Raw genomic sequence first — 86,126 nt, forward strand, 5'->3', positions numbered from 1 at the left:
GGACAAGGACCCGCCCTCCGAGCTCCAGGCCCTGCTCGACGCAGTCACCACCGGACACGGCATTGACCTATACCGCCGGATTTAACGAACTACCGGTAATGCTGACCCAATGCTGACTTTCCTGACGAGGTGTCAGCTCATTGCGGCGGATGATTAACGCAGCTCACCGGTCGCTGCGCAGTTGGATCGATCGGTGCGGCACACTCTGATTGCTGACCTCTATGGGCTGCGATCTGTGTGACAGGTGTGGAGCGACGAGACACTTCACGACTTGTTGTAGGAACTTGACAAGACAGAAGAGAACGACGTAGCCGTCGTCACGCAGCTCTGTATCTTCATGCCAATGCGGATCTGGCGGAGGTTGATCGTCCGCGAAATGCAGGTTCGCGTCCTTGCGAACCAGCGGCGGAGGCCCCTGGCGGGCCTCGGGGTCGTCCCAACGGGTGCAGGGACGGCCGCCCCGTGGCGGTCCGCACGGGATGTCGACAATCCCGCGGCGCACGCCTGTTCCTCGGCGGGGGTAGGCACGGCTTCGTAGCCGCAGTGGCCGGTGGTGATGTCGGCGCAGGCAGCGGCGTCGTCCTGGCATGACCGGATGCATCGAACGCCCTGCAGTTCCGCCTTTCAGGCACCCAAAGGAGCTGCCAAGTCAGGCGCAGCGGCTGTGTTCCGGTGTGCGAGGGTGTGCCGTTCGTGCAAATGCGACGGCGGCCATGACAAGCTCCCCATAGGTGGCCATTTACCGCCCCACTCATGGCCTCGGGATCCCCGCGTACGGCCAGATTCTCTCCCCGATCGCCTCAGGCAGTCCCGCTCGGCGACGCTCGAGCGGGTGAAGAACAGCAGGGAGATCATGGAAATCCTTGAGACATACGACCTCACGGGGAGTTACCGTGCGGCGGCTGAGTTGGCCGGGTGCGACCACCACACGGTGGCCCGGTATGTGAAGATGCGGGCCGCCGGGCAGAACCCCGGCCCAGCACCGTCACCGGGCGAGGGCGATCGACGACTATCTGCCGAAGATCGAGGAACTGGTGGTTCGCTCGCAGGGCAAGGTCCGTGCGGACGTGGTTCACAAGCGGATCACCGCGATGGGCTTCACGGGCGGGGAACGCACCACCCGCCGCACTGTTGCCGAGGCAAAGGCCCAGTTCAGGGCCGGTCGGCGGCGGATCTACCGGCCGTGGGTGACCGAGCCCGGGCTATGGCTTCAGTACGACTTCGGCGACGGCCCGGTGATCAAGGGCCGCAAGACCACGCTGTTCTGCGCCTGGCTGGCCTGGTCGCATTTCCGCGTCGTCATCCCGATCTGGGACAAGACGCTGCCGACGGTCACCGCGGCTCTGGACGCCACGTTCCGCCGGATCGGCGGGGTCCCGGCGTTCGTACTCACGGACAACGAGAAGACAGTCACTACCGATCATGTCGCCGGGATCGCCGTCCGCAATCCAGAGATCGTCGAGGCCGTCCGCCACTACGGCACGACCATACGCACGTGTTTGCCGGCCGACCCCGAGACCAAGGGCGGCTCGGAGTCAACGGTGAAGATCGCAAAGGCCGACCTGGTCCCCAAGGATGTGAACCTCCGCGAGAACTACAAGACCTTCGGTGAGCTCGAAGCGGCCTGCCGGACCTTCTGCGACGAGGTCAACTCCCGCACTCACCGCGCGATTCGGAGCAAGCCCATCGACCGGCTCGCGGAGGAACGCCAGCGTCTTCACCCGCTGCCACGGAAGCCGTTCACCGCGACTTTCGGCACCACCCGCCGTGTCACCTGGGAGTCGACGATCTCGGTCGAAACGGTCCGCTACTCGGTCCCGCACGAGCTGATCGACACCCGGGTCTGGGCCCGTTTCCACGGCGACGAGCTGATCGTCACCGCGGTCGATGAGGACGGCTCGGCTCGCGAAGTTGCCCGTCACCGCCGCGGCGAACCAGGCAGCCCGGTCCTGACCGATGACCACCACTACCCGCCGCGCGAGGACAAGGAAGCCGACCGCACTCCGCGGGCGACCTCCGCAGAGGAGGCCGCGTTCTTGCAGCTCGGACCTGGTGCTGCGTCGTGGCTGATCGAGGCCGGGGCGGCCGGAGCCCGCCGGATCAAGGCGAAGATGGCTGAGGCCGTCGCGCCCGCGAAACTCTACTCGGCAGCGGAAGTTGACCGCGCTCTTGGCACCGCCGCGGTCACCGCAAGGACCGCGAACTCGAATAGTGAAACCCTGTTCGCCATAGGCGGTTGGGACGTCGACAAGGGTTGGGGTAAGCCACCTGGTGGCCGACGGCCGAACACCAGCTGGCAGTCACGCAATCATCACTCGCCGCAGCGGACCCAACTCGACTGCAGCGAAGACGGCCCTCACAGTCGGGCAGGAGGAGGGTCGCTGCTGTTCTTGATCCACGTCGGCTGACGCTGTGGTGCCTGTCGGACGGTACCGGCCAACGCACGCCCGAGCTCCGGACTTTGAGGCTCGCAGCCCCGAGCTCCTTCGCCCGGTATCCCTCATGTCCTGGCGTTAAAAGGATTCGACGAGCCAGTTGGCCGGCCGCGACGTCAGGGTGAGTAGGCAGCTTGCGTAAGGGACGCGTTCACCCGGCTTCATGTCAAACACATAAAGCGACGAGCAGTGCCTTACCGTGGAGTCCATCTTTTGGTGGGGCTCTCGATCAGGCAACGGAAGGGCAGTTGTACTGCTTGGCGATGGGCACGGTGATGCACCCGCGACCGCCAGTCGAAAACTGCAACGCGTCGGCAGGGACCTGATAAACAGTGACGCGCGAGGAGTGCATGGTGATGATACCGAGTTGCCGTTCGAGCACTGCCCCTCCCTCTGAGCTGCCGGGTTCCTCCACTCGATAAAGGCCGACCGGGATGCGCCGACCGGGCTCGTAGCCAAAAACCACCAGCCGGTGTGAGAACCCCGGGTCGGGCAGAATGGAGGCTTCAGCATCCAGCCATATCCGGTCGGGCTCCTCCGGGAGGGCGATCGGCTGATCCCCTGTCGCTCGCGTGTCCCCCTGTGTGGCAGAGAACCGGACGCCCCCTGCGGCAGCGATCTGCGCGCGTGCCGAGTCAGGCGGTACGAACGTCCACATCCCGCTCTGCAGAGTTCCGTCTCCGATGTCGTACATGGGCAACTTGTCCTGGTCGAAAAGTGTCTCAGGTGGCTGGTCCAGCAGGAAATCAACCGGTCCAGGTCCAGGCATCGCGGTCACAGAGTAACTGCGCGAACCTGCCGTTACCGTGACGTCGATCTCCTGGTCTGTGCCGAAACCCGCAAGGCACAGGGAGACATGCGCGACGAGCTGGAGCTCCGAGGTGCTCACCATCCAAACAGCTGGGCTTTGCGCGGGCCGGTCAACGGAACAGTCGGTCGCTGTCCCATTACCGGCGCCGAACAACGTGATCTGGTCGGCCAGCAACACATCGACATCTCCCTGCCCCGTGCCCGCGGACGTCTGCCCCTGCCCCTGGCTCTCGTCCTCGTCCTCGTCCCCGTTTCCGTCCCTGTCGTCATTGTCCCGGCGGCCCTCGGATGGGTCGGCCGAGCGCGTCAGACTGTCGGGGCGGTCGTTCTCGTCAGGCGTGTCACTCTTATCGGACGTGCAGCCCGCAAGGGCGGCGAGTAGCACCAGCGTGCTGATGACCGAACGCTTGCGGCTGACCGCCATTCCCCTTACCCCTTCGATATGCACTGCTGCACCGCTTTCGCGTGAGCCGCCTCGAGCGTTTCCCGGTAGTTATTGAGCCGCGGCAGGGGTATCTGGCCGTCCGCCACGCCGGCCTCGAGCTGGCTCAGCGACTCGCGGCGTGCGCGGTCGCCGGCGGAAAGGTCGCAGGCACGATAGCTCCATGCAGCCAGCAGGCCCTTCCATAGCGCGCGCGTGACGAAGCGGCTCTCCAATGCGATGGCTTCTTCGATCGTCCTGATGGCACCTCGCAGGTCCCCACGGTGTGCGGCGTTGGTCGCTGCCACCGATGCGGCGAGGGCGCGCAACTGCTGACCCCCGGCCACCTCATGCGACTCGCGCACGCGCTCGGTTAGTTGGACAACCCTGCTGTCGTCGGGCACCAGCCCCGCGGTGATGCGGCACTGCTCTACTTGCGCCAGGTTGACCGCCGCCTTGAGCCGACCGATGTCGGTGAAGGCGGCGTCGTCCTTGAGCTTCCGCAGCATGCTCGCCGCATCCGCCAGTCCCGCGGCCGAGACGTCGCCGCTACGGCAGGTCGGCGCCGGTCCGACGGCCCGTAGATAGGAGGCGTTGGCGAGGCTGAGGAGGGCACGTCGGTGAAGCGTTGAGCCCCTCGTGATTGTCCGGTAGTCGGCCTCGGCAGCCCGCAGTCCCGAACTCCACGAGTCCGACGGCCCCTCGAGTACCTGCTGCACGAGTGTGTGGCCGTGGAAGAGCCGTACCAGGTCCGGGCCGACGAAGTCGCCGCCCGTGTTTGCCCCTTGCTCCGAGGAGACCAACTTGTGAAGTCCCTTCTCCGCCTCCGTCGTACGTCCGCGCCGCCAGAGGTCCAGGGAACTGACGAAGACGGTGAGCCGCTGTACCCGCGCCACCAGCCGGTCCACAACCGAGCGGCGTCCCGAGGCGGATTGCCAGCCCACGTCCGTCACCAGCGGCTCGCCGAGATACCAGCCGGAAAGCTCCGGCGCGTCGACGACCTGGTCGGCCCGGACATGAAGGGCGGGCCGAACCTCGGTCTGGCCGCCCGAGTTGGTGCGGACGAGTGCGCCCACGACCACGGCAGCGTTGGTCCGACGGAGGAAGTCGGCGGTCTTGGTGTCGAGCCCCCGATGCGCGGGCTCCGCCAGTTCTCCGAGCCGCAGCCGGTGCTCGGAGGCGTAGTTGTGCACCTCGACCCCGGGCAGCGCGGTGGCGAGCTCGTCGGCGAGCCCGACCGAGACGTCCTCCAGAACCTCCCGTTGTTGGGTCCGGTCCTGGCTGACCAGTCCGGCGACGGCCACGTTGGGTAACTGGCGTAAGCGGAACAAGGGCGGGGACTGAGCGCCGCCGACGGACAGCGCCCCCGCCACGATCACGGCGGCCACGACCGCACCGGCCCACACCAGCCACCAGCGCCTGGCCCATCGGACCCGCCCAGCCGTGATCCGGCGCGATGTCGGGCGCAGACCAGCCGCACGCAGCAATGCCGCACTCCTGGCAACCGGTTCGGCGCGCAGGGCGTCCGAGGCGTACCGGTCGTGGGGTGCGGTGGTGAGGACCCCCACCAGCCACGGCTCGCAGAACACCGCCGCCCCGGAAGCCCCGGTCCATGAGGTGCCGCGCACACTGTCCTTCGGGGCAGCGCTGTCCTTGACGTGGATGGCGAGGCTGCCTGCGCGGTAGCCGGTCAGGGTCTCGATGGTGCCGTTGATCTCTTTCGTGTCGCGCAGCGCGCCCTCGGTTCGCTCCGCGTCCGGGAAACCCACGGCCCGGCAGGGGATACGGTCCCCGAGGCCCGCGGGGATACGTCGATGCGGCCCCATCTCACCTTGCGGATCCGGCCAGGCGCCCACCGCGCATCGTCGATCAGCAGAAGGGCGATGTCCGTGTTGCCTGCCGCGAGGACCGTCGCCCGGTACCAGGGAGCACTGCCGTCGGGGCTGGGGCGCTGTACCTCGATGACCGGGTCGGGCAGATTCACGCAGTGCTGGGCAGTGAGCACCAGCTCCGACGACACGAGGTAGCCGGTGCCGGCCCGGCCTCCGCCCTCCGGGTCATCGGAGGATGCACACCACGTTTGCACCACGCGTGAGATGTCCATGGCTCATCGCGGACGCTGGGCCAGCGAGGAGGAGATCTCCGCATCGCGGCCCTGGTCATCGACGGGCTGCAGCACGACCTTCAGCCGGTGCACGGATCCGCTCGCGTGCGCGGCCTTGGCCTCGGCCGTCCACGGGAGCACCAGGACGCGGATCCTGCCCTCTGCGTCGGTGCGGACGTCTACAGTGAACTCAAGTTCCACCGCGCCCGTTCTGAAGTGCAGGTTCTGCCCGGCCCCTTCCTCGGCGGCCCGTTGCAGTTCTGCTCGGACTGCGGCTACCGCCTCTGCAAGACCGACCCAGGGTCTGTCGCTCATGGCTCCCCACATCCCCCGTCCGGGCAACAGTGGGTAACTGTCCCATCGGGATCATCCCGGCCGACAGGGCCGTTCGGGCCACGTTCGCAGTAGGTGCTTGGGCGCATCACATCCCCGAACGGTCTTGCCGGCTCAGAGAGGAGCAGGTGAACCGATCATGGCCCGGGTGTGCACGACAGCCAGGCGTTCAAGCCGCCGATCCCTATCTCACCGGGCAGATCGACCGCGTCCAGGCCTCGAGCGTGGAGCGCGCCCAGTGCTCCAAGGGAACCGAGGCGCTGTCCGGCGGCGCGAACTAATTATGGAGTGTGACATCGAGTCTCCTGCATCGGCGATGCGTCCCCGGCCGCTGACTCAGTCGGAGGCCTCGTCCACGCCGGGACACCTCCGCCTGGGCGGGGGTGTCCCGCTCGAGGGTGACGCCGAGTCCGTCCAGAATTGGTTCGCTCAGCGCAGGTGGAGGCGCCCCGCCCACGTGTGAGCTGTTCGAGCCGGCACGCTGGTCCGCTCCGCGCGAACGCGCCATACATCGCATGACTAAGGAAGCCAACCGCCTTGGCCACGCCACACGCGCCGCACCCGTCACCGCGACAGTCTGACCAGCACGCTTACTCAACTTCGCGTGTTAACACGACGGTTCAGCTGGCCTCAGCTGCAGGTGCCAGCCTGGTCCTGGGATGTAGCCAGCGCTTAGAGGGCACTTGCTCTATCCACTGAGATACAGGGGGGTGACCTGCGCAAACGTAGCTCCCCATCGCTGTCCCCCGGGGCGCGGGAGACGCATGGGGAAACACTTGGGTTCCCGGTGACTCGGGGGACGCGAGTGCTCCCGATGGGGCCGTACGTAGGGTCTCACATCATCTTCACGCCTCCGAAGCCTCTCGCGGAAACAATCTCGCACCCTCTCGGCGTTGGTGATCTTCGCGCCGAGGGGGGGAAGGTGTCGGGCCTGAAGCTGTTCCGCACGGACACGACGAAGAGCGGCATGACCGAGGTCATGCCGCGTCTGGCCGAGGTCGAGGCCGATGTGCAGGGTCTCGTCGAGGCGCACATGGAGACGCTGCTGGGCGTCCGGTTCCTGGCCAGCGAGTACAGCACCGGACCGGTGCATGGGGGCCGGATCGACTCGCTGGGGCTGGATGAGAACGGCTCGCCGGTCATCGTCGAGTACAAGCGGGGCACGGACGCCGGCGTCATCAACCAGGGGCTGTTCTACCTGGCCTGGCTGATGGACCACCGAGCCGAGTTCGAGCGCCTGGTCCGCGACCGGCTCGGGGTGACGGCCGCGTCCCAGGTCCTGTGGAGCGGCCCGCGCCTGATCTGCATCGCCGGCGACTTCACCCGCTACGACGTGCACGCCGTACGCGAGCACCGGAGATCGATCGACCTGGTCCGCTACCGACTCTTCGGCAGCGACCTGCTCGGCCTTGAGACCGTGGCCTCCGTGAGCGGCGGCATGCAGGTGGCCCGCCGGGCACGGCGCCAGGCGGCTGCCCGGGCAGCGGCCGGCGTCCAGGGCGCGGCCATGGCGGACTTGGCCATCGCGGTCGACGAGGTCCTGCTCGGGCTCGGGGACGGCGTGAACCGGGTAGAGCGCAAGACCTACCGGGCCTATCAGCGGCTGCGGAACTTCGCCTGCCTGTGCCCGCCGCAGCGCAGCAAGCTGCTGGTCTACCTGAAGGTCGACCCGAAGGACGTCGACCTCGTTGCGGGCTTCACCCGGGACGTGTCCGGTCTCGGCCATCACGGGGCAGGTGATCTGGAGGTCCAGCTCCGTACGCCCCGGGACGTGGAGCGGGCGCAGGAGCTGTTCCGGGCGAGCTACGCGGCGGCGTGAACGGCTACCCGCCGCACGGCACCCGGCGAGCTGCGCTTCGAGCCGTGTCTGCGGTCGTGGGCGGTTCCTTTCGACGTCCGGGCAGGGGGTGGCGGTGGACTGTCTATGGTCCGCGGGATCGCCGGTTTGGCCAACCGGCGATCCCGCGCTATGTTGCCCCGCTCGTGCGGGCCGACGATCAGCGTGAACGGCTGGCGGGACGGCCTGCGGGGACCGTCGGAGCTGCCGGCGCACTGGCGGTGAGACGGGCTCCGTGCTCGCGGTTCGGCCGGACCTCGCGTGTGCCGGTCTCCTGGGCCAGGGTTTCTGCGAGACCCGCCAGCAGGGAACTCGGGGCGTGCGGGGATGCGGTGATGGCCCAGGTGGGCCGGTCCGGACCGGTGGCGGCCCAGATGGTCCAGGTCGCCGAGTTCTGGGCGTGTTGAGCGGTCAAGGGGGCGAACTGCATGCATGCCTGCCTGCCCGTCGGGAGATGTCCAGCGGATCCCGTGGCCGGTCAAGGTGTGTTTCCACCCCGCTTCCGTGAGCGGCTGCGTGGCTTCGGTGACCACCTTCTCGTCCACCGGGCCGGCGATGGCCGTGTCCCAGCCATCGCCGTCGCCGAGGTGGAGCAGGAGAGCTTGCAGCACGGGGGCGGGGGTGTCGCTGGTAGCGGTCAGGTGCCACAGGCGGTCGGAGACGGGCGTCTCGTAGGCAGCCACGGTCCAGGCGGTCTCACGGGCCTGGGTTTCGTGGATGCGTTCGATGCGCAGGGTCTGTGATTTGTGAATGGCGTGGGTCGTGTCATCCGACCAGGTCCGCCACTTCTCGAACTCCCGGTGTGTGTCGAGGAGCGCGTCGTGGTCGCCGGCATCGGCCAGGTAGACGGGAACGGTATCCGGCTCCGGGCGCGAGGGTTTGGACTTGGCCGTGGTGACGTCGAAGACGGAACGCGCTGCGAGTGCGGCGCGTTCGGTGTCGGTCAGGGGCGCCGGGCCGGGGCGCATCTCGGCCGCGTGGACCTTCTCGAAGGCCACCAGCGCCATCGCAGGCGAGTCGAAGGTGTCGGCAACCTGACGTAGGTGGTCCTCGCCGTGCAGGTAGACGGACTTGCCGCCCCGGTGGAGGTAAGTACCGACCGCGACGGTGGTGTCGCCGTCGCGGGCGTGGGCGTGGATCAGGAGGTGGCCGTGGCGGATGTCGTCGTGGATCTTCTGCGCCTGGTCGGAGATCTCGCGGATTTCACTGCGGGTGCACCAGGGCATCGGGTGGTTCGGCCAGGTCCATTCCTCGGCCATGGCCTCCTGGAGCCGGGGGCGATCTCGACGGTGATGCCTTCGGCCGTCAGGTGCTTCGCGGCGTCGGCGGCCCAGTAGGGCTCCTCGTGATCGATGCGGGCCAGGATGAGGACGCCTGTCGCGGCGACGCTCCAGTCGGCTGCCTCCAGAGCCACGAGAGCGATGCGGGCCTGGCTGCCGGTCACGACGGCCTGCACGGCGCTCGGGTGGGTGGGTGGGGTGGGTGTCGAGGCGGACCTGGGCGTCGAGGGCAGCAGTCATGTGGGGCTCGTTTGTTCTGCCGGTGGCCGGACCTTCGGGTCCGGCCACCGGCGTGTGCGGGAGCTATCGGGGTGCTCGCACGGACCGGGCGGCGTGGGCCGCCGTGGTGGTCGGCGGGCCGGCGCGGGTAGTGGGCCCCGGTCGACGACGTGGAGGCGGGCCACCGAGGGGTGCGGTGGCGTGCTGCCAGCGGGTGCGGATGGTGGCGATGTCGGCGAGGGCGCGGCGGGCGCCGACGACGAGCTGGAACGGCGTGTTCGCCGCATCACCGGCGTATGCCTCGATGCGTCGGCCGGTGTGCTCGGCCGTGGCCAGGAGGGAGCGCTGCAGGGCGCGTTCACCCCAGTGCTCGACGGGTCCGGCCGGTTGGGCCAGCATGCGGAGGATCTCGCCCGGTTCACTGCCGTCATTGAGCAGGTCGCGCTGCTGGGCTTCCCACAAGACCGTGACGGGGTCGATGGGTTCGCGGCCGGCGGGCCAGGGTGGTGAGGCACTGCCACAGGCCGGCGTGCAGCGGCAGGGTGAGGTCGTCGGCGAGCAGCCACCGCACGGAGTCGATCTCGGCCGGGTGGGCCGTGGCGGTGGCGAGCAGCATCTGCTCCTCCTTCACGGCCTCTGCGGGATCGGGCGCGGCGGGCGGCGGCGGTGCCGCGGTGCCGCGGTGCGGGGCAGCACGCCCGCCCGCGGCGGTCCTTGTGCAGACCGTGCAGCCTCTGTAGCTCCTGCAGCCTCAAAAAGACAGGTGATGCGTTGAACGGCGACCTGTCGCAGGAGCGCAGTGGCTGCGAGGCGGTTCCGCGCAGTGTGTCCGCCGGGGCGACGTAATGGCGTGATCGCCCCCATGGGCTTGTTCACCGGACGCCTTGTGACGGCCCGGCTCCGGTGCCGCGGGATTCGAGCCGGATCCATGACAACCCGGCCGAGCCAAGTGGCGAGCCCCCTCGCGGCAAATACGAGGGGGCCCATATATCCCGGACAGGGATGCCTGCAGACGGCTCCCGCAGGAGGACGTATGTCCCACCGTCTATTGCGCACGGCGGAGCCCGGCCCGCGCAAGCGGAACAGGGAACATTGCCCCTTCGGTCACCAGTACGCATATATGCGCGAGGGCTCGACCTGCTTGCCACCGTTTCGGTGCTTGTGCGCGCCGAGGTTGTTCCCCATTCGGTGATTTTGCCTTCCGTGCCCTGCGGCGGCCAGCAAGCTGTACGGGCCCCGATGAATACGGGCGAGGCAAACGCCACGGGGCTGCAACTCCCGGACAAACAGAGCCTGTTGCAAGGACCCTCATGAGGAGCAGACGAGTTTTCCCATGATCAATCGAACGGCAGTGAGCGTGACGGTGGTCCTCGGCCTCGTGGCGCTGTGCGTGGCATTGACCGCCATGGGGCAGGCGACGAGCGTCGTGGTGACACTTGTTTCCACGATCGCGCTCAGCGCACAACAGATCATCAGTGCCCATCAGCGCGGCAGTCAGCCCTCCGCCAGCGAAAGAGGCGTCGGGGGACAGGAGCATGATCAGTGAATCGTGTGCTTCCCCCACCTGCCGGTGGAAGGCCCGGTCGCAAGCTGGGCCCCATCAGGGACGAGGCCGGCCCCACTCACCGTGCCTGGCTGGAACCCCTGCGCGATGCCTTCCTGGCCAGCGGAATGACCCTGCAAGAACTCGAGCGCAACACCGGCTGGTCGCGCTCCAAGATCAGTGAACTGCTGCGGGCGGCCGGCCGCTATCCACGCTGGGAGTTCATCCGCGCCCTCCTTGGCGCTTTGGGCTGGCCATCCGCCTCGATCATGACGTTGCGCACCATGTGGGCGATGGCCGCCAGGGAAGCCAACAAACGCACGCACTGGATCAACGACTGCGTCGTCGGTGACCTGGAGCGGACGCCGGTGAACTTCACTGCCTTCCAGGCCGAGCACCGGGCGATCTACTTCGCCTACGCCGCAACCTTCCGACGGCGGCCAGCGGAGGCGGCCCGGGCGGTGACGGATGTCTTCAACCTGTTGCTGATCGTGTGGGACGAAGCTGTCGCCAGTGCGAACGTGAATCGTTTCGTCTGGAAGATGCTGCGCGGCACGGTGCTGGAGCGCACGGTGCACATCGACGGGCACCCGGCACTGGCCGAGGTCGCGTTCGCCACTCAGGCGTTACGGGACGTCGCCGGCGGCCGAGCGCGCGTACTGCAGATCAACGAGAGCCTCAAGCTCTACAACGCCATCAGTCGGCTTCCCGCCCAGCAGCTCGACGTCATGGTTCTGCTCCACATCCACGGCCTCGAAGAAACGGCCGTGGCCGATGTGATGGGACTGCACCTGCCCACTGTCCGCTCGATCGCGCGTCACGCGAGCCGCGCACTCGACGCCCAGCTTTTCCCTGGCCGTTCCACTCCGGAAGGAGAACCCGGTGACAACAGTTCTTGACCAGATGCTCCTCCGCGCGCGCCTGCGCACGGACGACTTCGCCTACCAGTACCCCCAAGCCGCGATCGGGGAAGCGGACTGCACTTCACGCGACTCGACACAGGCCTTCAGCACGGACGTCGGCAACCAGCTCCAGCGGCCGAACGCGAGCACGGACGCGCGCCGCGACCTGAGGACCCTGTGCGAGACCCTCATCGAGCACGCCGGAATCGAGCACCTCACGGACTTCCTTGACCACACCCTCGTACTCGAGCCCGAAAGCGCCCGCACTCTGGGCTGCTATCTGCAGATCGGGGGCTTCCACGACGGTGCCCGCTTCTGGTGGCAGTTCGCCGCCGGGGCTGGCGACCACACCGCTTCCTTTTGCCTCTACCTCCAGCACCTGTCCATGGGAGAGGCAGCAACCGCCGCCTGGTGGCAACACCAGACACCGCATGCTACGCCGACCGACACCGACCTCCAGGTCAACCGTCTCACCGGCATGGTTCCCACCTCCCCCGCCGACACCAGCCTGCCGACCACGCTGCGTATTCTGCGCAAACTGAAATTGGAGCGCCCCTACGTCAAGCGTCCGGCGACCAATGATCACGAGGCCGTCGCCTACGTCACGCGCGCCGCCTCCTTCGTCGACGACGACGTCGAACTACCGCTACTCGACGCGGAGTTCACCCAGCACATCCGGTCACTCAGTGCACAGGCCGGCCCCACCCACAGTCCTGCCTCGGCTGCCGCGCCCTCTCGCGCACGCAGCCGACCCCTTCCCTCCCGGCCTACCCCGGCCGGCCGATCTGTGGTCCGCCTGGTCACGTCTCGTAGAGCCGCGGCAGATCGCGCCTGATGGCAGGTCCGACGGCCGTCCCTGTATGACGTCGCGGTGTCTCGTACGCGTTGTACCGTACGGCGACGTATTGTTTCTCTGAAGAGCTTGAAAACGGGGGGCGGGGGCGAAAGTGTCGAGTATGGGGCTGGCCGCGGCTATCGAGGAATTGCGTCAGGAGCTCTACGAGGTGCAGCGGCTCGGTGTGCATCAACAGTTCGGCTTCGGTGTCGAAGAGGCGCAGCTGGAGCTGCAACTCGAACTGCGCAAGACCGCAAAGGCGGACGGCAAGCTCGCCTTCGGGGTCGTCGCGGTGGGGGCGGGGGGTGAGCAGTCCAGCGTCCGTACGCACAAGCTGGTTCTGAAACTGTCGGTCAACGACCGCGCCCGCGGTGGCGCGCGCCCGGAGATCGGCGATGACGAGTTCGGGTCTACGGACGAGGAGTGACGTGGATCGCCGCAGACTGGCGCTGATCCGCAGCGGGGGTACCCCTGAGGGGCGCGTCACCGTCGGCTCCGGCTATCTGATCGCGTCGCGGCTTGTGTTGACCGCCCGTCATGTGCTGGAGGACCGCGAGGCCGGGACGGTGTGGCCGGTCATCACCGTGAGTGTGGGGCATCACCGTGACGGTGAGTCGACGCGCTTGCGAGCGGAGGTGGCGTGGTCCCATCCGGACGGACTGGACGTCGCGCTGCTGCGGATCGACGGTGAGATCGATCCGCCCGGCTCCGTCCGCTGGGGTTGCCCGGCGGGCAGCGCGCCGCTGCACTACGAGGGTCTTGGCTACCCCTTGGCCGCCAAGGGGGAGACCCGGGATCCGGAGCACCTGCGCGGTGTCCTGCCGGTCCTCTCCGGAGGCAAGGACCGCTACGTCCTGGATCAGGGCCCGGCCCCCACCGCCCGTACCGACGGCCGGAACGCCTGGGGCGGGGCCTCGGGGGCGGCGATATTCTGCGGCGGTCACCTCGTCGGTGTCGTGACCCAGGAGCCGCACGCCTACGGCGCCCGCCGGCTGATCGCCGTGCCGGTGGCCTCTTTCGCGGGGGACGAAGGCTTCGTAACTCTTGTCGAGGAGCACACCGGTCGGGCTCCCGCGCTCAGCGAGGTCGGCGCGTGCCTGCCCAAGGCCGGGCCCGTCGCCGAACGCTCGGCTGTCGAGCGCGAGTTGGAGACGTTACTGGCGCCGCTGTTCCCGCAGCCCGGCGCCCGTGTCGACCACGCCCGGGCCCTGGCGCGCGACCTGGGTTACGACGCACAAGGGTATGAGCCCACCGCCGCCGACCTGGTGGCGCTGATCACGGCGCATCCCCGGGCCCTCGCGTCGCTCGGTGAATCCGTCGCGGGCAGTGCGCAGGAGGCGACCAGGGCCGCTCTGACACGACTGTTCTCATGGGGCAGGGTGTTCGACTGCGGATCGCTGCTCTCCGTGAACGAGTACGTCTCCCTGACCGGTCTGCTGGGCCGTGTCTGCGAGAAACAGCCGGCGCTGCTGCCCCGGACGGCCAGGGAGGCGCTCCGGTACGCCGCGCTCCCGGAGATCCTCACCCGCCACCAGCTCGGCGAGGACGACATAGGCGCCGTGGTCGAGGGCCTTGAGGACCTGTCCGACTCGGTGAGCGGCTCCGAAGGTGCCTTCCCGGTGCCGGCGCTCCTGCGGTTCGCCGAGTACGTGGCGGCTGCCGTGGGCGACGGGCTGGGCGATGACCTGCGCGCGTGGTCGGAAAAGACCGCCCAGCGGCTCGGTGTCGACGTCGGGGCCCTGCGGGAGCGGCGTGCGGACGCCGCCCAGTGGGCGAAGCGCGCGCCGTCGCCGGTGTCGCGGATCGTGATGGAGCTGGCGCACGACCCTGCCGCCGAGGACGACAGGTACCGGGTCCGGATCCTCCTCGTCCGCGACGACGGTTCGCACCGCGTGCTCAAGGAGGCGGAGGCGAGTCCCAGGGCCCCGTCGGAGGTGGCCGGCTGCCTGAGCGAGGCGGTGCTCGCCGCCTCACAGGAGCCGGGACAGGGCGACCATGTGCCGTGGGTGACCGTTGTGGTCGACCGGGAGGGGCTCGACCTGGCCGTCGACGAATGGGAGCCCGCAGCGCGCGACGACCTCCTTCTGACATGGCCGATCGGAGCGCACTACCGGGTCTCCCTGAGCTGTCCGGGACTCACCGGGCAGAGGCCGGCACGCGAAGGCGACCAGGCACGCCGGTGGAAGAAAGGCCGCGCGTCGGTGCTCGTCACCGGCAGGTCAGCCGGCGACGCCAGACAGCTCCAGCATCTGCTGATGACCGATCATCGGGACACCGCGCGGGTGGTCCTCCACGGCCCCGTCCATGAGCGCAAGAGCTGGGCACTGATATGTCTCGCCCTGGGAGTCCCGGTCTTGCTGTGGGACCGGGACGCCCGCGGCTACGAGGATGCGGAAGGACTGGAAGTCCTGGCTCCCGCAGGCGATCTGGACGGACTGGCCGAGCGGGTCCGGCATTTCCGGAGCGGCTCGGCGGCCTGCCCGGCGGAGCGGCGGGCACGGCCCTCGCTCGTATGGGAACCGGAAGGCAGTCTCCCGAGGCCCGAGCGGCTTCGACTGAGTGACCCGCGGAGAGGATCGTACGCGTCATGACCACACCGGACCCCCTGGCCGGTACAAGCCCCCGGCTCTCGCCGTCCCACGGCGAGCCTCCTCACAGTGAAGGCGACGCGTGGTGGCTGTTCCGCGGTGACGGCGAGCGCCGTGAGGTGCCGTTCCCCGCCGCGCCTCCGTGGCGCCGATTCGACCGGAAGGAGACCGTGACCGGCAACGGGGTCCCGTTCCCGCGGCCCTATCTCATCGGCCCCGACGAGGTACAGGTGGTGAACGCGGCACTCCACCTGCGCCGGCCCCTCCTGGTGACCGGCCAGCCTGGCACCGGGAAGTCCTCGCTGGCCCACGCCCTGGCTCACGAGATGACGCTCGGCCGTGTCCTGCAGTGGCCGGTGAACAGCCGCTCCGCTCTTCAGGACGCCCTCTACCACTACGACGCCGTCGGCCGGCTCCGCGAAGCGAGCCTGCGGCGCGACGCCGACGGCACGGAACCGGACATCGGCCAGTACATCCGCCTCGGCCCCCTGGGCAACGCGCTCGTGCCCCGGCAGCGCCCCCGTGTGCTGCTCATCGACGAGCTGGACAAGGGTGACGTCGACCTGCCCAACGACCTGCTGACCGTTTTCGAAGAGGGCGAATTCACCATCCCCGAACTCGCCCGGCTGCCCGCGAGTCAGGCACCCGTACAGGTGCGGACCGACGACCTGGACGAGACGGCCCCGGTCACACGCGGCCGCGTCCGCTGCGCCGAGTTCCCGGTCGTCGTCATCACCAGCAATGGCGAACGGGAGTTCCCGCCCGCCTTCCTGCGGCGCTGCGTCCGCCTCGACCTGCCCGAGCCCGATGAGCAGCGGCTCCGGGAGATCGTCGCCGCGCACCTCGGCCCCGACGCCCTCGACGACGTGGACGACCTGCTGAGGGAGTTCCTCGAACGCCGCGCCGAGGGGGAACTGGCCACCGATCAGCTGCTCAACGCCGTCTTCCTCCGCAAGGGAGGCGTGAACCTCGACGCGGCTTCCCTCCTTCAGGGCGTCCTGCACCGTCTCGGCGGAGGCATGTGACGCCGTGATCTCGCGCGTGACGAAGGTCCTGGCGGAGAGTGGGGCAGAGCTCTCCCACGAGGAGCTCCTCGACGCCATCTGGCTCGCTGGGAAGCTGCCCCGGGACTCCGGACCCTTGGCGCGCTCCGTCGGCGTGATCGCCTCGTCCTCGGAGCGGCACAGCGAGCCGCACCACGACGAACCGACGGTGCCGGCGGACGATACGGAGCCGGAGCCCGCGTCAGAGCCGACCGTCGCGGAGTCCGTGGGGAAGCCATCCGCACGTCCGCTCCTGGCATCGGCGCGGCCAGGCTCTGACGACGACGCGCAGAGGCCCACGAGCCCGTCGTCGGCGGTTGCCCTCCGCATCCCGGACAGCAGTGCCCTCGGCGCGGGGCAGCTCGGGCTCGGCAGATCCCTCCGGCCGCTGCGGCAGCGCTTCCCGGACCGACGCGAGCAGGAACTCGACGTCCCGCGAACCGTCGCCGCCATTGCCGAGACAGGTGTGCCCGAGACCGTCACGCGTGCGGTGCGCAGCCGCTGGCTGTCCCTGGCCCTCGTCGTCGACGACGGCGTCTCCATGGTCCTCTGGCAGCGGCTCGCCGCCGATGTCCGGGCCCTGATGGAACGGGCCGGGGCCTTTCGCGACGTGCGTGTGTACGGACTCGACGCGCGCAGCGGGACCCCGTCCTTGCGCACCAGCCCGTACCGCCACCGCGGCCGGCTCCTGACGCCGGAGGCCCTCTGCGACCCGAGCGGCAACACCCTTGTCCTGGTCGTCAGCGACGGTGTGGGCGAAGCGTGGCGGGACGGCGGCATGCGCCAGGTGATGGACAGCTGGGGACGCTGCGGTCCCACCGCGATCGTCCAGGCACTGCCGTCCCGGCTCTGGGCGAGCACCGGCATCGGCGCACGACGCTGGCAGGTCACCACCCATCGTCGCGGCGGCCCCACCCACGCATGGCACGTCACCGACCCGGACCTGCCGCCGGACCTCGTCCGCTTCGACTCCGTGCCCGTCCCCGTCCTCACGCCGACCCCCGCGGCCGTCGCCGACTGGGCCAAGCTCGTCGCCTCACCCGGCGGCACCGCGTTGCTCCCGCTGTGGGAGGGGGGCCGGGCCGGCTCCGGCCGGGCCCTGGACGACACCCTGGACGGCGACGCCGCCGGAGCGGTGCTGCGCTACAAAGAGGCCGCGTCCCCCGAGGCGTACCGACTCGCAGCCCATATAGCGGCCGTCACTCCTGTGACGCCGCCCGTGATGCGCTTGGTGCAGGCGGCCCTCGGACCGCCAACGGACCTCGGCCACCTCATGGAGGTGTTCCTGGGGGGCTTGATGCACGAGTTCGACGCCGACGGAGCGGAACGGCTGCCGCATCACCGGCGATACGACTTCACGGACGACGCCCGGCGCCTTCTCCTCAGCGCCGTCTCCCCGAGGGAACTGCTGCACACCGCCGAGGCCGTGACGCGACGCATCGAGACCGCGGTCGGCCGCGCACCGGTCTTCCCTGCATGGGTCGGCCACCCGGACGGCGCTGCCGTCGTCGACGACTCCGGGCGCTCCTTCGGCTGGCTTCGAGAACAAGTGCTCACCCGACTGGGCATTCCGCCCGCCGCCGGTGCCGGGCCGGTGGCACCAGTGCCGCGTGTGCCGCTCGTCGCCGTCCCGCCGGCCGGTTGGGTGAAGCTGCGGCGGGAGGACCCGGTACGGCTCGGCCGGTTCCGGCTCCGTGCGCGCAGCGCCAAGGGCTGGGCCCACCTGACGATGTATCTGGCCGAGGACGAGGACGGCACTGTCGCCACGGTCCGCGCACCGGTCAGGCTGTATGCCCGCGAACCGGGAACTGCGCGGGACCTCGTCCGGACGGAGGTCGAGTGTCTGTCGCGCATGCGGGGCACGCACACCCCTGCCCTCCTCGGCGCCGCGGCGCACACCGCGGGAGAGCTGCCATGGATCGCGGCGAGCTGCGTGCACCGCCGCGCGGACGACCCGTCCTCGCCGCCTGCGCCGAACCTGCGCGTGGTGCTCGAGGAACACGGGGGAACTGTCCCGGAAGAACTCTTCCTGCGCATCGGTCTCGGCCTGACGGAGGCTGTTGCCCTCGCCCACTCCCGGGGGCTCGTGCACGGCTCAATCTCCCCACGGGCCGTTCTCGTGAACGACCGCGATGTTCGGCTGGTCGGCTGGGCCACTGCGACGGTCGACGGTGTCGACAGTGCTCACCGCGGCGTTCTGCCCCTGAGCGATACCTATCTGCAGGCGGACGACGACGGGCGGTCGCTCACGCCGCAGAGCGACATGTACGCCGTCGGGGCGCTGCTGCTGGCTCTTCTCTCGGGACGGTGGAGCGATCCGAGGACCGACAAATCGCAGCGCGGCCCCCTGACCGAGCACCGGGCCGGCCCGGTGCTACTGCGGGCTCTTCTCCGGCGTTGTCTGGAGCAGGACCTCGCCCGCAGACCCTCTGCCACCGACCTGGCAGAGGCGTTTGCCTTTGCCGTGTCCGGAGGCGCGGCAGTGACTTCCGAGAAGACCATACGGAGGCTGAGCCGTGGGCAGGGCATTCCTGCCGAAAGGGGAACGCTGGTCGAGGGACGCTACCGGCTGGTGCGGAGACAGCGCGCCGGAGCCGTGTCGACCATGTGGCGGGCGACGGACGAGCCGCACGGCCGTGATGTCGTCCTCAAGCTCTTCACCGCGCCAGGGGGCGGCGAAGTGTCCGAGAAGGAGAAATTCTTCGTCGGTGCGAGACGGCTGGCCGCACTGGACACCGAGATGGTGCGTGTCACGGGCTACGGACTGCACGGTGGCCGTCAGTACCTCGTGACGGATGCTGTCGACGGCGAGGACCTGGGACACCTGCTGGATACCGCCTCCGGCGCCCTCCCCTTTGAGACGATCAGAGAAGTCGGTGTGCAGATCGCGGGAGTGCTCGCGGAATACCACCGCAACGGGCTGCTGCACCTGGACCTCAGCCCTTCGGCCCTGGTGTTGCGCCCTGACGGCCGGGTGTTGCTGACAGACCCCGGTTCGGGCTTCCCCGGCCTGCCGCACTCCGCCGACGTCACCGTCGACCACCGAAGCGACCTGTACGCACTTGGTGCTCTGCTCTATGCAATGGCTACTGGCGCCGCCCCGCCCGCAACGACCGCGCGCAGCCCACGGGAAGCGGGAAACCACCGACCTCCGCAGCCTCCACCGGAACTGCCCCCCGGCTTTCCTCCCGAATTCGCAGGACTGGTCATGGAACTCTTGGCGGTCGAGCCCGAGGACCGGCCGGCCACTGCGGACGAGGTGGTGGAAAGGCTCACGAGCGTAGGTACGGACGATGCCGAGCTCATCGCGGTCCATGACGCAGTACGGGAGATGAACCCGGACGGTACGCGTATGGGGCGTGTCCTACGAGATGCCATCGACCATGTTCTGCATGGCGAGGTGACCGGTCGATACGACTTGCGGCAGCTGACCAAGGCGGAGATCCCGTACCTCGGGGGCTTGGTGCCCGTCGCGATCCAGCGCGAGTTCGTTCTCGAGGACGGTCATACGATGGATTTCCGCGTCGCAGGCGTCGAGGTCGACTGCCGTTTCAGCCTCAAAGACGGCGGCTGGATGTTCTCTCCCGAGATGCTGGGACGCATCTGCCTGCTGGTCTGGGTCGACGACTACAAGAGCCGGTGGAGTGCCGGCCTGTTGCGCGTCAGACAGGAGTGGTTGAAGACTCGGCGCAATTCCGACAGAAAGGGATCGCTCGCAACCGAGCATCGCGACAAGATTTTCTGGCTGTGGCGCGGTATGAAGCTCCCGGAGAACATCCTGCTGCACATGTCCGAAAGCGACCGCGAGGCGGTCCTCGGGAGCGAGTCGGGTCAGGTAAGGGTCAACGAGTTGTTTCGGCGTGTCCAAGGACGCCTGATCGGCGTCAATACGGTCCGTACCGTGGTTCGGCAGAAGGACTACATGCGGCGGGTCCGGGGGAACGGTGGATCCCGGTCGGTACTTCGCGACGAAGGAATCCTCATCTTGGGCGACTTCGCTGTACACCAGCGCATCGCCCATCAGCTCGGCCTTCCGGTCCCAAGGGACGGAGAGTTCGTCAGCGCTCGAGTCGTCCCAGCCGCGCCTGCGTCGGGTAAGCCTGTTGCAAAGGTGGACGGCCGACTGTGGTCCCTGGCTTCTCCGGAAGACCGTGAACACCCCGCTCCGGCGTTGCCTTCGCACTAGTCGGCGCGCAGAGCGCCGCACGCACACTCCGGCTGTCGGCGTTGCAGGCCCAGCATAGAATCCCGTCGATGTTTCGTCCGCTTTCGCGGGACGAGGTGCTCGTTCACTGGTCAGATGCTGCTCGTTCGTCGTCCGTGCCGGTCGTATCGTCCAATGCGTTGCGTACGTCGAGATCTGTCCATGGCTCCGTGTGTGTCTTCGACGAGGTCGACTTCACCGGGCTGTCGGAGAACCGGCCGCTCTGGTTGCCCGGACTGTCCGCCGGGAAGGACGACCGAACCTCCGCGATTGTCAACGACTTCGGCTACCGCCTCCGTGTCTTCCAGTACCAGCCTCCGGCCGAGCTCGTCCGAGCACGCTGTACCGCGGTGCCCTTGGCCAGGACCGCTCCGTACCGCCGCAGTGTGCCGTCGGGTTCCCGCACGGCCGGGCCGAAGGACACCTCGCCGATCGTGGCGTCCAGCGCTACATGCCGGTCGGCGGGGCCGGAGGCGGCGAAGTAGGCGACCACCTCCCAGTCCCGCCGCCCGTGACGCGGTGTGCCCGCCGGGGACGTCCAGCACCACTTCGCCGGGCCGGTTCAGACTGCCGGTGCCGTCCCGGTCGACTTCTCACACCGTCTGTGCCGGTATTACAACGACCGTAGGTAGAGCTCAGGTCCTGGCAGGCGACCATCCCCATGTCCAAAACCTTGGCGGCTGTGTTGCTGGTGCCAGGCATGAGGTGGCGGTCGGTCCTGTAGGTGATGTCGATGCTCTTGTGGCCCATCCAGTCAGCGACGTCGGTGAGGGGGATGTGGTGGTAGCAGTGGAGGCGAAGAAGTGCCGCAGCCCGTACAGGACCATCGCCCTGGGAATCTTCACCTGGCTGGCCTTCTTGATCCGTTACCACTGGTTGGCCATGTAGTAGCTCGTAGCGTTGCGCAGCCCGCACCCGCTCGTCAGATCCGTGATCAGCCGGAAGGTGTCGTCGCCAGCGACGCGGATCGAGGCCAGCTGCTCGGCCGACGGAATGACCGCCCTGGCCGGGTCGTACTGCGGCGGTTGCACTCCCTCCAGCGGACTCGTCTCGTACAGGCCGAACCGGTGCGCGTCCAGCAGGATCGACCTCACCTTGTCGAACGTGTCGAATGGGTCGCCAGCCCGGCCACGGTCACGCTCCTTGAAGTAGGTGCCCATGCCGTGTGGCAAGTTCTTGCTCGCCATCGGTCGCCGACTCCCGAAGCCCAACGCTGACGGTTTGCTGACCGTCCGAGAGGTGGGGCCCCTCTGATGATGCGCAAGGGAGCCAAGTACTTCCTATGCGGTGGAACTTCACAGGACGGTCGCACCACGATATAGCGCAGGCGCGTGCGGACTGGATGGACGGTTCGCGCTTCGGTGAGGTGACGGGCTACGACGGGGACCGGCTGCCCGCTCCGGAACTGCCGTCCGTGCCCCTGAAAGCCCGGGGTCGGGCGCGCTGAACTGAGTGGCTCCGGAGTCCAGGGTGTGGTCTTGTGCGGCCAGGTCCGGCAAACCCGATGCCGACCCGATGCCGGCTTTCCGGACGGCAGGAGGGCGCCCGGGGCCCTTTCCGAAGTTGGACTGGTCGGGGTGAGTCCCGGGCGTCACAGGATCCGTGGGGCGGTGGCCGGGACGGCGAGCGGGCCTGCGGTGTTGGCCCAGTGGTGCAGGGCTTCGGTGTCGGGGAAGCGGGCCACGCTCCGGCTGTGGGGGTAGCGGGTGTACTGGTGGAAGAGCCAGTCGCTCTGGATGCGGGGCCGACCGGGCGGGACGTCGTCGGCGATCCACAGGCCGTCGGCGTCGAAGGCGCCGGAGTTGGTCTGCAGCCACAACTCGTAGGTGGCGTACAGGACGATCCGGCGGTGCGGGCGGAGTCTCTTCAGCCGCCGGATGAAGCGGTCCTTGTCCTGGCTGGTGGCACGGCGGCCGTCGGCGGTGGCGTCCCAGTCCACGATGAACACGTCGCCGTCCCGGTCCGGGATGCGGGAGAGGAAGTGGCGCACCTGGGCGCCGGGGTGGCCCGGCAGCAGGAAGTGACGGAAGCCGACCACAAGGCGGGCGCGGCGGGCGGTGCGGGTCTGGGCCTCCAGACGGGCGTTGGTGCGGGTGAGGCCCTCGGTCGCCTCCACGAAGACGAACGCGCAGTCGTCGGTGGGGTAGGAGGGCGGCTGGTAGGCGCCGACGTCGAGGCCGTGCAGCATCCCGGCTCCTTCCCGTCCAAGTAATGAGCGCTGCCCAGATGATGCCCGGCAGCGCCCGCGGCCACCCACGCCACCGGGTACGCATCATCGCCTGTGGTGCGAGGTGTGACGGTTGAGCGGACGCAGGGCCTGCAGCGCACGAACGACCGGCTCCGCTGATCTGGTCGAGGCCGAGGCCGAGGTCGAGGACGAGTGCCCGCGGTATCCGGGCGATGCCGGTGACCGTGGTCCGCTGGGCGTTGTCATCGGTGAGGGCGAGGATTCGCCCGGGGTCACGGCGGGCCGGACCCTGAGTGCCGGATTCCTACGTCCATGGAGACGGTATGCCGGTAACCGATCGACCTGACGGCCTAGGAGGCGATGGCGCGTGACGCGGGGCCCGGGCACAGTCAACGGCGGGGCCGGTCCGGCTCTTTACCCCGTCCGGGGGAGTACGGTAGCGGCGAGGGCCTTTCGCGTATCGGTGGACCGAACCGCGTGTGCCCTCCTTCCAGGGGCAGTCCGAGACCCCGGCCGCGCCGTTCGCACCGAGGTCTGAGGTCCCCCGCCATGAGGCTCATGTCCGACAGGTCCGCAACGGCTGTGCCGTCGACCGCTCGCACCGCTGTCCGTCGGTGAGAGCCGGCACAACCCGCACCACGCCGACCCGACCAGCGCACGCCATGGAGTGGACCGTGGCCGGATCGACGTCGGCCGCCGTCATCCGCCTTCTCGAGCTCCTCGGCCGCGTTCACGAGGTCCGCCGGCCGACGGCGGCCCGGAGCGCCGCTCGCCGGTCCTGACGCACTCGCCGCCCAAGAGCCACTTTCGCCGACAGGAGCCTGATGGCTACCGCCCAGGAACGTCCGCTTCCGCCGCACCCCCCCCCTGCTTCGTCTGCACCTGGCGCCCGACGGGGCCCTGCCCCGGGCCATCGACGGAGCTTGGTGGCCGCGTTCGTCCGACGTGCTCACCGAACTGCCGCAGCTCCTGGCCGGCCTGCCGCGCATCTGGGGTGACATCAGCAGCGTCACGGTCAACGGGGCGATGTGGTCCGTGGCACCCGGCCGGATGCTCGTCGCCAACCAGCTTGTCCGGCTGCACCGCAGTCCCACGGCGTCGGACCCGCACACCATCGTCCTGCTCAACCCCGGCCGAGGGCGCTGGGACCTGCTGGTGGTACCTCCGGACACACCGGCCGAAGCGGCTGCACTGCTCATGTCGCGTGCCGCGGGCGAGCACGTCTGATCCCCGGTGCCGCCGTCTTTCCGGTCCGGCTACCGGTCCGGCTACCGGCTCGGCTACCGGCTCGGCCGGCTGAGAGGGCACAGCGCGCTCCGCAGACGCGGGAGGCGCCCGCGGCGGGCGGGAGCGATGGTCCGCCGGGTCCGGGCGGGTAGCGGCACACCCCGGTACTCGCCGATCTTTCGGTGCTTGAGGCGGGCGTAGTGGCCGCTGGTCTGGTTGACCTGCGCGGTGACCCGGTAGACGTCGCGGGACACCAGGTCGGGGAGGTCGACCGCAGCGGCCTCGGCGTTGCGCAACCCGCACCCGCTCATCAGATCGGCGATCAGGAGGAAGGTGTCGTCTCCGGCTGTGCGCATCACGGCCGGCTGCGCGGTCGAGGGCATGACCGCCCTGACCTGGCTGTACCGCGGCGGCTTGACGCTCTCCAGTCGGCTGGTGTCATGAATGTCTGTCTCGAACCCGGACTCAGAGGTCTGGTTACCGGCTGCGTTTCAGTACTGGCTCTTGTAGAGGTGCGGGCACTTCGGCCACCTCGACCGGGCGGTCGCCGACTCCCGAAGTCCGAGGTTGACGGTTTGCTGACCGTCTGAGCTCTGAGGCGCCTCTGACCTGCGTAAAGCAGTCAAGTAATCTCTGTTTGGTGGAACTTCGTCGGCCGCAGCCACCAGGACATCGTCGAGGCCCGCCAGGAGTGGCAGGACGCCTCCGACCGACCGGTACGGCGCCGTCGAGGGCTACCCGGCGACCGGCTGCCCGCGCCCGCCCTGCCGTACGCCACGATCACCCCGCGCAAGAACCCGACCCCGCACCGAGAGGCCCCCGATGAGCGAGCCCACCACCCCGTCGACGCCCACCATCGAGCGCGTCGACGCACGTCACCGCTATGCGATCCGGGTCGACGGCGAGACCGCCGGATTCACCGCGTACCGCGACCGCGAGGACCGGCGGGTGTTCTTCCACACCGAGATCGGCGACGCCTACGCGGGACAGGGGCTCGCCTCGATTCTGGTGCGGGAGGCGCTGGACGACGTACGCCGTGCGGGGCTGCGTATCGTGCCGGTCTGCCCGTACGTGGCGAAGTTCCTGAAGAAGCACGAGGAGTACGCGGACATCACCGACCCCGTGACGCCCGAGGTGCTCGAGTGGCTGGACGGGCAGTTGAAGCGCTGAGCGTCAGCGGCCGCCAGGGGGTTCGCCCGCAGGCGGCTCCGAGCCGTCGGTGGAGTCGTTCTCGTTGAGGTCGAACACGCTCTCGCGCAGGGCGCGGATGACCCCGTCGAGCTCGGCGACCCCGCGCATGAGCCGGGTGTGCGCGGGGCCCTCGCCGATCATCGCGGCCGTGCTGTGCAGGCTGAGCCCGGCCTCGAAGATCTTGCGTACGACGCTCTCCCTGAGGTCGGCGGCGATCCGGTCCCGCTCGCGCGCCAGGGAGAGTTCGCGCACCTCCGCGTGGAGCGCGGCGTTGGCCACGAGCGACGCGTTGATCCGGTCCCGCAGGCCGTGCGCGGCCACCGCTATCAGCAGGCTGAGGACGCTCCAGAGGACCACGCGTCTGCCGATCACGGCGGCGGGTGTCTCCTGCACGATCGACGAGGCGGTCTGGACGGCCACGACCGCCGCCACCACGCACCCCGTCTCCCACCGGTGGTGGAAGAGGACCGACCAGATCAGCGGGACGAGGAGCACCAGGCCGAGCCCGGAGGCCGTGCCCGAGGCCACGATCAGCTGCAGGACCGAGACGGTGTAGACCAGCGGCACCAGGACCGGTGTCCAGGCGGGCAGCCGCTGCCACGGCAGCAGGAAGGAGCCCGCGCACAGCAGGAGGAGCGCGACGCTGGACACGTACACCGGCCAGGACTCGAAGCCCGCGCCCGGCACCAGGGCGCTGACGGCGGCCACCAGGGCGACGAACCCGAACGGTCCCGCCCGCAGCGCGAGGCCCGGCCGCCGGAACTGCCAGCCGACACCGGAGCCGTCGGGGCCGGTCAGTGCCTGCCAGGGATCGGTCGGTGACTTCACGACACACCCCCGTCGGGCCCGAGCGCTCAAAGGCCCTCACCGAAGGGCATGTGCGGCCGTGGCCCATCGTATCGACGCAACGTAACGACAGACAGGGATCGGGAAAGTCGTCAGGCGCGGTTGACGTTGGCGGTGAGCAGCCGGAGCAACCGCTTGGCCGTGGCGTCCTGTTCGGGCGTCAGGCCCATGGCCTCGCCGATGGCCAGGGGCACCGCCTCGGCCTTCTCCCGCAGCCGCGTACCGGCGTCGGTGAGGGTGATGGAGACCGAGCGCTCGTCGTCCGTGCGCCGCTGCCGACGGATCAGGCCGACCGCCTCGAGGCGCTTGAGGAGCGGGGAGAGCGTGCTCGACTCCAGCTGCAGCGCGGTGCCCAACTCCCGCACCGAGGCCGTGTGTTGATCCCACAGGACCAGCATGACGAGGTACTGGGGGTAGGTCAGCTCCAGCGCGTCGAGCAGGGGCCGGTACCGCGCGATGACGGAGCGCGAGGCGGCGTACAGGGCGAAGCACAACTGGTCCTGGAGGAGGAGTGAGCCCTTCGGCTCTGCGGCGTCGTCCACGACTGCGGTCCTTACGTCGGATTCCGGGCAACCGCTCACCCTACCCTTCCAGCCGCTCACTACTGTATACCGCTCGATTTAGTTGTGCGCGACTGAATCGAGCGGTACGTTTCTCTTGTCGCCGGACAGCCGCCCAGGCCGTCGGCACGATCGTCAGGAGCGTCCTCATGTCCGAGCCCGTAGCATCCGCCGCGTCCGTCACGCCCCCGGTCCTCGAACCCGCCGCCGCCGCGTTCGCCGAGGCCACCGCGAACCCGCCCTACCTCTTCGACCTCGGCCCCGTCGAGGGCCGCAAGACCGTCGACGAGGTGCAGTCCGGCGAGATAGACAAGCCGGAGATCGCCGAGGAGTGGGTCACCGTCCAGGGCGGCCCCACCGGATCGGTCCGCGCCCGCATCGTCCGGCCCCTCGACGCCCCGGCGACCCTGCCGGTGATCGTGTACGTGCATGGCGCGGGCTGGGTCTTCGGCAACGCCCACACGCACGACCGCCTCGTGCGTGAACTCGCCGTCGGCGCCCGCGCGGCCGTCGTCTTCCCCGAGTACGACCTGTCGCCCGAGGCCCGCTACCCGGTCGCCATCGAGCAGATCTACGCCGTCGCCCAGTGGGTCGTCAGCGAAGGCGCCGACAACGGTTTCGACACCGCCCGCATCGCCGTGGCCGGTGACTCCGTCGGCGGCAACATGTCCGCCGCGCTGACCCTCATGGCCAAGGAGCGCGGCGACGTCCCCCTGGTGCAGCAGGTGCTGTTCTACCCGGTCACCGACGCCTCGTTCGACACGCCGTCCTACCACCAGTTCGCCGAGGGGTACTTCCTGCGCCGCGACGGCATGCAGTGGTTCTGGGACCAGTACACGACCGACGAGAAGCAGCGCGCGGAGATCACCGCGTCACCGCTGCGCGCCACCGTCGAGCAGCTCAAGGATCTGCCCCCGGCCCTGGTCATCACCGGCGAGGCCGACGTCCTGCGCGACGAGGGCGAGGCCTACGCGAACAAGCTGCGGCAGGCCGGTGTCCCGGTCACCGCCGTGCGCTACCAGGGCGTCATCCATGACTTCGTCATGCTGAACGCGCTGCGCGGGACGCACGCGGCCGAGGCCGCCATCGGCCAGGCCGTCGCCACCCTGCGGACGGCCCTCGGCACGGCCTGACACACACCGCCTGACACGCACCGCCTGACACACACCGCCTAATACGCACCGCCTGATACACACCGCTTGGCACGCACCGCCCGACACACACCGGCTGACACGCGTGGCGGCCCGGACGGCACTGGTCTGCCGTCCGGGCCGCCACGTCATGAGTCCTGCTGGTGCCTACGGGACCCGCGCCACACCCACGTAGAAACCGGACAGCTCCTCACGCGGAGCGGGTGTGTCCTTGTACCACTTGGTGGCGGTGACCAGGCCCGGCTCGACAAGCTCCAGGCCCTCGAAGAACGGCTCGATCTCGTCCCGTGTCCGCATGCGCAACGGGATCTCGCCCTCGCGGTAGGTGGTCGTCACCGACTTCACCAGGTGCGGGTGCTCGTCGGTGGTGCCGTGCGAGAACATCAGGTAACTGCCCGAGGGCAGCGCCTCGACCAGCTTGCGCGTCAGGCCGTACGGGTCCTGGGCGTCGGTGATGAAGTGCATCAGCGCGATCATCGACAGGGCGATCGGCCGGTCGAAGTCGAGGAACTTCCGCGCGTGCTCCAGGATGACCGCGGGCTCGCGGACGTCGGCCTCCAGATAGTCGGTCGCCCCCGCCGGGTCGCTGACCAGCAGGGCCTCCGCGTGCCGCAGCACGATCGGGTCGTTGTCGGCGTACGCGATCCGCGCCGTCGGCACGATGGCCTGCACGATCTGGTGCAGGTTCGGCTTGGTCGGGATGCCCGTGCCGATGTCGAGGTACTGGTCGATGCCGCCCTGCGCCAGCCAGGCCGCCGCGCGGTGCATGAACGCCCGGTTGCGCATGGCGTTGAGCCGCGCCTCGGCGGGCAGCTTCTCCGCCACCTGCTGGTCGACGGGGTAGTTGTCCTTCCCGCCGAGCAGCCAGTCGTAGACCCGCGCCGGATGGGGCCTGCTCGTGTCGATACGACCTGTGGAGGACTGTGCCGTCATACGTGACTCCAGCGTGGGCGAGATGAGGTTGCGGCGATTATGCCACCGGAAAGGGTCCGCAACTGCCCCGCGCACGGCGGAGGTTGCTCACCGCGTTCACCGCGGAGGCCGCTCACTGCGGCGGTTGCTCACCGCGTTCGCCGAGGTGCCGCGATGAGTTCGCGCCGCTCCGGCGGTCTCCACTCGTGACAGGTGTGAACCAGGTGTGACCGATCCACGGTCGGGCGGGAGGCAGTCGTGCGGGATGCCGGTGTGCGGAGCGAGGTCTGGCGGATGGTGCACGCGGAGCGGGCGGCGCTCATCGACGACCTCGAGGGGCTCGACGCCGCGCAGTGGGAGACGCCCTCCCTCTGCGCGGGCTGGTCCGTGCACGACGTGGTCGCCCATCTGGTCGACACCGCACGCACCACACGCACACGTTTCGTCGCCGGTCTCGCGTGGGCGCGGTTCGACTTCGACCGGCACAACGAGCACGGGGTGCGACGTGAGCGCGGTGCCGCACCACGCGACACGATGGCGCGGTTGCGTGAGGTGGCGTCGCGGACGTCGACCCCGCCGGCTCCCCTCGACACCCGGCTCGTCGAGGAGGTCGTCCACGGTGAGGACATCCGCCGGCCGCTCGGCCTGGCGCACACGTATCAGCCGGAGGCCGTGGTCAGGTCGCTGCGTCTGCTGGCGCGCACCCCGGAGGCGTTCGGCGGCGCCAGACAGCTCACGTCCCGCATCCGGCTCACGGCGACGGACACCGATCTGTCGGTCGGTGACGGGCCGTCGGAGGTCACGGGCACCGCGCTGTCCCTGCTCATGGCCGTCTCGGGGCGGGAGGTCATGCCGCCCGGTCGCGGCGGTGAGCGGTGAACGGTCCCTCGCGGCGATCGCTCCGGTCGTGATCGCTCCGGTCGTGGTCGCTCCGAGCATGGTCGCTCCGAGCGTGATCGGTTCGGCCCTGCCCGGTCCGGCCGTGCCCGGTGACGAGCCGGAGATGGCGTCCGCGGTGACGGCCCGCCGGTGGTCGGGCTCCACCGCTCAAGCGGTCCTCTATCCGGTCCATGCAGAGCAGCAGCAGCCCCATGACGGGCAGCAGTGCGACAGCGACTATCAGCATCGGCGGCGTCCTCCCCGCGGCGTTACCTGCCGGTTGCCCGGCGCTGCGGCCTTCACGGATCCATCCGTGTGAAGGTCCCGCAACGGTCGGACGGCGGGGCGGCCAACCGGCCCCTTCGCGCGCGGCGTTGTCACCCGACGGGGGACGTTTCGGCGCAGGCGGCGCGGACATGTGGGAGGCAGAGTGAGCCGAGCGGAAAGGACCGCTGTGATGACCGACAGAGTTGTCCACCCCTACGACCCCACCCCCGCGCACACCACTGCCGCGCCCCTCACCCGGCCCGAACCCACTGCCGCGCCCCTCACCCGGCCCGAGCCCACCGGCTCCGGCCTCACCCACGCGGACCTTCTCGGCTACGCGGTCGAGGCGGACGACGGCTCGGCCGGCACCGTCGACGCCCACTCCGAGGAGGTGGCCCCCAACCACCTCGTCGTCGACACCGGCGGCCCGCTCCTCAGCAAGAAGGTCCTGCTGCCGCGCTGGGCCATCGCGCGCGTCGACGAGGCGAACCGCACCCTCCACGTGGCCCGCCCGCGCGACCTCGTCAAGGCGGCCCCCCTCTTCGACCGTGACATGCGCGTCACCGACCCGGGCTACCGCGCGCGGATCGACGAGCACTACCGCCAGGAGCAGCGACAGCACTGAGGCCAGGTCGCTCACGTTCGACGGCACCCGGACGGGGCACGCGGTGGGGGCGGCCGGACGACACGGCGGACATGCCGTTCGCGGCGACCGGCCGCAGTATGAGCGACAAGGAAGCGGAGGCAGCAATGAACCTGGTCAAGATCGCCTACAAACCGTTCGGCATCGGCCTCGGCATGGCGGCGGGTGCGGTCAGCGGCGCCGTCTTCGGGCAGATCTGGAAGCGGCTCGGGCACGACGACGACGCGCCCGACGCCACCGACGAGGAGCGCCAGTGGCGGGAGATCCTGCTGGCCGCCGCTCTGCAGGGCGCCATCTTCGCCGTCGTACGGGCGACCGTCGTCCGGGGCGGCGCGCGGACGACGAAGAAGCTGACCGGCGTCTGGCCCGACTGACCGCCACGCGCGAACGGAACGCAGAGACGGAACAGGAACGCGGAGGCGCAATGGCGCGGCGGCATCGAATGATCAAGGCGAGCCCGGCGGCGGTGTGGGCCGTTCTCGCGGACGGCAGCAAGTACGCGGACTGGGTGGTCGGCACGGAGTCGTCCGAGCCGGTGCGCGGGCAGTGGCCGGAGGTCGGGGCCAGCCTGCGCTACGAGGTGCAGCTGGGACCCGTGCACCTCACCAACGAGACGGTCGTCCGTTACCGCGAGGAGGGCTCCCTCCTCGAACTGGAGGCGAAGGCCGGCCCCCTCGGCACCGCGCGGATCTCCCTGCAGCTGCGCCCGTGGGGCGACGACTGCCTCGTGACGGTGGACGAACATCCGCTGAACGGGGCGGCGGGCGCCCTGCACAACTTCGGGCTGGAAGCCGTGATACAGCTCCGCCACCGCGCCATGCTCGCCCGCCTCGCCCATGTCTGCGAGGACGAACAGGCCCACCCCAAGAACGCCGAGGACGCCGCACGCTACCGGGCGAGCGGGGCACGTCATGCCTGACGCCGTGGTGATCGGGGCCGGGCCCAACGGCCTGGTGGCAGCCAACGTCCTCGCGGACGCCGGGTGGGCCGTGACCGTCCTGGAGGAGCAGCCGGAGCCCGGCGGCGCGGTCCGCCACGACCGCGGCGTCGACCCGGAGTTCGTCAGCGACCTCTTCAGTTCCTTCTACCCGCTCGCGGCGGCGTCCCCGGTCCTGAAGGGGCTGCGCCTCGACGAGCACGGCCTGCGCTGGAGCCACGCGCCCAGCGTCCTCGCGCACCCCCTGACCGACGGCCGGTGCGCGGTCCTCAGCCGCAGGGTGGAGGTCACGGCCGACTCCCTCGACAAGTTCTCGCCGGGCGACGGTGACGCCTGGCACCGGCTGCACGACGTCTGGGACGACGTCAGGCCGGACATCCTGAACGCGCTGTTCACCCCGTTCCCGCCGCTCAGGGCGGGCGCGAAGCTCGCCTACCGGCTCCGGTCGGCGGGCGGCCTGCGCCTGGCCCGTTCGCTGGTGCTCCCGGCCCGCCGCCTCGGCGAGGAGGAGTTCACGGGCGAGGGCGGCCGCATCCTCCTCGCGGGCAACGCGCTCCACGCCGACCTCGCGCCCGAGGCGTCCGGCAGCGGCGGCTTCGGCTGGCTCATGGCGATGCTCGGGCAGACCTACGGCTTCCCCGTACCGGTCGGCGGCTCCGGCGAACTCGTACGGGCCCTGATCGCACGCCTCGAGTCGTTGGGCGGCACCGTGCGGTGCGGCCGCAAGGCCGAGGAGGTCGTCGTGCGGGGCGGCCGGGCCGTCGGCGTGCGCACCGCCGACGGCGAGGCCGTGCCCGCGTCCCGCGCCGTCCTCGCCGACGTCTCCGTACCCTCGCTGTACGGGGGTCTGGTCGCGGCCGAGCACCTGCCGGCCCAGCTCGTCGACGACCTGCGCCGCTTCCAGTGGGACTTCGCCACTTTCAAGGTGGACTGGGCGCTCGACGGCCCGGTGCCCTGGGAAGCGCCGGAGGCCGCGCACGCGGGCACCGTCCACCTGGCCGACGGCGTGGACGAACTCACCGCGTTCGCCGCGCAGATCGCGATGGGGCAGGTGCCCGAGAAGCCGTTCCTGCTCTTCGGCCAGATGACCACCTCCGACGTGTCGCGCTCGCCCGAGGGGACCGAGTCGGCCTGGGCCTACACCCATGTCCCGCAGCACATCCGCGGCGACGCTGGCGACGAGAACCTGACCGGCTCCTGGGACCCGCGCGAGCAGGAGGTGATGGCCGACCGCGTCGAGCGGCAGGTGGAGCGCTTCGCCCCCGGCTTCCGCGGCCGGATCAGGGCCCGCCGCATCCTGGCGCCGCCCACCCTGCAGTCCCTCAACAGCAACCTGCACGGCGGCGCCATCAACGGCGGCACCGCCGCCATGCACCAGCAGCTCATCTTCCGGCCCGTGCCCGGAACCGGCCGCGCGGAGACACCCGTGCCAGGACTGTTCCTCGCCTCGGCGGGCGCCCACCCCGGCGGTGGCGTCCACGGCGCCCCCGGCGCCAACGCGGCCCGCGCCGCGCTGCGCCGCCACGCGCCGGCCCCGCTCGCCGCGGCCCAGCGCCTGCTGGCGAACCGGGACCGTACGGGCCGCAAGCGCTGATGAGCGACAGCCCGCTGACCGGCCGGACGGTCGTGGTGACCGGGGCCGCGCGGGGCATCGGCGCCGCCGTCGCCCGTGAACTGGCCGACCGCGGCGCCCGGGTCGCCCTCCTCGGCCACGAGAAGGCGCCGCTCGACCGGGTGGCGGACAGCTTGGCGACGCCCTCGCTGACGCTGGAGGTGGACATCACCGACACCGGGGCGTTGCAAAGCGCGGCCCACACCGTGCGGACCCGGCTCGGGCGGCCGTCCGCCGTCGTCGCCAACGCGGGCGTCGCGGAGGCCGGACCGCTGCGCACGGCCGACCCGGAGTCATGGCGCCGGGTCATCGACGTGAACCTCACGGGCAGCGCCTACACCGCGCAGACGTTCCTGCCCGATCTGCTGCACACCCGCGGCTACTACCTGCAGGTCGCGTCCCTCGCCTCCATCGGCGCCGTCTCCATGATGAGCGCGTACTGCGCGTCCAAAGCGGGGGTGGAAGCGTTCGCGCACGCGCTGCGGGCCGAGACCGCGCACCGCGGCGTCGCGGTCGGGATCGCCTACCTCAACTGGGTCGACACCGAGATGATCCACGACGCGGACGCCCACCCCGCGCTCAGCGACATGCGCTCCATGCTGCCGCCGCCCGCCCGCCGGATGATGGCGGCGGGCCCGGTCGGCGAGCGGCTCGCGCGGGCCGTGGAGGGGCGGAAGACCTCGGTCTACGCGCCCGGGTGGGTGCGGCTCGCGCAGATGGGGCGGGGGTTCCTGCCGCCCGTCATCAGCCGCCGGGCCCGCGCGCACTACGCACGCCTAGCGGCGGACCGGGCTCTGGAGCAGACGGGCCCGCTGGGCAGGGGCGGCCGCGCGGACCACACCCTGCCGGACAGGTAGACCCCGGTACTGGGATCCGGCGGACGGGCAGATCCATGTGGAGAACCTGGACGACTTCGCGCGGAAGGCGGAAGTACGCGCCGGAATTCGGCGTGGTGAAGGCGCAGGTGTGACGAAGGCCGCCCCGGCCCGGCCCGAGACGATGTCGGGCCGGGCCCTGTAGGCTCGTGGACCGTCGACCCCACTTTCGGACGGGAGGGTGCTGGGACATGCCCCAGAGTCTGCCCTTCCGCAGCGCTGAACACGTGGCGCAGGTCGCCTGCCGGGTCTCCGAACTGCTCGACGTGCTGTGGGGGCGCGGGCAGGAGGCGACTCCGGCGGGGCCGCTCCCGCCGTCACAGTTCCGGGCGCTCACGGTCATCGAGGAGCAGCAGGGGGTCAATCAGCGGGCTCTCGGCGAGGCGCTCGGGTCGCGCCCCTCCTCCGTGAGCCGCCTCTGCGACCGGCTCGAGGCAGCGGGCCTGGTGGAGCGGCTGGCCAGCGCCACCAGCCGCCGCGAGGTGGATCTGCGGCTCAGCCGCCGCGGGGCGGCCGTCCTCGACGATTTCCGGGCTTCGCGGGCGCGCGAGATCGAGGCGGTCCTGCAGTCCATGTCCCCGGCGCACCTGCGGACGCTGGCCGAGGGGCTCGAACAGTTCCAGGACGCCGCCGCGGCGCACATCGCGCCGAGCCCGGTGCCGGGCGAGGCCGGAGGATCCTCCGAAGCCATCGCCTGACCTCATCCGCTGCGAAGGCCGCGCCCGGGATACACTTCGTCAACAGTTGCCCCATGGCAATCGTTACTGTGCTTCTGCGTTCCCGCTCGGCTCGTAGGTGCGGAGCGTGGCCCCGCTCGGCAGCCGGCTCGACCCTCTGAAGAAGGCTGTCGTGAAGAATTTCCTCGCTGTGGAAAAGGCTGTCCGCAACGCCGCGCCGTTCGCGCTGCTCGACGCCATGCGCGCCGCGCTGACCGAGCACTACGGTGCCCTCCGCGTCGACCTGCTGATGGCCGACTACGGGCTCACCGTCCTGCAGCAGGTGACGGAGCTGCCGCACACCGCGCAGGCGCTCCCGCTCCGCGACACCCCGGCGGGCCGGGCGTTCGAGAGCCAGGACCCGCGCAGCCACGTCGTGCGCGGCGGGGGAGCGGTCGATCTCTATCTGCCGGTGACCGTGCACGGCGACAGACTCGGCATCCTCTCCGTGCGCGTGCCGGAACGAAGATGCACGCCCGAGGAGATCGAGGAGCTCACCGCCCTCGCCGAGATCCTGGGCCGCGAGATCGTCGTCGCCGACCGGGACACCGATGTCTACCTTCAGGCGCGCCGCGCCAACCGGCTGACCCTGGCGGCCGAGATGCAGTGGCAGCTCCTTCCGGGGCGGGCCTGCACCCGCGCCGAGTACGCGATCGGCGCGCAGCTGGAGCCCGCGTACGCCATCCACGGCGACAACTTCGACTGGGCCGTCACCAGCGAGGCGCTCACCCTCGCCATCACCAACGGCATGGGTGAGGGGATCGGGGCCGCGCTCCTGACCAACCTCGCCGTGAACGCGCTGCGCAACGCCCGCCGGGCGGGGATCGGCCTCGCGGACCAGGCGGCCCTCGCCGATCAGGCGCTGTACGCGCAGCACCGGGGCGAGGAGTACGTCTCGACCCTGCTGCTCTCCTTCGACCTGGAGACCGGGCGGGTGCAGGTGGTGGACGCCGGTTCGCCGCAGCTGTGGCGCCAGCGCGGCATGGCGGTGGAGCAGGTGCCCTTCGACGCCCAGCTGCCCCTCGGCATGTTCGAGGAGACCGACTACGTCGTACAGGAATTCGACGTTCGGCGGGGCGACCGGCTGCTGTTCGTCAGTGACGGCGTCTACGCGGCGCTGTCGGCGACGGGCGAGGAGTACGGCGAGCGTATGCTCGCGCGGGCGATCCAGCGCGCGAGCCTGCTGCCCGCGTCGGCTGTGCCCCGCGCGATCCTCCAGGAGCTGGCGGCGCACGTGAACGCGGTCGCCGACGACGACGCCCTCGTGGTCTGCCTGGACTGGTTCGGCCGCGCCGCAGAGGCATGAGTGCGGCGCTTCGCGGTACTCGCTCCGGAATCGTCCGCCTCGTTGGAGCGGGCCTGGTTGCCCCGGCACCCCCGCCCGTGCAACTGTTGCCCTATGGAAACTGTGACCGTCGGCGCTGACGCCGGGCTCTCGCAAGCTCGTTGTCCACAGCGGCGGTTGCTGTCCTGAGATTCCCAGCGAAGGGTGGTGGGGACCTGCACAGCGGGTCCCACGTGATGGTTTCCTCCACGGAGCCGATGAGCTCCCGAGGCGTAGAGGTCGACACGGCCGTCGGGCCGCGTAACCCGTACCCGACGGTCACCGTGGACCGGACAGGCCGCGTCCTGTCCCGCAACGAACAGGCCGGTGTGCTCCTTCCGGGGCTCGTCGCCGGCACGGCGCTCGCGGACGCGGCGCCCGCCTGGCTGGCCCAGGCGCACACCGCGGTGGCCGAGAGCGAGAACCCCGATCTGCCGGTGGCCTCGGGGCACATCGACGACCGGACGGTCGACGCCTTCCCCAGCCGCGGCGCGGACGGCGTAGTGTCCTGGTGGCTGGTCGACGACGGCGATCTGCGGTTCGCGCGCGAACAGCTGGAGAGCGAGCGCACCCGCTCGCGCGTCCTGCAAGAGGTCTCCAGCGAGCTTCTCGCCTCGCTGAACGCCGAGCGCTGCATGGAGGTGACCGCCCGCATGGCCGCACAGCACCTCGCGGACGCGGCGGTCATCGTCGGCGTCAGCTCCGGCCGCACCTACCCCGTCACCCGCTGCACCACCGGCAAGCCGGTGGTGCAGGAGCGGATCCCGCTCGACCCCTCCGAGCTGCCGGGCCTGTCGGAGGCGCTGCTCGGCTTCCCGCCGGTGCCCTCGCGCTGGATCGACCCGGCCCAGGTGCCCGCGTGGGCGATCCCGGCCGAGTTCGCGGCGGACGGCGGGCAGATCGGCTCGGTCGTCGTCGTGCCCCTGCCCGGACACGGCCTGCCGGCCGGCGCCATCGTGATGATGCGTCACAGCCGCGAGGCCGCGTTCACCGAGGCCGAGGAGGCGTTCGCCCGGCTCTTCGCCGCGCGCGCGGGCGCCGCCCTGTCGGCCGCCCGGATATACGCCGAGCAGTCGCACATCACCGACGTCCTGATGCGGGAGCTGCTGCCGCCCGTCCTGGAAGGCGTGCGCGGCGTCGACTTCTCCGGCCGCTACCGGGCCGCCGCCGCGGGCGAGCGGATCGGCGGCGACTTCTACGACGTCTACCCCGCCGACAGCGAGGACGCCGAGACGTTCGCCGTCCTCGGCGACGTGTGCGGCAAGGGCCTGGAAGCCGCCGTCCTCACCGGCAAGATCCGGAACACGCTGGAGGCGCTGCTGCCGTTCGCGCCGGACCACCACCGGCTGCTCACGCTCCTCAACAACGCGCTGCTCACCTCGCACCACACCCGGTTCGCCACGCTCGCCCTCGCCTCCGTGAAGCGGGCGGGAAGCCACGTGCGGCTCCGGGTCTCCAGCGCCGGGCACCCCACGCCGCTCATCGTCCGCAGCGACGGACGGGTCGAGGCGGCCGACACGATGGGCATGCTGATCGGCGCCCTGCCGACGGAGATGCTCAAGGTCACCACCGCGACCGTGGACCTCGCGCCGGGGGAGACCTGCCTGCTGTTCTCCGACGGCATCACGGAGGCGCAGGGCGGCCCGCTCGGCGACACCATGTTCGGCGAGCAGCGGCTGCGCCACGCTCTCGCCCAGTGCGCGGGGCTGCCCGCCGAGGCGGTCACCGAGTACGTACAGATGATCGCTTCCCGGTGGATCGACGGTGGTCCGCACGACGACATGGCCCTGCTGGCCATCACCGCGCCGCGCAACAATCACCTCACCGCGGTGGATGGCCATACTCGGGGCAGGTTTACAGCATGACGACAGGTGAGACGAGCGCGGGAACCTCCGCGCTGCCGACCTTCGGCGACCTTCGCGACCAGTTGTGGCGGGCGCTGACCGACTGCGACGACACGCACGCGGTCGCCCTCGTGCGCTACGCCGCGGGCGAGGGAACCGCCGGGCACGGGCCCGCGACGGCGGAGCGCGTGCTCCTAGAGCTGATCGCGCCGGTGCAGGAGCGGGTCGGCGTCGAGTGGGCGGCCAACAGGATCACGGTCGCGCAGGAGCACGCGGCGACCGCGATCAACGAGCGATGTATCTCCGCCATCGCCGACGCGGCCGCGCCGGCCCCGCACCGGGGCCGCCTCACGGTGGCGTGCGTGGACGGCGAATGGCACGCGCTCCCCGCCCGCCTGGTCGCCGAGGTCCTGCGCCTTCGCGGCTGGAGCGTCGACTACCTGGGCGCGCAGGTCCCCACCGAGCACCTGATCGCCCACCTGCACCAGCGCACCCCGGACGCCGTGCTGCTTTCCTCCTCCATCCCCTCGCACCTGCCCGCCGCGCACACGGCGATCAGCTCCTGCCAGACCACCGGCACCCCCGTCATGGCCGGCGGCGCGGCGTTCGGCCCGGACGGCAGGTACGCCCGCCGGATGCAGGCGGTGTGGGCGCCGGACGCGCTCAGCGCCCACGCGCTCCTGGAGAAGGGGCTGCGGCGCCCCACGGTGGAGGCGGCCCGGCTGCCCGACCTGGATCTGCCGCATCTGTCCGACCAGGAGTACACCCTGGTCAGACAGACGAAACGGCGGCTGGTCAAACAGACTCTCGCCGATGTCGAGGAAGCCTTCCCGCCGATGCGCTCGTACACCGAGCTGCAGATGGAGCGCACGGCCGAGGACATCGACCACATCGTCACGTACCTGATCACGGCGCTCTACGTCGACGAGGCGGAACTCTTCGGGACGTTCGTCGCCTGGACCGCCGGCATCCTCCAGGCCCGCGGCGTCCCCCCGCAGTCCCTGCTGCCCGCCCTGGACTCGCTGCTGCGGCAGCTGACCGACTTCCCGCGCGCCACCGGCATCCTGACCGCGGCCCGCACGACCCTGACCGTCCCCGGACCCGGGCAGCACGCATGACCACATACGCCGCTCTGCACCTCACCGCCTCCGGACCGAGTGACGGAGTGCTCACGCTCACGGTCGAGGGGGCTTTGGACTACGACACCAGCGGATACTTCACCGACCACGTCGGACGCGCCCTCATGGACCACTCCGGCATCCGCGTCCTGCGACTGGACTGCTCCGCTCTGAGCGGCGTCGACTCCATGGGGCTGTCCACACTCCTCGGCCTGCGCCGCCGCCTCGACACGTCCGGGGCGAGCCTGCGGATCGTCGAGCGCTCGGCGCGCCTGGACCGCCTCCTCACCATCACCGGCACCTTCGACTACCTCGTCGGCGCCGAGGAAGCGGCGCAGAAGGAACCGGAGTCGGCCGGCGCCGCGTCCGTCGCCGAGGCGGAGTCCGGCTCCGTCTCCGGTGACGAGCAGCAAGCGCGGCAGCGCCGGTGAGCGCCCGCACGTCGCGTGCGGCGCACTGGCTCCTGCCCCTCGTCCTCCTTGTCGTCTGGCTCGGCGTCGGCGGCACGCTCGGACCGTACGCGGGCAAGCTCGGCGAGGTCGCCACCAACGACCAGGCGGCGTTCCTGCCGCGCAACGCCGAGTCGACCCGGGTGATCGACGCGCAGAAGGCCTTCCAGCAGGACGAGACGCTGCCCGCGATCGTCGTGTGGACCGCCGACGACAAGGGCAAGGTCACGGCCGAGCAGCGGGAGCGGGCCACGCGCGCACTCGCCGGACTGCGCGGTACGCCCGGAGTGGTCGGCCAGGTCTCGCCCGCGGTGCCCTCGGACGACGGCAAGGCGCTGCAGGGCATCGTCCAGCTCCGGCCCGACCTCGGTGACGAACTCGCGCCCACGATCGACCGGATCGAGGACGCGGCGGCCAAGGCGCCGGGCACCGGCGTGGCCGTCGCCGGACCGGCCGCCAGCCAGGCGGACCTCTCGGGCGCCTTCGCCGGGATCGACGGGCTGCTGCTCGTGGTCGCGCTCGTCACGGTCCTGGTGATCCTGCTCCTCGTCTACCGCAGCGTCCTGCTGCCCTTCGTGATCATCCTGGGCGCGGTGTTCGCCCTCGGTGTCGCCTGCGCGGTCGTCTACGCCCTCGCGGACCACGACGTCGTCCGCGTCGACGGACAGGTGCAGGGCATCCTCTCGATCCTCGTCATCGGCGCGGCCACCGACTACGCGCTGCTCCTGACCGCCCGCTACCGCGAGGAACTCGCCGCGCGCACCGACCGGTTCGCCGCGATGCGGGCCGCGCTGCGCCGCTCGGCCGGGGCGGTCGTCGCGAGCGCCGCGACCGTCGCCCTCGGCCTGCTCGCCCTCCTCCTCAGCGACCTCACCAACAACCGCGCCCTCGGCCCGGTCGGCGCGATCGGCATCGTCTGCGCGGTCCTGTCCACCCTGACGTTCCTGCCGGCCGTACTGGTGCTGCTCGGCAATGCCGCCTACTGGCCCGCACGTCCGCGGTCGGCCGACGCGGAGGACGGCGGCGGCAAGGGTCCGTGGCCGCGCATCGCGCACGCGGTGAAGACCTCGCCCCGCAGGATCTGGGCGATCGCGCTCGGCGGGCTCCTCGTGTGCGCGGCGTTCGCCCCCACCCTCAACTCCAAGGGCGTGCCGCTCGACGAGATCTTCGTCAACGACGCCCCGTCGGTCGCGGCCCAGGAGACCCTGGCCGAGCACTTCCCCGGCGGCGCGGGCAACCCGGCCGTCGTCATCGCCGAGGCGGACCGCGCGCGCGAAGTCACCACGCGGGCCGAGGAGACGAAGGGTGTGGCGAGCGCGGCGACCTTGAACAAGCAGGGCAGGCCCGGCGGCGGCCCCGCCCGGGTCGTGGACGGCGAGATCCGCGTCGACGTCACGCTGGAGGACCCCGCCGACAGCGACGCGGCCAAGGCCACCATCGCCCGCCTGCGCACCGCGCTGCACTCTGTCGACGGGGCCGACGCCCTGGTCGGCGGCTACACGGCGCAGCAGTACGACACCCAGCACACCGCGGAACGGGACCGGACGCTGATCGTGCCCGTCGTCCTGCTCATCATCCTGGTCATCCTGATCGGGCTGCTCCGCTCCCTGCTGATGCCGCTGCTCCTGGTGGCGACGGTCGCGCTCAACTTCGTCGCCACTCTGGGCATCTCGTCGCTGGTCTTCACGCACCTGTTCGGCTTCACGGGCACGGACGCGTCGGTGCCGCTGTACGGGTTCGTGTTCCTCGTCGCGCTCGGCGTGGACTACAACATCTTCCTGATGTCCAGGGCCCGCGAGGAGTCGCTGGTCCACGGGGTGCGCGACGGCATCCTCAAGGCCCTCGTCGCCACCGGCGGGGTGATCACCTCGGCCGGTGTCGTCCTCGCCGCGACGTTCGCCGCGCTCGGCGTGATCCCGCTGGCGTTCCTTGTGCAGATCGCGTTCATCGTGGCGTTCGGCGTCCTGCTCGACACCCTGGTCGTACGGTCCCTGCTCGTCCCCGCGCTCGTACGGGACATCGGGCCGAAGGCGTGGTGGCCGGGGCGCCTGAGCCGCGGGGACAAGTAGAGAGAGGCGGCGGGGTCAGGGCTGCCCGGTCACCGGGCAGCCCCGGGTCAGCTTGCCGAGGAACGCGTTCGGGTCGTAGTAGTGCTCGACCTCCAACAGGCGCAGGTCGTCGTCGACGCGGGCCACGCTCATCCCGTACATCTCGACCTGTTTCCCGTCCGGCTCGAACCCCTTGTACGGGCCCTCGAAGGCGCCCCAGTGGCGCCACTTGAACGCGATGGACGGCGGCGCGGACAGCACCTCCGTGACCTCCCAGTAGAAGCCGCCGGGGAATGCCTCGTGGAAGACGTGGTGCGAGGAGCGGAAGTCCTCGGCGCCGTAGAAGACGCTGTCGCCGATGAGGACGTTGTAGCTGCCGCGGTCGGCGATCTCGGCGGAGTCGGCCCACGGCCCGCCGTTGATCCGCGTACGGAACCGGTCGGCGACCATGGAGACCCACTTCGCCGGGTCGTGCTTGTGCGAGACCTCCATCTCGAAGACCTGGACGAGCCCCTCGACGATCGCCTCGAGCGAGCCGGGCGCGTGCTCGGTGGTGCGCTGGGCGGGCATCACCGTGTGCGAGAGGTGATAGTCCGGTACGCCCTCGCGCCAGTCGGCGGCGTCCGCGGCGTCGATCACCGCGGAGCGGCCCTGGAGCCACAGCGGGGGCAGTGCTTCGGGCATGACGAAAACCCCTTCGGGAAAGAGAGGGAAAGGGAAGGGTGCGGGCGGGCAAGAGGTGCACGAGGCGCCCCCATCCTGATTCGCTCACACGTTCAACACAACCCGTTCGCGGAAACTCCACGTGTCATCTTCCGTTTCCGCGCCCCCGCTTCCCCTACTTGGTGGCCCCCTGCGCGAACCCGTTGTAGATGTAGCGCTGCAGGAAGAGGAAGACGAGCAGCGTCGGGAGGATGACGAGAATCGCCCCGGCGGAGATCGCCTCCCAGTGCGCCCCGAACGGCCCCTTGAAACGGAACAAGGCCGTCGAGATCGTCCCCTTGTCCTCGGAGGGCATGTAGAGGAACGGGATGTAGAAGTCGTTGTACGTCGTGATGCCCTTGACGATGACGACCGTGGCGATCGCCGGTTTGAGCAGCGGCAGGATGATCTTCCGGTAGATGGTGAAGGTGTTCGCGCCGTCGAGCCGGGCCGCCTCGTCGAGCGAGACCGGAATGGACCGGATGAACTGCAGGAAGATGTAGATCGACACGATGTCCGTGCCCATGTACAGCAGGATCGGCGCCCACCGCGTGTCCACCAGGCCGAAGCTGTTGACCACCTGGAAGGTCGCGACCTGCGTCGTCACGCCGGGCACCAGGGTCGCGATGAGGAACAGGGCCATCACCGTCTTCTTGAACCGGAACTCGAAGCGGTCGATGGCGTACGCCGTCATGGAGCCGATGAGGACGGTTCCGGTGATGGAGAACAGCAGGATGAACGCCGTGTTCCCGAACGCCGTGAGCATGTGCCCGTCGGTGAACGCGGTGGCGTAGTTGGACAGGTTGAACCAGTCGTCCGGCAGGCTCAGCGCACCGCCGTCGGCCACTTCCCGGGACGTCTTGAGGGAGGTCAGGAAGATGACGACCAGGGGGACGAGGACGACGAGGGAGGCGACGACGAGCGAGAGGTAGCTCAGCGCCGTGCCGAAGCGGAACCGGCCGCCGCGCGCGGTGGGCCGTTCGTCCGTGGTGAGCGTGGTCATACGAGGTCCACCTTGTCGTCGGGCACGAGCCGCCGCTGGATCCAGGTGACGACCAGGATGATCAGGAGCAGCACGACGGCGCAGGCCGAGGCCAGGCCCGTCTTGTTGAACTGGAAGGCGAGCTTGACCGTCTGGATGACGAAGGTCGAGGTGCCGGTCGCGCCGCCGGTCATGATGTACGGGATCTCGAAGACGGCGAGGGAGCCGGAGATCGCCAGGATGACGCTGAGGCTCAGCACGGGCCGGATGCCGGGCGCGATGATGTGCCGGAACTGCTGCCAGCGCGTCGCGCCGTCGAGCTGCGCGGCCTCGTACAGCTCACCGGGGATCGACTGGATCGCGCCGAGGAAGAGCACGAAGTTCAGCCCGGTGAACCGCCACACGGAGACCCCGGCGAGCGAGGTGTTGGCCGACTCCGGGTCGCCGAGCCAGGCGTGGTCGCTGCCGGCACCGAACCAGGAGAGGACCGAGTCGAGGGTGCCGCCGTCCTGGAAGAAGTAGAGGAAGACGAAGCCGATGGCGACGCCGTTGATCAGGTAGGGGAAGAAGAGGATCCCCTTGAAGAAGTTACGGAAGCGCAGGTCGAAGCTGAGGATCGTCGCGAAGTACAGCGCGATCACGATCTGCACGGCGGAGGCGGCCAGATAGTAGAAGCTGACGAAGAAGACGCGGAACAGCTCGGGGCGCGTGAACAGCTGCGTGTAGTTCTCGAAGCCCGTGAAGTTCCGGTCGGGGCTGACGCCGTCCCAGTCGGTGAAGCTGTAGTAGATCATGTTGCCCACGGGCACGTAGGTGAACGTGACGAGCAGCGCGAGCGGCGCGATCAGGAAGAGCCACGGGGTGATCCTGCGGATCGGATGGTCGCGCCAGGACCGTGCGGGCGGGGCGCTGCGGCGGGAGCGTCCCCGGGCGGGGGCGGCGCGCCGCCGCGGTGCCGGTGGCGCTTTCGATGTGGTGTCGGTCATGCGGGACGGCCTTTCGTGGTCCGCGACGAGCAGGACGGGCAACTGGCGGACGGGGGCCCGGCCCGGACGCAGGACGCGGGCCCCGTGCGCGTGCGCGGGTCTCTCAACTCCCCGCGACCGACTCCGCTTCGGCCCAGCGCTTGTCCAGGTCGGCGAAGTAGTCCTCCAGGGACCCCTTCTGGGCGCCGCGGGCGATGTCGATCAGCTTCTGCCGGTAGTCCGGCTTGGCGAGACCGATCTCGGCGGCGTCGTCGATCGCGTTGACCTGCTCCGTCCTGGCCTCGGAGCGCTCGATGAGCTTGACATCGTTGTCCTGGAAGGGCTTCAGGACGTCGGGGAAGCTCAGGGAGGTGAGAGCCGAGACGCCACCCTCCTTGGCGGCGAAGCCGGACTTCTCGGTGAACCAGTCGATCCAGGCGCGGGCGGCCGGCTTGTGGGCCGAGTGCGTGTTCACGGCCAGCTGGTAGTCGGAGACCAGCGTGGCGCAGTACTTGCCGTCCTTCTGCGCGGGGAACGGCATGAAGCCGATGTCGTCCGGGTCGGCTCCGGCGTCGGAGGCGGCGCCGCGCATCTGGTTGACGGCCCAGGAGCCGAGCATCATGCTGCTGATCCTGCCCTTGGCCAACTGGGTCTTGGAGTCCTCCCAGTTGGTGGTCGTCGGGTCCTTCTCCGCCAGCTTGTCGTGCACGATGTCGTGGAGAAGCGTGTCGACGGTGTTCAGCTCGCTGCCCGACTGCCACGGCTTGTCGGCGGAGGCCAGCGCGTCCCACGCCTTGCCGTCACAGCTGACCGAGCCGACGTTGTTGGTCCAGGCGCCGCTCAGCGGCCAGCCGTCCTTGAAGTTGGTGTAGTAGGTGGCGCCGGTCTTCTCCTTGACCTGCTTCAGGTCGGCCAGGAACTCCTTCGGGGTGGTCGGCCACTCCTCGACACCGGCCTTCTTCCAGACGGCCTTGTTGTAGACGAAGCCGTTGGCGGTCCCGAAGTTGGCTATGCCGTACGTCTTCCCCTTGACGTCCGTCTTGCCGGTGAAGCGGTAGGTCTTGGCCATGTCCTTGGTGTCGCCGAGCGGGGCGAAGAACTTCGGGTAGTCGCCCTTGGCGATCGCGCCGGGGATCAGCAGGACGTCACCGTAGTTCTCGGTGTTCATCCGGATCTTCACCTCCCCCTCGTAGTCGGTGATGCCCTGGAACTTGACGTCGACCTTGGGGTACGTCCTGTTGAACGCGGCGGCGTACTTCTTCATCGTGCCGTCCTGCACGAGATCGGTGCGGTTGGTCAGCACCGTGATCGTGCCCGACACCTTGGCGGGATCGGAGGGAGAGTCGGCCGCCTCCCCCGAGGAGCTCCCTCCGCCGCCGCACCCCGCGACGGTCAGCAGTGCGGCGGCCAGCGCCATCGCGCTCAGCGGCTTCGTCCTCATGTGCCCAACTCCTTCCAAGGGTCACGGCTCAGGCCCAGCGGGCTGACGGCGACTATGTCAGCCATCTATGAACCGGTAAAGGCTCGATTTCCGCCGCGATACCCAATCGTTACCGTGCTCTGCTGCAGCCTGGTGCGCGCAAGCGCTTCACCAGGGCCGATGCGCGAAGCCCTCGCCACTGAACGAGGACTAGACCGGTTAATGAACCAGGGGTTAGGTTGGCGGACGTCTCATACGAACCCGGGCCCGCGTCCGTCCGATTGGAGTCGCCCTATGAAGGCCACCGCCCAGCTCAGCGAGGGATGGAGTCTCGAGCACGAAGGGACGCGCATCGCCGCTCAGGTCCCCGGCTGCGTCCACGCCGACCTGCTCGCCGCCGACCTGATTCCGGACCCGTTCATCGGGCGGAACGAGCAGTACATCGCCTGGGTGGGCCGCCGCGCGTGGACCTACACCCGCGACCTGCCGGCCGGGGAGACGGCGGGCGCCGGCTTCGAGCGCACGGACCTCGTCTTCGACGGCCTGGACACCGTGGCCCATATCGCCATCGACGGCCAGGAGTTGGGGCGCACCCGCAACATGCACCGCGCCTACCGCTTCGACGTCACGGGCCGCTCCGGTGCGCTGAGCGTCACCTTCGACTCCGCTTACGACGAGGCGAACGCCGTCAAGGCGCTGACGGGGGACCGGCCCAACGCCTATCCCGAGCCGTTCCAGTACATCCGCAAGATGGCCTGCAGCTTCGGCTGGGACTGGGGCCCGACCGTCGTCACCGCCGGCATGTGGCGCCCGGTGCGGCTCGAACGCTGGTCGACCGCGCGCATCGCCCAGGTCCGCCCCCTGGTCACCGTCGACGGAGCCGACGGCCGCGTAGAACTCCGCGTCGACCTGGAGCGCACCGCCGGCGGCGCCGGACGCCACCTCGCCGCGCACGCCACGGTCGCCGGGGTCACGACCACCGCCGAGACCGACGGCGACACGCTCGCCCTCGTCCTCGACGTCCCCGACGTGGCGCTGTGGTGGCCGCGCGGCTACGGCGAACAGCCGCTGTACGAAGTCGAGTTGACGCTCACCGCCGACGACGAGCAGCTCGACACCTGGCAGCGGCGCGTCGGCTTCCGCACCATCGAGATCGACCGCGAAGCCGACGAGCAGGGCACCGGCTTCACCTTCGTCGTCAACGGCACACGTGTCTTCGTACGCGGCGTCAACTGGATCCCCGACGACGTACTGCCCTCCCGCATCACCCCGGAGCGCTACCGCACCCGCCTCGAACAGACCGCCGCCGCCAACGTCGACCTGGTCCGCGTCTGGGGCGGCGGCATCTACGAGGACGAAGCCTTCTACGACGTCTGCGACGAACTCGGCCTCATGGTCTGGCAGGACTTCCTCTTCGCCTGCGCCGCCTACCCCGAGGAGCAGCCGCTGCGCGGCGAGGTCGAGGCCGAGGCCCGCGACAACGTCGTACGGCTCATGCCGCACGCCAGCCTCGTGGCGTGGAACGGCAACAACGAGAACCTGTGGGGTTTTCGCGACTGGGAGTGGGAGGAACAGCTCGCGGGCGACTCGTGGGGCGAGGGCTACTACCTCGGCCTCCTTCCCCGTGTGGTCGCCGAACTCGACCCCACCCGCCCCTACATGGCGGGCAGCCCCTGGTCCGGGTCCTGGGACCACCACCCCAACGACGCCGACCACGGCACCTACCACTCGTGGGAGGTGTGGAACCGGCAGGACTTCACCGAGTACCGCGCCGACGTGCCGCGCTTCGTCTCCGAGTTCGGCTGGCAGGCGCCCCCGGCCATGGCCACCCTGCGCCGCGCCCTGCCCGGCGAGGAGCTGGCCCCCGACTCGCCCGGCATGCTGCACCACCAGAAGGCGGAGGACGGCAACGGCAAGCTGAACCGCGGCGTCGCCCGCCACTTCGCGCTGCCCGAGAGCGACTTCGACCGCTGGCACTACCTCACCCAGGTGGTCCAGGCCCGCGCCGTCGCCACCGGCATCGAGCACTGGCGCGCCAACTGGCCCCGCTGCGCCGGCACCGTCGTCTGGCAGATCAACGACTGCTGGCCGGTCAGCTCCTGGGCCGCGATCGACGGCGACGGCCGCCTCAAGCCGCTCTACCACGAGCTGCGCCGCCTCTACGCCGACCGGCTGCTCACCGTGCAGCCCGGCGCCGAGGGAGCCGAGGGGCCCGAACTCGTCCTCTCCAACCAGGGCCCCACACCGTGGAGCTGCGACGTGACGCTGCGCCTGATGCGCGCCGACGGCAGCCTCGCCGCCCGCACCACCCTCGGGCTGAGCGCCGGACCGCGCGAGACCGTACGGCTGCCCGTGCCGCCGGAGGTGACCCCGGCCACGGGCTCCACCAAGGAGTACCTCGTCGCCGACGCCGACGGGCTGCGCGCGCTCCACTTCGAGGCCCGCGACAAGGACTTCGACTACCCGGAGCCCCGCTTCGACATCGCCGTCGAGACCGTCGGCCAGGAGCGGGATACAGTCGAGGTCGTGGTGACTGCCCAGACTCTCGTACGCGACCTGCTCCTCCAGGCCGACCGCATCGACCCGCACGCCCGGGCCGAGCGCGGCCTGGTCACCCTGCTGCCCGGGGAGACCACCCGCATCCGCGTGCACGGCACACGGGGCGCGGGCGCCAACACCGTGCGGGCCGCCCTGTTCTGCGTGGAACCCGCGTGAGCGCTCCCACGCAGCGCGTCACCATCAAGGACGTCGCGGCCGCCGCCGGAGTCTCCAAGGGCGCCGTCTCGATCGCGTTCAACCACAAACCGGGGCTCTCCGAGGCGACCCGGGAGCGGATCTTCGCGGTGGCCCGGGACATGGGCTGGGCGCCGAACTCGTCGGCGCGCAGCCTGTCCAGGCAGCACACGGACACGGTCGGCCTGGCGCTCTGCCGGCCGGCCCGGCTCCTCGGGCTCGAACCGTTCTACATGGAGTTCATCTCCGGGATCGAGAGCGTTCTCGCCGAGCGCTCGTGCTCCCTGCTGCTCCGCCTGGTCAGCAGCAGGGAGGAGGAGATCGAGCTGCAGCAGACGTGGTGGCGCGAGCGGCAGGTCGGCGGATCCGTCCTCGTCGACTTCGACCAGGACGATCCGCGGATCGGACCGCTCAGGGAGCTCGGCATGCCGGCGGTCGCCGTCGGCCACCCCGACCTGACCGGCGGCATCCCGTCGGTGTGGACCGACGACGCCACCGCGATGGCCGAGGCCGTGCGCTACCTGGCCGCCCTCGGCCACCGCAGGATCGGCCGCGTCGGCGGCCCCGAGGCGCTCGGCCACAGCGCCATACGCGAGGAGGCGTTCCGCAGCACCCTGGAGTCCCTGGGTCTCGACGGCACGCTCCAGATGGCGTCCGGTTTCGCCGGGGAGGAAGGCGCGCGGGCCACCCGCTCGCTGCTGCTGCGCGCGGAGCGGCCCACCGCCATCGTCTACGACAACGACATCATGGCGGTGGCCGGTCTCGGTGTGGCCGCGGAGATGGGCGTCTCCGTGCCGGCCGAGCTGTCCCTGCTCGCCTGGGACGACTCGCAGTTGTGCCGGCTCACCCACCCGACGCTGTCGGCGATGAGCCATGACGTGCACGGCTTCGGCGCCGATGTCACACGTGTGCTGTTCGACCTCATCGAGGGGAAGACCGTCACGTCCCACCCGGTGCCGATGCCGTCGCTGACACCACGTGCCTCGACGGCGGCGCCGCGCGCACGGCGCGACTGACCGGCCGACCTCACACATGGCTGTGGCCCGTCCCCGAGGGGGCGGGCCGCAGTCGTGTGCGGCTGGTGTTACAGCTTGACCTCACCCTGGTTGAGGACGCGCGGGTGGAAGTAGCCGTTCTGGATCTCGGTGTTGCTGTTCTGCCCTCGCAACTGCTCCGACCACATCATGAAGTAGGCCCAGCGGGTCTGGCTGTCGAGGAGCGAGGCGGTGGGTATCTTGCCCGTCTCGGCGAGCGCGATCGGCTTGCCCGCCGCGATGGACTGCATCTGCGTGTAGTCGGACGAGCTGGGGTAGCTCTTGTACCAGACGTCCAGGGACACGACGTCCACGTAGCTGGAGCCCGGGTAGTAGCCGGCCCAGCCGCCCGCAGGGTTGTCCTGGACGTTCCACACCCAGATCAGGTTGGACAGGCCCTTCCCGACGAGGTAGTCATGCGTGATCTTGTAGAGCTTCGCGCTGCCGTTGGCGCCGGGGCGGTGGCCCCACCAGTTCCACGTCTCGTTCATCTCGTGCAGCGGGCGGAAGAGGACGGGCACCCCGGCGCTCTTCAGCTGGTTGAGGTAGGGCACCGCCTCGTCGAGGCGGCGCTTCCACGCGGTGTTCAGCGACGTGCCGTCGGTGACGACCTGGTTGAACTGCGTGTCGCTGATGCTCGACTTGACGCCGCCCTCGAACGCACAGGAGCTGCCCTGGGTGGGCGGGCAGACGTGCCAGGTCAGCGTCACCAGCGAGCCGTTGTTCCACTCGGTCTTCGCCTGGTCGATCACGCGCTGCCTGTTCGCCACGTCCGCGGCGTTGAACATCAGGTCGCCGCCCCACAGGCCCGGGTACTGGCCGGTGACGTCCTTGACCTGCTGGGTGTACTGGCCGGGGCTGCCGGCCGGCTCCTTGTTGTGCTGACCGGAGACGATGTTCGAGCCGCTGATGGACTTCAGGTAGTCGATCACCTGCTGCCGGGAGCGGCTGGGGAAGGCCTCCGCGTCGGGTATCAGCGTCAGGGCCAGGAGAGCGGAGACGACAAGAGCGGTGAGCAGCGTCAGGCCGCGCGCTCGTGTCAGCGGTTTTCTGTGCAGGGCTGTGCTCATGGGGACGGGTTCCCTTCCAAGGGGGAGTGGATGGAGACCGTGCTGGCGGGACACTTTGCACACCGCCGACATCGTTGTCTAGCAGTTGAGCAAGTTAAGTAAAATGCAAGTAATGGAAGGGCTTTCCCCAGACGCTCTGCTGTGGAGCTGGGGAGTTGCCGACTCAACCGGTCTATGGTGAGCGCCTCATGGACGAGCAACGGGTGACCATCCACGACGTCGCGGCCCGCGCCGGGGTCTCCCGCGCCGCGGTGTCCCTGGCCGTCAACGGCAGACCGGGCGTGTCGGGGCCGACCCGGGCCCGCATCCTCGCCGCCGTCGACGCACTGGGCTGGCAGTCGAACCGTTCGGCGGGGGCGCGCAACCGGCAGGGCGCGGGCACCATCGGCCTCGCCGTCCGGCGGCCCGCGCGCCAACTCGGCCTCGAACCCTTCTACATGGAGTTCCTCTCCGGCCTGGAGAGCGTCGTCTCGGACCACTGCGGCGCGGTGCTCCTGCGGCTGGTGCGGACCGTGGACGAGGAGATCGCCCTGCAGAGCCACTGGTGGCGGACCCGGCAGATCGCGGGCACCGTCCTGGTCGACTTCCGCGAACACGATCCGCGCGGGCCGGTCCTCGCCCGGCTCGGGATCCCGGCCGTCGCGGTCGGCCATCCGTCCCTGACGCGGCCGTTCGCCTCGCGCTGGACCGACGACGCCACGGCGGTCGCCGAAGCGGTGCACTACCTCGCGGCGCTGGGGCACCGCGCCATCGCCCGGGTGGGCGGCGCGCCGGAGCTGGGGCACAGCGTGATCCGCCGCGCCGCGTTCACCAGGGCCATGGGCCGGCTCGGGCTCGTCGCCGGACCGCAGGTGGACACGGACTTCTCCGGCGCGTCAGGCGCCAGGGCCACCCGCTCGCTGCTCACCGCCGCGCGCCGCCCCACAGCGATCATCTACGACAACGACCTGATGGCGGTCGCCGGGCTCTCCGTCGCCGTCGAGATGGGCCTCCGCGTCCCCGCCGACCTCTCCCTGCTCGCCTGGGACGACTCGCAGCTGTGCCGCCTCACCCACCCGGCGCTCTCCGCGATGAGCCATGACATCCATGCCTTCGGCGCCGACGTCGCCCGCACACTGCACGACATCCTGAAAGGCGAACGGGTTCCGGCGCATCCGGTGCCGAGGCCGACGCTCACCCCGCGCGGCTCGACGGCCGCGCCCGGAGAGAGTGGTGCGGGGGCGGTCTGACACTCCCCAGTGAAAACGACCGCCCCCGCAGCACATCCTGTTGTGGTGTGTCCCCGATCTTGACTCTCAATCCTGCGCGGACACCTCTACGAGTGTGTCGCTGATCACGCCGGGCTCCTCTCGCCCAGTCCCTGTGCGGCGGCGACGAACGAGGCGACCACGGGCCGGCGGTCCCGCTCGTTCCAGGCGAGGACGAGTGTGCTGGCCGGTGCGTCGGTCACCGGTACGGCGACCAGGCCGGGCGGGACCGGTGCGACCAGGGAACGGGGCAGCACCGCGATCATCCGGTGCGTCGTGATCATGTGCAGGAGCTGGACCACGTCGGCGACCTCGGGCCCCGTCCCGCCGCCTCCGGGTACGCCCGGCACGCCCCGCCAGCGCGGCAGCGTCTCGCCCTCCAGGTCGTCCGTGCGCACGGACGCGTGCCCGGCGATCCGGTGACCGGCCGGGACGACGGCGACCCGGTCCTCGGTGTGCAGTGGCTCGTGGTCGAGCCCGTCGAGGTCGTCGAACGGCGTGTAGAGCAGGCCCACGTCGGCCCGCCCGTCGCGCAGGAAGTCGCTCCGGTCGGCCGGGCCGCTGAACAGGATGTCGACGCGCCGGGCATCCGGCTCCTGCGCGTAGGCGGCGAGCAGCCCGGACAGCAGCCCCGCGTCGCCGCCGGGCTTGAGCACGAGCCGCAGCGGGGCCCGGCCGTCACCGGCGCTGCGGGCCCTGCGGACGGCGGCGCCGACCGCGTTCAGCGCGTGCCGTCCGTGTTCGAGGAGCGCCTCACCGGCCGGGGTCAGCTCGACGCGCCGGCTGGAGCGGACGAAGAGCGGGACACCGAGCCGCGCCTCGACGCGGCGGATCGCCTTCGACAGCGCGGGCTGGGCGATCGAGAGCCGCTCGGCGGCCCTGCCGAAGTGCAGTTCCTCGGCCACCGCGATGACGTAGCGGAGCTCGCGGGTCTCCAGCTCATCCGTGCGCTCCTCCGTGCGCTCATCCATGCGCTCATCCATGCGCTCATCCATGCCCTCAGGTTATCGCCGGATGTCCGAACGGTCTTGGACGGCCGGGTCCGGTGACGCCAAGAATGAACACATGATCCAGCACACGATGATCGTCTCCTTCGACGGGACCCCGCCCGACACCGAGCTCGACCAGTACCTTGCGGACATCGAACGCGTCATGGCCGACAGCGGCCTCGTCCAGTCCTTCGCGGCCCGCCGCCACCTGCCCGTTCCGGGGGAGGAGGCCATCCCGGCGATGATCGCGACCGTGGTCGTGCAGCTCGCCGTGGCCGACATGGACACCCTTGCCAAGGCGTTCACCGTGCCCGCCCTGCACGACGTCATCGCACACTGGCAGGCACGGCGCCCGTACAAGGTCGCCTGGGCCAACCATGAGGTACTGGCGTGAGGTGAGCCGCCCCCGCGGGAGGCCGCCGCTTTCGCGGGAGGCAGCCGCCCTGGAGGCGACCGACGGCAAAACCTGTCGGCACGTGGAGCGTTCGGCTGTACTCTCGCCCCTCATGAGCTGGCTGCCCGACGGTTTCGTCCACCCCGTCCACGTCCCCGTGCCCACCACCGCGCTGCACCTGCGGCCGATCCGGGAGGCCGACACCCCGATCGACTACCCCGCCGTCATGGGCTCGCGGGAGCGTCTGTGGGAGATCTTCGGCCCCGCCTGGGGCTGGCCCGCGGAGACGATGACGTACGACGAGGACCGCGTCGACCTGCTGCGCCACGAGAAGGAGATAGCGGCTCACCAGTCCTTCAACTACGCCCTGTTGGACGAGGGCGAGACGACGCTCCTCGGCTGCGTCTACATCGACCCGCCCGAGCGCATCGGCGCCGACGCGGAGATCTCCTGGTGGGTGGTGGACGACCTCGTCGGCAGCGCGCAGGAGCAGGCGCTCGACGCGCTGGTACCGAAGTGGATCGCCGCCGACTGGCCCATGCGGCAGCCGCGTTACGTAGGCCGCGACCTCAGCTGGCAGGAGTGGCTGGCGCTGCCGCCCGTGGACTGAGCCAGGGCTTGGCCCTCCTCGGGAACCTCACGCGCCCCGCGGAGCGTCTTCGCCGCCGTCACCACGTACGTGGTCGGCGCGTCGCGCCGTCGCCTCCTGGCCCGCGCGCTCGGTCTGGTCTCACTCGTACATGACGTAGCCCGGACGCGGGGTCAGGGCCAGTACCTCGTCCGGTGTCATGAGGCGGCCGCCGCCCTCGGCGTCCTCCTCGAAGAACAGCTTGAAGCCGGTGTGCAGGCGCGGCGGGAGCGTGTCGGCCAGCCGGTGCCAGGTCTCGCGCTTGAGGTGTGGCGAGCCGATCCCGTCAGCGCTCTTGACCACGGCCACCCCGTCGGGAACCTTCAGGCGCCGCTCCTCCTGGACGACCGACTCGGCGACCTGGTGGTAGACGAACACCTTCTCCGGGAGGTCGTGCTCCTCGACGAGGGAGGCCAGGTAAGCGGCTGTGCGGGTGAGTTCGGCGCCGCTGGTGTGACCGTAGGTGTCGCCCGGCACCTGCCCCGGGCCCATCTCCCACTCCGGGTCGAGAGCGATCCCGACATCCGGCTCGGCCAGCCACTCGCGCAGGGCCTTCACCTCGTCGAGCGGGGAGGCGCGGCCGGGCTGGATGTTCAGCAGGAGCAGCGCCTTGTGGTCGCGGGCGGCCTCGTGGAAGGTGCGGATCGTGGCGTCGGGTGTGCGGCTGCGGTACAGGCCGTCGGGCCCGGCGTCCGAGTTGGCGACGACCGCCAGGAGTTCGAGGACCGGCAGCACCGTGCGGCCGTCCGCGTAGGCGCGGGCCCGCCGTTCGATCTCCGCGACGCGGTCGTCGAGGTCGCCGGTGCCGAGGCGGCCGAGGGCGGCGGCGCCGGGCAGCCCGCAGTAGCCGACGAGGCGGTGCTCGGGGAAGATCTCGCGCCCGCCGCGCGGCAGTTCGGGCCGGCGGCGCGTGGCCTGCGGCGAGGTGGAGGGCGAGCCGGGCGCTGCGGGCGTGGACGAGCTTCCCGGCGCCGATCCCGCGCCGGTGTCCCGGGCGTCGGACGTGCCGCAGCCGGTGGCCAGGGCGGCGGCGCCCGCGGCCCCCGCGGTGATCAGCGCGCGCCTGCGGACGCGGCCCGCCTCCGCCCTCGTACCGGCGTTGTCGCGGTTCTCCCGCACCTGGCCCTCCTGTCCGCCGCCGAACGGCGTGCCGTGTGCCGCCGCGGCGCTCGCGAAGATCATGTTCTCTTGCCGCCTTGCCGCAGGGTGAGGGGTGAAACGTATGACGCCCGGGGTGCCCGGGGTGCCCCGGGCGGACGGGACGGACGGGACGCAGGGCGGTGCGGTGCGGCGGACCCGGTCGGACGCACGGCCGGACGCCCCGTGACATGCGGGCCCGCCGTCGGCGTGGCAGCGTAAGGCTCCGGACCTATTTGTCAGCGTATGCAACGCTTCCGGCCGGTCGGGGTCCGGCACGGAGCATGGGCTTCGGCGGGAAAGAGGACATGGTGCAGATCGGCTACAAGCTGGCCGCGGAGGCGTTCGGCCCGGACGAACTGGTTCGTCAGGCCGTCCTCGCCGAGCAGGCGGGCTTCGACTTCGTGGAGATGAGCGACCACTACCACCCCTGGCTGGACGTGCAGGGGCACTCGCCCTTCGCCTGGACCGTCTTCGGGTCGATCGCGGCGAAGACCGAGCGGATCGGCCTCGCCACCGGCGTGACCTGCCCGACCGTCCGCTACCACCCGGCGATCATCGCCCAGGCGGCCGCGACGCTCGCGCTGCTCTCGGACGGCCGCTTCACCCTCGGCGTCGGCTCCGGCGAACGGCTCAACGAACACGTCACCGGCCACGGTTTCCCGAACTCGGTGCCGGAGCGGCACGCCCTGCTGCGCGAGGCCCTGGAGATCATCCGGCTGCTCTGGAGCGGCGGCTACCGCTCGTACCACGGAAAGTTCCTGCACCTCGACGACGCGCGCGTCTTCGACCTGCCGCAGGAGGCCCCGGTCATCGCGGTGGCGGCAGCCGGGCCGCTCGCGGCCCGGATCGCCGCCGAGCTGGGCGACGGGCTGTTCGCGACCGAGGACAAGAGCGAGATCGTCGAGGCCTATCACGCCGCGGGCGGCGACGGGCCGCGCTACGTCGAGGTCCCCATGGCGTGGGCCCCCGACGAGGACGCGGGCGCGCAGGCCGCGCTCTCCACCTCGCGTTGGGCGGTCACCGGCTGGAAGGTCATGAGCGAGCTGCCCAATCCGGCCAACTTCGAGGCGGCGACGTCCACCGTCCGCAAGGAGGACATCCTCGCCAAGTTCGCGTGCGGCTCGGACCCGAACCGCTACGTCGAGGTCGCGCAGCCCTTCGTGGACGCCGGGTTCGACCGGCTCGTGATGCAGAACGCCGGGCCCGACCCCGACGGCTTCATCGACTTCTACCAGCGGGAACTGGACCAGCGCCTGCGCGCCCTCACCCCGTCCTCGTAGGCCACCACCGACCCCAGGCCGTCACCGACCGAATCGCGGAAGGCGTCATGTCACCCTCCCGGCAGCAGCAGGACCCGCCCGGCCGCACCTCCGCCATGGATCCGCGGCCCGACCACGGGGAGGAGAGCTACCGCGGTTCGGGCCGGCTGACCGGCAAGGCGGCCGTCATCACGGGCGGGGACAGCGGCATCGGCCGGGCGGTGGCGATCGCCTACGCGCGTGAGGGTGCCGACCTCCTGATCTCCTACCTCGACGAGCACGAGGACGCCGAGGAGACGCGGCGCTGGGTGGAGGAAGCGGGCCGCAGCTGCGTACTCGTACCCGGTGACGTGGCGGACCCGGCGCACTGCCGGTCGATCGTGGCCACGGCGGTCGAGGAGTTCGGCCGCGTCGACGTCCTGGTCAGCAACGCCGCGTTCCAGATGACCCGGGACTCCGTCACCGACATCCCCGACGAGGAGTGGGACCGCACCCTCGCCATCAACATCAGCGCGTTCTTCCACCTGACCAAGGCGGCCGTGCCGCACATGCGGCCGGGCTCGGTGATCATCGGCACCACCTCGGTCAACAGCGACACCCCGCCACCGCAGTTGCTTCCCTACAACGTCACCAAAGCGGGCATCGCCAACATGGCCGGCTCCCTGTCGCAGCTGCTCGGCCCGCAGGGCATCCGCGTCAACAGCGTCGCGCCCGGACCCATCTGGACGCCGCTCATCCCCGCGACCATGCCGCCGGACCAGGTGGAGGGCTTCGGTCAGCAGGTGCCGCTCGGCCGCCCGGGCCAGCCCGCCGAACTGGCCGCGGTCTACGTCATGCTCGCCTCCGACGAGGCCAGTTACGTCTCCGGCGCCCGGATCGCGGTCACCGGCGGTCAGCCCATCCTGTGAGCGGCTCCCCGCTCTCCCCGCTGCGGCTTACCGTCACGGCCCGGCCGCTCGTGTTCGGCGGGCACGCCATCGCCCGCCACCTCGGCAAGACCGGCATCCCGGACTGGAGCATCGCCGAGACATGGGAATGCAGCGACGTGGACGGCGCCCAGGGAGTGGTGACCGAAGGCCCGCTGGCCGGACAGTCCCTGCGCCGGATCGTCACCACTCACCCGGAAGAACTCATGGGCCCCGGCTGGAGCGGCACCCGCTTCCCGGTGCTCACGAAGTTCATCGACGCCTCCGGCACCCTGCCTGTCCATCTGCACGCCGACGACGAGGCGGCCCAGCGCTTGGAGGGCGAGCCCAACGGCAAGACCGAGGCATGGCACATCCTCGACGCCGCGCCCGGCGCGACCGCCCTGTGCGGCGTCAAGGAAGGTGTGACCGCAGCGCGGTTGCGTGCCGCCCTCGAGGCACAGGACTTTGACGCGGTGCTGCGCCGGCTGCCGGTCCGCGCGGGGGAGACCCTGTACGTACCCGGCGGCACCCTGCACAGCTTCGGCCCGCGGACCCTCGTCCACGAGATCGAGCAGACCTCCGACATCCAGCAGCACGCCATGCGCTGGGACATGGCGGACGGCTCACCCGTGTGCGACACCGACTTCACCTCCCACCTCGACATGCTGATGCGCCAGGTCGACCTGGACACGCGGCCCGACTTCACCCCCGGCCTGAGCATCGCGGTCGGCGACGCCGTCGAACGGGTCTTCCTGTGCGTCGGCCCCTACTTCGCCCTCGAACGCTGGCGGGCCGGCACCGCCGAACCCCTGCGCCACTCCTTCGCCACCGCGCAGATCCTCACCAATGTGGGTGCGCCGGTACAGGTCCGCACCGGCGACTGGAACGGACGGCTCGGCCGGGCGGAGACGCTGCTCGTGCCCGCCGTCTGCGGCGACGTCGAGATCACCGGCCCTGCCGACGTCCTCTTCGGCTACCTGCCCGACCTCGACCGCGACACCCGCCCGCTGCGCGAGGCCGGGTACGCGCCACAGCTGATCGCCGCCCTCGGCGCAGACGCGCATCCACCGCGGGTCAGTCGCTGACCAGGGGCCGCCACTGCTCCTCCTGCCCCGCTTCGACGCGGTCGCGCCACACCAACGCCCCGCCGATCAGGCCGGGCCGGCCCTTCGTGGCCAGAGCCGGTGCCTCGAGCGTGTCGGCGACCTCCTCCAAGTAGGTGACGAGGGTGTCCAGCTCCTCGTCAGGCGGCTCGTTGTAGCGGGACCAGCGGCCCAGACAGCCGGTCGCGGCGTCCAGATACAGGCCGGACGCCGCGTCGGACGCACCGCAGGCGGCGACGGGTATCCATGTCCGCTCCCATCCCAGGGCCACCAGGTTCCTTCTCGTGCGGTACTCCCTGGAGACCGCGTCCAGGGGCAGCAGAGCCCAGTTGCCCAGCAGACACCCCCGACCGTCACAGCCGTCCTCACCTCCGGTCAGCAGCCACAGGACGCGGAGCTCGACGGGGACCGGGATGCCGAACTCGGCCTCCAGAGCGGCGATCTCCGCGGGTGTGGCACCGGCGCGGAGCGCCGCGTAGGAGTCGGGGGCGTGGCGCTTGAGCCAGCCGGTGACGCGCCCCCAGGCGTCGGCGACCTGCCGTACGGTGACCGCCTCGGCGGCGGGGTCGGGGCGCTCCTGCCCGACACCCCGGTCAGCTGTGTCCCCGCCGTCCGGCGTGCTCTCCGCGGATTCCTCGGCGGTCACCGGACTCACATAGCGGATCTGCACGCGGTCCGGCTCGCTGATGTAGCCGACGGCCAGGGTGGGGCAGTCCTCGAACTGGTCGCCGTCGACGATCACGGTGAGGATGCCGGGTATCTCCGACGGGTGTCCCAGGTCCGGGGATTCGGCCAGCCGCTCGGCCGTGACCCTGAGGGCGTAGGGGACGCCCTCGCCGTACTGGGCGCAGGTGTCCCGCAGGAGCTGGGGGATCTCGACATTCACGGTCGGCGTTCCTCTCTGAGCTTTCGGGCCGTTCGCGGTCAGACCATGATGAGCAGGCGCGTATTCGGCTTGAGTTTCCGGTTCACCGAGCGGCTCTGCACATAGACCTCCAGCTTCGGATTGTTCCCCGCCTTCACCGAGACGGTTCCCCGTACACCCGTGCCGAACAGAAGGCTGCGTGCCGCGTCTCCCGTATAAGCGCGGTCCGTGTCCTTCTCGACGACGACGACTTCCTTGTCCGGCTGGACCTGGACGCGGGCGCCGAGTTGGTAATAGCAGGCGCCGCGCTCATAGGTCACGCCCGGATGCGAGTTGACGAAGGAGCGGATGTCCATTTCCTTGTCGACCTTGAGGAGCCGGTATCTGTCGGCGGCAATGGGGTCGAGACTGGCGCGCACGTCGTCGACGGATATGTCCTGGCCGACCGCGAACAGGTTCTTCGTTCCGCGCACGCCCTGCTCCCGCCCCCGCAGGAAGCTGGTGGCCGCCGCGCGCACCGTGCCGATGGCCTCCTCGACGCCCTCCTTGGAGTCCGCGTCCCAGATCGCGATGTTGCCCGCCGGGAAGCCGTAGTTCTGCGCGGTGCGCTTGGCCAGGGAGTTCGGCACGAGGATCGCGGAGGTCCAGTGGCCGGGCAGCGTGCCCATCTTCGCCGTGATGCGGTCGAGCCACGGGCCGAGGATGCTCATGTCGCCGTCGTGGCGCCGGTCGCCCCCCGACGCGTTCTCCTCGCCGTCCGTCACCACGATCTGGAGGAAACTGTGCTCGCCGTATTCCTCCCAGATGTGTTCCAGGTCGTCCAGGGACTTCACCGAGGCCTCGATGAGCGCCGTGGCACCGCCGACCACCTGGTAAAGCCCGCGCATGGACGGAAGGTGCTTCACATCCATGTCCCAGACCAGGTTCTCGACGCGGTGGTCGAAGGAATAGAGGCTGATCCGGGTCTCGTGCCCGAGGCTGTCCGATTCGGCCTTCAGCCCGGCCACGAACTCGTCCACCACCCGCACCAGTTGATGCTGGTGCGGACGCATGGAACCCGAACAGTCCACGACCAGTGCGACGTGGTTCACCTTGTGCTGAATTCTGCGTGCGGACATGATTCCGCCTCCCCCTCAGGTGCTCCCCGACTGTTGTTTTCACTCTAGGGGGAGGCACTGACAACGAGGCCCGGAGCGGATGCCGGTGTGACACTGGAACCATGAGCGACGACGGCAGCGGAGAGGCCGGGAGCACACGGACCCGGCGGCGCCTGGAGCGGGCCATCCTCGACCTCCTCGACCGTCGCGCCCCGACCTCCTCCATCTGCCCGTCCGATGCCGCACGCGAGGTGTACACGGGCGAGGACGAGGGCTGGCGCGACCTGATGGAGCCCGCGCGCCGCGCCGCCGGGCGCCTCGCCGAGGCCGGCGAGGTCGAGATCACCCAGGGCGGCGAACCCGTCTCGACGAACGGGGTCCGGGGGCCGATCCGGATCCGTCGGCCACGCTGAGCGCGCGGGCTCAGCCCGTGACCGCGACCGCGGCCCCCGCCGCCACCAGCAGGGCGATGTACGTACCGGCATGCAAGACCTCGGGGACGCGCGGCGGGCGGCGCCGCACCACCACGACCACCGGCAGCGAGCCCACGAGCAGGGCCAGGGCGGAGACGACGTCCACCGAGCCCACGAGCCCCGCGCCGGACGGTACGTGCCCGCGCGTCAGCAGCGAGACGAGCAGGGCAGGGGCGACGAGCACGAGGGTGAGCGGGTTCGCCAGTGCGGCGGCCACCGGCATCGGCGCACCCGCGCGCCGCATCAGCGGCACGGTCATCACGCTGCCACCGACCCCGAGGAAGGCGGCGATCCCGCCGATCGGCAGACCGAGCACGGTCGGCATCCCCTGGTCCCGGGCGGCTCGGGGCGTCACGGGCGCCGGTCGGATGAACCCCGGGCGCGTGAGCAGATCGACCACGGTCACCGCCACGTAGAGCACGAAGCCCCAGCGGATGACGGCGCCGGGAACGATGCGGGCGGCGGCCGCGCCGAGCGCGCCGCCGAGCCCGAGGAGGACGAACAGCGCCGCGCGTCCTCGCAGGCGGGCCAATGTCTCGCGCCGGGTGGCGAGGGTGGCCACGACGGCGTTGACGAGCATGACCAGGGCCGATGTCGCCGTGGCGACGCGTACCGCGTCCCCGCCGAGTGCGGCGTCCGCCACGGTGATCACCGGGACGGTCACGAAACCGCCGCCGAAACCGAACAGGACGGTGGTCACCCCGACGAGGAGACCGATGAGGAGCAGGACGAGAACGAGGACGAGGGAGATACCGGGTGGAGACACCACCCGATTGCACCGCGCCGCCGCGCTGACCGGCAATCGACACCTTGACGAGAACCTTCGCGTCTCAGCCATCTAGACTGCCCGCCGTGCGCAACGTCTCCGTCGACGACCTCGATCACCTGCCGGTGGACGTGCTCCCCATCGGGGCCGACTACCCGCCGGACTTCCTGCTCCGCCGGCACACGCACCGCCGGGCCCAGCTGCTCTACGGCGCGACCGGTGCGATGCAGGTGGAGACCGACGACGGTGCGTGGACGGTCCCCACCGACCGGGCCGTACTGATCCCGCCGCGCACACCGCACGAGGTCCGCATGCTCGGCGTCTCCACCTGGAGCCTCTACGTCGAGCCGGACGCCGTCCCCTGGTGGCCGGCCTCGTGCACGGTCATCCAGGTCGGCCCGCTCCTGCGCGAGCTGCTCCGCGCGGCGAACGACCTCGACGCCGACTACGACACCGCCGGCCGCGACGGAGCCCTCGTCCGGCTCGCCCTGCACGAGCTGCGCCGCATGGCGCCCGTACCGTTCGCGATCTCCCTGCCGCGCGACGAGCCGTTCCGCGCGCTCTGCCGCGCTTACCTGGCCGCGCCGGACGCCGCGCTCACCAACTCCGAGTGGGCGCGGTCGGCGGCGATGAGCACGCGCACCTTCGACCGCCGCTTCCGTGAGCTGACCGGCGCGAGCCCCGCGACCTGGCGGGCCCGCGCCCGCCTCCTCGCGAGCCTGCCGCTCCTGACGACGCAGAGCGTGACCGCGGTCGCGGGGCGGCTCGGCTACGCCTCGCCCGCCGCGTTCACCGCGGCCTTCTCCCGCGCGTTCGGCGCCCCGCCGTCCCACTTCAGGTGAGGCGTGTTCAGGGGTGCTGGCCCCGCCCCTCCACATAACCGGCGAGCTTGCTGGGCGACAGGTCCGTCGGGTCCTCGCCCGATTCGAGCAGGGTGTCGGCGGGGCCGATGACGAGCGGGTCCAGCTTCCCGACCGCGTCCTCGTCCCGGGACTCGTAGTCGCACCGCAGCAACAGGTGGCGCATGGCCTCGAGGCGGCCGCGGCGCTTGTCGTTGGTCTTCACCACGGTCCACGGCGCGTGATCGGTGTCCGTGGCCCGGAACATCTGCACCTTGGCCTTGGTGTAGGCGTCCCACAGATCCAGCGAGGCGACGTCGGTGGGGGAGAGCTTCCACTGGCGTACGGGGTCGACCTGCCGGATCGCGAAACGTGTGCGCTGCTCCGAGCGGGAGACGGAGAACCAGAACTTGATCAGGGTGATGCCGTCATCGGTGAGCATCTTCTCGAACTGCGGCGCCTGCCGGAGGAACTGCTGGTGCTCCTGTGGCGTGCAGAAGCCCATGACGGGCTCGACGCCCGCGCGGTTGTACCAGGAGCGGTCGAAGAAGACGATCTCCCCGGCGCTCGGCAGATGCGTGACGTAGCGCTGGAAGTACCACTGGCCCGCCTCCCGCTCGGTCGGCTTGTCCAGGGCGACCACGCGTGCACCACGCGGGTTGAGCCGCTCGGTGAAGCGTTTGATGGTGCCGCCCTTGCCGGCCGCGTCGCGTCCCTCGCAGAGCACCATGACGCGCTGCCCCTGGTCGCGGATGGACTTCTGCAGCTTGAGCAACTCGATCTGCAGCAGGCGTTTCCGCCGCTCGTACTCGGCGCGCTTCAGCTTCTGCGTGTACGGATAATTCTCACGCCAGGTGCGCAGCGGACGGCCGTCCTCGTCCAGGAGTATCGGCCGCTCCGGCTGTGAGTCGTCGACGCTCAGCCCGTCCAGGAGGTGTTCTTCGGTCTTGTCGCTCATCGTCCAGTCCTCATGGGTACGTCCCTACCCTGCCGTTTGTCGGAAAAGCGGGCCACTTGGCCCCTTGTCCGGGCGGATTTCCCGGTGAGACTGGGAGAGTCGGCCTGCGTGTCCGCGCGTACGGGCGTCCGCGCGTGCGACCGCACGGGTGGAGGCGCCGGCTGACCGGTCGGGCCCGCTTCGGCAGTGAGGCGGGCGGCCACCGGACCACCCCCGACCAGGCCGCCGGACCACCCCGGCCTCAGGCCGTGGGGGCGACGGCGGCGACCCGGTCGTCGACGGTGACGACATCCGCCCCCTGGGGGAACAGCCGCCCGGTGAGGACCTGGTGCACCTCCGGGCCGAGGTCCACGCACGCGTCGGAGATGACGGTCAGCCCGAAGTCCAGGTCTTCAGGGCGCCGCTCATGTCGTCTCCACGCCCGGATCCTACGGCTACGTGGCGGTCGGCACGGCGGCCGTCCGCACCCGCCGTCGGCGCTCGGGCCGCCACGTCGCGACGAGCGCCGCCGCGAGGAGCAGTTCGGCGATGTCGCCCCCGTAGTACATGAGTTGGGCGCCCGCCTGCACCTGCTCGACGGGTGCGCGTACGTCGATGAGGAAGCCGCCGTACATCAGCTGGGAGATCGTGGCGTGCGCGGCGACGGCGACGCCGAGGACGACGAGCCGCGCGGGCACGCCGGGCCTGGCCGGTGCGGGGTCGGGACCGGCGACGACCCAGGCGAACAGGCAGCCCGACAGCAGGAAGTGAACATGCATCAGCCAGTGCAGTACGGGCCGGTCCGTCGTCGCGTTGTAGAGCGGGGTGAAGTACAGGACCGCGAGGGTGCCCGTGCTCAGGACGAGCGCGACGACCGGGTGGGCGACGACGCGCGCCGGGCGGCTGTGCAGCACGGCGCTCAGCGTGCGGGCGCGAGTGGCGGGCAGGGTGCGCAGCACCAGGCTGACCGGTGCGCCGAGGACGAGGGCGAGCGGCGCGAACATGCCGACGAGCATGTGCTGCGCCATGTGTCCGCGGAAGTCCCCGTGCGCGAAGGGTGCGAGCGGCGGTAGCAGGGCCGCGGCGAGCAGCAGACACCCGGTCAGGAAAGCCGCTGTCCGGAGGTGGCTCCAGCCCTGGACGGGGTTGCGGCGACGGGCCCGTACGACCAGGAGGAGGTAGGCACCCGCCGGCAGCGCGAGGGCGAGGGCGGGCAGCAGGACGGCCCACACGTCACCGCCCGCGCCGGACGCGGGCATGTGCTCGTGCATGTCGTGGTTCATCACACCCGCCGGGCGGTGTACTCGGAGCCGGCGCTCTCCGCGTCGGGGTCGAAGGGGCTCCCGGAGCGCTGGAGCAGGTAGCCGCCGACGATCAGGAGGACGCCCAGGAGCAGGAACGCCATGTCCCACCAGACCTGGTGCGGGCCGCCGTGCACGTGGTGGATGCCGAGGATCTGGTGGTCGAGGAGGCCCTCGACGACGTTGAACACACCCCATCCGACGAGGATCCAGCCCCACAGCACACGTGAGGTCCACACGCGGCGGCGGTGGTGGGTGACCCGCGCGTACAGGATGCCGAGGCCCAGGACGACCGCGACCCAGCACACGACGTGGAAGATGCCGTCCCACACCGTGTTCATCTCCAGACCGGAGACGGTGTTCGCCGGGTAGTACTTCGCCCCGATCCGGTCGGTGTCGGTACTGGTCAGCATGTGGTGCCACTGGAGGAGCTGGTGCAGCAGGATGCCGTCCACGAACCCGCCGAGCCCCACCCCGAGAACGATTCCGGGGAGCTGGATGCTGCGGGGCTCCGTGCCCGCCCGTACCTGATCTGTGGTCGCCATCAACTGTCCCGTCCGCTGATACGTATGTGTCTGGGCCAGTACACGTGTGCCCATCCTGGGCGGTGCCTCACGAACGGGCGGCCATTCGGCCGAATGGCAGCGATGACCGTCCGGCCGACGGTGGTCGGCGGCCGGACGGTCGGGTTCTCAACTGTTGATGCCCAGATCAAGTGCCGTGTCGGTCAGACGCTCAACTGTTGATGCCCACACCGAGTGCCGTGTCCGGGCGGCAGTGGACGCACGCCGGGACGGGACCGTTGTGCAGCGCGTCGCGGGCCTGGTCCGCCGTGATCGCGCGGGACCGTTTGCCCGCCATGTGACAGCCGCCGGTGTGGACGTAGACGGCGGCGCGTCCCGTCAGGCCCACCTCGAGGAGCCACTCGGGTGGTTCGGGGCGGGCGGCCGCACCGCGCGTGTGTTCCGCGCGGCGCCGCTTCTCGTCCTCGATCCAGCGCTGAGTGCGGGCGAGGTCGCGTTCCTGGACGCGTTTGAGGAACTCGAGCTGCGTCAGCCGGTCGGTCGCCGCGGATTGCCCGGTGCCGGCGGCGTCGGCAGCGCTGGCGGTGTCGGCTTCCACGGTGCTCACGCCGCCTTGTGCAGCAGGGCGGCGGGGCCGACGCTGCCGTGGCCGAAGCGCTGGTTGGCGCGGTCGACGGCCTGTTCGGCGCGCAGGCGCATCTCGCGGCCGCGGTCGAGGCTGATCTGCTCGGCGGCGGTGCCCGCGGCGACCAGGTCCTCGGCGCGGACGAGCAGTCCGACGAGGCGGCCGCGCTGAAGGCCCGCGCGGTCCATGAGCCGGTAGGCGGCGGTGCGCAGGTCCTCGTCGTGGGCGGAGGCCTCGGGCAGGCGCAGGGTCCTGGTCCAGCGGGCACCGGCGGCGAAGTCGAGCTGCAGGGTGAGCCCGCGGGCGACCTGGTCGCGGGTGCGCAGGGTGGCGGCGAGCCGCACGATCAGGTCCAGGAGGCGGGCGCGGACGGTGGCGCCGTCCATCACCTGCCGCTCGAACCGGTGCCGTACGGCCGCCGACATCGGCAGCGTCCTCGGGGTGACCGGACGCGGATCGATGCCGCGGGCCCGGTCGTGGGCGAGGCGTCCCGGCCGTCCGCCGAGCACCCGCTGGATCGTGGCCAGGGGCAGCGCGGCGAGCATGCCGGCGGTGTGGATGCCGTAGTCGGTGAGCGCCGCGGCGTGCACGGGCCCGACGCCGTGCAGCTCCGCGACGGGCAGCGGCGCGAGGAAGCCCTCGACCTCGTCCGGCGCGACGGCGACGATGCCGCCGTGCTCCGGCGCCCGCGCCGACGCCGTGGCCGCCACCGCCCAGGTCGGCGCGAGCCCGATCCGCAGGTCGACCGAGAGCCGGGCCAGCGAACGCACCCGGACCCGCTCGGCGAGGCGCAGCGCCGGCACCCCGTGACAGCGCAGCGCACCGCGCAGCTCCACGACGGCGGCGCCCGGCGGCAGGGCCTGCACCACCGGTGATATCTCCGCGAGCGCCTCGAGCACCTCCCGGTAGGCGGGCTCGGGCAGCCCCGCGGGCACGCGCACGTGCATCACCGTCGCCTCGACGTCAGTCCTGGGCATCACAGCCACCTCCCACCCAGAACAATACCGAACAAGTATTCGAACATGCCATGCGAGGAACGCCAGGTCTCCCCCTCCGGCCGTCACATCCGGGCGGAATCCGGCCCCGGCCGATCCGGCTCGCGCAGCGCCATGGACAGGAGGATCGCCACCACCGGCACCGCGGCCAGGACCATGAGCGCGCCGCGCGGCCCGTAGTCCGTGGCCACCAGGCCGAGTACGGGCATGAACAGACCGCCCGCGCTCAGCGCGAGGCCCAGGGTGACGCCGGCCGCCGTGCCGGGCCTGCTGGGCAAGTAGTCCTGGCCGAGCTTGACGAGCACGGCGAAGGGGATGTTCGAGACCAGCCCCACGAGCAGCGCCAGCGGCAGCGCGGCGTACTTGTCGGCGCAGAGCAGCATCAGCGCCAGGGCGGGCAGCATCGCCGCGTTGCCGATCTGCACCGTACGGACCATCCCGATGCGGTCGGCGAGACGGCCGCCGAGGAGCGTGCCGAGAACGCCGCCGCCGAGCTCAAGGGTGAGCGCGAGTCCGCCGAGCCCGCTGCTCGCCCCCAGGTGCCGGATCCAGTACAGAGAGATGAAGGTGTTCAGCCCCGTCGAGATGGTGGACCGTACGACCTCCACGGCGGTCAGCGTCGCGAACAGACGGGGGCGGTCCACGCCCTCGCGCCGCACTTTCTCGGCGGCGGCACCGGACGTGCGCCGGTGATGGCGCAGCAGGATGAAGCCCATGAGGACGGCCGGCGGGATGAACAGCGCGGTGGCGCCGATGCCGAAGGCGTCCAGGGCGGGGGTGACGAGCGCCGGGCCGGCGAAGAAGCCGACGCTGCCGCCCGCGGCGAAGTAGCTCATCGCCGTGGCGCTGCCCCCGGCCGCACGGCGCGCGTCACGCCCCGCGGGCGGATGGAACATCGCGATCCCGATCCCCGCCGTCAGCAGCAGCGCGAACACCAGCGGGTACGACGGCACAAGCCCGGACAGCCCCGCCCCCGTCCCCGCCAGGCCGATGCCGAGCGGCGACATCCATCGCATCCGGTACCGGTCGGCGAGCAGCCCGATCGGCACCTGCGGCAAGGCGCTGCCCAGCGTCGCGGCGAGCGCGAGCCCCGACGCCTGTACGTAACCGAAGTCGCGCTGCAGCACGAAGTACGGGACGGCCGCGGGCACCAGTCCCTGATAGAAGTCGTCGACGGCATGGGCCCCGGCCCAGACCCGCATCCGGCGCCAGTGCCCGGGCCGGTCACCGGCGCCGCGGGACGAACTCGTCTCCTGAATAGCTGTCACCCGGCCAACATGGCCGCTGGGGCGCCGGGCGCGCTTCCCGTATTCTGCCGAGCCATGTCGCAGATCCGCCACACGCCCGTCGCGCCGACCAGCACCCAGTTCCGCGACGGCGGCGACACCATCGACCGGCACCGCCACGACGACCACCAGCTCATCTACGTCAGCTCCGGCGTCCTCGCGATCACCACGGAACACGGCTCGTGGGTCGCCGCCAACGACCGCGCCGTCTGGATCCCGGCGCACACCTGGCACGCACACCGCTTCTACGGCCAGAGCCGCTTCCACACCGTCGGCTTCCCCGCGGGAACCGGCGCCGGACCGCCCCTGCTCCCCGCCGGCCGCCCCGCGGTCATCGCCGTCGACCCCCTCGTACGCGAACTCCTCGTCGCCCTCACCAGCACCCCGCTCACCCCCTCGGAGACCCGGCACATCGAGGCCGTGCTGCGCGACCGGCTGCGCCGCGTCACCGCCGAACCCGTCGCCCTCCCCGCCGCCCGCGACCGGCGCCTCGCCGACGCCTGCCGCCTCGTCGAGCAGGACCTGCGCACCCCGCGCACCCTCGCCCAGCTGGCCGCCCGCACCCACACCGGCGAACGCACCCTCTCCCGCCTCTACCGCGACGAGTTCGGCCTGACCTACCCCCAGTGGCGCACCCGTGTCCGCATCCTCACCGCGCTCGTCATGCTCGCCGAGGGCGCCACCGTCACGGACACCGCCCACGCCTGCGGCTGGTCGACGCCCAGCGCCTTCGTCGACACGTTCGCCCGGAGCACGGGGGTCACGCCGGGGGCCTACCGGGCGGGTGTGCGCACGTCCCCGAGAAAACTTCCGGGGTGATGTCGAGAACGCGGACGCGGTTCCGTCCCAGGAGCGACCGCGGCCACAATGGCCGTACCCCAGCGAGGAGAGCACCATGGCCAAGTACCTGCTTCTCAAGCACTACCGGGGCGCGCCGGCGCCGGTCAACGACGTGCCGATGGACCAGTGGGCGCCGGAGGAGGTCACAGCGCACGTGCGGTACATGAACGAGTTCGCCGCCCGGCTCGAGAAGACCGGTGAGCTCGTCGAGAGCCGGGCGCTCCTGCCCGAGGGCACCTTCGTCCGCCACGACGGCGAGGGGCGGCCGCCGGTCACCGACGGACCGTTCGCGGAGACCAAGGACCTGATCGCCGGGTGGACGGTGATCGACGTCGAGACGTACGAGCGCGCGATCGAGCTGGCCGGTGAACTGTCCGCGGCGCCGGGCGCGGGCGGGAAGCCGGTCCATGAGTGGCTCGAGGTGCGCCCGGTCTACGCCGAGCACTGCCCGACCGAGTGAACGAGTCCCTGCTGCGGGGACTGGTGCCCGCCGTCATCGGTGTCCTCGTCCGGCGCGGAGCCGACTTCGCGGCGGCCGAGGACGCGGTGCAGGACGCCCTCGTCGAGGTCGTGCGGAAGGACGTCGAGGGCCCGCCGCGGGACCTCAAGGGCTGGCTGATCACCGTCGCCTGGCGGAAGTTCCTCGACGCCGCCCGCGCCGAGGGCTCGCGGCGGCGCCGGGAGGAGCTGGTCGACGCCGAGCCCGCGCCGGGCCCCGGCGAGACGGTCGACGACACCCTTCAGCTGTACTTCCTGTGCGCGCACACCTCCCTGACCCCGGCGTCGGCCGTCGCGCTCACCCTGCGCGCCGTCGGCGGCCTGACCACGCGGCAGATCGCCCAGGCCTACCTGGTGCCGGAGGCGACCATGGCCCAGCGCATCAGCAGGGCGAAACGGACCGTCTCCGGCGTCCGCTTCGACCGGCACGGCGACGTCGCCACCGTGCTGCGCGTCCTCTACCTCGTCTTCAACGAGGGCTACTCCGGCGACGTCGACCTCGCCGCCGAGGCGATCCGGCTCACCCGGCAGCTCGCGGCCATGACCCGCCACGAGGAGGTCGCGGGCCTCCTCGCGCTCATGCTGCTCCACCACGCCCGGCGCCCGGCACGGACCGGCCCCGACGGCAGGCTCGTACCCCTCGCCGAACAGGACCGCGGCCGGTGGGACACCGGGCTGATCACCGAGGGCATCGGCATTCTGCAAACGGCCCTCGCCCGCGACCGGCTCGGCGAGTTCCAGGCCCAGGCCGCCGTCGCCGCGCTGCACGCCGACGCACAGAGCGCCGAGGAGACCGACTGGGTGCAGATCGTCGAGTGGTACGACGAGCTCGTCCGCCTCACCGGCAGCCCGGTGGCCCGCCTCAACCGGGCCGTCGCGGTCGGCGAGGCGGACGGCGCCCGCGCGGGCCTCGCCGCCCTGGCGGAGCTCGACCCGGCCCTGCCCCGGTACACCGCCGTCGCCGCCCACCTGCACGAGCACGACGGCGACCCGGCGACCGCGGCACGCCTCTACGCCCAGGCCGCCCGCTCGACGCCCAACATCCCCGAGCGCGACCACCTCACCCGCCAGGCCGCCCGGCTCAACGCGCGGCTGCGCACCAGCGGTGGACCGGCGGGGCAGCCGCATCCGCTACCGTGAAGCGGAACGCCGCTCCCCTTGCACCCGGACGCGGCGCGTGCCGAAGGAGAGCGACATGCCCACCGACCCGCCCGTACGGAGCAAGCGGGCCGACGCCCAGCGCAACCGGGAGACCGTGCTCGGCGCCGCCGCCGAGGTGTTCGTGACGTCCGGCGTCGACGCGCCGATCCGGCAGATCTCGGCGCGGGCGGGCGTCGGGATGGCCACGATCTACCGGCACTTCCCGACCCGGGCCGACCTCGTCACCGCGGTCTACGAGCATCAGATCGAGGCGTGCGCCGAGGCGGGGCCGGAGCTGCTCGAAAGCGCCGGGAGCCCGGTCGAGGCGCTGCGCCGATGGGTCGACCTCTTCGTCGACTTCCTCGTCACCAAGCACGGGCTCGCCGACGCCCTGCAGTCGGACAGCGAGCGCTTCGCCGCGCTGCACACCCACTTCCTCGACCGCCTGCTGCCCGTCTGCGCCCAACTGCTCCAAGCCGCGGAGGGCGCCGGCCAGATCAGGCCGGGCACCCAGCCGTACGAGCTGATGCGCGGCATCGGCAACCTCTGCGTCGGACGCGACACCGACCCCCGCTACGACCCGCGCCGCCTGATCGACCTGCTCTTCCACGGACTGCGGCAGCCCTGAACGGCCGGCGTCAGGCCCGCGCCGCGGGGGTGCGCACGACGAGCAGGGCGACATCGTCCTCGTTGTCGTCCGGGCGGACCTGGGCGAGCAGGGCGTCGCAGAAGGACTCGAGCGGGCGCCGGGCGAGCGAGGCGGCGTACCGGCGCAGCCGGTCGAGGCCGTGGTCGATGGAGCGGTGCGGGCTCTCGACCAGGCCGTCGGTGTACAGGACGAGGGTGGAGCGCGGCGGCAGGACGGCGACCGCGTCGGGCCGCGCCTTGGTGATCCCCGTGCCGAGCAGAAGGCCGTGCGCGTCGGTGAGGTACCGGGCCTGCCCGTCGTGGTGGACGAGCAGCGGCGGCGGGTGCCCGGCGTTCGTCCACTGCAGCCGCCACAGCCCGTCCTCCTCGCCGACGGCGAGCCTGGCCAGGGTCATCGTCGCCATGGACGCCTCGGCGATGTGCCGCACGGCCTCGTCGAGCTGGGAGACGATCGCGCTGGGCGCCGCCCCGGCCCGGGACCAGGCGAACGCCCGCAGCATGTTGCGGACCTGCGCCATCCCGGCCGCGGCGTCGAGGTCGTGCCCGACCACGTCCCCGATGGCGAGGGCGTGGTCCCCGTCGGCCAGCGCGAACGCGTCGTACCAGTCGCCGCCGACCGCGGACGCGTCCGGCGCGGGCACGTAGCGCGCCCACATCTCCACCCCGGGCACGGTCGGCAACTGGGGCAGCAGGTGGCGCTGCATGGTCTCGGCGACCTTGCGCTGACGCTCGTACAGGCGCGCGTTGTCGAGCGCGAGGCCCGCGCGGCGGGTGATGTCCTCCAGGAGCGGCAGGTCGGCGGCGGTGAAGGCGTCGGGGCGTCGCGAACGGCCCAGAGTCAGGGCGCCGAGCACGTCACGCAGACCGCGAATGGGCGCGATGGCGGCGCTGTGCATGCCGGTCGCCGTGAACAGGCGGCTCTGCTCGACGGCGATGCCGGAGTCGGGCGGCCCTTGGTACGTGGCCGGTGTGGCCAGCGACGAGGCGGCGCCGCGCAACGCCCGCGAGAGGGGCATGGGGGACTCCTCGGGCACGGGCGGCATGGGCCCCTGGAGGTCGTCCCGCTCGGCCAGGAGGTCGTCCTTGCGCTCGACCACGAGGGCGCGCCGTACCTCGCCGCGGTCGGTGACCAGGTCGATCACCGCCCAGTCCGCGAGGCGGGGCACGGTCAGGGCGGCGAGGCGGTGCAGCGCCTCGTCGACATCCAGGGTGGAGGTGAGCTGTGTCGTCGTCTCGGCGAGCAGCGCCAGGCGGTCCAGCTCGGTCAGCGGCTCCGGAGCACCGGCCGGCTCGTCGCTGTGCGCCGCGTAGAACAGGACGATCGTGCCCGCGGGACCCGATCCGGCCGCACGGGGGGTGACGAGCCACGACGACCGGACGAGGGAACCGTCCTTGCGGGCGAACCACTCCACGTCGCCGTGCTGGGTGTTCCCGGTGAGGAGCGCCTTGCGCAGGCGGCAGCGGGTGCGGGGCACGGCCTGTCCGTGGTCGTCCCGGTGCAGGTGGTCGTGGGCGTCCTCACCGACCAGCTCCTCGACGCCGGTGCGGAACATCGCGCAGGCCGCGTCGTTGGCGGCGACGATGAGGCCGTCCTCGTCGATGAGGAGCGCGGCCGCGCTGAAACCTGCCAGCACGGTTTCGAGCGGGGCTCCGGAGAGCCCGTGGGGACCGGTCGCGCCGGGATCCCCCGTGCCGTTGTCGGCGACGTCCATGCGTGTCCTCGGTGATGACTGCTGCGGGGTGGTAAAGACAACAGTGGATACCCCGCCAACAGTAGGTCAACCCTCGGCGCCCGCCGGGGCGTGGCTCGGCCCCGGAGCGCCGGACGAGGTGCCGGAATCGTGGCGAAGAGGTGTCAGTTCTGCGTTTTCGGGGGTACTTGGTCGGCCCGGGGTACTGCAGCGTCACTCACAGAAAGGAGGACCCAGGATGGACGAGACAGCAGCCAGGCACACGTCCGGGCAGGTGCCCGGCCACACCTCCGTGTCCACCGGCACGTCCGGAGAGCCCGTCGGCGAGCTGGTCCAGCGCGCCTCGGAGCAGCTGACGCAGCTGGTGCGCGGCGAGATGCGGCTGGCACAGGCGGAGATGAAGGAGAAGGGCAAGCGTTACGGCAAGGGCGGGGGCCTCTTCGGCGGAGCCGGCCTCGCCGGTTTCCTGACCCTGCAGGCGCTGGTCGCCACCGCGATCGCGGCGCTCGCGGTGCCGTTGCCGGTCTGGGCGGCGGCGCTGATCGTGACGGCCGTGCTCGGTGTGGTCACCGCCGTCCTTGCGCTGACCGGCAAGAAGGAGTTCAGCCAGGCCGCTCCCCCCACCCCGGAGCAGACCATCGACAGCGTGAAGGCCGACGTGGCCGAGATCAAGGAGAGTGCCAAGCGATGACGCAGCCGCCCCACGACGAGCCCACCGCCACCAGCACCGAGGAGCTGCGCGACCAGGTCGAGCAGACCCGGCACGAACTGGGCGACACGGTCCAGGCGCTGGCGGACAAGGCGGATGTGAAGGCTCGTACACAGGAGAAGGCCGCCGCGCTCAAGGAGCAGACGGCGGCGAAGGCCTCGGAGCTGACGGCGCAGGCCAAGGCGAAGGCCGGGCAGGCCCAGCAGGTGTGGCAGGACAAGGCGCCCGAGCCGGTACGGGACAAGCGCGCGATGCTGATCGCGGCGGGTGTGGCGGTGGTGACCGTCGTCGCGCTGGTGCGCCGCAAGAAGAAGTAGCGGCGGAGGCGAAGACCCGCCAGGCAGATCTTCCGGGGCCCGTGTCGAACGGGCCCCGGACGTTTTGTCAGGTGCGGGGGAACATCACGTCGCTGGCCGCGTTGACGAACGGCGCGGCCACCTTCGCGAGCGCCGAAGCGCTCTGGGAGAACGGGGCCAGCGGGTCGACGCGGCCCGACTGGACGGTCGGCCCGGCCGGCGGCTTCGGGCTCTTCCCGTCGGCGAGGGCGGACGCGCCGCCCTGGACGGCGACGAGAGCTACGAGCAGGACGGCGGCGCGCTGAAGGGTACGAATTCGCATACCGCGTTAAACGAGGCTTCGCGAGCCCGGTCACAGCTCCCTCGAAAGTGTGATCAGCACGTCGAAATGCCGAAGGAAAAGCCGCGTGGGCGCCCACCGCATTATGCGTCTATCGCTTCGACGCCAGATCCAGGGTCCACCAGGGCCCGCCGGGCCCCTCGGCCCGGCCGACGCCCGCGTGCGTGAAGCGGCACGTGAGGATGAGGTCGTGGTGCGACGGGCTGTCCATCCACAGCTCGACGACCGCTGCCGCGCCGTCCGCCCCGCGGGCGATGGCCTCACCGGCGTAGGCAGCCCGGAACCCGTGCGCCCGCATCCGCTCCAACGGGCCGCTCCCGTCCGACCCTGGATGCTGCAGCCGCTGGTGACCGGCCATGTCCAGGCTGTGGGCGTGTGCGGAGCGGTTGAGCGCGGCCTGTGCGCGGACCGGGCGGCAACCGGCCGCCTGGCGATGTCTGTTGACGCCGGCGAGCACGTCGCCGGCAACGCCGGCCGCACGGGGGTGCGAGGGCGGCGCGGGCGCGGGGTGCGGTGCCGCGTGGGCCGTTCGCGTGCTCGGAAGCAGCGCGACGAGGAGGGCGACGAGGAGGGCGAACGCGCCGTGGTACAGGGGCCGGAGCGGTGCGGTCACGGTTTTCTCACTTTCTTTTTATTCCCTTCCTTCAGGTGTACGCGGCATTTCCCGTCGTCGCGCGAGCAGGACGGCGAATAGGGTGAGAACAAACTGCGGTTCCCTTTCTGTCCTTCCTTGCAACCAGGAGGTTTTTCATGCAAAAGCAGCTTCGTCGTCTCGCCCTTGCCCCGCTCGCGGTGCTCGCCCTGGCCCTCGGTGTCGTCGCCGTCGGCTCCGCGGCCTCCGCCGCGACGCACCCGGTGCAGGCCGTGCCCTACCCGGGCCCGTCGGCCGACTCCGCCTACCCGGGTGACGACGACGATGACGACGATGACGAGCCGCTGCACTTCGGCCCGTTCGACGTCCCCCACGAGGGTGAGGTCAACGGCACCTTCTCCTGGAACACGCGGGACTGACGGGGCGTCTCGCCGCGGCCGCGCTCAGCGCTCAGCGCTTGAGCGTGGCCGCGCTCGCGACGAGGACGAGGATCACGCACAGCAGGATCAGCAGGACGTCGCGGACGAAGACGCCGGTGACGCCGGTGTGCGCCGCGGCCTGGCTCGCGGCCTCGACCGCGTAGGTCATCGGCATGAGCTTGGCGACGGCCGACAGGGCGCCCTGCATCTCGTCGCGGGGGACGAACAGGCCGCACACCAGGAACTGCGGCAGCACACCGGCCGGCAGGAACTGCACCGCCTGGAACTCGTTGCGGGCGAACGCGCTGACCAGCAGGCCGAGCGCCAGGCCGAGCAGGGCGCCGAGCATGGCGACGACCATCAGCAGGTAGGCCGGGCCCTTGATGTCGAGCCCCAGCGGGCCGACGCACAGCAGGGTGGAGAGCACCGCCTGCAGCATGGCCAGGACGGTGAAGGCGAAGCTGTAGCCGAGCACGATGTCGAGGCGCCTGACCGGCATGGTCAGCAGCCGTTCGGCGGTGCCCGTGGTGCGTTCGCGCAGCGTCGACATGGACGCCACCAGGTACATCACGATGACCGGGAAGATGCCGAAGACCTGCGGGCCGACGCGCTCGAAGGAGGCCTCCGAACCGTGGAACATCAGCTTCAGCAGCACCATGAGCATGCAGGGGATGGCGAGCAGCAGTGCGGTGCTGCCCCGGTCGCGGGAGATCTGGTGCAGGACCCGTACGGCGGTCGCGCCGGTGACGGTGGGGGAGAACGGCAGCTTCTCGCTCAGGCGCGCACGGTTCACGGCCGCGGCTCCATGGCGAAGTAGGTGCGCTCGAGGTCCGAGGCGCCGGCCTGGTCGTGCAGCCCGTACAGGCCGGGGAGTTCCGGCAACAGGGCTTGCGCGGCGGCTTGTTGCCGCGCCTTGGCCTCGGCCTGCGTGGCCGCCTCCACCAGGTGCACGAAAGCCTCTTCCGCGTCGGAACAGCCGGTGCGCTCCAGGAGCGTGCTGCGCGGGGCGCCCGCGAGGAGGCGTCCCGCGCGCATCAACAGCAGACGGTCGCAGCGGTCCGCCTCGTCCATGACATGGCTGGAGATGAGCAAGGTGGTTCCCTCTGCGGCCAACTGCGTGAACACCAGCCACAGTTCGCGGCGCACCATCGGGTCGAGGCCCACGGTCGGTTCGTCCATCACAAGGAGGTCCGGCTTGTTGAGCAGCGCCACAGCGAGGGAGACGCGCGAGTACTGTCCGCCGGAGAGGCGTGAGACGAGTTTGTCGGCATAGCCCGCGAGGTCGACCTCCTTGACCACGCGGACCACGGCGTCCTCCCGCCGCCAGCCGCGCATGCCGAGGGCGGCGGCGAAGTAGCGCAGGTTCTCCAGGACCGTCAGGTCCGCGTAGACCGAGGGGGCCTGCGTCACGTACCCCACGCGCGTGCTCAACCGCTTGGCCCCCGCGGGGAATCCGAGCACCTGCACGTGGCCGCCGGTGGGCTGCTGCACGCCGACCACCGAGCGCAGCAGGGTGGTCTTGCCGCAGCCGCTCGGGCCGAGCAGGCCCACGATGCAGCCCCGCGGGACGCTGAACGTGACGTTCGTCAGGACGGGGCGGCCGCCGCGCACCACCTGGAGGCCGTACGCGGAGACGGCGGGAAGGTGGCCCGGCGGGGCCGGGGCGGGTTCGGTCTCTTGCACAGCACCACTGCGTTTCATCAGGGGAGGACCCCTCCCGGGACGGCGGGGCGGGGGACTTACGTCGCAAAACAGCCCATTGCCCCATCAACGGCTCAGGAGGCGCAAAGTCACGCCTTGATCGTCGTTGCCGTCCCGGTCCGCTCAGTCGTTCTCAGGCACGGATCGCCTCCGCGGCAGGCGAGTTGTCCCGTGCGCGGGGGAGCCGGACGGCCAGCGCGGTCGCGCCGCGCGCCAGCGGCGTGGACATGATCCCGGCGACGCTGGTGCGGCCCGCGATGTAGGCGTCGAGACGGCGCCACGCGGCGGGCACCCGGGTCAACGCCGTGTGGACGAGCCCGGGGTTGCGCGCGAACAGGTTCATCAGCGTCCCGCTGGCGCGCATCTCGACGCCGAGCCCGCTGTCGATCTCCTCGCCGTACCCGTCGGTGACGGCGCCCGCCTCCGCCTTCGCCGCGCAGGCGACGAGCCGCGCGGCGGCCTGCCCCGCGAGGTCGCCCGAGCGCAGGGCGTACGAGATGCCCTCGCGCGACCAGTGGTCCAAGAGCGCGGCGGCGTCACCGGCGACCAGGACGCGCCCGCGCGCCAGCGGGGAGCCGGGCTCCCGGCACCGGGTCAGATGTCCGGTGTCGTGGACCGGGGTGGCCTTGTCGAACCCGTGGCGGGCGAGGAAGTCCTCCTTGTAGGCGCGCAGGGCTACCGGGTTGCCGCGCGCGGCGACGACGCCCGCGGTGCAGATGTCGCCCTTGGGGAAGACCCAGGCGAAGGAGCCCGGCAGCGGGCCCCACTCCATGAGCAGCCGGCCGCGCCACCGCTCGGCCGTCCGCTCGTCCACGGGCACCTCGGCCTCCAGGGCGAGGTCGACCTGCGCGCACCGCACGCCCACGTACCGGGCGACCCGGCTGGCGCTGCCGTCGGCGCCGACGACGGCGCGGGCGCGCAGCGTCCCGCCGCGGTTGGTCCGCACGGTGACGGTGTCGCCGTCCTGTTCGACGGAGGTCAGCGCGGTGCTGTCGTGCAGCGTGGCGCCCGCCGCGCAGGCGGCCTCGGCCAGCGACGCGTCCAGTTCGCTGCGGTAGACCATGGTGATGGTGGGGCTGGTGGAGTCGAGGGTGCGTTCCCTGTCGCCGTTGTGGGTGAAGGTGAACCGGCCGGCGGTGTCGTAGATCTTCAGCGGCAGGCCGGGCGGCAGGGCGGCGAGGGAGGCGCCGATGAGGCCGCCCCCGCAGGTCTTGTAGCGGGGGATGGCGGCGCGTTCGAGGAGCAGGGTCTTGCAGCCCTGCTCGGCCGCGACACGGGCGGCCGTGGAGCCGGCCGGACCGGCGCCGACGACGATCACGTCCCAGACGGAGGAGGAGGAAGGGGGCATACGGGGGACCACCTAGCGGTCGGACGGGAAGTGCGGGTGGGGAGCTGTCAGCCGGTGACGGCCGGCGAGGCGTCGGCGGGCTCCGCCTGGGCGGGCACGCCGTCCTGCGCGGGGGCGAGACGAGCCAGGAGGTAGCGGGTGAGCGCGGAGGCCGTCGGGTGGGTCCACATCACCGTCGTCGGGATGGACAGGGCCAGTTCGCGCTGGAGACGGTTGCGCAGGGCGATGGCCATCAGCGAGTCCAGGCCGAGCGTGACGAGCGAGGTGTTGGCGTCGAACCGGTCGGTCGCGAGGCGCAGGACCGCGGAGATGTGCTCGACGACCTCGGGCAGCAGGAGCTGCTGGCGGCGCTCCGGGCACTCCGTCTCCCGCAGGGACTCCAGGAGGGCGCTGCGTCCGCCCGCCCGGTCCTCGACCGAGGCCGAGACGGCCAGTTCGGCGAAGAAGGCGGTGCGGGCGGTCGCGGGGTAGGAGTCCAGCCACCGGTGCAGGTCGAGGGGGGTGTAGGCGGTGCGGTCACGGTCGTGGCTCAGGACGCGCTCCAGCGCGTCGATGCCCTCGGCGGGCTCGATCATGGCGTAGCCCCGGCCCGCCATCTCCGTACCGCGGCCGACCTCCGCCCACGGACCCCAGTTGACGCAGGTGGCGGGCAGGCCCTGGGCGCGGCGCCACGAGGTGAACTCGTCGAGCCAGGCGTTGGCGGCCGCGTAGGCGCCCTGCCCGGGGTTGCCGAGCAGCGACGCGGCGGAGGAGAAGGTGACCCACCAGTCCAGCTCCTCGCCGATGGTCGCCTCGTGGAGCAGCCGGGCCCCGGTCGCCTTCGGCCGCCACACCTTCTCCAGGAGGTCGGCGGAGAGGTTGGCGACGGTGGCGTCCTCGACGACGGCCGCGGCGTGCACGACGCCCCGCAGCGGATGCCCGGTCCTCGCGGCGGACCGTACGAGCGTGTCGGCCACGCCCGGCTCGGCGAGATCCCCGCACGCGACCTCGACGCGGGTGCCGAACTCGGCGGTCAGGGAGTCGAGTCCGGCGCGGGTGGCGGGTGCCGGCTCACCGCGCGAGGTGAGGACGACGGCTCCCGCCCCGCGCTCGGCCAGCCACCGGGCGACGAGGAGCCCGAGCCCGCCGAGCCCGCCGGTGACCAGGTAGCTGCCGTCGGCCCGTACGACGGGTACGTCCTCGGGCCGCACGACCAGCAGGTCGGTCCCCTCGCCCGGCCAGGTCAGGACGAGCTTGCCGATGTGCCGCGCCGACGCCATGGTGTGGAACGCCGACGACGCCTCGGTGACGGGGTGCTGGGTGACGGGCAGCAGGGGCAGGGTGCCGTCCGCGAGCATGCCGGAGAGCTCCCGGTAGCCCTCGGCGAGCAGCTCCGGGTCGCGCTGCATCATCATCAGGATGTCGATCCCGGCGAAGGTGACGTTCTGCCGGAAGGGCAGCAGGCCGAGCCGCGTGTTGGCGTAGATGTCGCGCTTGCCGAGTTCGAGGAAGCGGCCCCGGTGCGCGAGCAGGTCGAGCCCGGCGGACTGGGCGGGACCGGTGAGCGAGTTGAGGACGACATCGACGCCGCGGCCCGACGTGAGTTCGCGGACCCGGTCGGCGAAGTCCAGGGTGCGCGAGTCCATGACGTGGGTGACGCCCAGGCCGCGCAGGTACGTCCGCTTGGCCTCGTTGCCCGCGGTGGCCAGGACCTCGGCGCCGCGGGCGTGGGCGAGGTGCAGCGCGGCGAGACCGGTGCCGCCGCTCGCCGAGTGGATCAGCACCTTCTCGTCGGGTCGCAGCCGGGCCAGGTGCCGAAGCCCGTACCAGGCGGTCAGGTAGGCGCACGGCAGCGCGGCGGCGTCCTGGATGCCGACCCCGTCCGGCACCGGCAGGAGGCAGTCGGCGCGGACGGTCGCGAAGGAGGACATGAGCGTGGACCGGGACCCGTCCACGAACATCGCTGCGACGCGCTGGCCCTCGCGTACGTCCTGGACCCCGTCGCCGACGGCGGTGACGACGCCCGCGCCGTCGAAAGCGCTGACGTCCGTGTGGCCCTCGCCGACGTCGAAGCGCTGGTAGACGCCCATGGCCTGGAGCACGTTGATGAAGTTCACGCTGGTGGCGTCGAGCCGCACCTCGACCTCGCCGGGCGCGGGGCGGCGCCGGGTCTGCGCCACGAACTCGAAGGAGTCCAGGTCACCGGGGTGCGAAAGGTGCAGCGCCACCCGGTCGTGGGCGCGGTCGACGGTGGTCCTGCGGCGCTCCTGCTCCGCGAGGGGCGTGTTGCGCAGCCGGGACAGGTACCGGGCGCCGTTGCGGTGCGCGATCTCGTCCTGCTCGGCGGGGCAGGCAAGGAGCTCGGCGGCGACGTCCGCGGCCGAGGTCCGCGGCTCGACGTCCAGGATCGCGGGCCGCAGCTCGGGGTGCTCGTAGCCGAGGACCCGCACCAGGCCGCGCAGACCGGCCTGGCCCAGGTCGGGATGGTCCCCGGGCGTGACGTGCTGGGCCGTCGACGTGACGGTCCACAGACGCGGCGCCGCATCGGGGTCCGCCCCGGCGGTGAGGGCGCGGGCCGCCTCCGCCAGGCGGCCGACCTGCGCCCGCGCAAGGCGTTCGGCGGACACGGACGAGCCGCCGGGTGCGGGCAGGTACACGACGGCCTGGACGTGGTTGCCGGACGGCAGCTCCGAAACGGTCTCCGGGCCGAACGGGCGGACCTCCACCGTGGCGCCCCGCTCGCGCAACACACTGCCGAGGTCGGCCGCGAACGGTTCGCGCCCCGGCTCGGCGAGCAGGGTCCAGGCCCCGGCCGCCGCCTGCGGCGCGGGCCGCTCGGACGGCTCCCAGGCCGCCTGCAACAGCCGCCGGTCGAACCGCTCCTGGTCGCTCTCGGCGGGTACGTGGCGGAACTCGACCCCGGTGGCGTCGGCGGCCACGGCTCCGTCGTCGTCCCACAGGCGGAAGTCCGCCAGGTACCGGTCGCCTTCCATCCGTACGAGGGTGACCTGGCAGTATCCGCTCAGCGGGACCGTCCTGTAGAGCCGCAGCGCCTCGATGCCGCGCGGCAGGATGCCGCCCTCGGGGACGGAACCGCTGCGCAGGACGACACCCGCGATCGCCTGGAGGCACGTGTCCAGCGCGACGGGGTGACAGTGCAGGGCCTGCGCGGACGCGCGCCCCGTGTCGGGCACCTGAACACGGGCGAGGAGGCGGGTGCCGGGCTGGTCGGCCGGTGAGCCGTCCGTGTAGAGGGCCTGGAGGCCGAGGAACGGCGTGCCGTGGTGGACGCCGCGCTCCTCGCGCATCTGCCGGTAGACGTCCTCGGCGTCCACGGCGTGCGGGAACTCCGCGAGCAGGGCGTCGAGGTCGCAGTCCTGCGGTGCGGCCCCGTCGGCGGGGGTGACGTGCAGCTGGGCCGTGGCATGGCGGACGGAGGTGCCGTCGGGCGTGGTGCTGACCACCCGCCAGTGGGCGGTGTCGGGCCCGGCGGCCTCGGCGGTCGCGGTGACGGGCGTGCCGTCGGCGGTCGGCAGCAGCAGCCGCTCCAGGTCGACGCCGGTCAGGCGGACGCGGTCCGGGCCGACCGCGTACAGGTCCGCGGCGGCCGACACGGCCATCTCGCACAGCGCGGCCCCCGGCACGACGGCGACGTCGTTGACGCGGTGCGCGTCCAGCCACGGCACGGTCGTCGGGGTGATCCGGGTCTGCCACAGATGGCGGCCCTCGCCGTCGGGGTCCGCGGTGTGCGGCCCGGTCAGCGGGTGCGCGGCGGGGGAGGCGTGGGCCCCGGACGACTGCCGCAGCGGCGAGGGGTCGACCACGTAGCGGGTGCGCTCCCAGGTGGTCGGCGGTACGTCGGCCAGGGTCCCGTCGCCGTAGCGGACGGCCCAGTTGAGGGGGTGGCCCGCGCAGTGCAGCGCCGCGACGTGGGTGTGGAAGGCGAGCGCGTCGTCGGTGTCGCGCAGCAGCGAGGGCACGACGGCGATGTCGGCCCCCCGGTCGGTGAGGGTGGCCTGCACCGGGTGGACGAGGACGGGGTGCGGGCCGATCTCGACGAACAGCCGGTGCCCGTCGTCGGAGGCGGCCCGCACCGCGTCGGCGAAGCGCACCTCTCGGCGCAGGTTGTCGCACCAGTAGGCGGCGTCGAAGGCGGCGTGCTCGCGCGGGTCGTCGCCGACGGTGCTGTAGAAGGCCGTGTGCGCGGTGGTGCCGGTGACGTCCGCGAGGGCGTCGGCGAGGTCGTCGAGGATCGGGTCCATGTGCGCGGTGTGGGAGGCGACGTCGACCTCGACCACGCGGATGCCGACACCTTGCGCGTCCCACTCCTCGGCGAGGCGGCGGATGCGGTCCGCGTCGCCGCCGACGACCGTGGTCTGCGGCGAGGCGACGACGGCGACGCTCACGCCGCGCACGTCCTGCTCCGCGAGCAGCCGCTCGACCTCGGCGCGGCCGAGCGCGACCGAGGCCATCAGGCCCTTGCCGGAGGCGCGCAGGATCAGCCGGGAGCGGCGGCAGATGACCTTGACGCCGTCCCGCACGCTCAGGGCCCCGGCGGCGACCGCCGCGGCCACCTCGCCCATGGAGTGCCCGACGACGGCGGCCGGTTCGACGCCGTGGGAGCGCCACATCGCGGCGAGCCCCAGCTGGATGGCGAAGATGACCGGCTGCACGCGGTCGAAGCCGGTCACGACCTCGGTCCTGCCCAGCGTCTCGCGCAGGGAGAATCCGGACTCCTCGGCCACGAGCGGTTCGAGTGCGTCGATGACGCGGGTGAACTCCGCGTTCTTGTCGAGGAGTTCGCGGCACATGCCGCCCCATTGCGAGCCGTGTCCCGAGAAGACCCACACCACGCCCTGCCCGGCGTCGGGCACGGCCCTGCCGGTCGCCACTCCGGCGGCGGGCGCGTTCCCGGCTGCCAACTCGTCCAGCCTGGTGAGCAGTTCCGTGCGGTCGGTGGCGACGACGGCGGCGCGTTCCCGGGACGGTGAGCGGCGTACGGCGAGGGTGTGCGCCACGTCGCCGAGCGGGGCCCGTGCGCCTTCGCCGCGCAGCCAGTCGGCGAGGCGGCCGGCCGCGGAGCGCAGGGCGACCGGCGTACCGGCGGAGAGCGGGAAGACGCGCGGGGCGTCGGCCTCCTCGCGCAGCGCCTCGACGCCACCGGGGGGCGCGGGGCGCGGAACCCGGCGGGCGGGCAGGGTGGGCGGCTGTTCCAGGACGACGTGCACGTTGGTGCCGCTGATGCCGAAGGAGGAGACGGCGGCGAGGCGCGCGCTGTCCCGCACCGGCCAGTCGGTGGTGTCGGTCGGCACGAACAGGCGGGTGCCGCTCGGGTCGATCTGCGGGTTCCAGTCGGTGAAGTGCAGGCTGGCCGGGACCATGCCGTGGCGCAGGGCGGCGATCGCCTTCAGCAGGCCCGCCACGCCCGACACCGGTTCGGTGTGGCCGATGTTCGTCTTCACCGAGCCGAGCGCGCACCGGTCGCGCCCCTTGCCGTACACGGCGGCCACCGCGGCGAACTCGATCGGGTCGCCCACCGCCGTGCCCGGCCCGTGCGCCTCGACCATCCCGACGTCACCGGCCTCGACGCCGGCGCGCTCCAGGGCCATGCGGTAGAGGTCGGTCTGCGCGGGCTCCGAGGGCGCGCTCAGCCGCGTGCCCCGCCCGTTCTGGTTGACGGCGGTGCCGCGCACCACCGAGAGGATCCGGTCCCCGGCGCGTACGGCGTCCGAGAGGCGCTTGAGCACGACGACGCCGCAGCCCTCGCCGCGTACGTAGCCGTCGGCGGCGGCGTCGAAGGCGTGGGAGCGGCCGGTGGGGGAGAACACGCCCCACAGCGCGGGGGCGATCACGCCCTCGGGGCCCAGGGTCAGCATGGCGGCCCCCGCCAGGGCGACGTCGGACTCGCCGCTGCGCAGGCTCTGGCAGGCGGTGTGCACCGCGACGAGCCCGGACGCGCAGGCGCTCTCCATGACGACCTGCGGGCCCCGCAGGTTCAGCATGAAGCCGACGCGTCCCGGGCCGATGCTGTCGAAGCCGGTGTACATCGCGTAGGCGTTGACCTCTTCCAGCGGACGCTGCACACGCAGCATGTAGTCCTTCTGGTAGATCCCGAAGTACATGCCCGTGGAGGTGCCGGACAGCCGCTGGGCCGGGATCCCGGCGTGCTCGATGGCCTCCCAGACGACCTCGGACAGCAGTCGGTGCTCCGGATCGACCCAGGGCGCCTCCTGCGCGTTGATGCCGAAGAACTCGGGCTCGTAGGCGTAGATGTCGTCGTCCAGGAAGCAGCCGTAGCGCAGCCGGTCCGCGACCGTGGCGGGGAGTCCGGCCAGCTCCGCCCGCTCCCACCGCTCGGCGGGCACCTCGCGCATCGTCTCCCGCCGGGCGAGGAGCAACCGCCACAGGGAGTTGAGGGACGACACCTGGCCGGGGAACCGGCAGGCGGCCCCCACGACCGCGATCGGTTCGTCCTGACCCGCGCCGGGGTCTTCGATGCCGGGGTGTACGCGCATGAGCGGTCCGTCCTTCACCACTTGATAATGGGAAAGATCATTCCGGCATGCGGACGGACGCGGACCAAGGACATGGGGGACGGGGCTGGGAGCGCGTCGGGAAGCGCGCGCGCTCCAACGCATCGGATTCAGCCGGTCGGCCGGACGCTTAGCGGATCATCCGGGCTCTTACCGGATGAACGGCATCGACGGCGGCTCCGCGTCACATGTGTGCCCCTGGGTGGGCCGGGCCGCGGGGGCCGGGCCCGCCCAGGGGCATAAGGGGCGGAATGTCGGGTACTGGCGTGGCATCGGCCCCCGCGGGTTGTGCAGTGGGAACCCTGCGCCTCCGCGCCCGCGGGGGCCGGTCCCGGCCCCCGCGAGCGCGACAGGCTACGGCGTCGGCCCGTCGGGAGGCATCGTGCCGGTGTCGAGAAGTTCCTGGACGCGCCGCACACCCTCGTCGCGCGTACCGGCCAGCTCCAGTACCTCGGTGACCCCGGTGATCTCGAAGAGCCGCTGGACACCGCTGTGGTACGGGCCGGACAGGACGAACGGCCGCGCCTGCTCCTGGTGATCGGCGTGCGCGCGCAGGATCAGATTGAGCAGCGTGCTGTCGGCGAAGGTGAGATCGGCGAGGTCGAGCAGGGTGGCCGAGGTGCTGGTGTCGGTCCGCGCGTCGGAGAGCGCGAGGCCGGCCTCGTCCTGCTCCTCCAGTTCGATCGTGTTGCGGAACGAGACGATGACCACCCGCTCCTGCTGGGTGAGTTCGATGCTCGGGCTGTCGGGAACCATCCTGCGACCCTCCCACATCAGCACCGCCTTGTGACAGGCGGATCCCCGAGCCCGGCCCCTCGCGGGACACCTTCGCCCATGGAGACACCCACCCCGGTGGAAACACCTGGTCCACCAGTGTTTTCGCGGATGTGAACGCGCTCCGCGGAAATGCGGGTTTTGCCCGGACGGACGAGTGTGGGGCTCGAACCGGCGGGCACGCGAGGGCTTACGACGACATATGAGCAGTGTTTGCACGCGTGCAGAGAAAGGATCACGCTGTGATGAGCGTTCCCGAGACCCTTGAGGGAGAGCGCGCCAGCTGTGCGGGGGCACGGTCCGTCGTCCGCTCGGTGCTGATGGAGGTGTGCTGCGGCCTGCCGCTGAACACGGCGCGACGCCTGCGTGACGACGCGTTGCTCGTGGCCAGCGAGCTGACGTCCAACGCGCTCCAGCACGGCGGCGGAGTCACCAGCTTCAGCGCACGGCTGCGCGGCGACGCCCTGGAGCTGCGGGTCAGCGACCGCAGCAGGGACGTGCCGTGCACCTCACGGCCCGAGCGCGGACGGCCCGGCGGCTACGGCTGGATGGTGGTCCAGCGCCTCAGCTCCCGCCTCGGCATCGAGATCGAGCCCGGCGGCAAGACCATCACCGCCATGGTGGCGCTCCCGTGAAAGAGTTGTCCGGCACCATGTGTGTGGGGCGGAAGGCGGGGTAGCCGGACGCCTACGGGGAGGCAAGGTCGACATCGACATACACAGGGCGGGACACATGAGCAGCGTGGCAGAGCGAGAGCGGGCCCAGCAGACGGCCGACACGACCCACGTGGTCGAGGGGCGGCTGATCGAGCGCGCGTACGCGGACCCCGCCTCGGTCGCGCCCAAGGACGCCCGTGAGGTCGGCCGCCACTTCTTCGACCGGCTCACCCGGCTCGAAGAGGGCACCCCCGAATTCAGCTATGTGCGCAATGTGCTGATCGAGATGAACCTGTCCCTGGTGCAGTACGCGGCCTCCCGCTTCAAGCACCGGGGCCC

76 protein-coding genes and 7 pseudogenes are annotated in these 86,126 nt (G+C 71.1%); 45 read left to right on the forward strand and 38 right to left on the reverse strand.

Features of this window, described 5'->3' with window-relative positions:
* Positions 1-832: 832 nt before the first annotated feature.
* Positions 833-2,204: pseudogene (gene istA, locus ACH4RC_RS36760) on the forward strand (IS21 family transposase); the annotation flags it as partial.
* A gap of 460 nt (positions 2,205-2,664) precedes the next feature.
* Here istA and ACH4RC_RS36765 read toward each other — a convergent pair.
* The 4 genes from ACH4RC_RS36765 to ACH4RC_RS36780 are packed head-to-tail and all read right to left on the reverse strand — an operon-like array spanning position 2,665 to position 6,085.
* Entirely contained in the window at positions 2,665-3,669 is a 1,005-nt protein-coding gene (locus tag ACH4RC_RS36765; RefSeq protein WP_398208582.1) for a hypothetical protein, read from the reverse strand.
* A gap of 5 nt (positions 3,670-3,674) precedes the next feature.
* On the reverse strand, positions 3,675-5,435 hold the full coding sequence (locus ACH4RC_RS36770; RefSeq protein WP_398208583.1) for a hypothetical protein: 1,761 nt from the start codon (positions 5,433-5,435) through the stop codon (positions 3,675-3,677).
* Complete coding sequence (locus ACH4RC_RS36775; RefSeq protein ID WP_398208585.1) at positions 5,357-5,770, reverse strand: trypsin-like peptidase domain-containing protein; 414 nt, start codon at positions 5,768-5,770, stop codon at positions 5,357-5,359. The genes ACH4RC_RS36770 and ACH4RC_RS36775 overlap by 79 nt, the downstream gene beginning before the upstream one ends.
* Before the next feature lie 3 nt (positions 5,771-5,773).
* Positions 5,774-6,085 (reverse strand): trypco2 family protein, encoded by a 312-nt coding sequence (locus ACH4RC_RS36780; RefSeq protein ID WP_398208587.1) that lies wholly within the window; start codon positions 6,083-6,085, stop codon positions 5,774-5,776.
* Positions 6,086-7,025: 940 nt separating this feature from the next.
* On the opposite strand from ACH4RC_RS36780, the gene ACH4RC_RS36785 reads away from it, so the two are divergent.
* A complete protein-coding gene (locus ACH4RC_RS36785; RefSeq protein ID WP_398208588.1) occupies positions 7,026-7,922 on the forward strand; it encodes a transporter in 897 nt (298 codons plus the stop codon).
* 178 nt (positions 7,923-8,100) lie between these two features.
* Here ACH4RC_RS36785 and ACH4RC_RS36790 read toward each other — a convergent pair whose 3' ends face one another.
* From ACH4RC_RS36790 to ACH4RC_RS36800, 3 genes and pseudogenes are all read right to left on the reverse strand, one after another.
* On the reverse strand, positions 8,101-8,370 hold the full coding sequence (locus ACH4RC_RS36790; protein ID WP_398208705.1) for a DUF317 domain-containing protein: 270 nt from the start codon (positions 8,368-8,370) through the stop codon (positions 8,101-8,103).
* 196 nt (positions 8,371-8,566) lie between these two features.
* Positions 8,567-9,460, reverse strand: a pseudogene (locus ACH4RC_RS36795) (hypothetical protein); the annotation flags it as partial.
* Positions 9,461-9,523: 63 nt separating this feature from the next.
* Positions 9,524-10,153 (reverse strand): annotated as a pseudogene (locus ACH4RC_RS36800) (DnaB-like helicase N-terminal domain-containing protein); the annotation flags it as partial.
* Positions 10,154-10,772: 619 nt separating this feature from the next.
* Here ACH4RC_RS36800 and ACH4RC_RS36805 point away from each other — a divergent pair.
* From ACH4RC_RS36805 to ACH4RC_RS36835, 7 genes are all read left to right on the forward strand, one after another.
* Positions 10,773-10,985 (forward strand): hypothetical protein, encoded by a 213-nt coding sequence (locus tag ACH4RC_RS36805; protein WP_398208590.1) that lies wholly within the window; start codon positions 10,773-10,775, stop codon positions 10,983-10,985.
* Positions 10,982-11,881 (forward strand): helix-turn-helix domain-containing protein, encoded by a 900-nt coding sequence (locus tag ACH4RC_RS36810; protein WP_398208592.1) that lies wholly within the window; start codon positions 10,982-10,984, stop codon positions 11,879-11,881. The genes ACH4RC_RS36805 and ACH4RC_RS36810 overlap by 4 nt, the downstream gene beginning before the upstream one ends.
* Positions 11,865-12,719 (forward strand): hypothetical protein, encoded by an 855-nt coding sequence (locus ACH4RC_RS36815; RefSeq protein ID WP_398208593.1) that lies wholly within the window; start codon positions 11,865-11,867, stop codon positions 12,717-12,719. The genes ACH4RC_RS36810 and ACH4RC_RS36815 overlap by 17 nt, the downstream gene beginning before the upstream one ends.
* Before the next feature lie 121 nt (positions 12,720-12,840).
* On the forward strand, positions 12,841-13,146 hold the full coding sequence (locus ACH4RC_RS36820) for a trypco2 family protein (protein ID WP_398208595.1): 306 nt from the start codon (positions 12,841-12,843) through the stop codon (positions 13,144-13,146).
* 1 nt (position 13,147) lies between these two features.
* Entirely contained in the window at positions 13,148-15,310 is a 2,163-nt protein-coding gene (locus ACH4RC_RS36825) for a trypsin-like peptidase domain-containing protein (protein ID WP_398208596.1), read from the forward strand.
* Positions 15,307-16,332 carry an AAA family ATPase gene (locus ACH4RC_RS36830; RefSeq protein WP_398208598.1) on the forward strand — a complete coding sequence of 342 codons (1,026 nt, stop codon included), beginning with the start codon at positions 15,307-15,309 and terminating at the stop codon, positions 16,330-16,332. The genes ACH4RC_RS36825 and ACH4RC_RS36830 overlap by 4 nt, the downstream gene beginning before the upstream one ends.
* A gap of 4 nt (positions 16,333-16,336) precedes the next feature.
* Positions 16,337-20,536 (forward strand): NaeI family type II restriction endonuclease, encoded by a 4,200-nt coding sequence (locus ACH4RC_RS36835; protein WP_398208599.1) that lies wholly within the window; start codon positions 16,337-16,339, stop codon positions 20,534-20,536.
* A 331-nt stretch (positions 20,537-20,867) separates the two neighbouring features.
* Here the strand turns inward: ACH4RC_RS36835 and ACH4RC_RS36840 are convergent.
* Together ACH4RC_RS36840 and ACH4RC_RS36845 are read right to left on the reverse strand one after the other, a co-directional pair.
* A pseudogene (locus ACH4RC_RS36840) lies at positions 20,868-21,147 on the reverse strand (hypothetical protein); the annotation flags it as partial.
* Between the two features lie 273 nt (positions 21,148-21,420).
* A complete protein-coding gene (locus ACH4RC_RS36845) occupies positions 21,421-21,741 on the reverse strand; it encodes a hypothetical protein (RefSeq protein WP_398208601.1) in 321 nt (106 codons plus the stop codon).
* Between the two features lie 89 nt (positions 21,742-21,830).
* Here ACH4RC_RS36845 and ACH4RC_RS36850 point away from each other — a divergent pair.
* A pseudogene (locus tag ACH4RC_RS36850) lies at positions 21,831-22,001 on the forward strand (pirin family protein); the annotation flags it as partial.
* A 144-nt stretch (positions 22,002-22,145) separates the two neighbouring features.
* Here the strand turns inward: ACH4RC_RS36850 and ACH4RC_RS36855 are convergent.
* On the reverse strand, positions 22,146-22,742 hold the full coding sequence (locus tag ACH4RC_RS36855) for a GH25 family lysozyme (protein WP_398208603.1): 597 nt from the start codon (positions 22,740-22,742) through the stop codon (positions 22,146-22,148).
* A 595-nt stretch (positions 22,743-23,337) separates the two neighbouring features.
* On the opposite strand from ACH4RC_RS36855, the pseudogene ACH4RC_RS36860 reads away from it, so the two are divergent.
* Positions 23,338-23,524 (forward strand): annotated as a pseudogene (locus ACH4RC_RS36860) (acyl-CoA desaturase); the annotation flags it as partial.
* A 130-nt stretch (positions 23,525-23,654) separates the two neighbouring features.
* Positions 23,655-23,969, forward strand: a complete 315-nt coding sequence (locus ACH4RC_RS36865; protein WP_398208707.1) for a DUF5994 family protein — start codon at positions 23,655-23,657, stop codon at positions 23,967-23,969.
* 53 nt (positions 23,970-24,022) lie between these two features.
* Here ACH4RC_RS36865 and ACH4RC_RS36870 read toward each other — a convergent pair whose 3' ends face one another.
* Positions 24,023-24,325, reverse strand: coding sequence for a hypothetical protein (locus tag ACH4RC_RS36870; protein ID WP_398208605.1), 303 nt, complete (start codon positions 24,323-24,325; stop codon positions 24,023-24,025).
* Between the two features lie 466 nt (positions 24,326-24,791).
* Here ACH4RC_RS36870 and ACH4RC_RS36875 point away from each other — a divergent pair, with 466 nt between their 5' ends.
* The gene (locus ACH4RC_RS36875) at positions 24,792-25,139 is read left to right on the forward strand and encodes a GNAT family N-acetyltransferase (RefSeq protein WP_398208607.1); all 348 of its coding nucleotides are present in this window, start codon (positions 24,792-24,794) and stop codon (positions 25,137-25,139) included.
* Positions 25,140-25,142: 3 nt separating this feature from the next.
* On the opposite strand, the gene ACH4RC_RS36880 is transcribed toward ACH4RC_RS36875, so the two are convergent.
* Together ACH4RC_RS36880 and ACH4RC_RS36885 are read right to left on the reverse strand one after the other, a co-directional pair.
* On the reverse strand, positions 25,143-25,988 hold the full coding sequence (locus ACH4RC_RS36880) for a hypothetical protein (RefSeq protein ID WP_398208609.1): 846 nt from the start codon (positions 25,986-25,988) through the stop codon (positions 25,143-25,145).
* Positions 25,989-26,098: 110 nt separating this feature from the next.
* The gene (locus tag ACH4RC_RS36885; RefSeq protein ID WP_398208611.1) at positions 26,099-26,548 is read right to left on the reverse strand and encodes a MarR family winged helix-turn-helix transcriptional regulator; all 450 of its coding nucleotides are present in this window, start codon (positions 26,546-26,548) and stop codon (positions 26,099-26,101) included.
* A gap of 167 nt (positions 26,549-26,715) precedes the next feature.
* Here ACH4RC_RS36885 and ACH4RC_RS36890 point away from each other — a divergent pair, with 167 nt between their 5' ends.
* Positions 26,716-27,699, forward strand: coding sequence for an alpha/beta hydrolase (locus ACH4RC_RS36890; protein ID WP_398208613.1), 984 nt, complete (start codon positions 26,716-26,718; stop codon positions 27,697-27,699).
* A 165-nt stretch (positions 27,700-27,864) separates the two neighbouring features.
* On the opposite strand, the gene ACH4RC_RS36895 is transcribed toward ACH4RC_RS36890, so the two are convergent.
* On the reverse strand, positions 27,865-28,650 hold the full coding sequence (locus ACH4RC_RS36895; RefSeq protein WP_398208615.1) for an SAM-dependent methyltransferase: 786 nt from the start codon (positions 28,648-28,650) through the stop codon (positions 27,865-27,867).
* 273 nt (positions 28,651-28,923) lie between these two features.
* Here ACH4RC_RS36895 and ACH4RC_RS36900 point away from each other — a divergent pair, with 273 nt between their 5' ends.
* The 12 genes from ACH4RC_RS36900 to ACH4RC_RS36955 all read left to right on the forward strand — a co-directional run bounded on the left by ACH4RC_RS36900 (position 28,924) and on the right by ACH4RC_RS36955 (position 41,362).
* The gene (locus ACH4RC_RS36900; RefSeq protein ID WP_398208709.1) at positions 28,924-29,508 is read left to right on the forward strand and encodes a maleylpyruvate isomerase family mycothiol-dependent enzyme; all 585 of its coding nucleotides are present in this window, start codon (positions 28,924-28,926) and stop codon (positions 29,506-29,508) included.
* Between the two features lie 457 nt (positions 29,509-29,965).
* Complete coding sequence (locus ACH4RC_RS36905) at positions 29,966-30,400, forward strand: PRC-barrel domain containing protein (protein WP_398208617.1); 435 nt, start codon at positions 29,966-29,968, stop codon at positions 30,398-30,400.
* A gap of 125 nt (positions 30,401-30,525) precedes the next feature.
* On the forward strand, positions 30,526-30,792 hold the full coding sequence (locus ACH4RC_RS36910) for a DUF4235 domain-containing protein (RefSeq protein WP_398208711.1): 267 nt from the start codon (positions 30,526-30,528) through the stop codon (positions 30,790-30,792).
* Between the two features lie 50 nt (positions 30,793-30,842).
* Entirely contained in the window at positions 30,843-31,337 is a 495-nt protein-coding gene (locus ACH4RC_RS36915; protein WP_398208619.1) for an SRPBCC family protein, read from the forward strand.
* Positions 31,330-32,949 carry a phytoene desaturase family protein gene (locus tag ACH4RC_RS36920; RefSeq protein WP_398208621.1) on the forward strand — a complete coding sequence of 540 codons (1,620 nt, stop codon included), beginning with the start codon at positions 31,330-31,332 and terminating at the stop codon, positions 32,947-32,949. Before ACH4RC_RS36915 ends, ACH4RC_RS36920 begins: the two co-directional genes overlap by 8 nt.
* Complete coding sequence (locus tag ACH4RC_RS36925; RefSeq protein ID WP_398208623.1) at positions 32,949-33,824, forward strand: SDR family oxidoreductase; 876 nt, start codon at positions 32,949-32,951, stop codon at positions 33,822-33,824. Before ACH4RC_RS36920 ends, ACH4RC_RS36925 begins: the two co-directional genes overlap by 1 nt.
* 209 nt (positions 33,825-34,033) lie before the next feature.
* Positions 34,034-34,540, forward strand: coding sequence for a MarR family winged helix-turn-helix transcriptional regulator (locus ACH4RC_RS36930; RefSeq protein WP_398208625.1), 507 nt, complete (start codon positions 34,034-34,036; stop codon positions 34,538-34,540).
* Between the two features lie 217 nt (positions 34,541-34,757).
* Positions 34,758-35,864: a PP2C family protein-serine/threonine phosphatase gene (locus tag ACH4RC_RS36935; RefSeq protein WP_398208712.1), complete on the forward strand. Its 1,107-nt coding sequence runs from the start codon at positions 34,758-34,760 to the stop codon at positions 35,862-35,864.
* A 236-nt stretch (positions 35,865-36,100) separates the two neighbouring features.
* Positions 36,101-37,747, forward strand: coding sequence for a PP2C family protein-serine/threonine phosphatase (locus ACH4RC_RS36940; protein WP_398208626.1), 1,647 nt, complete (start codon positions 36,101-36,103; stop codon positions 37,745-37,747).
* Positions 37,744-38,844 carry a B12-binding domain-containing protein gene (locus ACH4RC_RS36945; RefSeq protein ID WP_398208628.1) on the forward strand — a complete coding sequence of 367 codons (1,101 nt, stop codon included), beginning with the start codon at positions 37,744-37,746 and terminating at the stop codon, positions 38,842-38,844. The genes ACH4RC_RS36940 and ACH4RC_RS36945 overlap by 4 nt, the downstream gene beginning before the upstream one ends.
* Entirely contained in the window at positions 38,841-39,275 is a 435-nt protein-coding gene (locus tag ACH4RC_RS36950; RefSeq protein WP_398208630.1) for an STAS domain-containing protein, read from the forward strand. Before ACH4RC_RS36945 ends, ACH4RC_RS36950 begins: the two co-directional genes overlap by 4 nt.
* On the forward strand, positions 39,272-41,362 hold the full coding sequence (locus tag ACH4RC_RS36955; RefSeq protein ID WP_398208631.1) for an MMPL family transporter: 2,091 nt from the start codon (positions 39,272-39,274) through the stop codon (positions 41,360-41,362). Before ACH4RC_RS36950 ends, ACH4RC_RS36955 begins: the two co-directional genes overlap by 4 nt.
* A gap of 15 nt (positions 41,363-41,377) precedes the next feature.
* Here the strand turns inward: ACH4RC_RS36955 and ACH4RC_RS36960 are convergent, their stop codons facing one another.
* The 4 genes from ACH4RC_RS36960 to ACH4RC_RS36975 all read right to left on the reverse strand — a co-directional run bounded on the left by ACH4RC_RS36960 (position 41,378) and on the right by ACH4RC_RS36975 (position 45,431).
* Complete coding sequence (locus ACH4RC_RS36960) at positions 41,378-42,025, reverse strand: ester cyclase (protein ID WP_398208633.1); 648 nt, start codon at positions 42,023-42,025, stop codon at positions 41,378-41,380.
* Between the two features lie 154 nt (positions 42,026-42,179).
* Complete coding sequence (locus ACH4RC_RS36965) at positions 42,180-43,046, reverse strand: carbohydrate ABC transporter permease (protein WP_398208634.1); 867 nt, start codon at positions 43,044-43,046, stop codon at positions 42,180-42,182.
* Positions 43,043-44,011, reverse strand: coding sequence for a carbohydrate ABC transporter permease (locus tag ACH4RC_RS36970; protein ID WP_398208636.1), 969 nt, complete (start codon positions 44,009-44,011; stop codon positions 43,043-43,045). The genes ACH4RC_RS36965 and ACH4RC_RS36970 overlap by 4 nt, the downstream gene beginning before the upstream one ends.
* 103 nt (positions 44,012-44,114) lie before the next feature.
* Positions 44,115-45,431 (reverse strand): ABC transporter substrate-binding protein, encoded by a 1,317-nt coding sequence (locus tag ACH4RC_RS36975; RefSeq protein WP_398208638.1) that lies wholly within the window; start codon positions 45,429-45,431, stop codon positions 44,115-44,117.
* Positions 45,432-45,704: 273 nt separating this feature from the next.
* On the opposite strand from ACH4RC_RS36975, the gene ACH4RC_RS36980 reads away from it, so the two are divergent.
* Together ACH4RC_RS36980 and ACH4RC_RS36985 are read left to right on the forward strand one after the other, a co-directional pair.
* Positions 45,705-48,125: a glycoside hydrolase family 2 protein gene (locus tag ACH4RC_RS36980; RefSeq protein WP_398208640.1), complete on the forward strand. Its 2,421-nt coding sequence runs from the start codon at positions 45,705-45,707 to the stop codon at positions 48,123-48,125.
* Entirely contained in the window at positions 48,122-49,159 is a 1,038-nt protein-coding gene (locus ACH4RC_RS36985) for a LacI family DNA-binding transcriptional regulator (RefSeq protein WP_398208642.1), read from the forward strand. Before ACH4RC_RS36980 ends, ACH4RC_RS36985 begins: the two co-directional genes overlap by 4 nt.
* A gap of 68 nt (positions 49,160-49,227) precedes the next feature.
* On the opposite strand, the gene ACH4RC_RS36990 is transcribed toward ACH4RC_RS36985, so the two are convergent.
* Positions 49,228-50,247, reverse strand: a complete 1,020-nt coding sequence (locus ACH4RC_RS36990; protein WP_398208644.1) for a glycosyl hydrolase — start codon at positions 50,245-50,247, stop codon at positions 49,228-49,230.
* Positions 50,248-50,435: 188 nt separating this feature from the next.
* On the opposite strand from ACH4RC_RS36990, the gene ACH4RC_RS36995 reads away from it, so the two are divergent.
* Positions 50,436-51,476 carry a LacI family DNA-binding transcriptional regulator gene (locus ACH4RC_RS36995; RefSeq protein WP_398208646.1) on the forward strand — a complete coding sequence of 347 codons (1,041 nt, stop codon included), beginning with the start codon at positions 50,436-50,438 and terminating at the stop codon, positions 51,474-51,476.
* Between the two features lie 104 nt (positions 51,477-51,580).
* On the opposite strand, the gene ACH4RC_RS37000 is transcribed toward ACH4RC_RS36995, so the two are convergent.
* Positions 51,581-52,489, reverse strand: a complete 909-nt coding sequence (locus ACH4RC_RS37000; RefSeq protein ID WP_398208648.1) for a LysR family transcriptional regulator — start codon at positions 52,487-52,489, stop codon at positions 51,581-51,583.
* Between the two features lie 70 nt (positions 52,490-52,559).
* On the opposite strand from ACH4RC_RS37000, the gene ACH4RC_RS37005 reads away from it, so the two are divergent.
* Both ACH4RC_RS37005 and ACH4RC_RS37010 read left to right on the forward strand, forming a co-directional pair.
* Positions 52,560-52,877 (forward strand): hypothetical protein, encoded by a 318-nt coding sequence (locus tag ACH4RC_RS37005; protein ID WP_398208650.1) that lies wholly within the window; start codon positions 52,560-52,562, stop codon positions 52,875-52,877.
* 112 nt (positions 52,878-52,989) lie between these two features.
* Entirely contained in the window at positions 52,990-53,487 is a 498-nt protein-coding gene (locus ACH4RC_RS37010; protein WP_398208652.1) for an N-acetyltransferase, read from the forward strand.
* A gap of 120 nt (positions 53,488-53,607) precedes the next feature.
* Here ACH4RC_RS37010 and ACH4RC_RS37015 read toward each other — a convergent pair whose 3' ends face one another.
* Positions 53,608-54,687, reverse strand: coding sequence for a hypothetical protein (locus ACH4RC_RS37015; protein ID WP_398208654.1), 1,080 nt, complete (start codon positions 54,685-54,687; stop codon positions 53,608-53,610).
* Between the two features lie 266 nt (positions 54,688-54,953).
* Between ACH4RC_RS37015 and ACH4RC_RS37020 the strand changes: the two genes are divergently transcribed.
* The 3 genes from ACH4RC_RS37020 to ACH4RC_RS37030 are packed head-to-tail and all read left to right on the forward strand — an operon-like array spanning position 54,954 to position 57,897.
* On the forward strand, positions 54,954-55,925 hold the full coding sequence (locus tag ACH4RC_RS37020; RefSeq protein ID WP_398208714.1) for a TIGR03557 family F420-dependent LLM class oxidoreductase: 972 nt from the start codon (positions 54,954-54,956) through the stop codon (positions 55,923-55,925).
* A 47-nt stretch (positions 55,926-55,972) separates the two neighbouring features.
* Positions 55,973-56,812 carry an SDR family oxidoreductase gene (locus ACH4RC_RS37025; RefSeq protein WP_398208658.1) on the forward strand — a complete coding sequence of 280 codons (840 nt, stop codon included), beginning with the start codon at positions 55,973-55,975 and terminating at the stop codon, positions 56,810-56,812.
* Positions 56,809-57,897 carry a class I mannose-6-phosphate isomerase gene (locus ACH4RC_RS37030; RefSeq protein ID WP_398208660.1) on the forward strand — a complete coding sequence of 363 codons (1,089 nt, stop codon included), beginning with the start codon at positions 56,809-56,811 and terminating at the stop codon, positions 57,895-57,897. The genes ACH4RC_RS37025 and ACH4RC_RS37030 overlap by 4 nt, the downstream gene beginning before the upstream one ends.
* Here the strand turns inward: ACH4RC_RS37030 and ACH4RC_RS37035 are convergent.
* Complete coding sequence (locus tag ACH4RC_RS37035) at positions 57,887-58,801, reverse strand: SMI1/KNR4 family protein (RefSeq protein WP_398208661.1); 915 nt, start codon at positions 58,799-58,801, stop codon at positions 57,887-57,889. The genes ACH4RC_RS37030 and ACH4RC_RS37035 overlap by 11 nt on opposite strands.
* 38 nt (positions 58,802-58,839) lie before the next feature.
* On the reverse strand, positions 58,840-59,898 hold the full coding sequence (locus ACH4RC_RS37040) for a VWA domain-containing protein (RefSeq protein ID WP_398208663.1): 1,059 nt from the start codon (positions 59,896-59,898) through the stop codon (positions 58,840-58,842).
* Positions 59,899-59,999: 101 nt separating this feature from the next.
* Between ACH4RC_RS37040 and ACH4RC_RS37045 the strand changes: the two genes are divergently transcribed.
* Positions 60,000-60,290: a DUF3253 domain-containing protein gene (locus tag ACH4RC_RS37045; protein WP_398208665.1), complete on the forward strand. Its 291-nt coding sequence runs from the start codon at positions 60,000-60,002 to the stop codon at positions 60,288-60,290.
* Between the two features lie 10 nt (positions 60,291-60,300).
* On the opposite strand, the gene ACH4RC_RS37050 is transcribed toward ACH4RC_RS37045, so the two are convergent.
* Positions 60,301-61,116: a TSUP family transporter gene (locus tag ACH4RC_RS37050; RefSeq protein WP_398208666.1), complete on the reverse strand. Its 816-nt coding sequence runs from the start codon at positions 61,114-61,116 to the stop codon at positions 60,301-60,303.
* Positions 61,117-61,202: 86 nt separating this feature from the next.
* Here ACH4RC_RS37050 and ACH4RC_RS37055 point away from each other — a divergent pair, with 86 nt between their 5' ends.
* The gene (locus tag ACH4RC_RS37055) at positions 61,203-61,958 is read left to right on the forward strand and encodes a helix-turn-helix domain-containing protein (RefSeq protein WP_398208668.1); all 756 of its coding nucleotides are present in this window, start codon (positions 61,203-61,205) and stop codon (positions 61,956-61,958) included.
* 7 nt (positions 61,959-61,965) lie between these two features.
* On the opposite strand, the gene ppk2 is transcribed toward ACH4RC_RS37055, so the two are convergent.
* The 6 genes from ppk2 to ACH4RC_RS37085 all read right to left on the reverse strand — a co-directional run bounded on the left by ppk2 (position 61,966) and on the right by ACH4RC_RS37085 (position 67,539).
* Positions 61,966-62,913 (reverse strand): polyphosphate kinase 2, encoded by a 948-nt coding sequence (ppk2, locus tag ACH4RC_RS37060; RefSeq protein WP_398208670.1) that lies wholly within the window; start codon positions 62,911-62,913, stop codon positions 61,966-61,968.
* Positions 62,914-63,347: 434 nt separating this feature from the next.
* Positions 63,348-64,163, reverse strand: a complete 816-nt coding sequence (locus ACH4RC_RS37065) for a cytochrome c oxidase assembly protein (protein ID WP_398208672.1) — start codon at positions 64,161-64,163, stop codon at positions 63,348-63,350.
* An 11-nt stretch (positions 64,164-64,174) separates the two neighbouring features.
* A complete protein-coding gene (locus tag ACH4RC_RS37070) occupies positions 64,175-64,738 on the reverse strand; it encodes a DUF2243 domain-containing protein (protein WP_398208674.1) in 564 nt (187 codons plus the stop codon).
* Positions 64,739-64,928: 190 nt separating this feature from the next.
* Positions 64,929-65,324 carry a DUF6233 domain-containing protein gene (locus ACH4RC_RS37075; protein ID WP_398208676.1) on the reverse strand — a complete coding sequence of 132 codons (396 nt, stop codon included), beginning with the start codon at positions 65,322-65,324 and terminating at the stop codon, positions 64,929-64,931.
* The gene (locus ACH4RC_RS37080) at positions 65,321-66,319 is read right to left on the reverse strand and encodes a hypothetical protein (RefSeq protein ID WP_398208677.1); all 999 of its coding nucleotides are present in this window, start codon (positions 66,317-66,319) and stop codon (positions 65,321-65,323) included. Before ACH4RC_RS37080 ends, ACH4RC_RS37075 begins: the two co-directional genes overlap by 4 nt.
* A gap of 83 nt (positions 66,320-66,402) precedes the next feature.
* Complete coding sequence (locus ACH4RC_RS37085) at positions 66,403-67,539, reverse strand: MFS transporter (protein WP_398208716.1); 1,137 nt, start codon at positions 67,537-67,539, stop codon at positions 66,403-66,405.
* A 120-nt stretch (positions 67,540-67,659) separates the two neighbouring features.
* Here ACH4RC_RS37085 and ACH4RC_RS37090 point away from each other — a divergent pair, with 120 nt between their 5' ends.
* The 4 genes from ACH4RC_RS37090 to ACH4RC_RS37105 all read left to right on the forward strand — a co-directional run bounded on the left by ACH4RC_RS37090 (position 67,660) and on the right by ACH4RC_RS37105 (position 70,729).
* Positions 67,660-68,442: an AraC family transcriptional regulator gene (locus tag ACH4RC_RS37090; protein WP_398208678.1), complete on the forward strand. Its 783-nt coding sequence runs from the start codon at positions 67,660-67,662 to the stop codon at positions 68,440-68,442.
* A 76-nt stretch (positions 68,443-68,518) separates the two neighbouring features.
* Positions 68,519-68,923 (forward strand): YciI family protein, encoded by a 405-nt coding sequence (locus ACH4RC_RS37095; RefSeq protein ID WP_398208679.1) that lies wholly within the window; start codon positions 68,519-68,521, stop codon positions 68,921-68,923.
* Positions 68,920-70,101: an RNA polymerase sigma factor gene (locus ACH4RC_RS37100; RefSeq protein ID WP_398208680.1), complete on the forward strand. Its 1,182-nt coding sequence runs from the start codon at positions 68,920-68,922 to the stop codon at positions 70,099-70,101. The genes ACH4RC_RS37095 and ACH4RC_RS37100 overlap by 4 nt, the downstream gene beginning before the upstream one ends.
* Before the next feature lie 55 nt (positions 70,102-70,156).
* The gene (locus ACH4RC_RS37105; RefSeq protein WP_398208682.1) at positions 70,157-70,729 is read left to right on the forward strand and encodes a TetR/AcrR family transcriptional regulator; all 573 of its coding nucleotides are present in this window, start codon (positions 70,157-70,159) and stop codon (positions 70,727-70,729) included.
* A 10-nt stretch (positions 70,730-70,739) separates the two neighbouring features.
* Here ACH4RC_RS37105 and ACH4RC_RS37110 read toward each other — a convergent pair whose 3' ends face one another.
* Positions 70,740-72,461 (reverse strand): SpoIIE family protein phosphatase, encoded by a 1,722-nt coding sequence (locus tag ACH4RC_RS37110; RefSeq protein ID WP_398208684.1) that lies wholly within the window; start codon positions 72,459-72,461, stop codon positions 70,740-70,742.
* Between the two features lie 217 nt (positions 72,462-72,678).
* Here ACH4RC_RS37110 and ACH4RC_RS37115 point away from each other — a divergent pair, with 217 nt between their 5' ends.
* Entirely contained in the window at positions 72,679-73,131 is a 453-nt protein-coding gene (locus ACH4RC_RS37115) for a phage holin family protein (protein WP_398208686.1), read from the forward strand.
* Positions 73,128-73,466 (forward strand): DUF3618 domain-containing protein, encoded by a 339-nt coding sequence (locus ACH4RC_RS37120; protein WP_398208688.1) that lies wholly within the window; start codon positions 73,128-73,130, stop codon positions 73,464-73,466. The genes ACH4RC_RS37115 and ACH4RC_RS37120 overlap by 4 nt, the downstream gene beginning before the upstream one ends.
* 67 nt (positions 73,467-73,533) lie before the next feature.
* Here the strand turns inward: ACH4RC_RS37120 and ACH4RC_RS37125 are convergent, their stop codons facing one another.
* Complete coding sequence (locus tag ACH4RC_RS37125) at positions 73,534-73,767, reverse strand: hypothetical protein (protein WP_398208690.1); 234 nt, start codon at positions 73,765-73,767, stop codon at positions 73,534-73,536.
* A gap of 109 nt (positions 73,768-73,876) precedes the next feature.
* Positions 73,877-74,398 (reverse strand): CAP domain-containing protein, encoded by a 522-nt coding sequence (locus ACH4RC_RS37130; RefSeq protein ID WP_398208691.1) that lies wholly within the window; start codon positions 74,396-74,398, stop codon positions 73,877-73,879.
* Positions 74,399-74,535: 137 nt separating this feature from the next.
* Between ACH4RC_RS37130 and ACH4RC_RS37135 the strand changes: the two genes are divergently transcribed.
* Complete coding sequence (locus ACH4RC_RS37135) at positions 74,536-74,796, forward strand: hypothetical protein (protein WP_398208693.1); 261 nt, start codon at positions 74,536-74,538, stop codon at positions 74,794-74,796.
* Positions 74,797-74,827: 31 nt separating this feature from the next.
* On the opposite strand, the gene ACH4RC_RS37140 is transcribed toward ACH4RC_RS37135, so the two are convergent.
* From ACH4RC_RS37140 to ACH4RC_RS37160, 5 genes are all read right to left on the reverse strand, one after another.
* Positions 74,828-75,589 carry an ABC transporter permease gene (locus tag ACH4RC_RS37140; RefSeq protein WP_398208695.1) on the reverse strand — a complete coding sequence of 254 codons (762 nt, stop codon included), beginning with the start codon at positions 75,587-75,589 and terminating at the stop codon, positions 74,828-74,830.
* Positions 75,586-76,497, reverse strand: a complete 912-nt coding sequence (locus ACH4RC_RS37145) for an ABC transporter ATP-binding protein (RefSeq protein WP_398208697.1) — start codon at positions 76,495-76,497, stop codon at positions 75,586-75,588. The genes ACH4RC_RS37140 and ACH4RC_RS37145 overlap by 4 nt, the downstream gene beginning before the upstream one ends.
* Positions 76,498-76,630: 133 nt before the next feature.
* Positions 76,631-77,845: a geranylgeranyl reductase family protein gene (locus tag ACH4RC_RS37150; RefSeq protein WP_398208699.1), complete on the reverse strand. Its 1,215-nt coding sequence runs from the start codon at positions 77,843-77,845 to the stop codon at positions 76,631-76,633.
* Positions 77,846-77,892: 47 nt separating this feature from the next.
* Positions 77,893-84,339: an SDR family NAD(P)-dependent oxidoreductase gene (locus ACH4RC_RS37155; protein ID WP_398208700.1), complete on the reverse strand. Its 6,447-nt coding sequence runs from the start codon at positions 84,337-84,339 to the stop codon at positions 77,893-77,895.
* Positions 84,340-84,711: 372 nt separating this feature from the next.
* On the reverse strand, positions 84,712-85,113 hold the full coding sequence (locus ACH4RC_RS37160; protein WP_398208702.1) for an STAS domain-containing protein: 402 nt from the start codon (positions 85,111-85,113) through the stop codon (positions 84,712-84,714).
* Positions 85,114-85,376: 263 nt separating this feature from the next.
* Here ACH4RC_RS37160 and ACH4RC_RS37165 point away from each other — a divergent pair, with 263 nt between their 5' ends.
* Positions 85,377-85,766: an ATP-binding protein gene (locus ACH4RC_RS37165; protein WP_398208703.1), complete on the forward strand. Its 390-nt coding sequence runs from the start codon at positions 85,377-85,379 to the stop codon at positions 85,764-85,766.
* Positions 85,767-85,863: 97 nt separating this feature from the next.
* A pseudogene (locus tag ACH4RC_RS37170) lies at positions 85,864-86,126 on the forward strand (RNA polymerase sigma factor SigF); the annotation flags it as partial.

Origin of the sequence: Streptomyces sp. NPDC016845 (assembly GCF_044332585.1) — a bacterium.
In the GTDB taxonomy this organism is placed as follows: Bacteria; Actinomycetota; Actinomycetes; order Streptomycetales; family Streptomycetaceae; genus Streptomyces.

Coding starts and splice junctions, on each gene's coding strand:
- ACH4RC_RS36965 (WP_398208634.1), bottom strand. CDS start 43,046: ATGACCACGCTCACCACGGACGAACGGCCCACCGCGCGCGGCGGCCGG.
- ACH4RC_RS37125 (WP_398208690.1), bottom strand. CDS start 73,767: ATGCGAATTCGTACCCTTCAGCGCGCCGCCGTCCTGCTCGTAGCTCTC.
- ACH4RC_RS36830 (WP_398208598.1), top strand. CDS start 15,307: ATGACCACACCGGACCCCCTGGCCGGTACAAGCCCCCGGCTCTCGCCG.
- ACH4RC_RS36945 (WP_398208628.1), top strand. CDS start 37,744: ATGACGACAGGTGAGACGAGCGCGGGAACCTCCGCGCTGCCGACCTTC.
- ACH4RC_RS36930 (WP_398208625.1), top strand. CDS start 34,034: ATGCCCCAGAGTCTGCCCTTCCGCAGCGCTGAACACGTGGCGCAGGTC.
- ACH4RC_RS36805 (WP_398208590.1), top strand. CDS start 10,773: ATGATCAATCGAACGGCAGTGAGCGTGACGGTGGTCCTCGGCCTCGTG.
- ACH4RC_RS37145 (WP_398208697.1), bottom strand. CDS start 76,497: ATGAAACGCAGTGGTGCTGTGCAAGAGACCGAACCCGCCCCGGCCCCG.
- ACH4RC_RS37120 (WP_398208688.1), top strand. CDS start 73,128: ATGACGCAGCCGCCCCACGACGAGCCCACCGCCACCAGCACCGAGGAG.
- ACH4RC_RS37025 (WP_398208658.1), top strand. CDS start 55,973: ATGTCACCCTCCCGGCAGCAGCAGGACCCGCCCGGCCGCACCTCCGCC.
- ACH4RC_RS36940 (WP_398208626.1), top strand. CDS start 36,101: ATGAGCTCCCGAGGCGTAGAGGTCGACACGGCCGTCGGGCCGCGTAAC.
- ACH4RC_RS36950 (WP_398208630.1), top strand. CDS start 38,841: ATGACCACATACGCCGCTCTGCACCTCACCGCCTCCGGACCGAGTGAC.
- ACH4RC_RS37070 (WP_398208674.1), bottom strand. CDS start 64,738: ATGGCGACCACAGATCAGGTACGGGCGGGCACGGAGCCCCGCAGCATC.
- ACH4RC_RS36870 (WP_398208605.1), bottom strand. CDS start 24,325: ATGCGCACAGCCGGAGACGACACCTTCCTCCTGATCGCCGATCTGATG.
- ACH4RC_RS37135 (WP_398208693.1), top strand. CDS start 74,536: ATGCAAAAGCAGCTTCGTCGTCTCGCCCTTGCCCCGCTCGCGGTGCTC.
- ACH4RC_RS36910 (WP_398208711.1), top strand. CDS start 30,526: ATGAACCTGGTCAAGATCGCCTACAAACCGTTCGGCATCGGCCTCGGC.
- ACH4RC_RS36845 (WP_398208601.1), bottom strand. CDS start 21,741: ATGGCGAGCAAGAACTTGCCACACGGCATGGGCACCTACTTCAAGGAG.
- ACH4RC_RS37080 (WP_398208677.1), bottom strand. CDS start 66,319: ATGCCCAGGACTGACGTCGAGGCGACGGTGATGCACGTGCGCGTGCCC.
- ACH4RC_RS37010 (WP_398208652.1), top strand. CDS start 52,990: ATGAGCTGGCTGCCCGACGGTTTCGTCCACCCCGTCCACGTCCCCGTG.
- ACH4RC_RS36875 (WP_398208607.1), top strand. CDS start 24,792: ATGAGCGAGCCCACCACCCCGTCGACGCCCACCATCGAGCGCGTCGAC.
- ACH4RC_RS36920 (WP_398208621.1), top strand. CDS start 31,330: ATGCCTGACGCCGTGGTGATCGGGGCCGGGCCCAACGGCCTGGTGGCA.
- ACH4RC_RS37065 (WP_398208672.1), bottom strand. CDS start 64,163: ATGCACGAGCACATGCCCGCGTCCGGCGCGGGCGGTGACGTGTGGGCC.
- ACH4RC_RS37165 (WP_398208703.1), top strand. CDS start 85,377: ATGAGCGTTCCCGAGACCCTTGAGGGAGAGCGCGCCAGCTGTGCGGGG.
- ACH4RC_RS36900 (WP_398208709.1), top strand. CDS start 28,924: ATGGTGCACGCGGAGCGGGCGGCGCTCATCGACGACCTCGAGGGGCTC.
- ACH4RC_RS37015 (WP_398208654.1), bottom strand. CDS start 54,687: ATGATCTTCGCGAGCGCCGCGGCGGCACACGGCACGCCGTTCGGCGGC.
- ACH4RC_RS37150 (WP_398208699.1), bottom strand. CDS start 77,845: ATGCCCCCTTCCTCCTCCTCCGTCTGGGACGTGATCGTCGTCGGCGCC.
- ACH4RC_RS36990 (WP_398208644.1), bottom strand. CDS start 50,247: ATGAGCACAGCCCTGCACAGAAAACCGCTGACACGAGCGCGCGGCCTG.
- ACH4RC_RS36765 (WP_398208582.1), bottom strand. CDS start 3,669: ATGGCGGTCAGCCGCAAGCGTTCGGTCATCAGCACGCTGGTGCTACTC.
- ACH4RC_RS36890 (WP_398208613.1), top strand. CDS start 26,716: ATGTCCGAGCCCGTAGCATCCGCCGCGTCCGTCACGCCCCCGGTCCTC.
- ACH4RC_RS37155 (WP_398208700.1), bottom strand. CDS start 84,339: ATGCGCGTACACCCCGGCATCGAAGACCCCGGCGCGGGTCAGGACGAA.
- ACH4RC_RS36980 (WP_398208640.1), top strand. CDS start 45,705: ATGAAGGCCACCGCCCAGCTCAGCGAGGGATGGAGTCTCGAGCACGAA.
- ACH4RC_RS36905 (WP_398208617.1), top strand. CDS start 29,966: ATGACCGACAGAGTTGTCCACCCCTACGACCCCACCCCCGCGCACACC.
- ppk2 (WP_398208670.1), bottom strand. CDS start 62,913: ATGAGCGACAAGACCGAAGAACACCTCCTGGACGGGCTGAGCGTCGAC.
- ACH4RC_RS36790 (WP_398208705.1), bottom strand. CDS start 8,370: ATGCAGTTCGCCCCCTTGACCGCTCAACACGCCCAGAACTCGGCGACC.
- ACH4RC_RS37005 (WP_398208650.1), top strand. CDS start 52,560: ATGATCCAGCACACGATGATCGTCTCCTTCGACGGGACCCCGCCCGAC.
- ACH4RC_RS36855 (WP_398208603.1), bottom strand. CDS start 22,742: ATGCTGCACGGCCTCGACGTCGGCGCCTACCAGCCGCCCTCCTACCCC.
- ACH4RC_RS36895 (WP_398208615.1), bottom strand. CDS start 28,650: ATGACGGCACAGTCCTCCACAGGTCGTATCGACACGAGCAGGCCCCAT.
- ACH4RC_RS37160 (WP_398208702.1), bottom strand. CDS start 85,113: ATGGTTCCCGACAGCCCGAGCATCGAACTCACCCAGCAGGAGCGGGTG.
- ACH4RC_RS37085 (WP_398208716.1), bottom strand. CDS start 67,539: ATGCGGGTCTGGGCCGGGGCCCATGCCGTCGACGACTTCTATCAGGGA.
- ACH4RC_RS37090 (WP_398208678.1), top strand. CDS start 67,660: ATGTCGCAGATCCGCCACACGCCCGTCGCGCCGACCAGCACCCAGTTC.
- ACH4RC_RS36960 (WP_398208633.1), bottom strand. CDS start 42,025: ATGCCCGAAGCACTGCCCCCGCTGTGGCTCCAGGGCCGCTCCGCGGTG.
- ACH4RC_RS37115 (WP_398208686.1), top strand. CDS start 72,679: ATGGACGAGACAGCAGCCAGGCACACGTCCGGGCAGGTGCCCGGCCAC.
- ACH4RC_RS37110 (WP_398208684.1), bottom strand. CDS start 72,461: ATGGACGTCGCCGACAACGGCACGGGGGATCCCGGCGCGACCGGTCCC.
- ACH4RC_RS36970 (WP_398208636.1), bottom strand. CDS start 44,011: ATGACCGACACCACATCGAAAGCGCCACCGGCACCGCGGCGGCGCGCC.
- ACH4RC_RS36935 (WP_398208712.1), top strand. CDS start 34,758: ATGCGCGCCGCGCTGACCGAGCACTACGGTGCCCTCCGCGTCGACCTG.
- ACH4RC_RS36995 (WP_398208646.1), top strand. CDS start 50,436: ATGGACGAGCAACGGGTGACCATCCACGACGTCGCGGCCCGCGCCGGG.
- ACH4RC_RS37040 (WP_398208663.1), bottom strand. CDS start 59,898: ATGTCCGCACGCAGAATTCAGCACAAGGTGAACCACGTCGCACTGGTC.
- ACH4RC_RS37045 (WP_398208665.1), top strand. CDS start 60,000: ATGAGCGACGACGGCAGCGGAGAGGCCGGGAGCACACGGACCCGGCGG.
- ACH4RC_RS36820 (WP_398208595.1), top strand. CDS start 12,841: ATGGGGCTGGCCGCGGCTATCGAGGAATTGCGTCAGGAGCTCTACGAG.
- ACH4RC_RS36915 (WP_398208619.1), top strand. CDS start 30,843: ATGGCGCGGCGGCATCGAATGATCAAGGCGAGCCCGGCGGCGGTGTGG.
- ACH4RC_RS36925 (WP_398208623.1), top strand. CDS start 32,949: ATGAGCGACAGCCCGCTGACCGGCCGGACGGTCGTGGTGACCGGGGCC.
- ACH4RC_RS37000 (WP_398208648.1), bottom strand. CDS start 52,489: ATGGATGAGCGCATGGATGAGCGCATGGATGAGCGCACGGAGGAGCGC.
- ACH4RC_RS37095 (WP_398208679.1), top strand. CDS start 68,519: ATGGCCAAGTACCTGCTTCTCAAGCACTACCGGGGCGCGCCGGCGCCG.
- ACH4RC_RS36780 (WP_398208587.1), bottom strand. CDS start 6,085: ATGAGCGACAGACCCTGGGTCGGTCTTGCAGAGGCGGTAGCCGCAGTC.
- ACH4RC_RS36775 (WP_398208585.1), bottom strand. CDS start 5,770: ATGGACATCTCACGCGTGGTGCAAACGTGGTGTGCATCCTCCGATGAC.
- ACH4RC_RS37105 (WP_398208682.1), top strand. CDS start 70,157: ATGCCCACCGACCCGCCCGTACGGAGCAAGCGGGCCGACGCCCAGCGC.
- ACH4RC_RS36975 (WP_398208638.1), bottom strand. CDS start 45,431: ATGAGGACGAAGCCGCTGAGCGCGATGGCGCTGGCCGCCGCACTGCTG.